114 protein-coding genes and 1 tRNA gene (2 of these 115 running past the window's edge) are annotated in these 112,810 nt (G+C 67.0%); 68 read left to right on the top strand and 47 right to left on the bottom strand.

The window, feature by feature from the left end; genetic code table 11:
* Positions 1-1,386, top strand: the 3' portion of a protein-coding gene (locus KIT25_15410; protein ID UYN93438.1) for a hypothetical protein. It extends 297 nt beyond the left edge of the window; 1,386 of the gene's 1,683 nt are visible here — the last part of the coding sequence; the start codon falls outside the window, past its left edge; it ends in the stop codon at positions 1,384-1,386.
* Here the strand turns inward: KIT25_15410 and KIT25_15405 are convergent.
* The 3 genes from KIT25_15405 to KIT25_15395 form a co-directional block, all read right to left on the bottom strand.
* Positions 1,376-2,668 (bottom strand): adenylosuccinate synthase, encoded by a 1,293-nt coding sequence (locus KIT25_15405; protein ID UYN93437.1) that lies wholly within the window; start codon positions 2,666-2,668, stop codon positions 1,376-1,378. The two genes, KIT25_15410 and KIT25_15405, sit on opposite strands and share 11 nt — an antisense overlap.
* Positions 2,669-2,848: 180 nt before the next feature.
* On the bottom strand, positions 2,849-4,012 hold the full coding sequence (locus KIT25_15400; protein ID UYN93436.1) for an ATP phosphoribosyltransferase regulatory subunit: 1,164 nt from the start codon (positions 4,010-4,012) through the stop codon (positions 2,849-2,851).
* A gap of 54 nt (positions 4,013-4,066) precedes the next feature.
* Positions 4,067-5,281 (bottom strand): LLM class flavin-dependent oxidoreductase, encoded by a 1,215-nt coding sequence (locus KIT25_15395; protein UYN93435.1) that lies wholly within the window; start codon positions 5,279-5,281, stop codon positions 4,067-4,069.
* Between the two features lie 82 nt (positions 5,282-5,363).
* Between KIT25_15395 and KIT25_15390 the strand changes: the two genes are divergently transcribed.
* The 4 genes from KIT25_15390 to KIT25_15375 are packed head-to-tail and all read left to right on the top strand — an operon-like array spanning position 5,364 to position 9,004.
* Positions 5,364-6,335 carry a glycosyltransferase family 2 protein gene (locus KIT25_15390; protein UYN93434.1) on the top strand — a complete coding sequence of 324 codons (972 nt, stop codon included), beginning with the start codon at positions 5,364-5,366 and terminating at the stop codon, positions 6,333-6,335.
* Positions 6,332-7,042 carry a class I SAM-dependent methyltransferase gene (locus KIT25_15385; GenBank protein UYN93433.1) on the top strand — a complete coding sequence of 237 codons (711 nt, stop codon included), beginning with the start codon at positions 6,332-6,334 and terminating at the stop codon, positions 7,040-7,042. Before KIT25_15390 ends, KIT25_15385 begins: the two co-directional genes overlap by 4 nt.
* A 9-nt stretch (positions 7,043-7,051) precedes the next feature.
* Positions 7,052-7,318 (top strand): cupin domain-containing protein, encoded by a 267-nt coding sequence (locus KIT25_15380; GenBank protein ID UYN93432.1) that lies wholly within the window; start codon positions 7,052-7,054, stop codon positions 7,316-7,318.
* A 57-nt stretch (positions 7,319-7,375) separates the two neighbouring features.
* The gene (locus tag KIT25_15375; protein UYN93431.1) at positions 7,376-9,004 is read left to right on the top strand and encodes a hypothetical protein; all 1,629 of its coding nucleotides are present in this window, start codon (positions 7,376-7,378) and stop codon (positions 9,002-9,004) included.
* On the opposite strand, the gene KIT25_15370 is transcribed toward KIT25_15375, so the two are convergent.
* The gene (locus KIT25_15370; GenBank protein UYN93430.1) at positions 9,001-10,230 is read right to left on the bottom strand and encodes an SGNH/GDSL hydrolase family protein; all 1,230 of its coding nucleotides are present in this window, start codon (positions 10,228-10,230) and stop codon (positions 9,001-9,003) included. The two genes, KIT25_15375 and KIT25_15370, sit on opposite strands and share 4 nt — an antisense overlap.
* A 126-nt stretch (positions 10,231-10,356) precedes the next feature.
* On the opposite strand from KIT25_15370, the gene KIT25_15365 reads away from it, so the two are divergent.
* The 6 genes from KIT25_15365 (at position 10,357) to KIT25_15340 (ending at position 15,172) form a co-directional block, all read left to right on the top strand.
* Positions 10,357-11,523: a phosphoserine transaminase gene (locus KIT25_15365; GenBank protein UYN93429.1), complete on the top strand. Its 1,167-nt coding sequence runs from the start codon at positions 10,357-10,359 to the stop codon at positions 11,521-11,523.
* A gap of 12 nt (positions 11,524-11,535) precedes the next feature.
* Positions 11,536-13,119, top strand: a complete 1,584-nt coding sequence (serA, locus tag KIT25_15360; protein ID UYN93428.1) for a phosphoglycerate dehydrogenase — start codon at positions 11,536-11,538, stop codon at positions 13,117-13,119.
* 6 nt (positions 13,120-13,125) lie between these two features.
* Complete coding sequence (locus tag KIT25_15355; GenBank protein ID UYN93427.1) at positions 13,126-13,857, top strand: formylglycine-generating enzyme family protein; 732 nt, start codon at positions 13,126-13,128, stop codon at positions 13,855-13,857.
* Positions 13,858-13,958: 101 nt separating this feature from the next.
* A complete protein-coding gene (locus KIT25_15350; protein UYN93426.1) occupies positions 13,959-14,201 on the top strand; it encodes a hypothetical protein in 243 nt (80 codons plus the stop codon).
* Entirely contained in the window at positions 14,202-14,522 is a 321-nt protein-coding gene (locus tag KIT25_15345; protein UYN93425.1) for a carboxymuconolactone decarboxylase family protein, read from the top strand.
* A gap of 17 nt (positions 14,523-14,539) precedes the next feature.
* Positions 14,540-15,172: a histidine phosphatase family protein gene (locus tag KIT25_15340; GenBank protein UYN93424.1), complete on the top strand. Its 633-nt coding sequence runs from the start codon at positions 14,540-14,542 to the stop codon at positions 15,170-15,172.
* Positions 15,173-15,179: 7 nt separating this feature from the next.
* Here KIT25_15340 and KIT25_15335 read toward each other — a convergent pair whose 3' ends face one another.
* Genes KIT25_15335 through KIT25_15315 form a run of 5 tightly spaced genes read right to left on the bottom strand, consistent with a single transcriptional unit; the run spans position 15,180 to position 20,066 of the window.
* The gene (locus KIT25_15335) at positions 15,180-16,079 is read right to left on the bottom strand and encodes an ABC transporter permease (protein UYN93423.1); all 900 of its coding nucleotides are present in this window, start codon (positions 16,077-16,079) and stop codon (positions 15,180-15,182) included.
* 4 nt (positions 16,080-16,083) lie between these two features.
* On the bottom strand, positions 16,084-17,046 hold the full coding sequence (locus KIT25_15330) for an ABC transporter permease (protein UYN93422.1): 963 nt from the start codon (positions 17,044-17,046) through the stop codon (positions 16,084-16,086).
* Positions 17,043-17,621, bottom strand: coding sequence for a GNAT family N-acetyltransferase (locus KIT25_15325; protein UYN93421.1), 579 nt, complete (start codon positions 17,619-17,621; stop codon positions 17,043-17,045). Before KIT25_15325 ends, KIT25_15330 begins: the two co-directional genes overlap by 4 nt.
* Before the next feature lie 3 nt (positions 17,622-17,624).
* The gene (locus tag KIT25_15320) at positions 17,625-19,274 is read right to left on the bottom strand and encodes a peptide ABC transporter substrate-binding protein (protein UYN93420.1); all 1,650 of its coding nucleotides are present in this window, start codon (positions 19,272-19,274) and stop codon (positions 17,625-17,627) included.
* A gap of 33 nt (positions 19,275-19,307) precedes the next feature.
* Entirely contained in the window at positions 19,308-20,066 is a 759-nt protein-coding gene (locus KIT25_15315) for an orotate phosphoribosyltransferase (protein UYN97956.1), read from the bottom strand.
* 308 nt (positions 20,067-20,374) lie between these two features.
* Between KIT25_15315 and KIT25_15310 the strand changes: the two genes are divergently transcribed.
* Positions 20,375-20,533 (top strand): hypothetical protein, encoded by a 159-nt coding sequence (locus KIT25_15310; GenBank protein UYN93419.1) that lies wholly within the window; start codon positions 20,375-20,377, stop codon positions 20,531-20,533.
* Positions 20,534-20,560: 27 nt separating this feature from the next.
* Here the strand turns inward: KIT25_15310 and KIT25_15305 are convergent, their stop codons facing one another.
* From KIT25_15305 to KIT25_15295, 3 genes are read right to left on the bottom strand one after another with little or no spacing between them, the layout of a single operon-like run.
* Complete coding sequence (locus tag KIT25_15305) at positions 20,561-21,067, bottom strand: hypothetical protein (protein ID UYN93418.1); 507 nt, start codon at positions 21,065-21,067, stop codon at positions 20,561-20,563.
* 53 nt (positions 21,068-21,120) lie between these two features.
* Positions 21,121-22,233 (bottom strand): ABC transporter substrate-binding protein, encoded by a 1,113-nt coding sequence (locus tag KIT25_15300; GenBank protein ID UYN93417.1) that lies wholly within the window; start codon positions 22,231-22,233, stop codon positions 21,121-21,123.
* Entirely contained in the window at positions 22,209-23,741 is a 1,533-nt protein-coding gene (locus tag KIT25_15295; GenBank protein UYN93416.1) for a gamma-glutamyltransferase, read from the bottom strand. The genes KIT25_15300 and KIT25_15295 overlap by 25 nt, the downstream gene beginning before the upstream one ends.
* A gap of 129 nt (positions 23,742-23,870) precedes the next feature.
* Between KIT25_15295 and KIT25_15290 the strand changes: the two genes are divergently transcribed.
* The 5 genes from KIT25_15290 to KIT25_15270 are packed head-to-tail and all read left to right on the top strand — an operon-like array spanning position 23,871 to position 28,076.
* Positions 23,871-24,416, top strand: a complete 546-nt coding sequence (locus tag KIT25_15290; protein UYN93415.1) for a sigma-70 family RNA polymerase sigma factor — start codon at positions 23,871-23,873, stop codon at positions 24,414-24,416.
* Positions 24,417-24,465: 49 nt separating this feature from the next.
* Positions 24,466-24,978 (top strand): hypothetical protein, encoded by a 513-nt coding sequence (locus KIT25_15285; protein ID UYN93414.1) that lies wholly within the window; start codon positions 24,466-24,468, stop codon positions 24,976-24,978.
* Position 24,979: 1 nt separating this feature from the next.
* Positions 24,980-25,477 carry a periplasmic heavy metal sensor gene (locus KIT25_15280; GenBank protein UYN93413.1) on the top strand — a complete coding sequence of 166 codons (498 nt, stop codon included), beginning with the start codon at positions 24,980-24,982 and terminating at the stop codon, positions 25,475-25,477.
* Positions 25,478-25,490: 13 nt separating this feature from the next.
* Complete coding sequence (locus KIT25_15275; GenBank protein UYN93412.1) at positions 25,491-26,981, top strand: DUF1800 domain-containing protein; 1,491 nt, start codon at positions 25,491-25,493, stop codon at positions 26,979-26,981.
* Between the two features lie 6 nt (positions 26,982-26,987).
* The gene (locus KIT25_15270; GenBank protein ID UYN93411.1) at positions 26,988-28,076 is read left to right on the top strand and encodes a DUF1501 domain-containing protein; all 1,089 of its coding nucleotides are present in this window, start codon (positions 26,988-26,990) and stop codon (positions 28,074-28,076) included.
* Here KIT25_15270 and KIT25_15265 read toward each other — a convergent pair.
* The 6 genes from KIT25_15265 to KIT25_15240 all read right to left on the bottom strand — a co-directional run bounded on the left by KIT25_15265 (position 28,073) and on the right by KIT25_15240 (position 34,983).
* A complete protein-coding gene (locus KIT25_15265) occupies positions 28,073-29,344 on the bottom strand; it encodes an MFS transporter (protein UYN93410.1) in 1,272 nt (423 codons plus the stop codon). The two genes, KIT25_15270 and KIT25_15265, sit on opposite strands and share 4 nt — an antisense overlap.
* Positions 29,345-29,468: 124 nt before the next feature.
* Positions 29,469-30,638 carry a class I SAM-dependent methyltransferase gene (locus KIT25_15260; GenBank protein UYN93409.1) on the bottom strand — a complete coding sequence of 390 codons (1,170 nt, stop codon included), beginning with the start codon at positions 30,636-30,638 and terminating at the stop codon, positions 29,469-29,471.
* A 4-nt stretch (positions 30,639-30,642) separates the two neighbouring features.
* Positions 30,643-31,404 (bottom strand): DUF1365 domain-containing protein, encoded by a 762-nt coding sequence (locus tag KIT25_15255; protein ID UYN93408.1) that lies wholly within the window; start codon positions 31,402-31,404, stop codon positions 30,643-30,645.
* Entirely contained in the window at positions 31,401-32,702 is a 1,302-nt protein-coding gene (locus tag KIT25_15250) for an FAD-dependent oxidoreductase (GenBank protein ID UYN93407.1), read from the bottom strand. Before KIT25_15250 ends, KIT25_15255 begins: the two co-directional genes overlap by 4 nt.
* A 23-nt stretch (positions 32,703-32,725) precedes the next feature.
* On the bottom strand, positions 32,726-34,132 hold the full coding sequence (locus tag KIT25_15245) for a deoxyribodipyrimidine photo-lyase (GenBank protein UYN93406.1): 1,407 nt from the start codon (positions 34,130-34,132) through the stop codon (positions 32,726-32,728).
* Between the two features lie 59 nt (positions 34,133-34,191).
* On the bottom strand, positions 34,192-34,983 hold the full coding sequence (locus KIT25_15240) for a DUF1849 family protein (GenBank protein ID UYN93405.1): 792 nt from the start codon (positions 34,981-34,983) through the stop codon (positions 34,192-34,194).
* Positions 34,984-35,030: 47 nt separating this feature from the next.
* Here KIT25_15240 and KIT25_15235 point away from each other — a divergent pair, with 47 nt between their 5' ends.
* The 4 genes from KIT25_15235 (at position 35,031) to KIT25_15220 (ending at position 38,655) form a co-directional block, all read left to right on the top strand.
* Positions 35,031-35,498, top strand: coding sequence for a L,D-transpeptidase family protein (locus KIT25_15235; protein UYN93404.1), 468 nt, complete (start codon positions 35,031-35,033; stop codon positions 35,496-35,498).
* Positions 35,495-36,193: a ligase-associated DNA damage response endonuclease PdeM gene (gene pdeM, locus KIT25_15230; GenBank protein UYN93403.1), complete on the top strand. Its 699-nt coding sequence runs from the start codon at positions 35,495-35,497 to the stop codon at positions 36,191-36,193. Before KIT25_15235 ends, pdeM begins: the two co-directional genes overlap by 4 nt.
* A gap of 76 nt (positions 36,194-36,269) precedes the next feature.
* Positions 36,270-38,138: a cyclic nucleotide-binding domain-containing protein gene (locus tag KIT25_15225; protein UYN93402.1), complete on the top strand. Its 1,869-nt coding sequence runs from the start codon at positions 36,270-36,272 to the stop codon at positions 38,136-38,138.
* 16 nt (positions 38,139-38,154) lie between these two features.
* Complete coding sequence (locus tag KIT25_15220; GenBank protein ID UYN93401.1) at positions 38,155-38,655, top strand: c-type cytochrome; 501 nt, start codon at positions 38,155-38,157, stop codon at positions 38,653-38,655.
* Between the two features lie 7 nt (positions 38,656-38,662).
* On the opposite strand, the gene KIT25_15215 is transcribed toward KIT25_15220, so the two are convergent.
* Positions 38,663-39,466: a hypothetical protein gene (locus KIT25_15215; protein UYN93400.1), complete on the bottom strand. Its 804-nt coding sequence runs from the start codon at positions 39,464-39,466 to the stop codon at positions 38,663-38,665.
* Positions 39,467-39,543: 77 nt separating this feature from the next.
* Here KIT25_15215 and mobA point away from each other — a divergent pair, with 77 nt between their 5' ends.
* On the top strand, positions 39,544-40,236 hold the full coding sequence (gene mobA / locus KIT25_15210) for a molybdenum cofactor guanylyltransferase (GenBank protein UYN93399.1): 693 nt from the start codon (positions 39,544-39,546) through the stop codon (positions 40,234-40,236).
* Here mobA and KIT25_15205 read toward each other — a convergent pair.
* Positions 40,166-40,354 carry a DUF3553 domain-containing protein gene (locus KIT25_15205; protein ID UYN97955.1) on the bottom strand — a complete coding sequence of 63 codons (189 nt, stop codon included), beginning with the start codon at positions 40,352-40,354 and terminating at the stop codon, positions 40,166-40,168. The two genes, mobA and KIT25_15205, sit on opposite strands and share 71 nt — an antisense overlap.
* A gap of 109 nt (positions 40,355-40,463) precedes the next feature.
* On the opposite strand from KIT25_15205, the gene KIT25_15200 reads away from it, so the two are divergent.
* The 4 genes from KIT25_15200 (at position 40,464) to dksA (ending at position 42,826) form a co-directional block, all read left to right on the top strand.
* Complete coding sequence (locus tag KIT25_15200; GenBank protein ID UYN93398.1) at positions 40,464-40,712, top strand: DUF2282 domain-containing protein; 249 nt, start codon at positions 40,464-40,466, stop codon at positions 40,710-40,712.
* Positions 40,645-41,538, top strand: a complete 894-nt coding sequence (locus KIT25_15195; protein UYN93397.1) for a DUF692 domain-containing protein — start codon at positions 40,645-40,647, stop codon at positions 41,536-41,538. The genes KIT25_15200 and KIT25_15195 overlap by 68 nt, the downstream gene beginning before the upstream one ends.
* The gene (locus KIT25_15190; GenBank protein UYN93396.1) at positions 41,519-42,286 is read left to right on the top strand and encodes a putative DNA-binding domain-containing protein; all 768 of its coding nucleotides are present in this window, start codon (positions 41,519-41,521) and stop codon (positions 42,284-42,286) included. The genes KIT25_15195 and KIT25_15190 overlap by 20 nt, the downstream gene beginning before the upstream one ends.
* A gap of 120 nt (positions 42,287-42,406) precedes the next feature.
* Positions 42,407-42,826, top strand: a complete 420-nt coding sequence (dksA, locus tag KIT25_15185; GenBank protein ID UYN93395.1) for an RNA polymerase-binding protein DksA — start codon at positions 42,407-42,409, stop codon at positions 42,824-42,826.
* On the opposite strand, the gene KIT25_15180 is transcribed toward dksA, so the two are convergent.
* From KIT25_15180 to KIT25_15170, 3 genes are all read right to left on the bottom strand, one after another.
* Entirely contained in the window at positions 42,823-44,283 is a 1,461-nt protein-coding gene (locus KIT25_15180; GenBank protein UYN93394.1) for a D-aminoacylase, read from the bottom strand. The two genes, dksA and KIT25_15180, sit on opposite strands and share 4 nt — an antisense overlap.
* A gap of 7 nt (positions 44,284-44,290) precedes the next feature.
* Positions 44,291-45,769, bottom strand: a complete 1,479-nt coding sequence (locus KIT25_15175) for a M81 family metallopeptidase (GenBank protein UYN97954.1) — start codon at positions 45,767-45,769, stop codon at positions 44,291-44,293.
* 352 nt (positions 45,770-46,121) lie between these two features.
* Complete coding sequence (locus tag KIT25_15170; protein UYN93393.1) at positions 46,122-47,021, bottom strand: N-formylglutamate amidohydrolase; 900 nt, start codon at positions 47,019-47,021, stop codon at positions 46,122-46,124.
* A gap of 94 nt (positions 47,022-47,115) precedes the next feature.
* Between KIT25_15170 and KIT25_15165 the strand changes: the two genes are divergently transcribed.
* From KIT25_15165 to KIT25_15140, 6 genes are all read left to right on the top strand, one after another.
* Positions 47,116-47,190, top strand: a tRNA-Val gene (locus KIT25_15165).
* On the top strand, positions 47,151-49,256 hold the full coding sequence (locus tag KIT25_15160) for an NAD(+) synthase (protein UYN97953.1): 2,106 nt from the start codon (positions 47,151-47,153) through the stop codon (positions 49,254-49,256). Before KIT25_15165 ends, KIT25_15160 begins: the two co-directional genes overlap by 40 nt.
* Before the next feature lie 54 nt (positions 49,257-49,310).
* Entirely contained in the window at positions 49,311-49,727 is a 417-nt protein-coding gene (locus tag KIT25_15155; GenBank protein UYN93392.1) for a DUF3775 domain-containing protein, read from the top strand.
* A 52-nt stretch (positions 49,728-49,779) separates the two neighbouring features.
* On the top strand, positions 49,780-50,187 hold the full coding sequence (locus KIT25_15150) for a rhodanese-like domain-containing protein (protein UYN93391.1): 408 nt from the start codon (positions 49,780-49,782) through the stop codon (positions 50,185-50,187).
* Positions 50,184-51,785, top strand: coding sequence for an AMP-binding protein (locus KIT25_15145; protein UYN93390.1), 1,602 nt, complete (start codon positions 50,184-50,186; stop codon positions 51,783-51,785). The genes KIT25_15150 and KIT25_15145 overlap by 4 nt, the downstream gene beginning before the upstream one ends.
* Before the next feature lie 7 nt (positions 51,786-51,792).
* Complete coding sequence (locus KIT25_15140; protein UYN93389.1) at positions 51,793-52,263, top strand: DUF3237 domain-containing protein; 471 nt, start codon at positions 51,793-51,795, stop codon at positions 52,261-52,263.
* On the opposite strand, the gene KIT25_15135 is transcribed toward KIT25_15140, so the two are convergent.
* The 10 genes from KIT25_15135 to KIT25_15090 form a co-directional block, all read right to left on the bottom strand.
* Positions 52,260-53,108 carry an alpha/beta hydrolase gene (locus KIT25_15135; GenBank protein UYN93388.1) on the bottom strand — a complete coding sequence of 283 codons (849 nt, stop codon included), beginning with the start codon at positions 53,106-53,108 and terminating at the stop codon, positions 52,260-52,262. The genes KIT25_15140 and KIT25_15135 overlap by 4 nt on opposite strands.
* Positions 53,109-53,110: 2 nt before the next feature.
* Entirely contained in the window at positions 53,111-53,485 is a 375-nt protein-coding gene (locus KIT25_15130) for a hypothetical protein (GenBank protein ID UYN93387.1), read from the bottom strand.
* Positions 53,482-54,204, bottom strand: coding sequence for a hypothetical protein (locus KIT25_15125; protein UYN93386.1), 723 nt, complete (start codon positions 54,202-54,204; stop codon positions 53,482-53,484). The genes KIT25_15130 and KIT25_15125 overlap by 4 nt, the downstream gene beginning before the upstream one ends.
* Before the next feature lie 35 nt (positions 54,205-54,239).
* A complete protein-coding gene (locus KIT25_15120; GenBank protein ID UYN93385.1) occupies positions 54,240-55,424 on the bottom strand; it encodes a CoA transferase in 1,185 nt (394 codons plus the stop codon).
* Positions 55,425-55,466: 42 nt separating this feature from the next.
* Positions 55,467-57,458 (bottom strand): TRAP transporter fused permease subunit, encoded by a 1,992-nt coding sequence (locus KIT25_15115; protein UYN93384.1) that lies wholly within the window; start codon positions 57,456-57,458, stop codon positions 55,467-55,469.
* A gap of 18 nt (positions 57,459-57,476) precedes the next feature.
* Positions 57,477-58,637: a TAXI family TRAP transporter solute-binding subunit gene (locus KIT25_15110; protein ID UYN93383.1), complete on the bottom strand. Its 1,161-nt coding sequence runs from the start codon at positions 58,635-58,637 to the stop codon at positions 57,477-57,479.
* A gap of 247 nt (positions 58,638-58,884) precedes the next feature.
* Entirely contained in the window at positions 58,885-59,256 is a 372-nt protein-coding gene (locus KIT25_15105; GenBank protein UYN93382.1) for a cupin domain-containing protein, read from the bottom strand.
* Positions 59,253-60,221, bottom strand: coding sequence for a hydroxymethylglutaryl-CoA lyase (locus KIT25_15100; GenBank protein UYN93381.1), 969 nt, complete (start codon positions 60,219-60,221; stop codon positions 59,253-59,255). Before KIT25_15100 ends, KIT25_15105 begins: the two co-directional genes overlap by 4 nt.
* Positions 60,222-60,240: 19 nt before the next feature.
* Positions 60,241-61,746 carry a tripartite tricarboxylate transporter permease gene (locus tag KIT25_15095; protein UYN93380.1) on the bottom strand — a complete coding sequence of 502 codons (1,506 nt, stop codon included), beginning with the start codon at positions 61,744-61,746 and terminating at the stop codon, positions 60,241-60,243.
* A 1-nt stretch (position 61,747) separates the two neighbouring features.
* Complete coding sequence (locus KIT25_15090; GenBank protein UYN93379.1) at positions 61,748-62,197, bottom strand: tripartite tricarboxylate transporter TctB family protein; 450 nt, start codon at positions 62,195-62,197, stop codon at positions 61,748-61,750.
* 509 nt (positions 62,198-62,706) lie between these two features.
* On the opposite strand from KIT25_15090, the gene KIT25_15085 reads away from it, so the two are divergent.
* From KIT25_15085 to KIT25_15075, 3 genes are read left to right on the top strand one after another with little or no spacing between them, the layout of a single operon-like run.
* Complete coding sequence (locus KIT25_15085) at positions 62,707-63,753, top strand: phosphotransferase (GenBank protein UYN97952.1); 1,047 nt, start codon at positions 62,707-62,709, stop codon at positions 63,751-63,753.
* Positions 63,750-64,397: a TetR family transcriptional regulator gene (locus KIT25_15080; protein ID UYN93378.1), complete on the top strand. Its 648-nt coding sequence runs from the start codon at positions 63,750-63,752 to the stop codon at positions 64,395-64,397. The genes KIT25_15085 and KIT25_15080 overlap by 4 nt, the downstream gene beginning before the upstream one ends.
* Positions 64,394-65,158 (top strand): hypothetical protein, encoded by a 765-nt coding sequence (locus tag KIT25_15075; protein ID UYN93377.1) that lies wholly within the window; start codon positions 64,394-64,396, stop codon positions 65,156-65,158. Before KIT25_15080 ends, KIT25_15075 begins: the two co-directional genes overlap by 4 nt.
* A gap of 533 nt (positions 65,159-65,691) precedes the next feature.
* Here KIT25_15075 and KIT25_15070 read toward each other — a convergent pair.
* Complete coding sequence (locus KIT25_15070) at positions 65,692-66,081, bottom strand: RidA family protein (GenBank protein UYN93376.1); 390 nt, start codon at positions 66,079-66,081, stop codon at positions 65,692-65,694.
* Between the two features lie 50 nt (positions 66,082-66,131).
* On the opposite strand from KIT25_15070, the gene KIT25_15065 reads away from it, so the two are divergent.
* Both KIT25_15065 and KIT25_15060 read left to right on the top strand, forming a co-directional pair.
* A complete protein-coding gene (locus KIT25_15065) occupies positions 66,132-66,914 on the top strand; it encodes an enoyl-CoA hydratase/isomerase family protein (GenBank protein UYN93375.1) in 783 nt (260 codons plus the stop codon).
* 2 nt (positions 66,915-66,916) lie between these two features.
* On the top strand, positions 66,917-68,125 hold the full coding sequence (locus KIT25_15060) for a cobalamin-independent methionine synthase II family protein (GenBank protein ID UYN93374.1): 1,209 nt from the start codon (positions 66,917-66,919) through the stop codon (positions 68,123-68,125).
* On the opposite strand, the gene KIT25_15055 is transcribed toward KIT25_15060, so the two are convergent.
* The 4 genes from KIT25_15055 to KIT25_15040 are packed head-to-tail and all read right to left on the bottom strand — an operon-like array spanning position 68,126 to position 72,585.
* Positions 68,126-69,739 carry an AMP-binding protein gene (locus tag KIT25_15055; protein UYN93373.1) on the bottom strand — a complete coding sequence of 538 codons (1,614 nt, stop codon included), beginning with the start codon at positions 69,737-69,739 and terminating at the stop codon, positions 68,126-68,128.
* A gap of 27 nt (positions 69,740-69,766) precedes the next feature.
* Entirely contained in the window at positions 69,767-71,053 is a 1,287-nt protein-coding gene (locus KIT25_15050) for a TRAP transporter large permease (protein ID UYN93372.1), read from the bottom strand.
* A complete protein-coding gene (locus KIT25_15045) occupies positions 71,035-71,565 on the bottom strand; it encodes a TRAP transporter small permease (protein UYN93371.1) in 531 nt (176 codons plus the stop codon). The genes KIT25_15050 and KIT25_15045 overlap by 19 nt, the downstream gene beginning before the upstream one ends.
* A gap of 12 nt (positions 71,566-71,577) precedes the next feature.
* On the bottom strand, positions 71,578-72,585 hold the full coding sequence (locus tag KIT25_15040; GenBank protein ID UYN93370.1) for a TRAP transporter substrate-binding protein: 1,008 nt from the start codon (positions 72,583-72,585) through the stop codon (positions 71,578-71,580).
* A 183-nt stretch (positions 72,586-72,768) separates the two neighbouring features.
* On the opposite strand from KIT25_15040, the gene KIT25_15035 reads away from it, so the two are divergent.
* The 7 genes from KIT25_15035 to clpS all read left to right on the top strand — a co-directional run bounded on the left by KIT25_15035 (position 72,769) and on the right by clpS (position 80,155).
* A complete protein-coding gene (locus KIT25_15035; protein ID UYN93369.1) occupies positions 72,769-73,740 on the top strand; it encodes a tripartite tricarboxylate transporter substrate binding protein in 972 nt (323 codons plus the stop codon).
* A complete protein-coding gene (locus KIT25_15030; GenBank protein ID UYN93368.1) occupies positions 73,737-75,821 on the top strand; it encodes a hydantoinase/oxoprolinase family protein in 2,085 nt (694 codons plus the stop codon). Before KIT25_15035 ends, KIT25_15030 begins: the two co-directional genes overlap by 4 nt.
* A complete protein-coding gene (locus KIT25_15025) occupies positions 75,821-77,446 on the top strand; it encodes a hydantoinase B/oxoprolinase family protein (GenBank protein ID UYN93367.1) in 1,626 nt (541 codons plus the stop codon). The genes KIT25_15030 and KIT25_15025 overlap by 1 nt, the downstream gene beginning before the upstream one ends.
* Positions 77,447-77,509: 63 nt before the next feature.
* On the top strand, positions 77,510-77,692 hold the full coding sequence (locus KIT25_15020; protein ID UYN93366.1) for a hypothetical protein: 183 nt from the start codon (positions 77,510-77,512) through the stop codon (positions 77,690-77,692).
* A gap of 81 nt (positions 77,693-77,773) precedes the next feature.
* The gene (locus tag KIT25_15015) at positions 77,774-78,370 is read left to right on the top strand and encodes a glutathione S-transferase N-terminal domain-containing protein (protein ID UYN93365.1); all 597 of its coding nucleotides are present in this window, start codon (positions 77,774-77,776) and stop codon (positions 78,368-78,370) included.
* A 10-nt stretch (positions 78,371-78,380) separates the two neighbouring features.
* Positions 78,381-79,820, top strand: coding sequence for a hypothetical protein (locus tag KIT25_15010; protein ID UYN93364.1), 1,440 nt, complete (start codon positions 78,381-78,383; stop codon positions 79,818-79,820).
* A 23-nt stretch (positions 79,821-79,843) separates the two neighbouring features.
* Entirely contained in the window at positions 79,844-80,155 is a 312-nt protein-coding gene (gene clpS, locus KIT25_15005) for an ATP-dependent Clp protease adapter ClpS (protein UYN93363.1), read from the top strand.
* Between the two features lies 1 nt (position 80,156).
* Here the strand turns inward: clpS and KIT25_15000 are convergent, their stop codons facing one another.
* Both KIT25_15000 and KIT25_14995 read right to left on the bottom strand, forming a co-directional pair.
* On the bottom strand, positions 80,157-81,299 hold the full coding sequence (locus KIT25_15000; protein ID UYN93362.1) for an HlyD family secretion protein: 1,143 nt from the start codon (positions 81,297-81,299) through the stop codon (positions 80,157-80,159).
* A 2-nt stretch (positions 81,300-81,301) separates the two neighbouring features.
* Positions 81,302-81,637 carry a DUF3302 domain-containing protein gene (locus KIT25_14995; GenBank protein ID UYN93361.1) on the bottom strand — a complete coding sequence of 112 codons (336 nt, stop codon included), beginning with the start codon at positions 81,635-81,637 and terminating at the stop codon, positions 81,302-81,304.
* 110 nt (positions 81,638-81,747) lie between these two features.
* Between KIT25_14995 and KIT25_14990 the strand changes: the two genes are divergently transcribed.
* Genes KIT25_14990 through KIT25_14980 form a run of 3 tightly spaced genes read left to right on the top strand, consistent with a single transcriptional unit; the run spans position 81,748 to position 82,525 of the window.
* Complete coding sequence (locus KIT25_14990; GenBank protein ID UYN93360.1) at positions 81,748-81,945, top strand: hypothetical protein; 198 nt, start codon at positions 81,748-81,750, stop codon at positions 81,943-81,945.
* Positions 81,946-81,983: 38 nt separating this feature from the next.
* Entirely contained in the window at positions 81,984-82,202 is a 219-nt protein-coding gene (locus tag KIT25_14985) for a hypothetical protein (GenBank protein UYN93359.1), read from the top strand.
* Complete coding sequence (locus tag KIT25_14980) at positions 82,199-82,525, top strand: hypothetical protein (protein ID UYN93358.1); 327 nt, start codon at positions 82,199-82,201, stop codon at positions 82,523-82,525. The genes KIT25_14985 and KIT25_14980 overlap by 4 nt, the downstream gene beginning before the upstream one ends.
* A gap of 21 nt (positions 82,526-82,546) precedes the next feature.
* Here the strand turns inward: KIT25_14980 and KIT25_14975 are convergent, their stop codons facing one another.
* The gene (locus KIT25_14975) at positions 82,547-83,743 is read right to left on the bottom strand and encodes an acetate/propionate family kinase (protein UYN93357.1); all 1,197 of its coding nucleotides are present in this window, start codon (positions 83,741-83,743) and stop codon (positions 82,547-82,549) included.
* A 9-nt stretch (positions 83,744-83,752) separates the two neighbouring features.
* Complete coding sequence (locus tag KIT25_14970; protein ID UYN93356.1) at positions 83,753-84,715, bottom strand: phosphate acetyltransferase; 963 nt, start codon at positions 84,713-84,715, stop codon at positions 83,753-83,755.
* Between the two features lie 120 nt (positions 84,716-84,835).
* Here KIT25_14970 and pflB point away from each other — a divergent pair, with 120 nt between their 5' ends.
* Genes pflB through KIT25_14945 form a run of 5 tightly spaced genes read left to right on the top strand, consistent with a single transcriptional unit; the run spans position 84,836 to position 91,775 of the window.
* Complete coding sequence (pflB, locus tag KIT25_14965) at positions 84,836-87,106, top strand: formate C-acetyltransferase (GenBank protein ID UYN93355.1); 2,271 nt, start codon at positions 84,836-84,838, stop codon at positions 87,104-87,106.
* Positions 87,107-87,130: 24 nt separating this feature from the next.
* A complete protein-coding gene (pflA, locus tag KIT25_14960) occupies positions 87,131-87,943 on the top strand; it encodes a pyruvate formate lyase-activating protein (protein ID UYN97951.1) in 813 nt (270 codons plus the stop codon).
* A 30-nt stretch (positions 87,944-87,973) separates the two neighbouring features.
* Positions 87,974-89,563 carry a hypothetical protein gene (locus tag KIT25_14955; GenBank protein UYN93354.1) on the top strand — a complete coding sequence of 530 codons (1,590 nt, stop codon included), beginning with the start codon at positions 87,974-87,976 and terminating at the stop codon, positions 89,561-89,563.
* A gap of 8 nt (positions 89,564-89,571) precedes the next feature.
* On the top strand, positions 89,572-90,867 hold the full coding sequence (locus tag KIT25_14950; protein UYN93353.1) for a DUF3300 domain-containing protein: 1,296 nt from the start codon (positions 89,572-89,574) through the stop codon (positions 90,865-90,867).
* The gene (locus KIT25_14945) at positions 90,864-91,775 is read left to right on the top strand and encodes a DUF2950 domain-containing protein (GenBank protein ID UYN93352.1); all 912 of its coding nucleotides are present in this window, start codon (positions 90,864-90,866) and stop codon (positions 91,773-91,775) included. The genes KIT25_14950 and KIT25_14945 overlap by 4 nt, the downstream gene beginning before the upstream one ends.
* 64 nt (positions 91,776-91,839) lie before the next feature.
* Here the strand turns inward: KIT25_14945 and KIT25_14940 are convergent, their stop codons facing one another.
* Entirely contained in the window at positions 91,840-92,778 is a 939-nt protein-coding gene (locus KIT25_14940) for a tripartite tricarboxylate transporter substrate binding protein (GenBank protein UYN93351.1), read from the bottom strand.
* A gap of 101 nt (positions 92,779-92,879) precedes the next feature.
* Between KIT25_14940 and KIT25_14935 the strand changes: the two genes are divergently transcribed.
* Together KIT25_14935 and KIT25_14930 are read left to right on the top strand one after the other, a co-directional pair.
* Positions 92,880-93,683, top strand: coding sequence for a polyphosphate kinase 2 (locus tag KIT25_14935; protein UYN93350.1), 804 nt, complete (start codon positions 92,880-92,882; stop codon positions 93,681-93,683).
* 200 nt (positions 93,684-93,883) lie between these two features.
* Positions 93,884-94,504: a helix-turn-helix domain-containing protein gene (locus KIT25_14930; protein UYN93349.1), complete on the top strand. Its 621-nt coding sequence runs from the start codon at positions 93,884-93,886 to the stop codon at positions 94,502-94,504.
* Positions 94,505-94,516: 12 nt separating this feature from the next.
* Here KIT25_14930 and KIT25_14925 read toward each other — a convergent pair whose 3' ends face one another.
* From KIT25_14925 to KIT25_14910, 4 genes are all read right to left on the bottom strand, one after another.
* A complete protein-coding gene (locus tag KIT25_14925; GenBank protein UYN93348.1) occupies positions 94,517-95,908 on the bottom strand; it encodes an OprD family outer membrane porin in 1,392 nt (463 codons plus the stop codon).
* Positions 95,909-95,923: 15 nt separating this feature from the next.
* The gene (locus KIT25_14920; GenBank protein ID UYN93347.1) at positions 95,924-97,534 is read right to left on the bottom strand and encodes an L-serine ammonia-lyase; all 1,611 of its coding nucleotides are present in this window, start codon (positions 97,532-97,534) and stop codon (positions 95,924-95,926) included.
* An 89-nt stretch (positions 97,535-97,623) separates the two neighbouring features.
* Positions 97,624-98,910 (bottom strand): DUF2254 domain-containing protein, encoded by a 1,287-nt coding sequence (locus tag KIT25_14915; GenBank protein ID UYN93346.1) that lies wholly within the window; start codon positions 98,908-98,910, stop codon positions 97,624-97,626.
* On the bottom strand, positions 98,907-99,854 hold the full coding sequence (locus KIT25_14910) for a bile acid:sodium symporter (protein UYN93345.1): 948 nt from the start codon (positions 99,852-99,854) through the stop codon (positions 98,907-98,909). Before KIT25_14910 ends, KIT25_14915 begins: the two co-directional genes overlap by 4 nt.
* Positions 99,855-99,909: 55 nt before the next feature.
* On the opposite strand from KIT25_14910, the gene ppk2 reads away from it, so the two are divergent.
* The 14 genes from ppk2 to KIT25_14840 form a co-directional block, all read left to right on the top strand.
* Positions 99,910-100,704 (top strand): polyphosphate kinase 2, encoded by a 795-nt coding sequence (gene ppk2, locus KIT25_14905; GenBank protein ID UYN93344.1) that lies wholly within the window; start codon positions 99,910-99,912, stop codon positions 100,702-100,704.
* 85 nt (positions 100,705-100,789) lie between these two features.
* Positions 100,790-101,224 carry a hypothetical protein gene (locus tag KIT25_14900; protein ID UYN93343.1) on the top strand — a complete coding sequence of 145 codons (435 nt, stop codon included), beginning with the start codon at positions 100,790-100,792 and terminating at the stop codon, positions 101,222-101,224.
* A gap of 102 nt (positions 101,225-101,326) precedes the next feature.
* Positions 101,327-101,494, top strand: a complete 168-nt coding sequence (locus KIT25_14895) for a hypothetical protein (GenBank protein ID UYN93342.1) — start codon at positions 101,327-101,329, stop codon at positions 101,492-101,494.
* Between the two features lie 59 nt (positions 101,495-101,553).
* Positions 101,554-102,231, top strand: coding sequence for a hypothetical protein (locus KIT25_14890; GenBank protein ID UYN93341.1), 678 nt, complete (start codon positions 101,554-101,556; stop codon positions 102,229-102,231).
* Between the two features lie 254 nt (positions 102,232-102,485).
* The gene (locus tag KIT25_14885; GenBank protein UYN93340.1) at positions 102,486-103,673 is read left to right on the top strand and encodes a patatin-like phospholipase family protein; all 1,188 of its coding nucleotides are present in this window, start codon (positions 102,486-102,488) and stop codon (positions 103,671-103,673) included.
* A gap of 54 nt (positions 103,674-103,727) precedes the next feature.
* A complete protein-coding gene (locus KIT25_14880; GenBank protein UYN93339.1) occupies positions 103,728-105,875 on the top strand; it encodes a DUF3141 domain-containing protein in 2,148 nt (715 codons plus the stop codon).
* A complete protein-coding gene (gene fabI / locus KIT25_14875) occupies positions 105,872-106,663 on the top strand; it encodes an enoyl-ACP reductase FabI (GenBank protein ID UYN93338.1) in 792 nt (263 codons plus the stop codon). Before KIT25_14880 ends, fabI begins: the two co-directional genes overlap by 4 nt.
* Positions 106,664-106,674: 11 nt before the next feature.
* A complete protein-coding gene (locus tag KIT25_14870; GenBank protein UYN93337.1) occupies positions 106,675-107,259 on the top strand; it encodes a hypothetical protein in 585 nt (194 codons plus the stop codon).
* A gap of 42 nt (positions 107,260-107,301) precedes the next feature.
* The gene (locus KIT25_14865; protein UYN93336.1) at positions 107,302-108,717 is read left to right on the top strand and encodes a DUF2252 domain-containing protein; all 1,416 of its coding nucleotides are present in this window, start codon (positions 107,302-107,304) and stop codon (positions 108,715-108,717) included.
* A 64-nt stretch (positions 108,718-108,781) separates the two neighbouring features.
* Positions 108,782-109,297: a GNAT family N-acetyltransferase gene (locus KIT25_14860; protein ID UYN93335.1), complete on the top strand. Its 516-nt coding sequence runs from the start codon at positions 108,782-108,784 to the stop codon at positions 109,295-109,297.
* Positions 109,298-109,347: 50 nt separating this feature from the next.
* Complete coding sequence (locus KIT25_14855; GenBank protein ID UYN93334.1) at positions 109,348-109,569, top strand: hypothetical protein; 222 nt, start codon at positions 109,348-109,350, stop codon at positions 109,567-109,569.
* Positions 109,570-109,725: 156 nt separating this feature from the next.
* The gene (gene sulP / locus KIT25_14850; protein UYN93333.1) at positions 109,726-111,438 is read left to right on the top strand and encodes a sulfate permease; all 1,713 of its coding nucleotides are present in this window, start codon (positions 109,726-109,728) and stop codon (positions 111,436-111,438) included.
* A gap of 11 nt (positions 111,439-111,449) precedes the next feature.
* Positions 111,450-112,499 carry a calcium/proton exchanger gene (gene cax, locus KIT25_14845; GenBank protein UYN93332.1) on the top strand — a complete coding sequence of 350 codons (1,050 nt, stop codon included), beginning with the start codon at positions 111,450-111,452 and terminating at the stop codon, positions 112,497-112,499.
* A 191-nt stretch (positions 112,500-112,690) separates the two neighbouring features.
* A protein-coding gene (locus tag KIT25_14840; protein ID UYN93331.1) for a DUF1622 domain-containing protein crosses the window boundary here: on the top strand, positions 112,691-112,810 show its 5' end (the start). 243 nt of this gene lie beyond the right edge of the window; 120 of the gene's 363 nt are visible here — the first part of the coding sequence; the start codon lies at positions 112,691-112,693; the stop codon falls past the right edge of the window.

Here is a 112,810-nt window from a genome sequence, read left to right as displayed (position 1 = left end):
GGCCCCTCGGTCGGCGGCTTCATCGTCGGCGAGATCATTGCCGCCACGGCGATCTGCGTCGCGGCCTTCGTCGCTGCCCTGCGTCGCCTGCCGCTGCTGCCAGCCGCGGTGTTCGTCGGCTATTCGAGCCTGCTGATCCTCATGCCGACCAATGTCGGCGACTCGGTCCACGACATCACCTTCGCGATGAGCTACAACACGCTCGGCTGGGCGGCGCTGGGCGTGCTCAGCCTGATCTTCTTCGTGCCGCCGCGCGGCGAGGCGATGGGCGGATGGCCCGACCTCGTCGTTGCCACGCTTCTGATTTTGGCGCTCTACGATCTCAAGATCACCTATTTCGGTGCCGCCATGGCCGAACTGGCGGTTGCGCTCGCGGTGAGCGAGCCGATCCGCCGGCACGCGCGGCGCTGGCTGATCGCCGGAGCGGCGATCTCGCTTCACGCGATCGCTCCCTACAACTGGCCCTATCTCGCCGACATCTTCACGGCGATCGAGGCGGGCGCTGTTAACAACGACATCCGCGCGCTCACGGTCCGCCTGTTCGACAACGTGCCGGAACTGTCGCTGGTCGCGATCGCCGCCCTGACGGCACTCGGCCTGTGGCGCTCGGGCGACATCCCGCTGCGCCTGCCGGCCGCCGTGATCCTGCTGGTCGTGACTGCCGCGGCGATGCTGTCGCAGAACACGCAGACCCAGGGCCTCACCCTGTCGGTGACCATCGCCTTCCTGCTCTATGACTATTTCCGCGGCAACCGAAGCGAGGGCCGCGCGCCGGCACGGCTCTGGATCCTGGTGGCCGCACTCGTCTTTCCCTTGATCGTCATGTCCAAGCAGGCCGCGAATCTGGCGATCTACTATCGGCAGGCGTCGCTCGGGAAGGACCTGTTCGTGTTCGACAAGGGCCCGTTGCGCGGCCTCGCGGTGCCGGCGGGGCGTCCCGGCCTGTTCGATGCGCTGAACCGGAACGTGGCCGACTACACCTTGCTCAATCGCATCCGGTCGGTCGAGACCGGCGACCAGGAGATCTCCCAGTTCGAATACGCCCGAACCCTCCTCGACGCCGCCCAGCTGTTCGAGGCGCCGGATCGGAGGGCCGGGTCGATCGTCCTGTTCGACCAGGTCAATCCCCTGCCGTTCATCCTGCAGCGCGCGCCGGCTCGGGGTGTCAGCCTGTGGCTCGCGCCTCATTTCCCCTGGCTCGATGCCGAGGACATGCTGGGCGACGCGAGCTACGTGCTGGTCCCCAAGTTCTCCACCTCGATCGCGGTCACGCGCCTGGCGGTCGACAAGTACACGCCCTACCTCGATCGGCACTTCTCCGAGCGCATCGAGTCGCGCAGCTGGTTCCTCTACGTCAGGAAGACGCCGCGCCGTTTCAGTCCCTGAACGGATCGGTCATCAGGATCGTGTCGTCGCGCTCGGGCGACGTGCTGAGCAGGGCAACCGGGCAGCCGACCAGTTCCTCGATGCGGCGCACGTACTTGATGCAGGTCGCCGGCAGCTCGGCGAAGGAACGGGCGCCCCGGGTGCTCTCGTCCCAGCCTTCGAAGGTCTCCCACAGCGGCCGGATCTTGGCCTGCGCACCCATGGTGAAGGGGAAGCGCCCGATGCGCCTGCCGTCGAGCTCGTAGCCGACGCACACCTTGATCTCCTTCAGGCCGTCGAGCACGTCGAGCTTGGTGAGCGCGATGCCGTCGATGCCGTTCAGCTTCACCGCCTGGCGCACCATCACCGCATCGAACCAGCCGCAGCGCCGGCGCCGGCCGGTGTTGGTGCCGAACTCGTTGCCGCGATCGCCCAGCAACTGGCCGATTTCGTCCCTGAGCTCGGTGGGGAAGGGGCCGTCGCCGACGCGCGTGGTGTAGGCCTTGGCGATGCCCAGCACATAACCCACGGCACCGTTGCCCATGCCCGAGCCGATCATCGCCTGTGCCGCCACCGTGTTGGAGGAGGTGACGAACGGATAGGTGCCGTGGTCGATGTCGAGCATGGTGGCCTGCGCGCCCTCGAACAGGATGCGCTTGCCCGCGGCGCGCAGCGCGTCCAGCCGCTCCCACACATCCTCGGCGAAGGGCAGGATTCTGGGTGCAAGCGCGAGCAGCTCGGCGAGCAGGGCGGCGGCATCGACCGTCGGCCTGCCGAGGCCCTGGCGCAGCGCATTGTGGTGCGCGAGCAGGGTGTCGACCTTGGCCTTGAGTTCGTCGGGCTCGGCGAGATCGCCGACGCGAATGGCGCGGCGGCCGACCTTGTCCTCGTAGGCCGGGCCGATGCCGCGACGGGTCGTGCCGATGCGGATCGTGCCAGGCACGTCCTCCCGCCAGCCGTCGAGATCGCGGTGCAGCGGCAGGATGAGCACGGCGTGGTTGGCGATCTTGAGCGAGTCGGGCGTGACCGAGACGCCCTGCGCCGACACCTTCTTCACCTCCTCGAGGAAGTGCCAGGGATCGACGACGACGCCGTTGCCGATGATGGAGAGCTTGCCCTCGCGCACCACGCCCGACGGCAGCAGCGCCAGCTTATAGGTCTGGTTGCCGATGACCAGCGTGTGGCCGGCGTTGTGGCCGCCCTGGAAGCGCACCACCACCTCGGCGCGCTCGCTGAGCCAGTCCACGATCTTGCCCTTGCCCTCGTCGCCCCACTGAGCGCCGATCACCGCCACGTTGGCCATCGCCTTGTCCTACGAAAGAGGCATCCGCACACGAAAACGCCTCCCCGGACCGGTGCCGGAGAGGCGTGAGTTTGGTTAGCACGCGAAGGGAGAATGCGCGAACGAAAACCGACGTTCACGCACAGCGACAATTGCGCCGGGTTGTCGGCCGGTCTGTGGGGTTTGTCACACAGCGCGGCGTTACAGCGGCACGGCTTCGCCGTCGATCAGGGCGTGGCTGCAGCGCAGGCGCTTGGCCTCCTGCCGGACGTCGGCGGCCGCGGCGACGGCGCGCACCACCGCGTAGCCCTTGGCCTGCCACGGCTCGGCGTCGCGCCACGGCGTCGCCTGAGGCAGATAGAGCCGCGGCCGGTCCGGCGTCGCGTTCGAGGCCACCAGCACCGCGCCCATGTAGAGCGTGAAGCCGGTGGCGGGCTCGCTGACGCCGTCCTCCGGGTAGCCCGCCGAGTAGCGGCCGCCGCGCGCCAGCTCCTCGCGGCCCTTGAGGCCGAACACGGAGAAGGAGACGCCGGTCTGGTACTCGAGGCCGCGATACTCGACCGGGTCGAGCGTCAGCGGCAGGTCGGCGTCGGCCATCTGGACCAGCTTCACCACCTCGGCCAGCCGTGCCGCCTCCGCGGCGCCGGTCGCCGGCAGCCCGAGCTTGCGCAGCACGCCGACCGCCTTGGCCGCCGGGCCCGCCGCCCGCAGCAATCCCACGAACAGATCGACCTGCTTCTTGTCGGTCAGCGCCTTGGCGACGGCCGCCTCGTCTTTGCGGTCGAGGGCGCGGCGCAGGCGGGCGAGCGTGCCCGCGTCGAGCCCGAGGCCCGAGGCGACGGCGGCGACCAGGGTCGGCAGGTTGAGATCGACGGTGAGGCCGTCGACGCCGATGGCGCGGAGCGCATCGACGGTAAGCAGCACCGCCTCGGCGTCGGCCTCGGCCGTGTCGACGCCGATCAGCTCGGCGCCCACCTGGGCGAACTGGCGCTCGGGCTTCAGCGCATTGCCGCGCACGCGGATCACGTTGCCGCCGTAGGACAGGCGCAGCGGCCGGGCCTCGTGCCTGAGCCGGGTGACGGCGATGCGCGCGACCTGCACCGTCATGTCGGGCCGCACGCCCATCATGCGCTGCGACACCGGATCCATCAGCCGGAAGGTCTGCGGCGCCAGCGCCGCGCCCGGGCCGCCGAGCAGCGATTCCTCGAACTCGACCAGCGGCGGCTTCACGCGCTCGTAGCCGAAGGCCGCGAAGCGCTCGATCGCCACGTCGATCGCGCGCGCCTCGCGCGCGGCATCGGGCGGCAGCAGGTCGGCCAGCCCGGCCGGCAGCAGCCCGCGATGGTCGTTGTCGTTGGACGTCATGGCAGGGGGTGATAGCACAAAACCGGGGTTCGCCCCCGCGACGGTTCGTGCCGCTCAGCTCGCTGCCGCCGCCCTGGCCGCCGGGGCGATGCCCTTCATGGTGCCGCCATAGCGGTCGGTGAAGGCCGAGGTGTCGATCTCCTCGAGCTCGATCTCGCGGTTCAGCACCTTCTCCTTCCACTCGAGCAGCTCGGGATGGGCCGCCTGGAACTCGGGCATCACTTCCCTGGCAAAGAGCTCGAGCGATTCGCAGATGTGCTCGTGGGTGTTGTTGCCCGCCTGGTTGAGCAGCACCACCTGGTCGATGTTGGACGACTGGAACTTGCGCAACTTCCGGCGGATCGTGTCGGGCGAGCCGATCAGGCCGCCGCGCAGTGCCGCGGCGTGCGCGTCGGGATTGGCCGCCTTCCACTTGTTGTATTCGTCCCACATGTTGACCGTGCCGGCCGGCGGCCGCCGCCGCCCGGCCGACTGGCCGTAGAAGCGCAGCGAGAACTGGAAGAAGGTGTCGCCGTCGGCGCGCGCGCGGGCCTCCTCGTCGGTCTTGGCGCACATGAAGAAGCTGACCAGCGCGATGTTCGGGTTGGTCCTGTAGTCGGCGAGCTTCTTCTGCCGCTTCACGAAGGCATTGTAGTAGGCGTGCACCCAGGCGTGCGCGGCGTCGGCCGAGACGAACTGGAAGCCAAGCGCGCCCATGCCCCATTCGCCGACCTTGGCCAGCGTCTCGAGCTGCGAGCAGGCCACCCAGAGCGGCGGATGCGGCTTCTGCAGCGGCTTGGGCACCACCATGCGCAGCGGCATGTCGAAATACTTGCCGTGGTGCTCGGACGGCCCGTCCTTGAACATCGGGATGACGGCGCGGACGGCCTCCTCGAAGATCTCGCGCTTGTTCTCCATGGAGACGCCGAACGGCTCGAGCTCGGTGATCGAGGCGCTTTCGCCCATGCCGAGCTCGACCCTGCCGTTCGACAGCAGGTCGAGCGAGGCGGTCCGCTCGGCGATGCGCGCGGGATGGTTGGTGGTGAGCTGGTAGATGCCGTGGCCCAGCCGGATGCGCTCGGTGCGCTGGCTGGCGGCGGCGAGGAAGGTCTCGGGCGAGGGCGAGTGCGAATATTCCTCGAGGAAATGATGCTCGACCTGCCAGGCGTGGTCGTAGCCCAGGCGGTCGGCCAGCTCGATCTGCGCCAGCGCGTTCTGGTAGAGCCGGTGCTCGTCGCCTTCCTTCCAGGGCCGCGGGAGCTGCAGTTCGTAGAAGATGCCGAATTTCATGGATGCCTCCGACCGGCAGGATAGGCGCATTTCGGCCTCCCCCAAAGACGCCGGAAGGGAAGAATGTTATGGCTTCCGCACAATGAACGGTCCGACCCGTCCCGCCCTGTCCGTGGTGGCGCCCTGCTTCAACGAGGAAGGCGTGCTGCCCGAATTCATCCGGCGAATGTCGGCGGTGCTCGACCGGACGGCAGCATCCGCGGAGATCGTGCTGGTCGACGACGGCTCGCGCGACGGCACCTGGACCGTCATGTCCGAGGCGGTGGCGCGCGACCCGCGCATCGTCGCCGTCCGGCTGATGCGCAACCACGGCCATCAGCTCGCCCTGACGGCGGGACTGTCGGTGTGCCGCGGCGAGCGGGTGCTCGTCATCGACGCCGACCTGCAGGACCCGCCCGAGCTGCTGCCCGACATGATGGCGCTGATGGACGGCGCCGACGGCAAGGGCGGGGCAGACGTGGTCTACGGTCAGCGCCGCCGGCGCGAGGGCGAGAGCCTGTTCAAGCGCGCCTCCGCGGCCGCCTTCTACCGCCTGATCGGCCGCCTGACCGACGTCGACATCCCCAACGATACCGGCGACTTCCGGCTGATGACGCGGCGGGTGCTCGATCTCCTGCTCGCCATGCCCGAGCGCCATCGCTTCGTGCGCGGCATGGTGGCCTGGATCGGCGGCCGGCAGGTGCCGATCCTCTACGACCGCAAGCCGCGGCTGGCGGGCGAGAGCAAGTACCCGCTCTCCAAGATGGTGCGGTTCGCCGCCGACGCGATCACCGCTTTTTCCGTCGTGCCCCTGATGGCCTCGATGACCATCGGCTGGGTGATGGCGGCGGTCGGCTTCGCCTTCTTCGTCTATTCGATCGTCGGCTGGATGCTCGGCTACAACCTGCCCGGCTGGACGTCGCTGATGGCGGCGATGGGCCTGCTGGGCGGCATGCAGTTCCTGATGCTCGGCATCATCGGCGCCTATCTCGGCCGCCTCTACGACCAGAGCAAGGGCCGACCGCTGTTCATGATCCGCGAGATCGTCGGCGGTCCGGGCGGCGACGGCCGATGAGCGCGGAGTTCGACAGGCACGCTGCGGGCTACGACGGCGGGCTCGACAATCCGATCAAGCGGATGATGGGCAACTCGGCCGACCAGTTCATCGCCGTCAAGGCGCGCTGGTTGCTGCGCCGCGAGCCGGCCCTCAGGACCGGCGGTCTCGCGCTGCTCGACTACGGCTGCGGCGCTGGCGACCTGATGCGGGTGCTCGCCGTGATGGGCGCGCGCGCCGAGTTCAGCGGCTGCGACGTCTCGACCGGCATGCTTGCCGAGGCGGCGGGCCGCTGGCCGGCCGGGTTGGCGACGCCGCCCACGCTCGAGGCGCAGGATGGCGCGCGCACGCCGTTCGCGGAGCGCCGCTTCGACGTCGCGACCGTCAGCGCGGTACTGCATCATGTTCCGGTGGCCAACCGGCCCGCCGTCTATGCCGAGCTCGGCCGCGTCCTGAAGCCGGGCGGGCGGCTCTACGTTTTCGAGCACAATCCGCGCAATCCGCTGGTGCGCTACGTCATCGCCCGCACGCCGATCGACGAAAACGCCATCCTGCTCGATGCCGCCGAGGTAAGGCATGGCCTGCTCGACAGCGGGCGCTACGAGCTCGATACCGACTACCTGATGTTCATGCCGCCCGGCCTGCCGTTCCTCGCCCCGATCGACCGGGCGCTGGCGTGGCTGCCGCTCGGGGCGCAATATGCGGTGGCGGCGCGCAAGCCCGCCTAGGAGGAGATCATGGACCGCCAGACTTTCGAGGCCGAACTCAAGCGCGACGGCTACGACGTCATGACCAACACGACGCAGGGCGCGAAGGTCAATCCCGAGCACAGCCATCCCTTCGATGTCCGGGCGATGGTGCTGCAGGGTGTGCTCACGCTGACGCGCGACGGCAAGGCCGTGACCTACAAGCCGGGCGAGATCTTCGCCATGCCGAGGGGTTGCCTGCATTTCGAGAGCTACGGGCCGCAGGGCGCCGTCGTGCTGCTCGGCCGCAAGCATTGAGCCTTCCGTTGCCATCCCGGGGTCCCTCTCTCCGTCGGGGATGATGCGGCCTTCACGATGAACATCCGCTTCGGCTGGCAGCTCGCGCTGGCCTTCGTCCTGTCGCTCGCCTTCCTGTGCGGCCTGATCGCCTGGCTGCAGAACGTCCACATCGTCACCAGCAACGGCATGTACAAGGCGATCCAGGGCGAGCCGTGGATCGCCGATCCGGCCACTGCGCGCCTCGATCCCTCGAACTATCTCTACTTTCCTCTGTATGGCCTGCTGTGCCGCGGGCTCGATATGCTCGACGTGGCACGCGGCCTGCCGTGGAAGCAGTTCGCCTATCTCAACGCCTTCTTCGCCAGCATCGCCACGGCCTTCGTCTATGCCTTTGCCCATCGCCTGACCGGAAGCGCCGGAGTGGCGGGCCTGGCGGCGCTGTTCCATCTCGGCACCGGCTTCGTGCTGCTGCTGTCGGTGATCAGCGAGGACATCATGCCGGGCTACGCGCTGGTGCTGGGCGCGATGCTGCTGGCCGGACTGTGGTTCGACCGCCCGACCGCCCGTCGTGCGTTCCTGGTCGGCGCGCTGTTCACGCTCGGCTGGCTGATGGAATGGCGGTTGCTGTTTCCGACCTTGCCCGCTCTCGTCCTCGCCCTGGCGATCGCGCCGGGAGTCGGCAAGGCGCGCGCCGCCTGGTTCGCCGCGTTGCTGGTCGGCATCCTCGGCACGGCGGGCGCGGTGCAGCTCCTGTGGGACGGCCACAACGGCGCCGTCGGCCTGCACGACCTGTTGTGGACGGGCAAGGGTGTCGCCACCGGCTGGGCGGGACTGTCGTGGGAGAAGGCGTGGAACCTGCTGTCCGGCATCGGCAACTACCTGCTGCTGGTCGGCGGCTTCGTCGATCCGGCCGCGGCCCGGCGCGCGGCGCTGCCGCTGGCGCTGTCGACGCTGCTCACGGTCGCACTGCTGGCGGCGACGTTGGTCGTGCTGTGGCCGCGCCGGCACGAACCGCGCCTGCGTGCCATCGCCGCCGTCTTTCTCGGAACGATGGCGGCGGGCGAGATATTCAACGTCTATTCGCAGCCTCAGGATCCGCAGATGCAGGTCAACGTGCTGGCCGGCATGACCGTGGCGTGGACGCTGCTGGTCGCCGCGTTGCTGCAGCGACCCCGTCTCGCGATGGCGCTCGCGGTGCTGAGCTGCGTGCCGCTGCTCTGGAACACCGCGCAGCTCGCGCGCTTTCGCGGCGGCGACACGACCATGCTGGCCGCGCTTGCCCGCCTCGAGCAGCGCCTGCCGCCGGAGCGCACGGTGTTCGTTTACTGGGGTTTCGAGCCGATCACGGTCTGGCAGTACGCCCGGTGGAGCCGCACCTGGGACTGGGACGGCTCCCCCCGGCTCGATCCGCGCTTCAAGTGGATCGCCGTCACCGCCGGCGCGATCCGCCATCCGCGATGGACGCCGCAGGAGCATGCCGCGGCGCTGCGCCGCGACATCGACTTCGCGCTGGATCGCGGCCTGCGCGTGGCGATCTCCGATGTCTGGACCTGGACGGTCGACCAGCTCGCGGCGCATCTCGGCGCCATGGCGGCGGCCGATCGTGCCGCGGCGATCCACGCCATGCTGCACGAGCGCTACGTCGCACGGCCGCTGTTCGACGACCCGGTGCTCGGCACCTACTACGAACTGGCGCGGCGCTAGCGCAGCCGCTCGCAGCGGTTGGCGAGGGGGCCGACCGACCTCGCCGTTCGCAGCGCCTCGAGGACGGGCGCGAGCAGGGCAGTCGCCATCACCCCGTGCCCGGCGAAATTGGGATGCACCGAATCGTGATAGAGCTGCATCTTCTCGCCCTTGTCGAAGATGCGGGTGAGGTCGATGAAGCGGTCGCGATAGGTGCTGCCGGCGACTTTCTCCAGGAGCAATCGATAGGTCTCGACGATGCGGCGTTGCGAGAGAATGTCGTCGGCCTCTATGCCGAGGTGCCGGGCGGTGAGCGAGCGCGCCGGCTGGACGGCCACCAGGCAGGCCTGCCCACGCGCGGCGCAGGCGCCCAGCACTTCCTCCATGTTCTCGATGTAGGTGTCGGCGATCGCCTCGGCATGGCGGCGAAAGGCTTCGTCGTCGGTCTCCAGTCGCGCCCGGTATTCGGCGACGCGCGCGTTGAACGCGTTCTGCAGTACCGTGTGGGCGATCGCGCTGTGGCGCGCCAGCCACCACATGAAGCCGTCGGTATAGAGCTGGCTGAAGCGCAGCCCGAGCTGGAACGGATCGCCCGGCCGCACGCCCGAGTTGGCCGGGATGGTGACGTCGTTGTAGCCATTGACGAACAGCACCAGGCTCGACCGCCGCGGCGCCACCGCGACGTGGTAGGCGAGGCGCTCCTGCAGCGAGACGAAGGCGCCCATCGCGGCGTTGAACAGGTAGACGTCGTCGCGCCGCAGCCGCCGGCGCAGCGACTGCTCGAGCCGCGCGTGCCAGGTGTCGGCGCGATCGTACGAGGCGAAGCCCTGCGCGACCGAACCGCCCAGCACGTAGACCAGCGCCGCGTCGGGCTGCGCGCAGGAGATGCGATCGACCTCGGCCGCGTCGTAGCGGCTCATGCCGTGGGCGAACAGGAAGTCGGCGAAGCTCGTCGTGGTGCGCGGCGCCGGCGTGCCGGGCTCGTAGTGGAATCCGAAGGCGCCCTCGCGATAGCCCATCGCGACAGGGCCGCCCGGGACGAAGGGCAGGCGCTCGTTGGGCATCAGGTAGTGGTAGTCGCCCGACACGAAGACCGGCTGGTAGGGCCGGCGGTACTGCAGGGTCTCGAGGGCGAACAGCCAGCGGGCGGAAAGTTCGGCGGCGACGAGCGAGGCGACGGCTATGACCAGCGTGGCCACGATCGCCCGCGACCAGTTGCCCGATTTCGCCTCCCGAGTGCCCCGCATGCTTGCCCACACATTATGTCATTCTGCGACAAACGCCACGCATTGACGGCCGCCGCCGCCGCCCGTATAGGGGCCGCGGGCCACGCTCCCCCACCGGAGTGCAGCTCTTCTGGAAGGGAGAGGTAGATGAAGCCGAACATGCGTCCGGCGCGTCCCGATTTTTCCTCGGGTCCCTGCGCGAAGCGTCCGGGTTGGACACCGGAAGCCCTCGAAGACGCCGCCGTCGGGCGGTCCCATCGTTCCAAGCTCGGCAAGAAGAAGATCGTCGAGGCGGTCGACCGCACGCGTGCGCTTCTCGGCATTCCGGCCGACTACAGGATCGCCATCGTGCCGGCGTCGGACACCGGCGCGGTCGAGATGGCGCTGTGGTCGCTGCTCGGCGCCCGGCCGGTCGACATGCTGGCCTGGGAGAGCTTCGGCGAGGGCTGGGTCACCGACGTGGTCAAGCAGCTCAAGCTCGAGGATACGCGGGTGCTGAAGGCGCCCTACGGCCGGCTGCCCGACCTCGGCCAGGTCGACTGGACGCACGACGTGGTCTTCACCTGGAACGGCACGACGTCGGGCGTGAAGGTGCCCAACGGCGACTGGATCGCCGACGACCGCGCGGGGTTGGCGATCTGCGACGCCACCTCGGCGGTCTTCGCCATGGACCTGCCGTGGTCCAAGCTCGATGTCGTGACCTGGTCGTGGCAGAAGGTGATGGGCGGCGAGGGCGCGCACGGCATGCTGGTTCTGAGCCCGCGCGCGGTGCAGCGGCTGGAGAGCCATATGCCGCCATGGCCGATGCCCAAGCTCTTCCGCATGACCTCGGGCGGCAAGTTCTCCGAGGCGATCTTCAAGGGCGACACCATCAACACGCCGTCGCTGCTCTGCGTCGAGGATGCGATCGACGGCCTGAAGTGGGGCGAGAGCGTCGGCGGGCTGAAGGGCCTGATGGCGCGCTCCGAGGCCAACCTCGCCGTGCTCGAGAAGTTCGTCGCCGAGCGCCAGTGGGCGGGCTTCCTCGCCGCCGACAAGGCGATCCGCTCCAACACCTCGGTCTGCCTCACCATCGCCGCGCCGTGGTTTGCGGCGCTGGCGGCCGACAGGCAGGCGGCGGCGGCCAAGAAGATGGCCGACCTGCTCGAGGGCGAGAAGGCGGGCTACGACGTCGGCAGTTATCGCGACGCGCCGCCGGGCCTGCGCATCTGGTGCGGCGCCACGGTCGAGGTGAGCGACCTCGAGGCGCTTCTGCCCTGGCTCGACTGGGCCTACGCCGAGATCGAGCGCGAATTCGGCGCGAAGGCGGCCTGAGGAGACACGCAAATGGCCAAACCCAAGGTGCTCATCTCCGATGAGCTTTCTCCGCGCGCCGTCGAGATCTTCTCGGAGCGCGGCTGCGACGTCGATTTCAAGCCGGGCCTCAAGCCCGCCGAGCTGCGCGCCATCGTCGGCGGCTACGAGGGGCTCGCCATCCGCTCGGCGACCAAGGTCACGGCCGAGGTGCTGGCCGAGGCGAAGAAGCTCAAGGTCGTGGGCCGTGCCGGCATCGGCGTCGACAACGTCGACATCAAGGCCGCGACCGCGCACGGCGTGGTGGTGATGAACACGCCGTTCGGCAACGCCATCACGACCGCCGAGCACGCCGTCGCGCTGATGTTCGCGGTCGCCCGCCAGGTGGCCGACGCCAACACCAGCACGCAGGCCGGCAAGTGGGAGAAGAACCGCTTCATGGGCACCGAGCTCAGCTTCAAGACGCTCGGGCTGATCGGCTGCGGCAACATCGGCTCGATCGTGGCCGAGCGCGCCCTCGGGCTGAAGATGCGGGTGGTCGCCTACGATCCCTTCCTGTCGGACGAGCGCGCCGCAGCGCTGGGCGTCGAGAAGGTGACCTTGGAGCAGCTCCTGCCGCGCGCGGACTTCATCACCGTGCACACGCCGCTCACCGAGCAGACCAAGAACATCCTGTCGCGCGCCAACCTGATGAAGACCAAGAAGGGCGTGCGCATCGTCAACTGCGCGCGCGGCGGGCTGGTCGACGAGCTGGCGGTGCGCGACCTGCTGATCTCCGGTCACATCGCCGGTGCCGGCTTCGACGTCTTCACCGAGGAGCCGGCCAGGCAGAACGTGCTGTTCGGCGCGCCCAACCTGGTGTGCACGCCGCATCTCGGCGCCTCGACGGTGGAGGCGCAGGAGAACGTGGCGCTGCAGGTCGCCGAGCAGATGGCGGACTACCTGCTGACCGGAGCCATCGTCAATTCGCTCAACATGCCAAATGTCTCGGCCGAGGACGCGCCGCGGCTGGCGCCCTACCTGAATCTCGCCGAGAAGCTCGGCTCGTTCGCCGGCCAGCTCACCGACACCGAGATCAAGGCGGTGTCGATCGAATACGAGGGCGACGTGGCGGCGCTCAACGTCAAGCCGCTGACGCAGGTCGCGCTGATGGGCGTGCTGCGCCCGCAGCTCGAGCAGGTCAACATGGTCAACGCGCCGGTGATCGCCCGTGAGCGCGGCATCGAGGTCGCCGAGGTCAAGCACGAGCGGCCGAGCGACTACCATTCGATGATCCGGCTCTCGGTGACGACCGACAAGTACACGCGCTCGGTCACCGGCACGCTGTTCGGCGGCCGCCATCCGCGCATGGTCGAGATCAAGGGCATCGCCATCGAGGCCGAGTTCGCCCCGCACATGCTCTACATCACCAACGACGACAAGCCGGGCTTCATCGGCCGGCTGGGCTCGATCCTCGGCGAGCACAAGGTGAACATCGCCACCTTCCATCTCGGCCGCGACAAGCCGGGCGGCTCGGCCATCGCGTTGGTCCAGGTCGACCAGCCGATCTCGCCGGAGCTCCTCGAGCGGATCGCGGCACTCGAGGGCGTCGTGCAGGCCAAGGTGCTGGGGTTCTAGCGAGCGATGGCGCGGCCCGCGATCCTGCGAAACGCTGGAATCCACGCCGCCGCCCTCGGCCTCGCACTCGCCCTATCGCCGCCGCCCGCCGATGCGACGGCCGGTGGTCCGGTGCACCTCGGCGCCTTCGCCATGGATGCGACCGAGGTGACGATCGGCGGCTTTCGCGCGTTCGCGCAGGCGACCGGTCTCGTCACTGCGGCCGAGAAGGCCGGCGGTGGCCACGAATGGGGGGCCGGCTGGGAGCGTCGGCCGGGCTGGACGGTGTACCGGCCATTCGGCAGCGAGCCCGATTCGGCGGACGAACCGGCGGTGCACGTGACCTGGCAGGAAGCCGCCGACTATTGTCGCTGGCGCGGCGGCCGGCTGCCGACCGCGGGCGAGTGGCGCCGCGCCGCCTACACGGAGATGCGCGAGGCGCCGGGTGACGGATTCGAGAAGGAGCGGACCTATGTCTATCCCGTGGGCGACGCCCCCGACGGCATGAACACCAATCTGGCCGATCCATGGCCTCGCCACGCCCCGGTGGGGGCGACGCGCCGCGGCGTGAACGGGCTGCACGACATGGGTGGCAACGTCTGGGAGTGGCTGGTCGACCGCCGTGGCGACGAGGCGCTCACGGCCGGCGGCTCGTGGTGGTACGGCCCCGCCCAGACCCGCGCCGACGCCATGCAATGGAAGCCGGCCGACTTCTACGTCGTCTACATCGGCTTCCGCTGCGCCTACGACGCGCGATAGCGCCGCTCGCCTTCGCGCGGGTATGGACAGGGTGAGAAAATCTCGTCGCGGCGGCCAAGTTATCAGAGCTATGATAACCGTCGTTGCAATGGAGAAACCCGATGCCCCGCATCAGTGAAATCGAGGACGACCGCGGCGATCCGATCCTGAAGCCGATCTTCGACCGCCAGCGCGAGATGTTCGGCGGCCTGCTCAATCCGACCAAGGCGATGGCGCACTGCCCGCCGATTCTCAAGGCCGCCGGCCAGCTCGGCCTCGCCTTCGAGCAGTCGGGCCAGCTGCCCAAGGGCATGCTGCCGCTGATCTACACACGCGTCGCCACCATCAACGGCTGTCCCTTTTGAATGGACATCAACTCCGCGCGTGCCGCGGAGACCACGGAAGGCGGCCTGGACAAGCTCGCCGAGCTGCCGAACTGGCGCGACAGCAAGCTCTTCAGCCAGGCCGAGCGGGTGGCGCTGGAGTACGCCGAGCGCATCACCTACACCGACCGGCAGGTCGACGACGCGTTGTTCGCCGAGGTGAAGAAGCACTTCAGCGAAGCACAGATCGTTGAATTGACGGCGGCGATCGCCTTCGAGAACTTCCGCAGCAAGTTCAATCCGGCCCTCGGCATCGAGGCGCAGGGTTTCTGCCTGGTGCCGACACGGCCGAAGGCGGGCTGACAGCGAGGGAGGCGAGAATGAATCCGGGACCCGGCCGACGGACGTCGATGCTGGGTCTCGTCCTGGCGGCGCTGCCGGCAGGTGCGCCGGCGCGGACCGCCGACGAGGCGGTGCGGCGCGCGATCAGCGATCTCCGCCAGGGCGGCTTCGTCATCTACATCCGCCATGGCGAGACGGGCGGAATCGGCGCCGACCGCGCGCCGGTCATGGGCGACTGCTCGACCCAGCGCAATCTCGACGCGACGGGCCGCGCCCAGGTGCGGCGGATGGGCGAGGATTTCCGCGCCCTCGGCCTTCCGGTCGGCAAGGTGCTGTCGTCCGAATACTGCCGCTGCTGGCAGCACGCCGAGGCGATGTTCGGCAAGGACGGCTATCGCATCGTCGAGGCGCTCAGCCTGCCGCGCAGCTATCCTGCCGTGACGGCCGACGACCGCAGGCTCAAGACCGATGCCCTGCGCGCGCTGCTCGCCGAGCCGCCGGCGCCCGGTACCAACACGGTGCTCGTCTCGCACGGCAACAACATGCTGATGCTCACCGGCTATCACCCGGGCACGCAGGGTGAGGCGGTGATCTTCAGGCCCGACGGAAAGGGCGGCTATGCCCGCATCGCCAGCGTCCTGCCGCCGGATTGGACGGCGGCGCGGCGCTGAGCGAGGCTCAGAGTCGGCGTTCGCTCCGGGGGTCGAGGGCATCCTGCAGGCCGTCGCCCAGGAAGTTGAAGGCGATGACGGTGAGGAAGATCAACAGGCCGGGCCACAGCGCGAGCAAGGGCGCCTCCTGCAGCAATTCCTGCGCGCCGGTCAGCATGTTGCCCCAGCTCGCCGCCGGCGGCTGGGTGCCGAGCCCAAGAAAGGAGAGCGTCGATTCGAGCAGGATGAGCGTGCCGGCCGACATGGTTGTGGCGACCACCAGCGGTCCCGCGGCGTTGGGCAGGATATGGTGCCGCATGATGCGCAGCGGCGGCGCGCCCAGCGCGCGGGCGGCGCGGGCGAAGTCGCGGCGCTTGAGGCTCAGCGTCTCGGCCCGCACCAGGCGCGCGGCCGTCGTCCATCCGGTCAGCGCCACGATGAAGACGATGCGGTAGAGCGAGAAGGTTTCCGAATGGGCGATCTCGGCGGGGATGCCGAGCTTGGCCGGATCGACCGCGGCCAGCACGATCAGGAGCGGCAGCATCGGCAGCGAGATCACGCCGTCGGTGAAGCGCATCAGCACGGCGTCGAGCCGGCCGCCGGCATAGCCCGAGACGACGCCGATAGCGGCGCCCAGCACGGCCGACAGCAGGGCGCCGCTGAGGCCGACCAGCATCGAGACGCGGCCGCCGTCGAGCAGGCGTTGGAAGAGGTCGCGGCCGAGCTCGTCGGTGCCCAGCCAGAACTCGGCCGAGGGCGGCTCGAAGCGGCGGAACAAGTCGGTCTGGCCGGGATCGACGCCGCGCAGGGCGGCGATCAGCGGCGCGGCGAGCGCCAGCAGCAACAGCGCCGCCAGGAAGACGAACGATGCCTGCGCCAGCCGGTGCCGCCGGAAACGCCGCCACACCAGGGCGGAGGGCGAGGTCACGCCGTCACCGTCCGTCGCCGGCCAGCGAGACGCGCGGGTCGGCCCAGGCGTGACCGAGATCGGCCAGCAGGTTGCCGGCGATGGTGGCGAAGGTGGCGACCAGCAGCCCGACGAGCGCGAGGTTGTAGTCGTTGTCGAGGATCGCCTGATAGATCGCCTTGCCCATGCCCGGCCAGGCGAACATGGTCTCGGTGATCAGCGCGCCCGAGACCAGTCCGCCGAACGACAGCGCGAGGATGGTCAGCACCGGCGCCAGCGCGTTGCGGAAGGCGTGACCCCACAGCACGCGGTGCTCGGGTACGCCCTTGGCGCGGGCGGTGCGGACATAGTCCTGGCGCAGCGTCTCGATCATGGCGCCGCGCATGAAGCGCGTGTAGCCGCCGAGCTGGACGAGGGCGAGGGTGGCGACGGGCAGGGCGAGATGGCGCAGCCGGTCGGCGAGCGACGCGCCCGGCTCGGCGGTGCCGCCGGCCGGCAGCCAGCCGAGCGTGACGGCGAACAGGGTGATGAGCAGCAACGCGAGCCAGAAGGGTGGCGCGGAGATGCCGGCGAAGCAGAGCAGGTTGACGAGATAGTCGGCGCGGCTGCGCGGCCGGGCGGCGACCCACATGCCGAGCGGCAGGGCGACGGCGATCGAGAGCACGAAGGCAAGGCCGGCGAGCTGCAGCGTGTTGACGAGGCGCGGACCGAGCACGGCGAGCACGGGCTGGCCGAACGAGCGCGAGTAGCCGAACTCGCCCTGCAGTGCCTGGCCCAGCCAGGCGAGGTAGCGCTCGAGCAGCGGCCGGTCGAGGCCGTAGAGCGCGCGCAGGCGGATGCGGTCCTCGCTGGTCATGTTGGGGTCGCCGGCGATCATCAGGTCGATCGGGTCGCCCGGCATGAGGCCGATCAGCAGGTAGACGACGAGGCTCATGATCGCCAGCACGACCACGATCTCGACGGTGCGCGCGGCGAGGTAGCGCGTCATCCGGCGAGCCGCTTCTCCAGTCCGGCCTTCACTTGCGGCCACTCCTCGTCGATGACGGAGAAGTACACCGAATCGCGCACGTGGCCGTCGGCCAGCACCATGTGCTTGCGGAAGACGCCTTCCTGGCGGGCGCCGAGCTTGAGGATGGCAGCGCGGCTTCGCGCGTTGCGCGCATCGGTCTTGTACTCGACGCGATGGAAGCCGAGCGTCTCGAAGGCGTGGCCCATCAGCAGCAGCTTGCACTCGGGGTTGACCGCGCCGGCCCACACCGAGGGCTCGTACCAGGTGGAACCGATCTCGAGCCGACGGTGCGCCGCCTCGATGGCGAGGAAGCGTGTCATCCCGACGGGGCGCGCCTGCTCGCGGTGCACGACGACGAAGGCGAGCTCGTGCACGCCGTCGCTGCGCGCCAGCGCCTGGTCGATATAGGGGTCGTAGTGCGGGCCGAAGGCCGACGTCGTGACCGTGAATATCTCGGGGTGCTGCGCGGCCGGCCGCAGCGGCTCGCGATGCCGCTCCTCGAGCGGTTCGAGCCGCACGAAGCGGCCCTCGAGTGGCGTCCCGGCGATCGTCATCGCCTACTTCTCCCAGCGCCAGCGCTCGACCCAGAGGGTCGTGCTGTTGAGGTGCCCGGTCGGGACGACGCCCACGAGCGGCTTCGGCAATACGAAGGCGTCGACGCGGAAGAACATCGGCAGCACCGGCAGGTCCTCGGCATGGATGCGCTGGATGTCGCCGAACAGGCCGCGGCGACGCTCGACGTCGAGTTCGCGCTCGGCGGCGTCGAGCGCCTCGTCCATCGCGGGGTTGGCGTAGCCCGGGTAGTTCTGGCCGCTCCAGCCGTTGGCCGCGGACGGAATCTCCTTGGAGTGCAGCGTGCTGCGCGGCACGCTTTCGGGCCGCGACACCCAGGCATACATGGCGAGCCCGCTGAACTTTCGGTGGTTGAGCGCGTCGGAAAAGATGCGCGGCGGCTCGGCCTTGATCCTGAGATCGATGCCGACCTGGCGGAGCTGGCTCTGGATGACCTGCGCCACCAGCTCGCGCACCCGGTTGCCCGCCGTCGTCGTGATCTCGATCGCGAAGCGCTCGCCGGCGGCGTTGTGGCGCACGCCGTTGCGGATGTCCTTGAAGCCCGCCTCGTCGAGCAGTTTCCGCGCCGCCGCCGGGTCGTAGCCGTAGTGCCGCGCCGACGCGCTGTACATCGGATCGAGCGGGCTGATCCCGCCATGGGCGACCGGTTGCTTGCCTTCGAACAGCTTGTCGGAGATCGCCTTGCGGTCGATCGACAGCAGGATCGCCTGGCGCACGCGGCGGTCCTCGAGCAACGGGTTGTCGAGCATGACGTCTATATGCTCGTAGATCAGCGCCGGCTTGTAGACGACGTTGTACTTGTCCTTGTGCCTCTTCTCGAAGGCCAGCGCCTGGTCGAGCGACAGGCCGAGCTCGCCCAGCACGTAGTCGACGCTGCCCGACAGCAGGTTGGCCTCGAGCGCCGCCGTGTTCTCGATGATCTTGACGACGATGCGCCGGAAGTGCGGCTTGTCCCCTGTCCAGTGCGGGTTCTGCTCGAGCACGATGCGGTTGCCGGGCACCAGCTCGACGATGCGGAACGGGCCGTAGGCGAGGCCGGGATTGGTCGGCTGCGTGTCGTAGGCGGTGCGGTTGCGGTATTCGGCTGGGTTGGCGTCGAAAATCGGCTTCTCGATGTGCGCCGGCAGCAGCATCAGGCCCATGGCGTTGTAGTCGAACGTCACGCGGTCGGTGGTCACGGTGAAGCGGCGGTCGTCCTTGATGTCGAGCTTCACCATGCGGCGGAAGCCTTCGGACGACGACACGCCCGACATCGGGTGCTTGCCAACCTCGACCGTGAACGCGACGTCCCTGGTCGTTACGGGCGTGCCGTCGCCCCACACCATGGGCCGCAGCTCGAAGTCGGTCTCGATGCCTTTCTTGCCGTCGGGCAGGTCGACCAACCGCGCCGTGCCGGCCTCGAGCGAGGGCAGGGCGGTACAAACGAGGCAGACCAGGTTCCACTCGGAGTCGTAGGCGGTGACCGGCCGCATGGTCATGTTGTTGATCAGCGACTTGGCGAGCATCGACGAGATCAGGGGATTCATCGTGCCCGGCGTCTGCGTCATGGCAACGACAAGCTCGTCCTTGGCCCGCGCGGGCAGGGCGAGGGTCGTGAGGGCGAGAAGAACGGCGAGGAAGCGGCGGATACTCATCGCCGCGAACGTCGCACGGCTAGTCGTCGGCTGTCACCGGCCCAGCATGGCCCGCGGCGCGGGTGGGCGGCCGCCGTGGTTGGCCGACCATTGTTCCGGCGCCTCTAGAAACGCGCGGGTCTCGACCAGGCCTTTCTCGTCGAAGTACTTGTGCTTTTGCGCCGCCTCGAGCGCGTCCCACCAGGTGGCGAGGGCGTGCAGGCGGACGCCCGCGACCTGCAGCGTCTCGACGCTCTGCGGGAAGATGCCGTAGTGGAAGATCACGAAGCAGTCTGTCACCTTGGCCTCGGCCTTCTTCAGCGCGTCGATAAAGACCAGCTTGCTGCCGCCGTCGGTGGCGAGGTCCTCGACCAGAAGCACGCGCTTGCCCGACTTCAGGTCGCCCTCGATCTGCGCCATGCGGCCGAAGCCCTTGGGCTGCTTGCGCACGTACACCATGGGCTTCTTGGCGAGTGCTGCGAGGAAGGCGGCGAACGGGATGCCCGCGGTCTCGCCGCCGGCCACCACGTCGATCTTGTTCCAGCCGATCTGCTTGTCGATCAGCTTGAGCGCATGACCCATGATCTTCGCCCGCGCCTCGGGGAAGGAGATCAGTTTGCGGCAATCGATATAGACAGGGCTCGCCCGCCCGGAGGTGAAGATGTACGGGTTGTCGGGCCGGCAGTGGATCGCCTCGATCTCGAGCAGCAGCCGCGCCGTCTCGCGGGCTTCGGGCGTTCCCGTCGCGCGCGACGAATTCCCCTTGCCGTTCAGCGTCTTGGCCGACCTGTCTGCGGTCGCAGCAGCCGGCATCTTGGCCTTCTTCTTCGTCGCCATGCTGCTGTTTCCCCCGCGCCGCTTGCGACAAAATGACGGGCGTGTGTTTAGCCTCCCTCCCCCTGACCGGCAAGGGCGGCTGCCGGTGGTATCCTCGGGTTCCTCAAAAGGACTATCCCTTGATGCGGTGAAATGGGCGGCCCCGGCGGTCGCGTCTGGTGCGAATCCTGGTGGCCCGGCGCCGGCTGCTCCTGGCGCTGCTTGCCGGCTTCTGCTGCTGCCCGCCGACTTGAGACTGGCGACCCGCATCCTGCAAGCGGACCGACAGCGACTGGGTCATCGTGATGCTCGTGATCCTCGCCACGGCGGCGAGCTTCGGCGCCATCTTCCCAGACGGCCGACGTCACGACGACGTCGCGTGCCATGCGCCGTCCCATGGCCTGAAGTCGCCGCAGCCGGCGGGCTCCAGCGGCGCCCGAGGATCGAGCGGAATCCTGCTTTGACACCGGGATGATGGAGATTAGGAGCGATCACTGTTCGGCCACGCGGCAGGTCACGAGATCGACGAAGATGTCGCTGCGCGGCCCGTACAGGGTGAGAGCCCAGCGCGTGCCGCCGGGCGTCGGCGGGACGATCGCCCGGGTCGTCTCGACCTTGCGACCGCCATTGGTGAACAGACACTCGATCACCGGCGAGAAAGTGGTGGCCGCGTTGTTGCTCAGGTCGACGGCGACGCGCCAGCGCGATCCCGGGATCGCGCGCAGCGTCGGGTCGTCGATCTCGACGAGCGGCACCGTCGGGCCGGCGGTCACGGGGATGGAGGAGACGAACGTGGTCGCGGCATTCTGCTGGACGACGCCTTCCACGGCGACGGCCTGGCCGCTCGGGTCGAACGCGCGGTCCTCGGGCTTCACCGGCCCCTTGTCCTGGCCGACATTGTCGGGCGTCCAGATCTGGCCGGTCTTGGGATCGCGGAACTCCTGGGGCTGGCCAGGCGTCTGCGCGGCGGCACCGGCGGCGACCAGGAGCGCGGCCATCCCAAAGAATGTCCTGTTCCACATGCACGCCTCCATACCTAGAGACAGTGCGATTATCGGCGAAGGGAGTAACGCTCTGCAACCTCAGGCACACGGCTCGTGCCGTCGTAGCAGACGATTTCGGCTTCGTGCGCCATGTTGCCCTTGCCGTCCGACTTGTAGGTCGTGACGACGCCGCGCCACTCCTCGCTCGCCAGACGCTCCCGCACCGCCGCCGGCGTCCGCGCGCCCGCGCGCAAGACATGGCCAAGCATGCTGACGGCGTCGTACTGGGCCGCCGCGAAGGCATCGGGGTTGCTGTTGAACGCTGCCCGGTACGCCGCCAGAAACTCGTGCATGCGCGGCGTCGCGGCCGAGATCGGCGACGCCGCCGTTTCGGCGCACACGCCCTTCAGCTCGGCGGGTTCGAGCAGCGCCGCGGTTGCCGGCTGGTGCATGGCCGAGCCGGCGACGATCGGAAGGCCGGGGAGAAGCTGGCGCGCCTGACGTACGGCCAGCACGGTCGACGGCGCATGAAGATGCAGCACCAACGCATCGGCGTTGGCCGCCTTGGCGCGCAGCAGGGCGGCCGACAGGTCGTTGGCGGTCGGGGCCACGCTTTCCTCGAGAACGGGCGGCGCGCCGAGTTCGGTCAGGGTCTTCGCCAGTTGCTCGCGGCCCGACTGTCCGTACGCCGTGCTCTGGTAGATGATGGCCGGCCGCCTGGCCGAAATCTTCTCCACGACATAGCGCGCATGCGCCACCTTGACCGTGCCGTCGCTCGGGAAGAATCGGAAGAAGAACGGATTGCCCATCTCGCTGAGCCGTGCGGTCCCCGAGATGGTGAGCAGCGGCACGCCGCGCTCCTTCGCGAGCGGCAGCAGCGCCAGCATCTGCGTGCCGAGGATCGGTCCCACGACGGCGGGCGGAGGCGGCGCGCCGACGGCGCGCTCCCAGGCCGTCACGGCCGACTCGGGTGTCGCGGCGGTGTCGAGCACGTCGGGCTGGATCGCGGGCCCGCTCGCCTCGCGGGCCGCCAGCAGGGCGCCGTTGCGCTGGCTCGTGCCCTCGAGGGCGACGAAGCCGGTGAGCGGCACGAGCACCGGCAGACGCACCTCCTGCTGCGCGCCGGCGGGCGCCGCGACCAGCAGCGCGAGGGCCGCTACTGCGCCGCGCCGCCGGCCCATGGCGACATCACCTCGTTCATTCCGGTCAACTCGCCCGTCTTCGGATCGCGCACGATGCACGACGGATTGGCGAACCCCAGGGGCGAGATCGGATTGTCGACCTCGACCACGGGCAGCCTGGCGGCGATCGCCTTCTTCACCACGTCCGGCAGGTCGCGATTGACCCGGATCGGCCCGACACCCGAGACGTCGATGCGTGGCTGGTGGAAGGCCGCCTCGACGGTCATGCCGCGGTCGATCAGCATCAGCGCGAGCTGCGACACCGCGGGAACGATGCGGCGCCCGCCGGAGGCGCCGATGCAGAACCAGGGGTCGGCGCCGCGCGACACGACGACCGGGCAGATGTTGCACAGCGGCCGCTTCGCCGGTCCGTAGGAGTTCGGCTTGCCGGGCTCGGGGTCGAACCACAGCATGCCGTTGTTCATGGTGATGCCGGTCCGGGGCAGCATCACGCACGAGCCGAAGAGCGACATCAGCGTCTGGGTCAGCGCCACCATGTTGCCCTGGCTGTCGGCCGCGCAGAAGTGCGTGGTGCAGGAATCGGTGGGCTTGTCGCCCAGCGTCTTGAGCCGCTCGTCGTAGGCCGTGTGCATGCCTTGCGCGAAGGTCGCGAAGAACGCGGCGTCGGGAGCGCCGCTTCCCCTGGTTCCCGCACCCATAAGCTCGATCGCGCGCTTGAGGGTGGGACCGGCCGTGAGGCCGCCCGCTACGCTGATCGTGGCCCCGCCGTGATCGAACGACAGTGGCTCCACGATCCGCGCCTCGTACGAGGCGAGATCGTCATAGTCGATCGCCGATCCACCGGCCTGCAAGTCCGCGGCGATGTCGCGCGCCAGCTTGCCCTCGTAGTATTCGCGCGGTCCGCCGTCGGAGAGGCGCTGCATGGTCTCGCCGAGATCGCCGAGCTTGATGTAGCGCACGTTCGCCTGCCAATCGATCCGCGGCACATGGCCGTCGTCACACAAATAGGCGGCGCGCGAGGCCGGGAAGCGCGCGAGATGGGCAGCACCCTGGGCCAGCATCACCTGCATGTACCAGTCGAGCTGCATGCCACGCCGGGCGAGCGCGACCCCGGGCGCAAGCACGTCCTGCCACTTCAGGGTGCCGAAGCGCTCGAGTGCCTTGGCCATGCCGGCGACCTGGCCGGGCACGGCAATGGAGTGATAGCCGACCTCGTTCCTCTGCTCGCGGATGTCGGGCCAGGCAAAGGCGTTGGCCGGGCCGGGGCCGACGATCTCGTAGACCGACGGGTCGAGTTTCCTGGCCGAGATCGGGCCGTAGTCGACGGTCCAGGCCCGCCTTTCCCTGGCGCTCCAGACCGTCATGAAACCAACGCCGCCGATCCCGCTCATCCAGGGTTCCACGGCGCCGATCGCCATGCCGGTAGCGACCGCCGCGTCGATGGCGTTGCCGCCCTTGCGCAGGATCTCGGCGCCGACCTCGGCCGCCTTGACGTTCTGGGCGACGACGACCCCCTTGCCGCGCACCGCGCGCTTGGCGACGGTCATTTGCCGTGTCAGAGATTCGCTCAACGCTTGGTTCCCCCGTCTGATTGGCGAAGGCGACTGTAGCGGGGCCTGATTTGGCCACAAACCCCGCTAGACTGCAGGGCGGACGGACGCGAAACGGACCGGGGAGTGACGGACCTCAACCAGATCGACCTCGAGGCGCTGGCGGCCGGAGAAAAAAAGGCTTGGGACGCCTTCGTGAAGGCATCGACCCCCCTGGTCAATGCCGTCGCAAGGCGCGCGCTCGGTGCGGCCCGGCTGAGCGAGGACGATGTCCTGGACGCGGCACAGGACGTCTATTTGCGGCTGTGCGCCAACGACTTCCGCCTGCTCAAGACCTACGATCCGGCACGGGCGGGGGTGTCGACCTGGCTGGCGATCGTCGCGCGGTCGGCAGCCGTGGACTTCATGCGCCGCCGCAAGCAATTGGCCGCACCGATCGACGACGTGCCCGAATCGGTGCTCGCCGTCGAGGACCGCCATGTCGAGAAGCTCAGGATCCCGGACGGTCTGCTGACGGCGCGGCAGATGCTCATTCTGACGTGCCTCTACGACGAGGAGCGGGACGTCGCCGAAATCGCCCGGCTTCTCAACATCGACGCGCAAACCGTTCGCAGTACACACCATAAGGCCTTGCTGCGCCTGCGAGAGCATTTCAAGGAGGAGGTCGAATGACCGGGGATGCCTTGGCCCCCCATGACGTAAGGTCGGGCAGGAGAACATGATGCCGACCGATCGGACCCCGCTTGGCGACAAGGAACTGTGGCACAGCCTCGCCGCCGGCCGATTGCATGGGACCGTGCAGGTTTCGGAACTCGAGCTGGCCGCCTGGCTGGACGGTCGGCTTGCGGCCGACGCGATGGACAGGATCGACGCCGCCCTGATGGCCGACGGCGAGCTGCGCCGCGCCGCTCTCGAAGTCGCCGACGTGCTCGGCAAGCCGCTACCGCCCGCGCCGGATCGTCTGGCGGTGCGGGCCACGGCTCTGGTCGGCTTTGCCGCCGAGAGGCGCACGCGTCGAGCGTCGTGGTTCGACAGGCTGTTCGGCTCCCTGCCCTTGGTCGAGAAGGGCGCCATGGCCGGTGCCGCGATCATGTTGGCGACGGTCGGTTTCGCCATGGGCGGCGGGTTGAGCGAATCCTATGCCTATCAGCTGTACGACGCGGCGACGCTCGTACAGCCGCTCGGCGGTGACCGCGTGAGCGAGCCGGGCGACCTCTTCGCCGATAGTCTCTGAGATGTCGTCGCGCTGGCTCCAGATCCTGCTCGGCCTGTCGCTGCTGCTCAATGCATTCGTGCTGGCGGGCTTCGTGTGGCGCACGTGGATCGAACCGCCGGCGTTCGCGCATGCGCCGCCGCCCGGCCCGCGGCCGAGTCCGCTCGACGTCCTGTCGCAAGAACTGGCCCTCGACGAGCGCCAGCGCGTCGAACTGAGAGACCTGTTCGAGCGCTACGGCAAGGCGCGCCGCGAACGCTACGAGGCGATTCAGGGCCTGCGCGAGCAGATGGGTGCCGAATTGCGCAAGCCGGAGTTCGACCTCGAAGGGCTCGACGGCCTCGTCGATCAGATGATGCGACTGCGTGTCGAGCAGCAGAAGGAATATCTGCGCGCTTTCGCGGAACTGAAGCCGCGACTGCGGCCGGACCAGCAGGAACGGCTCCATCGCTATCTGTCGGACCGTTACAGCGGCCGGATTCGCCCACCGCCGCCGGCTTCGCCGCCGCCGTCGCGGTGACGGGCATCGGGCAATGACCGCCAGGCTCCGCCGCAGAACCCTCGTCGCCTACGCGGGTGCGCTTGCGGGGACGCTGGCGGGCGGCGGCGGGGCGCGGGCCGCCGCGAGCGAGGATTTCGACAACGCACGGCACTTGTTGTCGCGCGTCGCGTTGGGCGCGACTCCCGCGGACATCTCCGCCCTCGCGACGCTCGATCATGCCGCCGCCGTCGAGCGGCTGTTGGCCTCGTTCCGGCCCGTCGCCACCACGCCGCCGCCGGCGTGGGTCGACGAGGGTCTCGCCGAGCTGCGGCGGCAGCAGAAGGAATCGGCGGAGCGGATCAAGGACGGCCGCGCGATCGCCGTGCAGCCGCCCTACGGCCTGCAGGGCAGCCAGCTGCGCGCCTGGTGGATCGAGGAGATGCTGGTCACCGACCAGCCCCTCGTCGAGCGCATGGTGCTATTCTGGCACAGCCACTTCACGTCGTCGCTGCGCAAGAGCTACTTTCCGGCGGCGATGTACTGGCAGAACGCCATGTTCCGCGCCAACGCGCTGGGGAACTTCGCGACCTTGCTCAAGGCCGTCGCTCGCGATCCGGCAATGCTTCTCTATCTCGACGGCGTGCGCAACGTGGCGCGCCAGCCCAACGAGAATTTCGCCCGCGAACTTCTCGAGCTCTTCACCTTGGGCGAAGGACACTACGGCGAGGTGGACGTCAGGGAAGCGGCCCGCGCCTTCACCGGCCGGGCGATCGACCGCAAGTCCGGGAAGTTCGTGTTCAACGACGCCAATCACGACTCGGGCGAGAAGACCTTCCTCGGCCGCTCCGGGCGTTTCGGCGGCGACGAGATCGTCGATATTCTGCTCGCCCACCCGCGCACGGCCGTGACGATCGTCGAGAAACTGTGGCGGGAGTTCGTGTCGTTACGTCCCGATGCCGACGAGGTCGGGCGGCTGGCCGCCTCGTTCCGTGCGAGCGGATACGAGATCCGGCCGCTGATGCGCGATCTGCTGCTTTCGTCCGCCTTCCGCGACCCCGCCAATCGCGCGGCCCTGATCAAGTCGCCGGTCGACCTCGTGATCGGCACGGTGCGCGTGCTCGGCCTGCCGGTGCCCGACAAGTCCCGGCTCGGGCGGATGATGCAGGTGCTCGGCCAGAACCTGTTCAATCCGCCGAATGTGAAAGGCTGGGCCGGTGGCGAGGCCTGGATTTCGACGCACACGCTGCTGCAGCGCCAGCAGTCGCTGCGGCGGATCGTCGAGGCGACCACGGTGTCGCCGATGGAAGACGGCATGGGCCGCATGGCCAACCCGCGCATGATGGAGGAGCGGCCGATCGAGGGACGCAGCCTGCGTCTCGCCGGGGGCGAGGCGAGGCTCGGTCCGACACTGCTCGGCGTCGATGCGGCGACGCTCAAGGCGGCGCTGCTGCCGTGCGAGCCGATCGACGGCATCGACGACAGCGGCACCCCCGGCGCCGTCGTGGCGACGGCGCTGCTCGATCCGGCCTATCAGCTCAAGTAGACCGCGATGCGCCCGAGAACGCTGATCCTGGTCGAGCTGAACGGCGGCAACGACGGCCTCAATACGATCGTCCCCTTTGGCGACGCCCTCTATCGCGACCTGCGCGGCGGTCTCGCGGTGCCCCGCGAGCGCGTCATCCCCCTCGATGAGAACGTCGGCCTTCACGAGAAGCTCGCCCCGCTGACGGAGGCGTGGAAGGCGAGGGACCTCGCCATCGTCCAGGGCGTGGGCTACCCGAACACCAACCGCTCCCACTTCCGCTCGATCGAGATCTGGGACACCGCCTCGGCGGCCACCCAGACGCTCGGCGAGGGTTGGGTGGCGCAGGCGTTCCGCGGCGCCGATCTGCCCCAGGGCGCCGGCGTCGATGCGATCGTCGCCGACAACAATTCGCTGCCGGTGACCGGCAGGTCGTTGCGTACCATCGTCATGCAGGACGCCGAGGTCTTTCTGCGCCAATCGCAGGCCATGAAAGACAGGCCGCACGGGCACGACGGCGGCAACCCCGCGCTGCGTCACGTGCTCGCCGTGCGCCGCGAGGTGAACGGCGCGGCCAGCGGGCTGCGCGACCGCCTGCGCGACGTTCCTCCGCCGGCTTTCGCCTTCAATCAGGATGGAAACCTGCTGGGACGCGAACTCGACCTCGCGACCCGGCTGGTCCTGTCGCGCCTGCCGGTGATCGTCGTCAAGGTGGCGCTCGGCGGGTTCGACACGCACGCCAACCAGGCGCCGATCCACGAGCGGCTGCTGGGCATTCTGGCCGGCAATCTCGCGACCTTGCGCCGCAACCTGATCGCCTCGGGCCAATGGAACGATGTGCTGGTGCTGACCTATTCGGAGTTCGGCCGGCGTGTCCGACCGAACGCCAGCGGCGGCACCGACCATGGCGCCGCGGCGCCGCTCTTCGTCATGGGAGGGCGGGTCGCCGGAGGATTGCACGCCGCGCATCCGTCCCTGTCCGACCTCCAGGACGGCGATCTTCGGCATGCCGTCGATTTCCGCTCCGTCTTCTCGGCGGTCGCGCGCGACTGGTGGGGGCGGCAGAGCGACTTCGGGCTCCGCCAGCCCGACCGTCTCTCCTTCATCAGGACCTAGACGCGGCGCAGGATCTCGTTGCGCACCGAATCGCGCTCGGCCTCGATGCGGACGTACCAGATGAGCAATCCGGCGATGATTTTGATCGATACCGGCAGCACGATGTAGACGAACACCAGGGCCGAGGTGCCGTACTCGCCCTTGGCCGGATTGAAGCCGAGCATTGCCGCGACCGGCAGCGAGCCGGCGGCGCCGATCGCCGTGGCGAGCTTGGTTGCCAGCGCCCACAGGCCGAAGTAGGTGCCGGTCTTGCCCTTGGTGTCGCCGCCCTCGGGCGCGTTGATCACGTCGGCGAGAATCGACGGCGGCAAGCCGTAGTCGGCGCCGATGCCCATGCCGGTGAACAGCGAAATGAGCAGGAACCAGTGGAAGTCGCCGGGTCCCATGAAGATCGCCAGCGACATCGCCACGGTGGTGAGCGCGATGCCGATGAACCAGGCGACCGCCTTGCTGAAGCGGCGCGAGATGAGCAGCCAGAGCGGGACCGACGCGGCGCCGGAGACGAAGTAGACAAGCAGGATCACGCCGGCCTCGAGCTTGCCGCCCTTCAGCACGTGCTCGACGTAGAACAGCATCACCGTCACGGCAACGCCGAGGGCGGCGCCATTGACGATGAACACCAGCAGCAGGCGCCGGAACAGGCGGTTCTTCAGCGGCGCGAAGAAGGCGATGAAGGGATTGCGCCCGCCGTGTGTGACCGGCGGATGAACCGACGGGCCGGCCCACAACAACGTCGGAGCCGAGAAGAAGATCACGATCGGGATGAAGATAAGGCCGAGCATGGCGTAGCCCGGCTCCTCGCCCATGCTGCCGGTCAGGATGGTGGGCAGGACGACCGCAACGGTGAAACCCGAAAGGCCGAACACCTCGCGCCCGACCGTGACCCGCGTGCGCTCGTTGTAGTCGTCGGTCAGCTCCGCGCCGTGGGCATGGTAGGAGATCGACACGCCCGAATAGCCGAGATGGACGAGCAGAAGGGCGGCGGTGAGCCAGGCCGCCATGAGGGCCTGGTCGCCGAGCCAGCCGATCGGCGGGTCGAACAGCATGTAGAAGCCGCCGGCCAGCAGCGGCGTCATCAGCCCCACGAACATCAGGCGGCCGCGGCGGCCGCGCCGGGTGAAGCGGTCGCTGATCAGGCCGATCACCGGATCCTGGAACGCATCGACGACGCGGCAAAAAATGAAGATCGGCCCCATGATGGCGAGCGAGAGCTTCAGTACTTCGCCGTAGAAGTGGCTGACGTTCAGCACGACCGGCAGCGCGGCCATGGCCAGCGGTAATTGAAGAGTGGAGTAGGCGACGAGGCGGTCGAACTTGATTTTGACTTTCGTGCCGTTGCCGTCAGCGCTCGTTCCCGAATCCACCCGCCCTGCCTTCCACGTTTGGCAATCCTTATATAGGGCGGAAGTGGGCCTGCAAGACGTCCGTGCGGCCGGTTGAGAAACCGGCGGCGCAATAAGCCAGATAGTATCGCCACATCCGGCGGAAGCGCTCGTCGAAGCCCTGGCGCGCGATCTCGATTGCGACCCGGTCGAAGTGGGACAGCCAGGTTTCCAAGGTATGCGCATAGTCCCGGCCGAAACTGTAGAGTTCGGCGACCCGCAGGCCCGCGCGGCGGCACTGCTCGGCGAGATGGCGGGGGGTGGGCAGCATGCCGCCGGGGAAGATGTAGGTCTGGATGAAGTCGGGCTGCCGGCGATAGGCCTCGAAGAACTGCTCGGCGATGACGATCGCCTGGACGAGCGCGGAGCCGCCCGGCGCGATGTGCCGGCGCAGGGTGGCGAAGTAGTCGGGCCAGTAGCGCTCGCCCACCGCCTCGATCATCTCGATCGAGACGATATGATCGTAGCGGCCCTCGACGTCGCGATAGTCGCGGAACTGCAGGTCGACGCGGTCGGCCACGCCGGCGCGCTCGAGGCGCCGACGCGCATAGTCGAGCTGCTCGCGGGAGATGGTGATCGCGGTGACGCGAAGTCCGCGCCGCGCCGCGGCCTCGGCGAAGCCGCCCCAGCCGCAGCCGATCTCGAGCACGCTATCGCCCTGCCGCGCGCCGAGCTGTTCGAGAATCCGGTCGTACTTGGCGGCCTGGGCGATCTCGAGCGGCTTGCCCGTCTCGCCGCCGTACAGGGCCGCCGAATAGGTCATCGAGGGATCGAGCCACAGGCGATAGAAGGCGTTCCCGAGGTCGTAGTGGGCATGGATGTTGCGCCGGGCGCCGCCCCGCGAGTTGTCCCGGCGACGATGCAGGACCCTGAGCAGCAGGTTGTGCAGGCCGTTGCGGACCGCGACGGCGCCGAGCGCGCGCTCGTTCTCGGCCAGCAGCGCGATCAGCCGCGGCAGGTCGGGTGAATCGCAATCGCCGTCCATGTAGGCCTCGGCAAAACCCATGTCGCCGTCGACCAGTACCCTCCGGAAGAACCGCCACCGCCGCACGTCGAGCTCGGCCGCCGGTTCCGCCGCGGGACCGAAGGCTCGCACCGCCCCGTCGGGGAGACGGAGAATCAGTCGGCCGACGGCGAGGCGGTCGAGTGCCTTGAGGACAAAGCGGGAAGAAAGCGTCATGCCGTCAGCGGGTCACCAGGTCGCGCGGGGGTGCAGGCTTGGGGTGAAATTTCACCCGCTTGCGCCACAGTTTCAAGGCCTGCCAATGGATTCGCGCGACGACCCCGAATGTCATCGCGGGGTTGCCGAGGAAGTGGCGCAGCACCGCGCGATCCGACAGCGGCGCGAGGCGGCCGCCGACCGAGGTGGCCAGCATCAATCCCTGCGCGTCGTGGTAGTTGACGTCGACATGCACCCGTCCGGCATCGAGACGGAAGCGGAAACGATAGCGACCCTCGACCGCCAGGAACGGAGAAACATGGAAGACCTTGCGGCCGTCGAGCCAGTCGTCGGCGCGCAGTGGCCGCAGATCGTCGTGGTGAACGAGGTAGCAATGGCGCTCCCCAAAGGTGTTGCTCACCTCGCAGAGCACCACGCGCAGATGGCCGCCGCTGTCATGGCAGAACCAGAAGCTGACAGGGTTGAAGACATAGCCCAGCAACCGCGGCAGGGTCATCAGCACGACCCGACCGTCGCATCGTTCAGCGAGGCCACGGTGCATCAGGACGGCCCCGAGCCAGGCACGGAGGTCGCCGCCGTCGCGGCCGCCATGATCGCGCCGGTGAAAGGCGACAAGACCGGGGCGATCGAGCTTCAGCCAGCGGCCGGCCGCGCTCTCCAATCGATCCAGGTCGATGCAGAGGTAGGCCACGCGGTAGCGGAAGGCATTGGCGCAAGGTCGCTTGCGGCTGTGCACGACGCTGGCCGGGACGATGCAATGGCTCATGCCGCATCGCGCCATGGATGAGCCGCTGCGCGCAGCGGCGGTGGCGCCCACGGACGCGGCACGCCGAGCAGTCCGGCGACGTCCAGGCCCGACGACAGGGCATCCTCGTGGAAGCCCCAGCCGCGATAGGCGCCGCAGTAGAGGATGCCGCGCCTGCCCTGTATGCGGTCGAGGGTGCGCTGGGCGCGCAGCGCACGCGCATCGTAGGTCGGATGCCTGAAGGTGAAGCGTCGATGGACCGACTCCGGTGCCGGCGGGTGCGCAGGATTTACCGAGACGAAAAGAGGGCGTGCCAGGGGCAGGTTCTGCAGGCGATTCATCCAATAGGTAACGCTCACGTTTGACGATCGCGGCGCGCTCTCCGCCACGTAGTTCCAGCTCGACCAGGCGGCCCGGCGCCGGGGCATGAGAGACGCATCTTCGTGCAGCCAGATCTCGTTCGGGGTGTAGGGGAAGCGGCCGAGCACGTCGCGTTCGTGTGCGTCGGCGTCCGCAAGGAGGCCGAGCGCCTGGTCGGCGTGACAGGCGAGGACGACCCTGTCGAAGCGATCCCACTGGCCGCGTGCGTCGCGGACATGCGCGCCGAAGGCGTCGCGGCGTATCTCGCGCGCCGGCGTGGCGAGGCGTGTCCGTCCCGCGAGCGATGTGGCAATCCGCTCGACGTAGGCCCGGCTGCCGCCGGTGACGGTGCGCCAGCGCAGCTGGCGGCTGATCGACAGGAGCCCGTGATTGTCGAAGAACCGTGCGAAGGTCTGTGCCGGGTAGTCGAGCATGCGCGACGTCGGCGTCGACCAGATGCAGGACGCCATCGGCACGAGGTATCGGTCGCGGAACGGCGCGCTCAGTCGCGCCTGGTCGATGAAGTCGCCGATCGTGAAGTCGAGATCCTCGCCGAGATCGAGCAGGCGCGTCGCCAGCCTGTTGAAGCGCAGGATGTCGCGGGTCATGCGCAGGAACGACGGGCGCAGCAGGTTGCGCCTCTGGGCGAGGAAGCCGGCGAAGGAGCTCGCATACTCGAAGGCGCCACCGTCTAGACTGACGGCGAACGACATGTCCGACTCTTCCGTCGACACGCCGAGCTCGCCGAACAATCGCACGAGGTCGGGATAGTTGCGTTCGTTGTAGACGATGAAGCCGACATCGACGGGGGTCGGGCCGTCCGGCCCCGGTACGTCGACGGTGCAGGCATGGCCTCCCAGGCGCCGCTCGCGCTCATAGAGGATGACCTCATGGCGGCGACCGAGCAGCCAGGCGGCGCCCAACCCGGCCACGCCGGCGCCAATCACGGCAATCTTCATGGAATCGTGCCCCCGTTGTCAGATCATGCCGATCGCTTGAGGGAGCGAAAGGCCTCGAGCGCCCTCTGGCGCGCCGCCGCATGATCGACGATGGGCGGCGGATAGCGATCGACGTACAGCGGTCGCGGCGCGGTCCATGGCCGGTGAACGGCGTCGTCCGGCAGGCTTGCCAACTCGGGCAGCCAACGGCGGACGTACCCGCCGCGCGGGTCGAATTTCTCGCCCTGCAGCACCGGATTGAAAACGCGGAAGTAGGGCTGGGCATCGGCGGCGCTGCCGGCCACCCATTGCCAGCCGACGGCGTTGTTCGCCGGATCGGCGTCGACCAGCGATTCCCAGAACCAGCGCTCGCCCTGCCGCCAGTCGACGAGCAAATGCTTGGTCAGGAACGAGGCGACGATCATGCGCACGCGATTGTGCATCCATCCCGTGGCGGCAAGCTCGCGCATCCCGGCATCGACGATGGGATAGCCGGTCCGCCCCTCGCGCCAGGCGTCGAGACTGGCCGAACCCGGCGCCCAGGGGAAGGAGTCGAACTCCGATCGCATGTTTTGACCGGACGGATCTTCGAGATGAAAAAGGAGGCTGTAGGCGAATTCCCGCCAGCCGAGTTCGGCGAGGAACTTCTCGGTTGAAGCCGAGAGGCCGGCTGCTGTCGCCGCGCGCCACGCCTGTCGCGGCCCGATCTCTCCGAACGCAAGATGCGGCGAAAGCCGCGACGTGCCCGCCGTCCCCGGTAAGTCGCGCGTCAGGCGATAGCGGTCGAGCCCGTCGTCGACGAATGTCGCGAGACGCGCGATTGCCGATGCTTCGCCGGGCGCCCATACGCTGCCGAGGTCGGATTTGTCCGCCGCTGCGCTGGACCGCAGGCACAGCGCGTCGAGTGCGTCGCTCCTCGGCCAATGCGCGGGGCCGGGCAGGCGCGCTGGGGCAGGAAGCAGGGGGCCGGGCGGCGGAAGGGCGCGGCAGGCCCGCCAGAAGGCGGTGAAGACCTTGTAAGGAGTGTCATCCGGCTTCCTGGCTTGCCACGGTTCGAACAAGAGATTGCCCTTCAGGCCCTCGGCGACCAGTCCGCGGCGTTCGAGCGTCTGCTTGATCTCGCCGTCTCGCGCCATCCCGCTGCGATCGTAGGCGCGATTCCAGTAGAGTGCGGCGGCATCGGCCTCACCGACGATCTCCTCGATGACGCGGCGCGCGGGTCCCCGGCGGAGGATCAGTCGCGAACCCAGCTTGGCGAGCGAGGCGGCGAGCATGTGCAGGCTGCCGTGCAGCCACCAGCGCGATGCGGCCCCCGCGGCCCGCAAGCCGGGCGTCTCCTCGTCGAGGATATAGAGCGGGACCACCGGCCGGCCCGACCTCAGGGCAGCCGTCAGGGCCGGATTGTCGGCGAGCCTCAGGTCGTTGCGGAACCAGACGATGGACGCGGGCATGCCCCCTCTTACGTGCCGGCGATGCCGGCGGATGACCGGCCTTCAGGGGGGTGTCCGGGCTACGATCTCGGGCAGTTGGGCTGCGGTAGCATCTTCAGCGACTGCAGGTCGGCGGTGACGATGACCATGCCGGTATCCACCGTCAGTCGATCGAGCACGCCGGAATCGAACACCAATGCCTTCACCGTGAACAGCGGCCGCTGATCCTGCCGGCGTCCCGGCGTGAAGGACATGGCCACGGGCCACGACTTGCGCGCGGGTACCACGACGGGCCTGTCGCCTGGCCGTTCCGCGCGCAGCGTTCCGGCGTCGAGCTCGGTGACGTCGACCAGGAAGGTGTCGCGGATCACTTCGGCATCGAAAGTGAGGGCGGGGAAGGCCGCCGCTCCCGCCCGCAAGCGCTCGATCAGATGGCCGATCGCCTCGATCGGCATCATGGTCGGGCCGGGCAGTGTGTATTGCAGCGGAGGGTCGGAGGCGATCTCGGCTCGGGTCTCGCTTCCCTGTCGCGACACCCTGCCCCTGGTCTCGCGCTCGCTGCCGTTCGTCGATTGGACGGTTCGGAAGCGAAATCCGCCGCCGCCGCGACTCTCCTGGCCGTCGAGACTCGACGCCACGGTGAGCTTCCAGGCGGCCGTCAGGGCGATCTCCGTGGAAATGTCGCGCTTGATGTGCCAACCGCCGCAATCCTGCACCAGTTCCTGCACGGCCTTGCCGATGCGCGGCGCGTTCAGCGCCGCGCCCAGCCGCAGCGTGTACTCCGCACGGTGCGGCTCGACCTGCGGGTGGGCGGGCGTGGTCATGGAAGCGAAGACGGCGGCCGCGAGGGCGAGACCCACAGTTCGTCGCATGGCACAAGCTTGCGCGCCGTTGCCGGGTCGGTCAATCGTACCGGGGCATGTTCTTTCGACGTCCCGTTCCGATAGAGGCGCCCGAGCCGGCGCAGGCCGACAGCGTGGAGGTGTTCAAGGCCGACCGCCGTTTGGAGCTGCGGCGCGGCGGCCGCGTGCTGAAGAGCTATCGCGTCGCGTTGGGTTTCGATCCGGCCGGGCACAAGCAGCAGGAAGGCGACGGGCGGACGCCCGAGGGTTCCTACACGATCGATGCGCGCAACCCGAGAAGCGCTTTTCATCTGTCGCTGCGCATTTCCTATCCTGATGCCGCCGATCGGGCGCGTGCCGAGGTGGCCGGCGTGCCGCCGGGCGGGGACATTTACATCCACGGCCTGCCCAACGGCTGGCGCAAGTACCTTACGCCGCATCCGCGCCGGGACTGGACGACGGGGTGCATCGCCGTCCGTGATGCCGAAATCCGCGAGATCTGGTCGCTGGTCCCGACCGGCGCGAAGGTCACGATCCATCCATGAACGGCTTCGCCTTCACCTGCGCCGGCGAGCGACTCGAAGCGCTGCCGTCCGGCGCGCTGCACTGGCCGGCGCAACGCCTGTTGGCGGTCGCCGACCTCCATCTGGAGAAGGGATCGTCGTACGCCGTCAACGGGCTGAAACTGCTGCCGCGCCACGACACCCGCCAGACGCTGAACGCGCTCGCCGCGCTGATCGACACGCTGTCTCCGGCGACGGTGGTGTGCCTCGGCGATTCGTTCCATGACGGCGACGCCGTCGGGCGGCTCCCCGCGGCGGAGCGGGCGCAGATCGTGCACCTGACCCGGCGCGCGCGCTTCATGTGGATCGCCGGCAACCACGATCCGGCGCCGCCGCCGAGTGGCTGGGGCGACGTCGCCGAGGAGATCGGCAACGGCAGCCTGGTCTTTCGGCACGAAGCCCGCTTCGGGCCGGCCGACGGCGAGATCTCCGGTCACTACCATCCCGTGGCGGCCTTGACCGTGCTCGGGCGGGGCATGCGTCGTCGTTGCTTCCTCACCGATGGCCGTCGTGTGATCCTGCCGGCATTCGGCACCTACGCCGGTGGTCTCAACGCGCTCGATCCGGCAATCGCGCAGCTCTTTGTCGACGACTACGACGCGCTCGTGGTCGGTCGCGATGCCGTTCGCCGCATATCATGCCGACGATTGCGGCACGATCCGGCGACACTCGGTTGAATTAAGATGCGCGAATTGACGTGTTGCACGAGCAACGCGAAGCGGGGATCATTGCACAAGGAGTGAAGAAGGCGAAATGACGTCGGGCGAGGTCGCAGGCTACGTCGCGTCGCTGCTCGTGTTCGCGACGTTCTACATGAAGACGATGTTGCCGTTGCGCGTGGTCGCCATGGCCAGCAACGTCGCGTTCATCACGTACGCCCTGATCGACGGGCTGACACCGATCCTCATCCTTCACACGGCGCTTCTGCCGCTGAATGCCTTGCGCCTGCTGCAGCTTCGCGAGCTTACCGGGCAGGTCGAGAAGGCGGCCAGGAAGGGCGACTTCTCGATCGATGCTCTTCTGCCGCTGATGCGTCGGCAGCGCTTCGCCGCCGGCGAGACGCTGTTCTCGAAGGGTGACCCCGCCGATCAGCTCTACTACGTGCTGGAGGGCACGATCTTCCTGCCGTCGGTGCAGCAGGCGGTCAACCCGGGGAGCTTCCTTGGCGAGTTCGGGCTGTTCTCCGAGGCCGGCGTGCGCACGGGTTCTGCCATCGCGCGCACCGATGGCTCGGTCATGGTGCTGACGCGCTCGGCAGTGTTCGCCTGCCTGCTGCAACATCCCCAGCTCGGCGTGCACCTGCTGCGTCTGATCACCGGGAGGATGATGCAGAATGCCGGGATCGCCGTGGCCGAAGAGGCGGATGGGCCCACGGCCAAGACGGAGGGGGCGAGGCCCGGGAAGGGCCTCCGGGCGCTTCTACTTGGCCGGACAGCGCCGCGGGTGACGATCGCCGTCGTTTCGGTTGTGCTGCTTGTCGCAGTGGTGCACCAGCCGCTGTACGTCGTCCTCGAGCGGAATGCGGCGGTAACGACCTGGCTCAGCACGGTGACGGCGCCGATCACCGGGACCATCGAGGGATTCCAAAGCAAGGTCGGAGATCGCATCGACGGCGGGGCCGACATCGCCCGGATCGAGAATTTCAGCGCCGATCGCAGCGGCGTCATCCGAGCCGAGGGGCTCGCGCGGCGGGCGGAGGCCAAGGTCGCCCAGCTTGCCGTCTATGAAGCCCGCCTCGCGAAGCTGGCGGACGAGTGGACGGCGCGGCGCACGCGCTACGGCCTCGGTTTCGCGCGCGATCTCGATCTCAAGATCGAGGATCTCGAGCTGCGAAAGGCCCTGCTCAAGGATCGGGTCGAGTTGGCCGAGGTATCGGCGGCACGCCGGCGCACGCTGCGTGCGTCCGGAACGGGTTCCCAGGCGGACGAGGAGGTGGCCCGGTCGTCCAAGCTGGAACTGCAGACCAGCCTTCAGGAAATGGACAAGATGCTGGAGCGCACCCGTCACCGCCGTCGGCTGGCGGCCGATGGCGTCTATCTGCAGGAAGACGGCAAGGAACCGGAATGGTCGTGGCGCAGCCTCGACGAGATCCATATCGAGGCCGCACGCGCTGCGCGGGCGCTGTCGGAGGCGCGAGAGGAGCTGGCGACGGCGACGGCCGTGCTGGAAGGTGAGCGACGCAATCTCGAGACCGCGGCACGCGCCGTCATCCGGATTCCCGGCGGCATGACGATCTGGTCGAGTCGGGTCTCCAACAATGCGTCGGTGAAACAGGGCGACGAACTGTTCTCGTGGATCGATTGCAGTGCGCTGCTGGTCGACGCGCCGGTCACGGAGACTGTCGCGGCGCTGTTGAGTCCCGGCATGCCCGCCGAGGTCATCCTCGAGGGCGAGCAGGGCAAGCTGCCAGCGGTGGTGCTGCTTTCGCGAGGCGCCTCCTCGCGGCTGGGCGCGTCCGAGCTGGTGAGCCTGTCGCACGGCCATCGTGCCGGCACGGCCCAGGTGATCGTGGCGCTGGCCGATCCGCAGTCGATTCGAAGCTGCCCCATCGGTCGCCGGGCTTTCGTGAGCTTCCCTCAACTGCGCCTGGTCGACTATGTAAGGGCCTACATCGCCATGTAGCGCGGGGGAGATTCGGATGACGGTCAGGATTTTGGTGGCGCTCGTCGCGCTCGCGGCGGCGATCCCCGCCAATGCGCAATCCGGCGCGGCCGCGCGCGGGAAGTATCTGGTGACGCTCGGCGGCTGCACCGACTGCCATACGCCCGGGCACTTCTTCGGCAAGCCCGACATGGCGAAGTTTCTCGGCGGATCGGAGGTCGGCTTCGAGATCCCGGGGCTCGGCGTGTTCCATGGCCCCAACCTGACCCCCGACAAGGAAACCGGGCTGGGCGGCTGGACCGACGCCCAGGTCGTGACCGCCCTGCAGACGGGTGCCCGCCCGGACGGGCGAATGCTGGCGCCGATCATGCCCTATCATGCGCTGGCGTCGCTCACGAAGGACGACGTCAATGCGATGGTGGCCTATCTGCGCAGCCTGCCGCCGGTCAAGAACAAGGTGCCCGGCCCGTTCGGTCCGACCGAGACGCCGACATCGTTCGTGATGAAGATCGTCCCGCCGCCGGAAAAGAAGAACTGAGCGCGGGCTACTTCGGCAGCTCGTACCTCAGCGTCACCTCGCCCAGCCCGTCGATGCGGCCCGTGGCGGTGCTGCCCGGCGGGACGAACTGGCAGGCGACCATGCTGCCGGTCGAGACGAACATGCCCTTCCTCAGCCGCTTGCCGTGCTCGCCGAGCTTGTTGGCGAGCCAGGCCAGCGCGTTGTAGCAGTGGCCCAGCACGTCGCCCGAGTGGCCCTCGCGCACGACTTTCCCGTTGAAGGCGATCGACCCCTCGAGATTGCCGAGATCGAGGTCGCGCCACCCCTTGCACGGCTTGCCGATCACCGAGCCGCCGTTCCAGCCGGCATCCATCACCAGCCAGTTCAGGCTGAGCCGGCTGTAGTCGGCGCCGCGGTCGTCGATCAGCTCGAAGCCGGCGCGCGCGTCGGCGACGTAGGGCGCGATCGATTCCCGGTCATAGGGCTGGCCGGTCTTCGGCGGCGGAACGTCGCTGCCGACGAACAGGATGACCTCGAGTTCCACGCCCATCCTGCCCCAGCGGTCGGCGCGTACGCTCGCCTTGTGCTCGAACACGCGCTTGCGGCGCACCGGACCGTAGGCGGGTCCGCGAATGCCGGTCTGCTCCCAGATCTGCGGCGACGTCAGGGCGATCTTGTAGCCGACCAGCGGCCCCTGCCGGACGACGAGTTTCTTGAGAAGCGCGTCCTGCACCTTGTAGGCGGTCCGTTCGTCGGCCGGCATGTGCTCGGCCGGCCACGAGCCGACGACGGCGCGCGCCCTGTCCACCGAATTGATCCAGTTGGCCGCCTTGGCGACGCTGAAGGCCATGCGTTCCTCCCCTTGCTTGCGCGAACGTGCCCCGCATAGTGCCGATGATGGCGCGCGGGGCGAAGCGGGATTTGACGATGGCGCACGGCCGGGGCGGCCATGGGCCGGTGCGGGCCGCCGCGCTGGTCGGCGTGGTGCTGGCGGGTGGCGAGGGCCGCCGCATGGGCCAAGGGATTCCCAAGCCGCTGCGCAAGCTGGGTGGCAAGCCGATGGTGGCCCATGTCGTCGACCGCCTGCGGCCGCAGGTCATGGACCTCGTCGTGGTCGCCAACGATCCGGCACCGGCGTTTCGCGCGCTCGCGGCGCCGGTGATCGCCGATCCCCCCGAGGCCCGCCGGATGGCCCGGCGCGAAGGCCGCCGGCTGGGGCCGCTCGCCGGCATCCTGGCCGGCATGGAATGGGCGCTGCGGCACCATCCGCATTCCGGATGGATCCTGACCGCGCCGGCCGACGCGCCTTTCCTGCCGGTCGATCTGACGGTTCGACTCTGCGGCCTGATGCACGTGCCGGAGCCCGACGTCCTGATGGTGCGGCACGGGCGGCGCTACGAGCCGACGCTCGCCGTCTGGTCGGTCGGGCTGGTCGACGATCTGCGCCGCGCCGTGCTCGAGGAGGGATTGCGCAGGGTCGAGGATTTCGCGCGGCGCCACGTCTTCGCCGAGCTCGTCTGGCCGGGCGGGGCCGCGCCGTTCTTCAACGTCAACACGCCGGCCGATCTGGCAAAGGCGACGGCTCGGTTCGCTGCAGCTCGACGGCGCGCGAATCGATGAGCAGTTTGCCCGCGTTCTCGAAGTTCACGGTCACGCGATGGCCGATGATCGACTGGATCTGTCCCAGGCCCCAGTCGGGCCGGCCGGGATGGCGGACGAAGTCGCCGGGTGCCAGCATGGCGTCAAGTTTCCGTGAGAGGCGGCTATCGAAACCATAGCCGTCGTGTGAAGGAAGGTGAGTGCTTGCCTCGTATATACAGGCGTCGTCGACAACCAGGGAGCCGATCATGACCTCCAATCGCATTGCCATCGCCGCCGCCGTCGCCGCGGCCCTCGCCATCCCCGTCGTCGCCGTCCAGGCCCAGGGCAACGCCGAGAAATGCTACGGCATCGTCAAAGCGGGCAAGAACGACTGCCAGACCAACACCTCTTCCTGCGCCGGCACTTCGAAGAAGGACAGTCAGGCGGATGCCTGGATTTCCCTGCCCAAGGGCGCCTGCGAGAAGATCGTCGGCGGCAAGCTCAAGTCGAGCTGATCGCGTGCGGCCGGTCGCCGGCATCGGCTTGCGCGCGCCGCATCTGGCGGAGATCGCGCGCGACAGGCCGGTGACCGGCTTCCTCGAGATCCACGCCGAGAACTACCTGTCGCCGACCCCGGCGCGCGCGACGCTCGAGCGCCTGCGGCGGGACTACGAGATGTCGATTCATGCAGTCGGCCTTTCGCTGGGGTCTGCCGAGGGATTGGACGACGCGCATCTCGCGCGCGTCGCCGGGCTGATCGAGCGGCTCGAGCCGGCCTACGTATCGGACCATCTGTCCTGGAGCGTGGCGGGCGGCCGCTACCTGAACGATCTCCTGCCGCTGCCCTACACCGAGGAGGCGCTCGAGGTCGTCGCCCGCAACGTCGGCCGATTACAGGAAAGGCTGCGACGCCCGGTGTCGATCGAGAATCCCTCCTGCTATCTCGCCTTCGCCCACTCGACGTTGACCGAGCCGGAGTTCCTGTCGGAACTGGTGCGCCGAACCGGCTGCGGCCTGCTGCTCGACGTCAACAACATCCACGTCACGGCGCACAACCTGCGTCTCGATCCCCGGGACTGGCTGCGCGGCCTGCCGGGCGAGGCCATCACCGAGTATCACCTCGCCGGGCACGCGACCAACGACGCCGACGGCCAGCCCATCCTGATCGACGACCACGGCAGCCGCGTGTCGGACGGCGTGTGGTCGCTATTCGCCGATACGGTGCGCCGCTTCGGTACGCGCCCGACCCTGATCGAATGGGACACCGACATTCCCGCCCTGTCGGTTCTCCTGGAGGAGGCGCGGCGGGCCGAGCGGATCGATGAAGCCCGCGCTGCGTGACCTGCAGGCCGCCTTCGCGGACCATGTCCTGGGTGCCGGTCGCGACGACGTTGCCGCCGCGGTGACGGGCGATTCCATTCCCGCATCGGCCAGGCTGAACGTCTACCGCCATCACGTCATCCACAGCCTCGGCTCCGCGCTCGCCACCACGTTCCCGACGGTGCGGACGCTGGTCGGCGGGGCCTTCTTCCGCCGCCTCGCGCGCGACTACGTGGTCGCCGAGCCGCCCGCCCAGCCCGTCCTGTCGGAGTACGGCGCGGGCTTCGCCGGCTTCGTCGCCGCCTACGCGCCCGCCGCCGAACTGGCGTACCTCGCCGATGTCGCCCGCCTGGACTGGGCTCTCAACGCCGCGTTCAACGCCGCCTTCGAGCCTAGGCTCACCGCCGCCGATCTCGCGTCGATCTCCTCTGAAAGGCTCGTGGCGATGACGCTGCGGTTGGCGGCCGGCACGACGCTCCTTCGGTCGACTCACGCCATCGACCGCATCTGGCAAGCCTGCCAGCCCGATGCCGAGGTTGGGACCGTGGATGCCGCCGGTCCGGCCCGGCTGCTGATCCAGCGGCGGCACGACGACGCGGGCTTTGCGGCGATCGGCGAAGGAGAAGCGCTCTTCGTGGAAGCCCTCGCCCGGGGAGATACGTTGGAGAAGGCCACCGAGACTGCCATTGCCGGTGATTCTGCCTTCGAGTTGACTCAGGCCTTTGCGCGATTGCTGGCGTTTGAGGTCTTTGCTGCACTGCAACATTAAGATTTTGTAATTCAGTCCAATCCATATTGCGAGTCGGCCGACCGTCCCTATACTCCGCGCGCCCTGAAAACCGCCTTCCCTCTGGCGGGGGTGTATTCGCTGCGAGTGGAGTTGCCGACGATGTCGATTACGTTGCCGCAGAATTATCGGCCGACGGAACGCGAACCCTTCATGAATGGCATGCAGCAGGAGTATTTCCGGCAGAAGCTGCTCAAGTGGAAGGGCGAGCTCATCGAGGAATCGAATCAGACTTTGCAGAACATGCAGGAGGAGAGCCTGGCTCAGCCGGATCTCGCCGACCGCGCCACCGCCGAGACCGATCGGTCGCTGGAACTGCGCACGCGCGACCGTTTCCGCAAGCTGATCTCCAAGATCGATTCGGCGCTGAAGTCGATCGACGAAGGCACCTACGGCTACTGCGAGGAAACCGGCGAGCCGATCTCCTTGAAGCGGCTGGAAGCCCGTCCGATCGCCACGCTGTCGGTCGAGGCGCAGGAGCGCCACGAGCGCATGGAGCGCACGCGGAGAGACGAGGCTTAGGCCTTCGCTTCCTTTTGGAGATCCTGGCGGCGCAGCACGCGGCCCGAACGGCCGCCACCCGGCTTGCCGTCGCGCCATACGATCGCGCCGTTGCAGACGACGGTATCGATGCCCTTGGCCGGCGAGATCGGCTTCTCGAAGGTCGCGGTGTCGATCACCGTCGCCGGATCGAACACGCAAATGTCGGCATAGAAGCCCGGCTTGACCTCGCCGCGCCGCGTGAGATGGAAGCGCTGCGCCGAATAGGACGTCATGCGGCGCACCGCGTCCTCGAGCGGGAAGAGCTTCAGCTCACGTGAATAGTGGCCGAGCACGCGCGGGAAGGTGCCCCACAGGCGCGGGTGCGGATGGGTGTCGAAGGGAATGCCGTCCGAGCCGATCATGGCGCCGGGATGGGCCATCGCCGCCTGCACGTCCTTCTCGTCCATCATGAAGTAGATGGCGCCGGCCGGCTGCAGGCGATCGGCGGCGTCGTGGATCGAGCAGCCCATCTCCCCGGCGATGTCGGCGAGGTCGCGGCCGCTGACGCCCGGCACCGTGTCCGACCAGGTGATCAGCACCTTGTCGGCGCGGTCGAGCATCTCCTTGCGCAGGATCGTCGACCCGGCGACATAGGGATAGACGTCGAAGGCGATCTGCTGCTGCTTCATCGCCTCGCTGAACTTGGGCAGCGTCTCGGCCATGCGGCCGAAATTGCCGCGGCCCGAGCATTTATGATGCGAGACGATGATCTCCGCGCCGGCACGGCGGCCGATCTCGAAGGTCTCGTCCATCGACTTCAGGATGTGGTCGCCCTCGTCGCGCATGTGGGCGGTGTAGACGCCGCCCCACTTGCCGAGCGGCTTGGCGACCTCGGCCACCTCGTCGGTCGAGGCCGCTATGGCCGGCGGATAGAACAGGCCGCTCGACATGCCGATGGCGCCCTGCTCGAGGCTCTGGTCGAGCAGCTCGCGCATGACACCGATCTCCCGCGCCGTCGCCTGGCGGGCAAGGTCGTCGCCCAGCGCGTTGAAGCGCAGGGTCGAATGGCCGATCAGGAAGGCGCCGTTGATCGCCGGTTGGGCTGCCTCGACCTTGCCGGCGAACTCGGCGAACGACTTCGACACGTTCTCCTTCTTCTTCACGATCAGCGACAGGAAATGGCCGATGTCGCTGCGGGTGAAGGGTGCGGCCGAAGCGCCGCAATTGCCGCACACCACCGTGGTCACGCCCTGGCTCGCCTTCATCGCCATGGTCGGATTGTCGATCAGCGCGGTGTCGTCGTGGGTGTGCACGTCGATGAAGCCCGGCGCCACCACCTTGCCCCTGGCGTCGATCTCGTTGTCGCCCTTGAGCTGGCCCGACGGCTCGACCGCGGCGATGCGGTCGCCCTTCAGCGCCACGTCGGCGGCGAACAGCTTCCTGCCGGTGCCATCGGCCACCTGGCCGTTGCGGATGACGATGTCGTATGCGGCCATGATTCGCTCACTCCTGGTCGTTGCGGCCGAGCCGCATGTCGGGATCGAACGGATAGAGCGGCCGCTTGATCTTCTCGTACTTGAAGAGCTTGAGATCGGAGGCGGTGCAGCCGTCGCCGTCGCACATCACGATGTGCCTGGCGATCGGCTCGAAGCCGGCGCGGAAATGCTGGCGCGACTTGATCAGCACGTACTTCTTGCGGCGCGGGTCGATGCCGCAATGGGTGAAGACGCCGAGATCGTAGGGTTCGGCGCGCTTCTCCGAGACCACGATCTGCATCTTGCCGGTGTCGAGAACCGCCGTGCGGCCCATGCGGACCGTGGTGCCGGTGGCCATCGGCCCGGTCACGACGAACTGCCCGTCGGTGATGGCCTTGACCTTGCCGGTGACGCGTAGCGGCTTGCCCTTCAGCCCCATGGCCGGCATGTCGACCTTGCCGCCGAGATCGAGCGTCACCTCGGCGCCGACGCCCGCCGCGATCATCTTCTCGACGCAGGCCGGATCGCAGATCGGTCCGGCCACGGCGTCCTCGAGGCCCTGCTTCATCGCTTCCTCGATCACGCTCATCACGTCCTGCGTGCCGCCCGACGCGGTGTTGTCGCCATGGTCGGCCATGACCACGGGACCTTCGGCATAGGATTTGGCACGCGCGACCTGGACCGACAGCGGCTCGGGGTGGAACAGGAAGCCCTCGCGCTTCTCCCAGGCCGTATCGAGGATCTTGTTCAGGAGGATCTCGCCCTCGGCCGTGCGCTTGTCGCAGACGATGACGGAGGAGAGCGCGAGGTGAGGAATGTCGGCCTGCGGGAAGCCGCCGAACACCGAGGCGTTCAGTACCTGGCCCGTGTCCTCGGCCTGGTTGGCCATGCCCATCAGCGTCTTCATCGGTTCGCGCGACGGCGTGTGGACCAGCGAGCTGCTCATGATCGGCCGGTTGCCCCACACCATCCTGGGCTCGACCTCGCCCGCCAGCATGCGCAGCAGCGTGCGGCCCGAGCGTAGGGCGGTGTCGGCCATGTCGATGTGCGGATAGGTGCGATAGCCGGTGATGATGCTGGCGCCGTCGACCATGGCGTCGGTCATCTGCGTGTGGAAATCGAGCGCGACGGCGATCGGCACGTCGGGCGCGATCCTGCGAATGCGATTGAGCAGCTCGCCCTCGCCGTCGTCGTGGTGCTCGGCGACCATCGCGCCGTGCAGGGCGAGCAGGACCGCATCGCAACCCTTCTTCACTTCCTCGACGATCGCCGTCGTCATCTGCTCGTAGGCGGCCTTGGTGACGAGGCCCGACGGATGGGCGGATGCGGCCATCGGCACCGTGAATTCGGCGCCGGCCTTGCGCGCGATCTCGATGAAGCCGCCGAGCGAGGTGTTGGTGCCTTCTGCCTCCTTGATGGCCGCGGGGCCGCTCAGGGCACCGGCGCGGGCGAAGGAGTCGATCGGTGTGGGGAGCGGCGAGAACGTGTTCGTCTCGTGCATCATCATCGCGACTACGAACTTCTTCGCCAATCGACCCTCCCGAGGCACTGCTAAACCCTTGAGCAGATTACAGAAATGACCCTGCTGTCAGCTTTGCACATCCTGCAAACCTGCTTCCCGTCTCTTGTGCGTTGCAAAAAAGACACACTGATCCGGCATTGGAAAAGTTCTCTAACGCTGTGAATTCATGAGGTCTTTTCTCTCTTGTTTTCCCTTCGCACTTGCACCATTCTTGGGGTGCAACAAACGTCGCTCCGGCGACCTCTTTGTTTGTTGCAATGCCCGTCTTGGGCGTTTCCTCCCTAAACTCGGGCCGTGCTTGTCACGGCCCCTTTTTTTGCGCGGCCCCCCGGGATGGCTACTCCGCCGCGAGCGGACGGGGCAAAAGGGTCTGCAGGGCTTGCTGGCCGATTTCGTCGAGGAGGCCGGCCATGGTCCGCTCGACCACCCCCAAGGTGGGCAGACGTTCGTGGCGGGCTTCGTCCATGTAGAGCGCCCGGTTGATCTCGATCTGGAGGGCGTGGCGGGCGAGGCCGGGGCGGCCGTAGCGCTGCGTCGTGAAGCCGCCGGCATAGGGCTGGTTGCGCTGGACCCGGAGGCCGCGGCCTCTCAGCCAGGCCTCGGCGTGGTCGACGAGATCGGGTGCGCAGGACTCCCCGTGATTGTCGCCCAGGACGATATCGACCCTCGGCTCGCGGTCGCGACTGCCGATGCCTGACGCCGAAGACGGCATGGAGTGGGCATCGATCAGCAGCACGCCGCCGAACAGGCTGTAGGTCTGCTCGACCATCGTCGACAGCGCCACGTGATAAGGCCGCCAGCAGCTTTCCAGCCGCTGCTCGATCTCGTCGGCGGGCACGCGGCCGCGATAGATGGCCTCGCCGCTGGCGGCGACGCGCGGGATCATGCCGAGGCCCGCGGCCACGCGTGTCGTGCGGTGGTTCAGGGGCCGCGGCAGGGGCCCCTCGAACATGCCCGGATCGAGCTCGTAGGGTTCGCGGTTGGCGTCGACGTAGGAGCGCGGGAACCGCGCCGCCAGCAGCGGGATGCCCAGCGCGGGCGCCGCCGCGAACAGCTCGTCGACGAACGCATCCTCGGCGCGCCGCAGCGCCGCCAGCGGCACGGCGGCCTGACTCAGGAACTCGGCGGGGTAGAGGGCTCCGCTGTGCGGCGAGGCGACCACCAGCGGTACGGTCTGGCGGCCGGGCAGGCGGCAATCGAGGGACGCGTGATCGATCGGCAACGCGGGCGAATCCATGCATTGGTCATAGCGCGCGCCGCCCGGCGCGTCACGCCTCGGACTATTGCCAAGCAACGGGGGGCGATGTAGACGAACCGCCTTCCGCGGCGATGGGCGCGTAGCTCAGCGGTAGAGCACTGTCTTGACATGGCAGGGGTCACAGGTTCAATCCCTGTCGCGCCCACCATCGCCGAACACAATCCCTTGATCCCCGATTTCCATTCGCTCTACTCCCACGACTTCGTGCGTCTGGCGTGCTGCGTTCCGCGCACGCGTGTCGCCGACACGGGTTTCAATCTCGCCGAGACGCTACGGCTGGCTCGCGAGGGCGACGCGGCCAGGGTCGCCCTCATGGTGTTTCCCGAACTCGGCCTGTCGTCCTACGCCATCGAAGACCTTCTGCTGCAGGACGCGCTGCTCGACCAGGTCGAGGACTCGATCGGCAAGGTGGTCGCGGCGTCGGCCACGCTGTTTCCGGTCCTGATCGTCGGCGCGCCGCTGCGCGTCGGCGGCCGGCTCTACAACACGGCCGTGGTCATCCATCGCGGCGCCATCCTCGGCGTCGTGCCCAAGACCTACCTGCCGAACTATCGCGAGTTCTACGAGAAGCGTCATTTCGTGTCGGGCGCCAACGTGATCGAAAAGCAGGCCAGGCTGGCCGGACAGGACGTGCCGTTCGGCACCGATCTGCTGTTCCGCTCGACCGGCTCGGTCGACGTGATGTTCCATGTCGAGATCTGCGAGGACATCTGGATGCCCGTGCCGCCGTCGAGCTACGCGGCGATGGCAGGCGCCGAGGTGCTGGTGAACCTGTCGGCCAGCAACATCACCATCGGCAAGGCGGAGATGCGCCGCCTGCTGTGCGGCAGCCAGTCGGCGCGCTGCAGCGCCGCCTACGCCTATTCGGCCTCGGGTCCCGGCGAGTCGACGACCGATCTCGCGTGGGACGGCCATGCCGCGATCTTCGAGTGCGGCGACCAGCTCGCCGAGACGGATCGTTTCGAGAAGGACTCGACCCTCGTTCGCGCCGACATCGACCTCGGCCGAATCCGCCAGGAGCGGCTGCGCAACGGCGGCATCGCCGACTGCGCGCGCGAGGACGCCGCGCGGGTGAACGGCTTCCGCCGCATCGCCGTCGCGCTCGACGCGCCCGGCGAGAGCGTGCCGCTCGACCGGCCGATCGAGCGCTTCCCATACGTGCCGTCCGACCCGGCCAGGCTGCGCGACAATTGCTACGAGGCCTACAACATCCAGATCCAGGGCCTGGCGCAGCGCCTGCAGGCGAGCCGCGCCGGCAAGGCGGTCATCGGCGTTTCGGGCGGGCTCGATTCGACGCAGGCGCTGATCGTCGCCTGCCGCGCCATGGACCAGCTCGGCAAGCCGCGCGGCGACGTGCTGGCCTACACGCTTCCCGGCTTCGGAACGTCCGACAAGACCCACAGGAACGCCTGGCGGCTGATGAAGGCGTTGGGCGTGACGGCCGGCGAGATCGACATCAAGCCGGCGTCGAAGCAGATGCTGGGCGATCTCGGCCATCCCTTTGCCAAGGGCGAGCCGGTCTACGACGTGACGTTCGAGAACGTGCAGGCCGGCCTGCGCACCGACTACCTGTTCCGGCTCGCCAACCATCACGGCGGCATGGTGGTCGGCACCGGCGACCTGTCGGAGCTCGGGCTCGGCTGGTGCACCTACGGGGTGGGCGACCACATGTCCCACTACAATCCCAACGGCTCGGTCTCCAAGACGTTGATCCAGCATCTGATCCGCTTCGTCGCGGCCTCGGGCGACGTCGACGAGGAGACCGCGGCGATCCTGCACGACATACTGGACACGGAAATATCACCGGAGCTCATCCCCGCCGGCGCGACGGGCGCGATCCAGTCGACCGAGCAGAATGTCGGTCCCTACGCGCTGCAGGATTTCAATCTCTACTATCTGACCCGCCTCGGCTTCCGGCCGTCCAAGATCGCCTTCCTGGCGTGGAACGCATGGCACGATGCCGACAAGGGCGCCTGGCCGGCCAATGTTCCCGCGGCGTCCAGGCGGGCCTTCACGCTGCAGGAGATCCGTCACTGGCTGGCGCTGTTCCTGCGCCGCTTCTTCACCAACCAGTTCAAGCGGTCGGCGCTGCCCAACGGCCCCAAGATATCGTCGGGCGGTTCGCTGTCGCCGAGGGGCGATTGGCGCGCGCCGTCCGACGGCAGCCCCGACGTCTGGCTGGCCGAGCTCGAGGGCGGCGTCCCCAAGTCTTGAAACCGGGCGGCCGGTCTTCCTACATCCTCCCACGACAACCGGGAGGATTGAGCGATGACCGAGCCCGCCCTGTCGATTTCCAGCGAGAGTGTCTGCTTCCTGATCGTGAAGGCACGCGGCTTCGACGTGCAGGACGTCGAGGCCGATGAGGACTCCAGCTCCAATCCGGCGGACGACCGGGCGATCGATGTGCTCGAGGACCACGGCGTCGATCCGACGGCACAGGAGATCGCCGCCTTCGTGGAAGCGCTGAGCGAGGATGAGCAGGTCGATCTCGTGGCACTGATGAGGTTGGGCCGCGGCGACGGCACACTCGCGGACTGGGACGACCTGCGAAACGAGGCGTACCTTCAGCGCGACGGCAAGACGGCGTCCTACCTGATGGGCGAGCCGATGGTGGCCGACTATCTTGAGGAGGGGCTTTCGCAGTTCGGCCTTACCTGCGAGGACGTCGAGATGGATCGCCTTTGATCGGTTTTTCCGCCTCCCCGGAAGTGCTAATCAGGCCCGAGGAGGAAGGATCATGCCGCTCAAGATCACCAAGACCGTGAAGCAGATGGTCGACGAGGCCAACAGCCAGGTCGAGACCCTGCCGCTGGCCGAGGCGATGAAGCTGCACGGCCAACCGGGAGTCACTTTCATCGACATCCGCGACCCGCGCGAGCTGTGGCGCGACGGCACGATTCCCGGCGCGATCAGCGTCACGCGCGGCATGCTCGAGATGTGGATCGACCCGGAAAGTCCCTATGCGAAGGACTTCTTCCAGACCGGCAACAAGTTCGTGTTCTTCTGCGCCGGCGCCTGGCGCTCGGCGCTGGCGGCAAAGACGGCGCAGGACATGGGGCTGACCCCCGTTGCGCACTTCGAGGGCGGCTTCGGCGCCTGGAAGAAGTCCGGCGGACCGGTGGTGGCGGTCGAGCCCAAGAAGTGAGCCCCGATACGGCGCTGGTGCCGCAGCCCACCGTCGAGGAGTTCCCCGAGTTCGTTTCCATTCCCGTGCGCATCGCGCGCCACGCCGCGGCGCATCCGGACAAGCCCGCCGTCAAGTGCGAGGGCGAGGTGCGAAGCTGGGCAGCGTTCGACGGGCGCCTCAACAAGATCGCCCGCAGCCTCGCCGCCATGGGTATCGGCAAGGGCGACAAGATCGCCATCCTGGGCGGTAACTCGATCGCCTATCTCGAGACGTTCATGGGCGCGCTGCGGGCTGGCGCCTGCGTCGTGCCGCTGTCCACCATGGCGGCGGCAGATGCGCTCGAGAAGATGCTCGACGATTGCGACGCCAAGGTCCTGTTCCTCTCCGAGCAGTATCGCGGCCTGGTCGAACCCTATGAATCGCGACTCGGCAAGTTGATCGACGGTGGCCGCATCGCCTACGACTTCGAACGGCCGGGATGGCACGGCTTCGAGAGGTGGCTGGCGCCGGCGAGCGACGCTCCGGTCGAGGTGCCGCTCGGACCGCTCGACGACTTCAACATCATCTACAGCTCCGGGACGACCGGCCTGCCCAAGGGCATACTGCACGCCCACGTCATGCGCGACCTGCTGCCAGTGAGCTTCGTCGCCTTCGACTACGGGCCCGACACGATCTCGCTCGCCTCGACGCCGCTCTATTCCAACACCACGCTGGTCGCCGTGCTGGCGACCATCGGGGTCGGCGGCACCACCATCCTGATGCCGAGGTCCGACGTGGTGAAGTTCCTCGACATAGCCCAGCGCGAGCGCGTGACGCACGCCATGCTGGTGCCGGTGCAGTACCAGCGCATCCTCGCCCATCCGAACTTCGACAAGTACGATCTTGGCTCGTTCAAGGCGAAGCTTTCGACCAGCGCGCCGCTGCGCGCCCACATCAAGGCCGATTGCCTGAAGCGGTGGCCGGGACGGCTGATCGAGATCTACGGGCTGACCGAGGGCGGTGGCAGCTGCACGCTCGAGGCCAATCTCCATCCCGACAAGCTCCACACGGTGGGCAAGCCGGGGCTCGGCAGCGAGATCGTCGTGCTCGACGAGCAGGGCGGGGTGCTGCCGCAGGGCGAGGTCGGAGAACTTGCCGGCCGCGCCCAGATCATGATGAAGGGCTACTACAAACAGGACGGCAAGACGCGCGAGCTGTTCTGGCACGATGCGCAGGGCAACCTGTTCTTCAGGTCCGGCGACATGGGCCGGATCGACGAGGACGGTTTCGTGGTCCTGCTCGATCGCAAGAAGGACATGATCATCTCCGGCGGCTTCAACGTCTATGCCGCCGACCTCGAGGTGCTGCTGCTGCGGCATCCCGAGATCGTCGACGTGGCGGTGATCGGCATTCCGAGCGAGCAGTGGGGCGAATCGCCTTTGGCGCTGTGCGTGCGACGAGACGGCTCGGCTGCGACCGAGGCCGCCGTCCTGGAATGGGCCAACGAACGGCTCGGCAAGACGCAGCGGCTGGCGGACGTGGAGTTCCGCGCGTCGCTGCCGCGCAGTACTATCGGAAAGATCATGAAACGCGAGCTGCGCGAGCCCTACTGGGCCGGCCGCGGCGCCAGAATCTGAGGCCGCCATGTCGCAACCGACGCTTCGATCCACCCATCTCTTCACCATCGGCCTGACGGTCGACCCGAACTTCACCGATCTCGGCGAGACGCCCTACGGCCGGCGGCGCATCGCCACCGTCACGGGCGGGACGTTCGAGGGCGAGGAATTGAAGGGCACCGTGCTGCCCTCGCCGGGCGGTGACTGGTTGCTGCTGCGGCGTGACGGCGTGCTGCAGCTCGACGTGCGCCTCACCCTGAAGACCGACGACGGCCATCTCGTCTACATGAGCTACCGGGGCATGCGGCACGGACCGGCCTGGGTGATCGAGCAGCTCAACAAGGGCGAGAAGGTCGATCCCAGCCAGTACTATTTCCGCTCGACGCCGTGGTTCGAGACGTCGTCGGAGAAGTACCGCTTCCTCAACCGCATCGTCTGCGTCGCGTCGGGCCGCCGCGAGCCGGCCGGCCCGGTGTACGACGTCTTCCAGATCCTTTAGCTCGCGGCGATCTTTGCCAGCACCGGCAGGATGTAGTCGCGGAACTTCGCGGGGTTCTCGCTCATGGGAAAGTGGCCGAGTTCCTTCATGATCGTGACCTCGGCGCCGGGGATGTGCCGCGCCGTGCGCTGCGTGTCTTCCGGCGTGCAGGAGAAATCGTATTCGCCGGTCAGCAGGTAGAGCGGACACGCCGTCGTGTCGATGCCCTTGACCTTCTCGCGCAGATCGCCGTCGACCCGATAGAAGTAGAGGTCGCCCTTGAACACGCCCGGGCCGCCCTGCATGTACATCCACAGCGTCTCGTGGCGGCTCACCGGCGGCACCTGCGGCGCGATCAGGCCGGAGATCAGCGCGGCGCAGACCTCGCCGCCATGCACGTCGGGCCGATGCAGCCACGCCGTGTCGTACCAGGGTTGCTGGAAGTCGGCGGCCTCGAGCGCGATCAGGGCGCGGAACTCGGCGGCATGCGCGATGGCGAGGTTGAGCACGATGCGCCCACCGATCGAGCAGCCCATCACCACCGGCTTGTCGAGTTCCATCGCCCGGCAGAAGGCGCGGATGGCGGCGGTGTAGGAGGCCGTCGTCAGCCGGTACTCCGTCTTCTCCCAGCCGTCGGGCGGCGTCGACTTGCCGTGCCATGGCAGGTCGAAGGCCAGCACGCGGAAGCGGCTCGTGATCTCGGGATCGGCCAGCAGGTGCCGGAACTGCCGGCCGTCGGCGCCGGCGGTGTGCAGACAGACCAGCGGGATTCCCCGGCCCGCCTCCTCGAAATAGAGGCGATGCGGCACGCCTTCGATGTCGACACGGAGGTAGCGGCCGACCATCGGCTCGAGATGAGGGGCCACGGTCAGCTCTCCCGGCGCGGCAGAGCCAGCACGTCCTTGAAGAACTGCAGGTTCTGCAGCAGCGGCCGCAGGTCGCCCTCCAGGGCGGCGGCGCCGCGCTTGGTCAGCGCGAACAGGTCGTGCCAGCCCGGCCGCGGGACCGGCCGCCAATGCTCCAGCCATGCCTCTTCGGTCGCGCGAACGGTGAAAGTCGAGGAGCGCATCAGGCGCGCGCCGCGCTCGAAGGCCGACAGCGCGCCGTCGCGGAAGGCGAGATGAAAGGGCTCGCCGCCGACCTCGACGCGGCAATCCGTGGTGAGCCAGCGCCCGCGGCGTGCAAGGTCGTCGTCGACAGAGAGAAGGCCGGGGAGGCGCGCGAAGCGATCGGCGGCGGTCATTCCTGCAGAATGTACTCGATCGTCGATCCGTCGAAAGCCTGGAATGTCGAGCGCACCCAGCGGCCGCGGTCGTCGAACCACTGGGTCATGCGCAGGTCGCCGCTGTAGGTGTAGCGCGTCGCCTCGACCGGACCGCCGGCGGTGCGCACGGTTTCGCGCGGGCCGGCCACGATGCGAGGCCGCACGAGTCTGCCGTGCTGGGTGTGCAGCAGCGCGGCCTGGCCGACCTGCCGGACGTTCCACAGCGACGTCGGCAGCGTCGAGGCCGGCAGGGTTGCGCGGTCCGTGCCGGCCGCCGCGAATCCGTCGAACTGGGCGGCCGCCGTGCCGCTGTCCGCGGGTTGCTGGCGCGCCACAACCAGCCCCTCCGCCGTGCGCCGGGCATGGACGGCGAAGCGCTTGCCGTTGTTGTCGGTCGCGGTCGTGAGCTGCTGGAGCCGGTCGCCCTCCCAGACCTCGTGCGAGTCGTGCACCAGGCGATAGGCGGTGACGCCCAGCACCCTGACCTCGACGCGCACCCTGGCCGTCACCACGCGCCGCGGCCCGTCGCGCTCGAAACGCAGGACGTGACTGCCGATCGGCACGCCATCGCGCAGAATCGAATAGGCGGTGAGCGGCGCGTAGGGAAGATCCTCGGCGGCGGCGGCCTGCTGTTGCGCCCGCGCATCCGCGGTCGCCAGCATCGTGGTCATGGCGAGGACGGCCAGAATTGCGTGCATCGCTCCCGCATCCCGGCCGACGCGGGAGCAGGCGGTCAGACGACCCGCTCGGCCCGAAGTTTCTCGATAACGGCAGGCTCGTAGCCGAGTTCCCGCAGGATCTGGTCGGTGTGCTCGCCGAGTTTCGGCGCGCGGCGGCGGATGGTGAGCGGCGTGCGCGAGAGGCGCACCGGCTCCTGCAGCACCGGCACCGGCTTGGCCGCGCCGGGATAGTCCATCTTGTGGAAGAAACCGGCCTCGCGCACGTGCGGGTCGTCGAGCGCCTGTTGCGGCGTGTAGACCGGCCCCGCCGGGATGCGGTTGGCCTCGAGTTCGGCCAGCGCCTCGGCGACGGTCCGGCCGCCGCACCATTTCTGCATGATCGCCGACAGCGCCTCGCCGTTGTCGCCGCGCGCGAGGTCGTCCTTGAAGCGCGGATCGTTGGCGAGCCCTTCGTCGCCCATCAGCCTGCACCAGCGCACGAACAGCGGCTGGCCGATGGTCATGGCGTAGATCCAGCCGTCCCTGCACTTGAAGGTGTCCGAGGGGCCGGCGGTGAAGCCGCGATTGAGGGTGGCGGCACGGTCGAGGCCGAGCATGGCCTGCTCGATCAGGTGTCCGTTGCTGATGTTGATGGCGGTGCGCAGCAGCGCCGTCTCGACCTTCTGGCCCTTGCCGCTCCTCGCGCGGTCCATCAGGGCGGCCAGCACGCCCACCGTGCCGAGCAACGCCGAGCTGAAATCGACGTAGGGGGCGTTGGCGCGCGTCGGCACCTTGCCGTCGCCCGAGAGATGCATCGCGCCCGACATCGCCTGGCCGATCGTGTCGAAGCCGACCCGGGTGGCGTAGGGGCCCTCCGAGCCGAAGGTCGAGTTGGTGGCGAGGATGATGCGCGGGTTGATCGCCGAGATGGTCTCGTAGTCGATGCCCATCTTCCTGAGATCTTCGTAGGGCAGGTTGGCGATCACCACGTCGGACACCGCGACCAGCTTGCCGACGATCTCGCGGCCGGCGGGCTTCACCGGGTTGAGCGTCATGCCGAGCTTGTTGCGGCCCATCTGGAGGAACATGGCGCCTTCACCGCCCTCGGCGACGGGCGTCACCCAGCGGTCCTCGCTGCCCTCCAGTTTCTCGATGCGGATGACCTCGGCGCCGAGGTCGCCCAGCATGGTGCCGCAGAACGGCCCGGCGATGTACCGGCCGAAATCGAGAACGCGAATTCCCTCGAGCACACCCGCCATGATCGTTCCGCTCCTCCCTGCGCAGGCTCGCCGCGCGGGGCCTCACGCCGTCGCGGGGCGACGCGTGCAGAACCAGGCCACGGCGAGCGCGGGCAAAGATACCGCAACCGCCGCCGCCGTCATCTCCAAAGGCGACAGCGGCATCAGGCCGCCACCCGGCGCGGCGAACATCAGGCCGCCGACCATCCACGCGGCGCGAACCGGCCATTCCATCGGGCCGCACCGTCGGGTATCGCCGATGCCACCGAGATATCCCTGCAATCCCCCGCACAGCAGCGTCACGCCGGCGATCGCCGTCACGAAGTGTCCGAGGAAGTCGAGGAACTCGCCTTGCAGCACGAGCGACGGGTTGAGGATGAAGAAGCACGGCACGAAATAGATGATGGTGCCGAAGCGCATCGCCTGCAGGCCGGTTTCGATCGGATTGGCCTTGGCGACCGACGCGGCGGCGAAGGCCGCCAGCGCGACCGGCGGGGTGATGAACGAGACCATGCCCCAGTACATGATGAACATGTGCACGGCGAGCGGATTGAGCCCGGCCTGGATCAGGCTGGGCGCCAGCAGCACCGCGAGAAAGATGTAGCAGGCGGTGATGGTCATCCCCATGCCGAGGATGAAGGCGGTCAGGGCGCCCATGACGATCAGCAACAGCGGCTGGTCGCCCGCGATGTAGAGCAGTTCGGTCGTCAAGGTGCCGGTCAGGCCGGTCAGCGAGAAGGCGCCGACCAGCAGGCCGATACCGGCCAGGATGGCGACCAGTTCGACGAACACCCGCCCGTTGCCCTCGATGAAGCCGCGCAGCTCGGCCCAGCCCCAGCGCTTTTCCGAGAACAGCTGGTTGAGGATCAGCAGCAGGCCGGTGGCCAGCCACGGCGCCCAGTTCTCCCGCTTCATCACCAGGAGCAGGACGACGAGCAGGATGATGACGAAGATGAAGTACCAGCCCTTGCGGAACACCTCGCCGAGCTTCGGCATCTCCTCGCGTGGCATGCCCACCATGCGGTGGCGGCCGGCGTAGTAGTCGATCTGCATGAACAGCGCGAAGAAATAGAGAGCGGCCGGCACGGCGGCGGCGAGCGCGACCTCCGCATAGGAGATGTTGAGGAACTCCGCCATGACGAAGGCGGTGGCGCCCATCACCGGTGGCGCCAGGACGGCTCCCGTCGAGGCGCAGGCTTCGATCGCGCCGGCCTGGGCCGGCCTGAAGCCGGTCTTCTTCATCGCCGGAATGGTCATCGTGCCGGTGGTCAGCACGTTGGAGATCACGCTGCCACTCATCGAGCCGAGCAGGCCCGACGAGAAGATCGCGACCTTGGCGGCGCCGCCGCGGAAGGTGCCGCACAAGGCGAAGGCGAGATTGATGAAAAATGCGCCGGCGCCGCTGTACTGCAGCGCGATGCCGAAGATCAGGAAGCCGATGACCAGTTCGGCGAAGGCGCGCATCGGGATGCCGAGCACACTCTCACGGGAGAAGATGTGGTAGGCTGCGGTGTCGAGCAGGTCGACGGACGACGCGGTCAGGGGCGCCGGCATGCTGCCGGCGAACAGGGGGAACAGCGAGAAGAACCCCATGATCGCGAACAGCACGAAACCGCCGGCCCGGCGCAGCGCCTCGAGCACGAGCGCCCACATCGCGACCGCTCCCCACATGATCCAGGGCGGCGCCATCGACGAGGCGCTGTACTCCCAGCCTTCCGCCGCCGAGGCCCGCGCCGTCGCGATCAGCACGATGGCGATGGCCGAGGTGAGGAGGAAGAGCAGCACGTCGTAAAATGGTACGCGATCGACGTGCAGTCCGGGCTTGATCGGATAGAGAATGAACGCCAGCGGCAGAAGGACCAGCACCAGCCCCCAATAGTACTCCGTGTCCAGCAGCGTGAACCCGATGAAGAAGCGGAGCGTGAACTGCTGGTTGAAGCACAGCACTATGGCGACGGTCGTCCAGGCGAGCAGGACGACCAGCCAGAAGGTCGGAAGACGTCTGGTCCGGGGGCCCTCCGAACCAGACGTCTCCCCCGCGGATTGATCCGACATGCCGCTGAGTCCGTTTGGTTACTCGAACACCGGGTCCAGGCCGGCCTTCACGAGTGCCGCCTTGCGCGCGGCCATCCAGGCCTTGGCGAAGGCGTCCTTGTCGGCCGGCGGGTTGGCCTTGTTGAAATCGGCCCATGCGGTGGCGAGCGTGGCCTGCCGCTTGAGAAGCATGTCGTTGTGCTTCTGCGCTGCATCGGTCCAGGCGCCCGCCTCCTTGAGGGCCTTCACCGTGCCGGGATGGTACGGCAGCACCCAGTCCAGGATCTGGCGCTTGACCTCCAGGCCGTCGGCACCCGGCGCACCGGACTTGTAGTCCGGATAGTCGACGATCATCGCCTTGGCGATGTTGTAGATCAGATCCTCCGGCTGCGAGGCGTAGGCCATGAAGATCGGATAGGGGTAGGACGGCAGTTCGAGCGCGTTGGTCGCGCTCAGGCCGCCCGCGCCGCAGGTCGTCTTGTGCGGATAGAAGTAGGGCCCGAGCTTGCGCATGCGCTCCCAACCGGCCTTGTCGGACGCCGGCGTCTGCGGCATCACCACGCCGCGCGGCGAGGCCTCGAGCTCACGCACCTGGCCGGTGATGGTCGAAGCGATCGCGGCGTCGACTTCGTTGTTCATCATGCCCTTCCACATGGCGCCGAAGCTCGAGAACTCGACCAGCTTGACGTCGTCCTTGGTCAGGCCGCCGAACGCGATGATGGCGAAGGCGTTCTGGTTGAGCGCCGGCGAGCCGACGACGATGCCGATGCGCTTGCCCTTGAGATCCTTGAATTCCTTGACGCCGGTGTCCTTGGCGACGTTCAGCGTGATGCCGTTGCACGAAACCGCCGAGAGCAGCAGCTGGAGCGGCTGCGGCCCCCAGTCCTTGGTGGCGAACTCGAAGATGCCTTCGGAGGCGAAGTAGCCGCCGATGCCCATCGCCGAGGCCTGGGCGCGGCCGGCCTTGAGCGGCGAGAGGCGCGCAATGTCGTTGCCGGCGGGCAGCACACGCAGGTCGCTCTGGTGCTTCTCCTTCATCACCTTGCCGATGGCCACGGCGATGTTGAAGCCGGACGTACCGGTGTCGTAGGCGGTCATCGTCAGCGACGGCGGTAGCTTGACATTCTGGGCGGCGACGCCGCCGGCCGCCAGGGTGGCCGCCAGGGCGAGGGTGCTGGCAACCATCGTTCTGCGAATCATGTCGGATCCTCCCGGATGAGTGACCCAGTCGCCGACACCGATGCGCGGACGCAACCAAGAAACAGCCGTTGGCCCTTCCCGAACCTCGGCTGACCCGTGAGCAATATCGACGCGATGCGCTCGACGCACCCGTGGACGTAAACTCCCTTGCCTCCCGCGACAGTTGGCCCGCCGACTGGTTGGCGCAATCTTGAACGGCCTGGACGACGGAGTCTAGTCGCCGCGGGCCGCCAATTCCGCGCGCGAATCAGTCGAAGAATGTGTTCGGCTTGAGGAAGACGGCGAGCATCAGGCAGCCTTCGTCGCTCCACGCCTCGTGGCGGCTGCCGGCCCGGCGCCACACGTAGTTGCCGGCCGTGCAGACCCCGGCGTGATCGGCGAAGGATCCTTCGAGCACGTAGGTCTGTTCGATCGCGACGTGCTCGTGCCGCGGCAAGTGCGTGCCCGGCGCCCAGCGCATCAGGACGGTCGACATTCCGCTCGCCGGATTCTCCATCAGCGTCTTGGCCTCGATGCCGGGAAAGCGCGTCTTCTGCCAGGGGATCGACGGGACATCGACGTAGGTCGAGTCGGGGGTCGAGTCGGGGGTCGAGTCGGAAACGGGCGTCTCGGCGTTCATGCTGCCTCCCTTCGTGCGGCGCGTTGCCTGGCCGCCTTCAACGTGCCGCCGCGCATCACGTGTCCGGGCAGCGGCCGGCCGACGACCTCCTCGGCGATTCGGGCGACCTCGATCAGCTTGTCGAGGTCGAGCCCCGTCGCGATGCCCATCTCCTCGCACATGAAGGCGAAGTCCTCGGTGCAGATGTTGCCGACCGCACCGTCGGTGGCGGCGAACGGGCAGCCGCCGAGGCCGGCGATCGACGAATCAAACCGGGTCACGCCGAGGCGCAATCCGGCGTAGGCGGCGGCCATGCCGATGCCGCGCGTGTCGTGCAGGTGGAGCGCGATCTCGAGCTCGGGCCACTTGTCGCGAATGGCGCCGATCAGGCGCTCGACCGACTGCGGCGTCGCCCAGCCCATGGCGTCGGTCAGCTTGATGCCCTTGAGGCGGAAGCCGGCGAGCTCGGCCTCGTCGAGCGCGAGCTGGACGCGTTGCAGGACGAGCTCGGTCGAAAGCTCGCCCTCGTAGTTGCAGCCGAAGGCGCCGAGGATGATGCCCCATTCGACCGGCATGCCGCGGTCCTTGAAGGTCTTCAACGACATGCGCTGCTCGACCATGGCGTCGGGCACCGACTTGCCGATGTTCTTGCGCGAGAAGGTGTCGGACGCCGTGACGCGCACGCCGCCGTCGACATGCAGCGGCCCGCGCAGCGCGCGCTCGAGGCCCTGCTGGTTGAGCCACAGCGCGGCATACTCGACGCCGGGCTTCTGACGGATGCGCGCGGCCACTTCCTCGGCGTCGGCCATGGTCGGCACGCGTCTGGGATTGACGTAGGAGACGCAGGCGATGTGCCTGAGCCCGGTCTCGGCCAGCGCCTCGATGAGGCGCACCTTGTCGGCGACCGGGATCGCCTTCTTCTCCGACTGAAAGCCCTCGCGCGGGCCTTCCTCGGCAATCTCCACACGCTTTGGCAGGTCGGCCACGGGGCTTGCTCCTTCTCGGTCAGCCTTCCTCCTGGAAAGCCTCCTTGCGCGCCTTCTTGATGCTCGGCAGGGCCATCAACACCAGCAACAGCGAGGTCGTGATCAAGAGCCCCAGACTGATGGGGCGCTCCACGAACACCGCCGGATCGCCGCGCGACAACAGCATGGCGCGCCGGAAATACTCCTCCATCTGCGGCCCCAGCACCAGCCCCAGCAGGAAGGGTGCGCCCTCGCAGCTCAGCCGGGCAAAGATGTAGCCGAGCACGCCGAAGATCGCGACCTGGAAGACGTGGAAGGTGCTGTTCTGCAGGCTGTAGGCACCGATGCAGCAGAACAGCAGGATGGCGGGCGCCAGGAAACGGTAGGGCACCGTCAGAAGCTTCACCCACAGGCCGATCATCGGCAGGTTGATGATGACCAGCATCAGGTTGCCGATCCACATCGAGGCGATCATGCCCCAGAACAGGTCCGGCTTCTTGGTCATGACCTCGGGGCCGGGCTGGATGCCCTGGATGATCATCGCGCCCACCATCAGCGCCATCACCGCGTTCGACGGGATGCCGAGCGTGAGCATGGGGATGAACGAGGTCTGCGCCGCCGCGTTGTTGGCCGCTTCTGGCGAGGCGACGCCCTCGACGGCGCCCTTGCCGAATTCCTCGGGGTGCTTGGAGATGCGCTTCTCGAGCGTGTAGGAGGAGAAGGCGCCCAGGGTCGGGCCGCCGCCCGGCAGCACGCCGAGCGCCGCCCCCAGCATCGTGCCGCGCAACACCGCGGGAACGGAGCGTCTCGCCTCTTCGCGGGTCGGCCACAACGACGTCACCTTGATCGTGCCGGCGGTACGCGACAGGCGGCGTTCGATGTTGACCACGATTTCAGCGATGCCGAACAGGCCCATGGCGATGGGCGCGAAGTCGATGCCGTCGCTGAGCTCCGGAATGTCGAAGGTGAAGCGCTGGGCGCCCGTATTGACGTCGGTGCCGACCAGGCCGAACAGCAGCCCGAGGAAGACCATGGCGATCGCCTTGAGCACCGAACCGCTCGCCAGCACCACCGCGGCCACGAGCCCGAGCGCCATCAGCGAGCAATAGTCGGCCGGGCCGAATTTCTGCGCCATTTGCGTCAGCGGTTCGGCGAACAGCACGATCAGCATCGTGCCGAACGTGCCGGCAAAGAAGGAGCCGACGGCCGAGATCGACAAGGCCGCGCCGGCGCGGCCCTTGCGCGCCATCTGGTAGCCGTCGAGGCAGGTCACGACCGAGGACGCCTCGCCGGGCAGATTCACCAGGATGGACGTGGTCGAGCCGCCATACTGGGCGCCGTAGTAGATGCCGGCGAGCATGATCAGCGAAGCGGTCGGCGGCAGGTGGAAGGTGATTGGCAGCAGCATGGCGATGGTCGCCACCGGTCCGATGCCGGGAAGCACGCCGATCAGGGTGCCGAGCAGGCAGCCGACCAGGGCGTAGAACAGGTGTTGCCAGGTGACGGCGACGCTCAGTCCGAGTGCGAGGTTGTCGAGGAGTTCCACGTCACCAAACTCCCCGGATGATCGAGATGTTCATGCCGAGACCGACCTTGAAGACGACCACACAGAGGACGGCGAGCACGACCATGTTGGCGATCACCTCTTTCAGCTTGAATTCCTGACCGGCCAGTGAGGCGATGCCGATCAGCACGACCAGCGCCGGCAGCAGCCCGGCGCGCTCGAACAGCAGGCCGAAGCAGATCACGCCGAGCGTCACGATGCCGATCGGGCGCAGCCGCGGCTTCTCGGTCGGCTCGCCGCCGGAGACGAGGGCGACGACGCAGATCAACCCGCCCAGCCCGATGAGGATGAAGGAAAGCATCCGCGGCACGTAGCCCGGGCCCATGCGGACCGCCGTACCCAGTGCCAGCTTCTGGCCGAAATAGAGTGCCAACAGCCCGAAAAGGATGAACAGCAGACCGGACAGGAAATCCTTGCTCAGAAATCGACTCAAAGATGCCTCCCCCGACACCAACAGTCCGTCTAGTTCTTGGGCCCCGAACCTCCGGGAGCCGGTACCCGCATATCTACGCGAACACCTTATAGTCCCATTTCGCGGCCCAACTCACAGCCGCAACAGCAGTCGCACCGCAATGGCGCCCAGGCACAAGGCGAACGCCCTTCGCAATAGCACGATTGGAGCGCGGGCCGACCAGCGTGCGGCCATGGGCGCGACAAAGAGCGCAGGCAAACATAGCGCCGCCACGCAAGACAAGGCGACATGGCCGAGCGTGGCGGGCGGACGACCCGGCGCATCGAGGCCGATCACGACGAAGGCAATGGTCGCCGCCGAGGCGACGCGCCCATGCGCCCGCTGGAGACAAAAAGGGGGAGAAATTCACTGGAGAAGGGCCTCGTCCGCGTTGTTGCATGGGCGGAAACGGGCGAGCAAACTCCCGGCCAATGTGAACGACCGTTCAGGGGTGAAGAGTGGCACGAAAGGGCGCGGACTACATCGGCACGATGGAGGTGCAGGAGAAGCATCGCTTCGACGAGAAGCGGCTCGAGCGCTTCATGGCCGAGCGCGTCGAGGGCTTCACGCCGCCGGTCCGCGCCGAACAGTTCAAAGGCGGCCAATCCAACCCGACCTATCGCCTGACGGACGGCGCGGAGCGGCGCTACGTGCTCAGGCGCAAGCCGCCCGGCAAGCTCCTGCCGTCGGCCCATGCCGTCGACCGCGAGTTCCGCGTCATCTCGGCGCTCAACCGGACCAATGTGCCGACCCCCAGGGCCTATGCGCTGTGCGAGGACGACGGTGTCGTGGGCACGGCGTTCTACATCATGGAATATTGTGACGGCCGCGTGCTGTGGGACCCCCTGCTGCCGGATCTGCCGAAGGAGGGCCGCCGCGCCGTCTACGAGGCCAAGTTCGAGACGCTCGCCCGCCTGCATGCCGTCGACTACGCCGCCCTGGGGCTCGCCGACTTCGGCCGTCCCGGCAGCTACGTGGCGCGCCAGATCTCGCGCTGGGGCAAGCAGTACAAGGCCTCCGAGACCGAGGCGATCGAGGCGATGGACCGGCTGCTCGACTGGCTGCCCGCCCACTTGCCGGCCAACGACGAGACCGTCCTGGTCCATGGCGACTATCGGCTCGACAACATGGTGTTCCATGCCAGCGAGCCGCGCGTGCTCGGCATCATCGACTGGGAGATCTCGACCCTCGGCGATCCTCTCGCCGAACTCTCCTATCTCTGCATGCTATGGCGCACGCCGATGGATTGGGGCGGGCTGCACGGCCACGACCTCGCCGCCCTCGGCCTGCCGACCGAGCAGGAGATGGTCGCCTACTATTGCGGCCTGTCGAAGCGTGCGGTGCCCGAGCCCGCCGTCTGGGAATTCTACATGGCCTACAATCTCTTCCGCGTGTCCTGCATCCGCCAGGGCGTCTATGCCCGCGCGCTCGACGGCACGGCGTCGAACGTGCGCGCCGCCGAATCGGGCAAGCTCGTCCGGCCGGCGGCGGAACTGGGGTGGAGCCTGGTCGAGCGCATGGTCGGGGCGGCGCGATGAGCAAGCGCAAGCCGCTCAAGGTCGCCGCGGAAACGCCCGCCGATCGCGACCACCGGCCGCCGGTCGAGGCGATCCGCGCCGCCGCATTCGCGCAATTCGCCGAGCGCGGCTATCCCGTCGTGACGGTACGCGACATCATGAAGGCCTGCGGCCTCACCCAGGGCGCGCTCTACAATCACTTCAAGTCGAAGGACGAGCTGCTGCACGACATCATCACGTCGACGCAGGCCGAGCTCGAGCGCTTGTGCCAGAAGGCGGTGGCCGACGCCGGCGACGACCCGCGCGCGAAGCTCGCCGCCTTCGTCGGCGTCTATGTCGTCCGGCATTGCCGCCTGCGGATCGAGGCACTGGTGGCGAACCGCGAGATCGGCTGGCTCGACGGCGCGAGGGTGGCCGACATACGCCGCAGCCGGCGCGCCATCCGCGACATCGTCGTCGCGATCCTGCGGCAGGGCATGGAGAGTGGCGTGTTCTCGCCGCCGCAGGTCGAGGGCCGCGCCGATCTGAAGGCGATCGCCATGGCGATGCTCGACCAATGGACCCATGTGTCGATGTGGTATCTTCCCGGCGGTCCGATGAAGGAAGAGCAGATGGCCAGGCTCTACGCCGAGATGGCGCTGCGTTCGGTCGGGGCGCGGGCGTGAAGGCGCTCGCCTCCGCCTCGCTCCTCGCCGGTCTGTTGCTCTCGGGATGCGCGCAGGAACCGCCGTCGCCGCCGACTTCAGCGGCGCCGGCGACGCCGGCGATGCACGGCGCGTCCATCCCGGCCGATCGCTGGCGCGTGGTGCTGGTGGCGGGCGACAACAACAGCCCCGCCTTCGACAACGGCGTCGTCTCGCTGCGCGACAAGCTCGCGGCGAGCGGCGTGCGCGACATCCGTCTCTATTCTTCCAACGCGACGCGGGTGGGCGCGACCCAGCTCGCCAACGCCACCAACCTGCGTGCAGGCCTGCGCGGCCACGATGGCGAGGCGTGCCTTGCCTTCGTCACCAGCCACGGCGAGCGCACCGGCGTCTACCTGCGGCCGGACAACCGGCTGTTCCCTCCTTCCGCGCTCGACCAGGCACTGACCGAAGGCTGCGGCGACCGGCCGACCGTCTTGATCGTCTCGGCCTGCCACAGCGGCACCTTCATCAACACGCAGACGCGCAGGCCCAACCGGGTCATCCTGACGGCGGCGGCAACGGAGCGCGTGAGCTTCGGCTGCGGCGCCGGCGACCAGTACACCTATTACGATCGCTGTCTGCTGCGGAACTACGACACCGCGACCACCTGGCGTGAACTGGCCGCGTCGACGCGCTCCTGTGTCGAAGCCACCGAGCGCGAGCTGGGCGTGCGCCGTTCGTCGCTGCCGCAAACCTTCGTCGGCAGCGCGGTCGCCGAGCTGCGCCTGCCGGGCCGATAGAGAGTCAGATTCGCGCGTGAGGCCGGAATCGGGGGGTCGAATCGCCCTCCGATGCAGATGCCATCGGCATCGGACGGAATCCATCGACCCGATTAGGTCCTCGAGGGCGCGTCGAGGTAAAATGCGCGCATGAGCACCCTGACCACACCCGGCCGCGAGGGCCGTGCGGGATTTCCCGTATCGACGTTCTGTTTCGCCAATCGCCCGCCGACCCGTCCTCCCGACACGTGACCGGAGGTTTGCGCAGTTCCCGCAGTTTGCGCAACGCATTCCGGCAGAGAGCAGGCACACCACCCTGAGGGCGTCTCGAGCGGGTGCTCGCGACGTCGATTGTCCGGCGACACCCCGCCGGAGGTTTCCGAGGTTTCCGAGATCGATTTCCGCGATTTGCGCGATTTCCGCGACGGGGTGCGCCCCAAAAGTGAGACAGGGAAACTCCGGCAACTCCGGCCGGCGTTTTTGCTCGTGTGCATGCGGTCTTTCCGATCGGCCGGCAACGACAGGCGGTGCGAGGTGATCCGGCCGAACCCGCGCTATCCGCCGATCACCGCGACGAAATCGCAGGTCAGGTGACTTGGGTGATTGGCGGGCAGGGCGAGGGTGTGGCGCGCCGGACGCGCATTCTCGTCGGGAAACATCTTCGTCCATTCGCCGTTCAGCGCCGTGCGGCCCGTGGCAGGATCCTTGACCCAGAAATTGACCTTGAGGATGTCCTCGACCGTGCCGCCGGCGGCCTCGACGCAGAGCCTGAGCTGCTTGAAGACGTTGACGATCTGTCCCTCGAGGTCGGGCGGCGCCTTGCCGGTCTCGGGGTCGCGGCCGCTGATCACGCTCGACATGACGATGTTGCCGATGCGGCTGGCGCAGGGAATGGGGTTCTCGTGCTTGAAGCCCGGATAGTTGATGCTCTTGCGTTTGGCCATGGTTTCCTCCGCTGCTTGTCGGATAGCATGCCGCCAACAAGGAGGAAACGATGGCGCTGGTGACCTACGAGCGCGATGGCCCGATCGTCACTCTGACGCTCAACCGGCCGGAGAAGCTCAACGCCTTCAGCGACGAGTTGGTCGGCGTGCTGGGCGAGGCGCTGCACCGCTTCGACACCGACGACGAGGCGCATATCGCCATCCTGTGCGGCGCGGGCCGCGCCTTCTCGAGCGGCGCCGACGTGCACCAGCGCCAGCTCCGCAGCCGCGAGGAGTTCCTCAAGCTCGGCGGGCCGCAGGGCAGGGGCACGCACTCGGCCGACCTGCTGACCAAGGCGGTGAACTGGAAGCCGGTCATCGCCGCGCCGCACGGCTATGTGCTCGGCCTGTCGGTCGGCATCGTGCTGGAGTGCGACCTGATCGTCGCCGAGGAAGGCACGCGCTTCCAGGTCACCGAGACGTCGCGCGGCCTGGGCGCCGGCAAGTACTGGGCGCTGATGCACTATCGCGGCGGCGGTGCCTTCACCATGGAGGCGGCATTGACCGGCCGCTTCTTCACCGCCGAGGAGGCGTTCCAGGCCAACCTGATCAACCGCGTGGCGCCCAAGGGCAGGTATCTCGACGTGGCGCGCGAGCTTGCCGGGCAGGTGATCGCCAACCCGCCGCTCTCCGTGCGCTCGACCGTGCGCATGCGGCGCCACTACATGGACAAGCTCAGCCGCGAGGTCATGTTCATGGGCGCGCCGGAGAAGCTCTACCTTTCCGAGGATTTTCAGGAAGCCGCGCGCGCCTTCGCCGAGAAGCGCAAGCCGCGCGCCTTCAAGGGGCGCTAGCCATGAAGAACAGCAGCGAGCGCATCGTCACCAGCCACGCCGGCAGCCTGCCGCGCCCGGACGACCTGATCGAGGCCAACGCCCAGCGTGAGGCCGGCAAGGTCGACGAAGCGGGGTTCCAGAAGAAACTCACCGCGTCGGTGACCGAGGTCGTGCGGCGCCAGGTCGAGGCCGGCATCACCGTGCCGGGCGACGGCGAGTACGGCAAGTCGATGGGCCACAAGATCAACTACCGCGCTTGGTGGAGCTATTCCTTCTCGCGGCTCGCCAACCTGCAGGTCAAGGGACTCGGCCTTTACGACATGCCGGCGCGCCGTTCGAGTGCCGACAACACCGTGCTGTCGAGCTTCGCCGACCGGCGCGACCGTCAGCGCTTCGCCGCCGCCTATTCCGACCCCGATTCGGGCGTTTCGACCGGGCCGCGCGCGCACGACTGGCCGTTCTGCGTCGGGCCGATCGCCTACACCGGGCACAAGGCGATCGCCGCCGACATCGCCAACTTCAAGGCCGCACTCGCGGCCGCGAAGGTGAGCGAGGGCTTCATGACCTCGATCGGGCCGGCGAGCTGCGCGCGCATCGGCAACGAGCACTACAAGAGTGACGAGGAGTTCGTCTTCGCCTGCGCTGACGCCATGCGCGAGGAATACAAGGCGATCGTCGATGCCGGGCTCGTGCTGCAGATCGACGACCCGGCGATCGCCGAGAATTTCGACCAGATCAACCCCGAGCCGACGCCGGAGGCGTACCGCAAGTTCACCATGCCCCGGATCGAGGCGCTCAACCATGCGCTGAAGGGCCTGCCGAAGGATCGCATCCGCTTCCATCTCTGCTGGGGGAGCTGGCACGGCCCGCACACCACCGACATCCCGATGAAGGAGATCGTCGGCCTGATGCTGAAGATCGACGCCGGCGCCTATTCCTTCGAGGCCGGCAACGTACGCCACGAGCACGAATGGGCGGTGTGGCAGGACACCAGGCTGCCCGACGACCGGCTGATCCTGCCCGGCGTGGTGAGCCACGCCACCAACGTGGTCGAGCATCCCGAACTGGTGGCCGAGCGCATCGGCCGCTTCGCCAGGCTGGTCGGCCGCGAGCGCGTCATCGCCTCGACCGACTGCGGCCTCGGCGGCCGCGTCCATCGCGACATCGCCTGGGCCAAGCTCGAGTCCCTGGCGCAGGGCGCCGCGCTCGCCAGCAGGCAGCTCTGGTGATCAATCTCCGCAGGACACGCCGACCAGCCGCTCGGCCATCTCGCGCAGCCGGGCGCGCTGGATCTTGAAGCCGTTGGCCGACGGCGTCTTGGGGAAGTCGTCGACCGCGAAGACGCGCAACGGCACCTTGTAGTTGGCGAGGCCCTGCCGGCAGTGGGTGATGACGGCCGCCTCGTCGAGCGCCGCGCCGGGCTTCAGGACGACGAACGAGACGGCGCGCACGCCCTCGGGACGGGGCAGAGCGATGGTCTGGCAGTCGGCGATGCCCGGCGCCTTCTGGACGTGGGTTTCGATCTCGAGCGGGTTGACCAGGAAGCCCGAGAGCCGCAGCACGTCGCCCATGCGGGCGAGGAAGGCGAAGCCGCCATGCTCGTCGAGCGCGGCGAGATCTCCGGTACGCACGTAGCCATCGGCCATCACCGCGTCGGCCGTCGCCTTGTCGTTGCCGAAGTAGCCGACCATCAGCGACGGGCCGGCGCACTCCAGCGCGCCCGGCCGGCCGACGCCCAGCAGTTCGCCGCTGTCGGGATCGCGCACGCGCACATGGGCGAACGGCGACACCGGCAGGCCACCGCCCGTCTTGCGACGCGCCACCGCGGAGTCGGGCGGCTGGCGGGCATAGAGCGCCTGCACCTCGCTCATGCCGTAGAGGCCGCACAGCCGCAGCCCGCGCGCCTCGGCGCGCTCGGCGATGTCCTCGAGCGAGGCGTTGAAGTTGGCGTAGCCGGCCCATCGGATCGACGGGAACGGCCGCTCGCCCGGCACCGTCTCGAGCAGGCGGGCGTACAGGTCGTCGCTGCCGAACATCGTGGTCGGGCGATGGCGCTCGATCAGGCGGGCGATCTCTTCGATCTCGTAGGACTCGACCAGCACGCACGGCCGGCCGGCGGCGAGCGTGGCCAGCGTCTGGTTGAAGCCGAACACGCCGCACAGCGGCATGATGCTGAGCGACAGCGTGTCAGGCGCCGCGAAGCCGAACACCCGCGCGACCTGCTGGGCATGGCCGGCGATGGCGCCCTGACGGTGCAGGACGAACTTGGGCGCGCTGGTCGTGCCCGACGTCGTGAAGATGTTGCACGGCGCCTTCGCGCTCGCATGGTTGACGCCGAGGCGCGGTCGCGAGCACAGGCGGTCGAAGGGCACGCGTCGCAGCCGCTCGATGGCGGGCGGCGCGGCGGCCGCCTCGTCGCCGACGATGACGACGGCGGCGAGCGCATCGAGCGCCGCCGGCTCGACCTGCGACAGGATCGAGAGGAAGTCGATGCGGCGGAAGCCCGGCGCGCAGGCCAGCACCCTGGCGCCGGAGCGGCCGACGATGTCGGCGACCTCGACGGCGCGGAAGCGGGTGTTGACCGCGACCGCGATGGCGCCGAGCCGCGCGCAGGCGAAGTAGAGGATGGGATAAGCCGGCACGTTGGGCAGCCACAACGCCACGCGATCGCCGGGACCGACGCCGAGATCGGCGAGGCCCTGCGCCGCCCGTGCCGCCGTCTCGACCAGCCGGCCGAAGGAGATGTTCCCGTCCGCGTGGAGGAATGCGGGAGCGTCGGGAGTCTGCTCGGCGATATCGGCGAGCAAGCTCCAAACGTCGGCGGCGGGATGGGCGAGCGGCATGCGACACCGACCCTAGCGCAGCGGCGGCTACTGGGTGAAGCCGAGCAGGCGTGGCAGGAACAGGATGAGGTCGGGGATGAAGGCGATGAGAAGCAGCGTCAGGACGATCGCGACGATGAAGGGCAACAGCGGCTTCATCAGCTTTTCCATCGGCAGGCCGCTGATTGCCATGCCGACGAACAGACACAGCCCGACCGGCGGCGTGATGTGGCCGATCGCCGAGGCGATGACGCAGATCATCCCGAAATGGATCGGATGCACGCCGACCGCCTGGGCCACCGGCAACAGAACCGGCACCGTGACCAGGATGATCTCGGACGGCGTCAGGAAAGTGCCCAGCATGATGTAGAGCAGGATGATGAGGATGACGAACACCCACCAGGCCGGCGTCATCGCAGCGATCGCGCTCGCCACCACGAACGGGAACTTCGAGTAGGTGAGGACCCAGCCGAAGGCGCCGACGAAGCCGATGATCATGCCGATCACGCCCGACAGGCGGGCGCTGTCGGCGAAGATCTTGGGCAGCTCCCTGAGCGCCGGCTCGCGGTAGAAGATCGGCGGCACGACGAGGGCATAGACCACGGCCACCGCCGCCGCTTCGGTCGGCGTGAACCAGCCGACCAGGATGCCGCCCATGATGATGGCGGGGATGGCGAGCGCCGGCATGGCGTTGCGCAAGGCCGCCCAGAACTGCGGCAGTGTGGGCGGCGGCTCCTTCGGATAGTTGCGCTTGCGGGCGATGATGAACACCGGCACGGCCATGCCGATGCCGATCAGCAGTCCGGGGATGACGCCGGCGGCGAACATCGCCGCCACCGATTCGTCGGCCATCCAGGCATAAATGACGGCGATGATGGAGGGCGGTATGATCGGCGCCACCACTGCGGTCGCCACGGTGAGGGCGGTGGCGAAGTCCCTGTCGTAGCCCTTGCGCACCATCTGCGGCACCAGGAAGGTGCCGAGCGCCGACACGTCGGCCACCGCCGAGCCCGAGATGCCGCCGAAGAACATGCTGTCGAGCACGTTGACGTAGGCCAGCCCGCCCCTGAACCGGCCCACCAGCACGGTCGCGAAATCGATCAGCACGCGCGCCACGCCGCCGCGCGCGGCGATGTTGCCGGCCAGGATGAACAGCGGCGCCGACAGCAGCAGGTAGGAATCGGAGACCAGGCCGACGAAGCGCGTCGGGATGATGATGGGATTGAGCGCCGGATAGAAGAACGCCGCCGTCAGCGCGCCCATGCCCATGGCGATGCTGATCGGCATGCCGATCAGAAGACAGACGACGAAGGCGATCAGGAGGACTTCGGCCACACGCGCCTCGCGGCGAGGTAGATGTTGCGCACCATCGGCACGATCATCATCGCGCCGCCGACCGGCACCGCGGCGAACACCCAGTCGAGGGTGAGGCCGAGGCCGGCGCTGGTCTGGAGCGCGGCGTTCGGCACCAGCTTAACGCTGAGCCACATCAGGTAGCCGAACAGGAAGATGCCGAGCAGGTTGACCAGGATGGCGAATGCCGCGCGAAGGCGCGGCCCGAAGCGGTTGACGAAGTAGTCGAGCGCGGTGTGCTCGTTGCGCCACATCGCCGCCGCGGCGCCGAACATGATCAGCCAGACGAACAGGTAGCGCGGGATCTCCTCGAGCCCGTCGATGCCGGTGAGGCCGAAATAGCGCAACACGACCTGCACGAAGACGGCCGCCGTCATGACGGCCAGGATCAGGCCGCCGAAATAGCCGAGGCCGTCATAGATGCGGGCACCGGCGGAGGGAGGGCGACCGCCGTCCTCCTTCCTGTCCCCGCCGCCGCTGGAGTCTTCCGCCACCGGCGCGACGGCCTACTTTACGCTCATGATGTAGTCGACCATCTTCTTGGCGTCCTTGCCGGCGGGCGTGACGTAGAAGTCGGCATAGACGCTCTCGGTCGCCTTGAGGAACGGCGCCGGGTCGGGCTTGGTGATGGTGACGCCCTTGGCCTTCACCAGATCCTGGATCTGCTTGTCCTCGTCGAGGATGAACTGGCGGTTGAAGGTGCGGGCGGCCGCCCAGGCGTCCATGACGGCCTTCTGGCCGGCCGGATCGAGCTTGCCCCACGACGCCTTGGACATGATGAGCGCCACCGCCTGGTGGGTGTGGCGCACGTCGGCCACGTACTTGACGACGTCGTAGAACTTGTTGTGGTAGAAGGTGTTCACGCCGCCCTCGGCGAAATCGATCACCTTGGTCTGCAGCGCCGTCGCGACCTCGGGGAAGGCGATCGGCGTGGAGATCATGCCGAGCGCCTTGAAGGTGGCGACCAGGATCTTGTCCTCCTGCACGCGCACCTTCTTGCCCTTGATGTCGGCCATGCCGTTGATCGGGTAGTGGCCGTAGATGCCGCGATAGCCGGCGGCGATGAAGCCGATCAGCTTCAGGCCCTTCTTGTCGAGCACCGCGTCGTAGTACTTGGTGAGCGTGTCGGTGCCGTCGAGAGCCTTGAAGACGTGATCGTAGTCGCGAAAGATGTAGGGCAGCTGGAACACCGACATCTCCGGTACCGCGCCGGAAAGCGGCGCGGTCGTGATCGGCCCGAAGTCGACGGCGCCGAGCTGGATCTGCTGCACGACCTCGCGCTCGCCGCCGAGGGCGCCCGAATGGTGGTGCACGATCTTGATCTTGCCGCCCGACAGCTCGGCCACCTTGTCGATGAAGACCTGGGAGGTCTGCGACGTGCCGTGCTTGGGCGGATTGACGTTGCCCATGGTCAGGTCCTTGCCCTGGGCGAACGCCGCACCGGCGGCCAGTGTGGCGCCGGCGAAGAACAACAGGCCGGCTGGCAGCAGCCGCCGCAAATTCGTGGCGATCATTTGTCGGTTTCCTCCGGAGCTCCTCGGTCACTCTCGCGGTGACGCGTTCGATTCACTTCCGCAGCATGACACGACGGGCGGGAAGGTCGCTACCGCATTCACGCAGGGGTGCTAGGGTCGGGCGGCGCGCCGGCAGGGCACGGGACTTGCTGGCCGTCCCGTCGGGAGTAAGGGGAATCGCCGATGCTTCGTCGTCGTCTACTTGCCGCTCCGCTCGTTCTTGCCGCCGCGCCGGCTCCTGCCCAGCAGCCATGGACGCCCAGGCAGGCCATCAAGATCCTGGTCGGCTACGCGCCGGGCGGCACCGCCGACATCACCGCCCGGCTCGCCGCCGACACCCTGCAGCGCCAGCACGGCTACACGGTGATCGTCGACAACAAGACCGGCGCGGGCGGCTTCATCGCGCTGAAGCAGGTCGGCCAGTCGGCGCCCGACGGCTACACCGTCGGCATCGGCATCATGGGCCAGCTCGCCGTCGGGCCGGTCGTTCCCGGCTCCAACATCCCGCTCGACCTCGACAAGGAACTGGTGCCGGTCGCCAACCTGGTCGGTGTGCCGATGGCGCTGATCGTGCGCATGGAGGCGCCGTTCAGGACCATTCCCGAACTCGTCGCCTACGCCAGGTCCAATCCCGGCAAGGTGACTTATGCCTCGACCGGCCTCGGCTCGACGAACCAGCTCGCCGCGGAGTTCCTGGCGGCCGAGTCGGGCGGCCTGAAGCTCACGCACGTGCCCTATCGCGGCGGCGCGCCGGCCATCGCCGATGTCGCGGCCGGCAACGTCGACCTGTTCTTCGCCAACGTCTCGGAGATCATGGGCCAGGTGCGCGGCGGCAGGGTGAGGGCCCTCGCGCTGGCGGCGACCCAGCCCTCGCCGCTGGCGCCCGAGCTGCCGCTGCTGACCAGGGACATTCCGGCGCTCAACATCAACAACTGGTTCGGCCTGGTCGGGCCGGCGGCGCTTCCCGCCGACATCAAGGCGGCGCTGGCCAAGCTGTTCATCGGCGCCATCGCCGATCCCGCCAACAAGCCGAAGCTCGACGCGCAGGGCCTGATCTCGCTCGCGCAGGGGCCCGAGGCGTTCGCCGCCTACATCAGGCAGGACCGCGAGCGCTGGGCCAAGGTCGTCAAGGCGGGGAACATCAAGGCGGAATGAGCACGGCACCTCTTTCTCTCGGCATCGACATCGGCGGCACCTTCACCGACCTCGTCATCCACGATCCGCGCGACGGCCGCGCCGTCATCTGGAAGGAGAGCACCACGCCCGACGATCCGGCGCGCGGCGCGATGGAAGGGACGCGGCGCGTCCTGGCGAAGGCCGGCGCCGCGCCCGAGCAGATCGGCCGCGTCGTGCATGCGACCACGCTCTTCACCAACGCGCTCATCGAGCGCAAGGGAGCGAAGACCGGGCTGCTGACGACGGCTGGCTTCCGCGACGTGCTGGAGATCGGCCGCGAGCGCAAGTACGAGCTCTACGACCTGTTCATCGAGATGCCCAGGCCGCTGGTGCCGCGGCCGTGGCGGCGCGAGGCGAGGGAGCGGCTGGCGCCGGACGGCAGCGTCGAGATCGCGATCGAGATCGAGGCGGCGCTGGCCGAGGTCGCCGAGCTGGTGAAGGACGGCGTCGAAAGCCTCGCCATCTGCTTCCTGCACGCCTACGCCAATCCGGCGCACGAGCGCGCGATCGGCGCCGCGGTGGCCGAGCGCTTCCAGAATCTCTCGATTTCGCTCTCGTCCGACATCGCCCCGGAAATCCGCGAGTATCTGCGCGCCAGCACGACGGTCGCCAATGCCTACGTGCGGCCGCTGGCCGAAATCTATCTCGAGCGGCTCGAGCAGGCGCTGCGCGCCGAAGGCATTCCGGGCGGCCTGTTCCTGATGCTGTCCAACGGCGGCCTCACGCATGTCAGCGAAGCCAAGCGCGCGCCGGTGCAGCTCCTGGAAAGCGGCCCGGCGGCCGGCGCGCTGGCCGGTGCCTGGTTCGGCAGGAACGCGGGACTCGATCGCGTGCTCGCCTTCGACATGGGCGGCACGACCGCCAAGCTCGCGCTGGTCGACGACGGCGAGCCGCTGGTCGCCTACGGCTTCGAGGCGGCGCGCGAGAAGCGCTTCCTGCGCGGCTCTGGATTGCCGATCCAGATCGCCACCGTCGAGCTGATCGAGATCGGCGCCGGCGGCGGCTCGATCGCGCACAAGTCGGAACTCGGCACGCTCAATGTCGGCCCCGAGAGCAGCGGCGCTCAGCCCGGCCCCGCCTGCTACGGCCGCGGTGGCACGGAGGCGACGGTGACTGACGCCGACCTGACGCTGGGTTATCTCAACGCCGACTTCTTCCTGGGCGGCGCCATGAAGATCGACCGCGTCGCGACCGACACGGCGTTCGGCAAGCTCGCGAAGGATCTCGGCGTGGCGCCGGATCGCGCCGCCTTCGGCGTGCACGACGTGGTCAACGAGAACATGGCGGGTGCCGCCCGCGTCGCCATCGCCGAGCGCGGCCGCATTCCCGCCGAATACGCGCTGCTCGCGACCGGCGGCGCCGGACCGGTCCATGCCTGGCATGTCGCGCGCAAGCTCGGCGTCAAGCGCGTCGTCTGCCCGCCGGGCGCGGGGGCGGGCAGCACCATCGGCATGCTGATGGCGCCGGCGCGCGTCGATCGCGTGCAGAGCTTCAACCAGCCGCTGGCCGGCGCCGACCTGACGGCGGCCGACAGGGTGTTCGCCGATCTCGAGAAGGAGTCGCTGGAGGTGCTGCGCCTGACCGGTGCGGACGTCGGCGCGCGTGCGGCGCGGCGGCTGGCCGACATGCGCTACATCGGCCAGGGCAGCGAGGTCACGGTCGTCATGCCAGAAACGTCAGGAGGGTCCCTGACCGAATCAGGCGTGCGCGCCGAGTTCGAGAAGGCCTACAAGGCGCTGTTTGCGCGCACGCCGCCCGGTGCCGCGATCCAGTTCGTCGCGCTGCGGCTGTCGCTCGCCGCGCCCATGCCCGGGACCGGCGGCAAGCTCGAGCTGCCGCGGCCCGGCGCGGCGCGGGCCGAGAAGGGCACGCGGCCGGTGTTCTTTCCGGACGAGAACAAGACGGTGCAGACGAAGGTGTGGGACCGCTATGCGCTGAAGCCCGGCACCGAGATCGCCGGACCGGCGGTGTTCGAGGAGGACGAGAGCACCTTCATCGTCGGTCCCGGCGCCAAGGCGCGCCTGCTGGCCGATGGGTCGATTTTGGCGGAGGTGACGTGATGGCGCGCACGTTCGATCCGATTGAACTGGAACTCCTGTGGCGGCGCCTGATCTCCATGGTCGACGAGGCGGCGGCGGCGATGGTGCGCACCTCGTTCTCGACCCTGGTGCGCGAGAGCTACGACTTCTCCTGCGTCATCACCGACGCCGCCGGGCAATCGCTGGTGCAGGCGTCGGAGAGCATCCCGAGCTTCATCGGCACCCTGCCCGAGACGGTGAAGCACTTCCTGCGCGCCTTTCCGCCCGACAAGCTCGAGCCCGGCGACGTGCTGATCACCAACGACATCTGGCTCGGGACCGGCCATCTGCCCGACGTCACCATGGCCAAGCCGATCTTCCGGGACGGCAGGCTGGTCGCCTTTAGCGCAACGACGGCCCATGCGCCCGATATAGGCGGCAAGATCAGGAGCCCCGAGCCGCGCGAGGTGTTCGAGGAGGGGCTGCAGATCCCGCCCATGAAGTTCATCGCCGCCGGCCGGACCGACGAGACCTTGGTCACCATCATCCGCAAGAACGTGCGCACGCCCGACCAGACGATGGGCGATCTGTGGGCGCAGGTGGTGGCGCTCGACCTGATGGAAGACCGGCTGCGCGTGCTGATGGAGAGCTACGGGCTCGCCGACCTCACCGATCTGGCGCGCGAGATCCAGGGCCGCTGCGAGACGGCGATGCGCGCCGCCATCCGCGCGCTGCCCGACGGCGTTTACAAGAGCGAGCTCAAGACCGACGGCCTGATGGAGACCCCCATCACCTTGAAGATGAAGCTCACCGTGAAGGGCGACGAGATCGAGATGGATTTCGCCGGCACCGACTCCCAGGTCGATCGCGCCATCAACTGTGCCCTCTGCTACACCAACGCCATGGCGATGTACGGGGTCAAGGTCTGCACCAGCCCCAATCTGCCCAACAACGAGGGCGCCTGGCAGCCGATCAAACTCGAGGCGCCGCCGGGCTGCATCGTCAATCCGCAGTTCCCCGCGCCGGGCGGCTCGCGCATGCTGATCGGCCACTACGTGCCGATGCTGGTGTTCGGCTGCCTGGGCCAGATCGTGCCCGAGCGGGTGATGGCGGCCTGCGGCAGCCCGATGTGGGGCATGAACCAGTCGGGAGTCAGGGAAGGCGGCCGACCCTACGCCAACATGTTCTTCTACAACGGCGGCATGGGCGCCAATACGCAGCGCGACGGTGTCACCTGCCTCTCCTGGCCGTCGAACGTCAGCTCGACCTCGATCGAGATCAGCGAGCACATCGCGCCCTTGCGCTTCCATCACAAGAAGCTGCGGCCCGATAGCGGTGGCGCAGGGCGCCACAGGGGCGGGCTGGGACAGGAGATCCTGATCGAAAGCCGCAGCGACACGCCGATCGCCGTCTCGTTCCTCGCCGAGCGCACGATCTTCCCGGCCTTCGGCATCGAAGGCGGCAAGGACGGCGCGCCGGGCGAGCTGCGCATCAACGGCCAGAAGACCGACCCCAAGAAGCAGTATGTGCTCAACAAGGGCGACACCGTCTCCCTCGGCACGCCGGGCGGCGGCGGGCACGGCGATCCGTGCCAGCGCTCGGAGTCGGCGCTCGCGGCGGATGTCGCGGCGGGATATGTGACCAAGCCTGTGGGCTACGGCCGCTAGGTCCAGACTATTTCGCGAACTTGGCCAATCGCGCATCTGCCGTGATCTTATCTTACGATAACGGTGGCCGCCCGCCGGTGGCAGGTTGATCAGGGTCACTTCCGCGAGGACGATGCATCGACCTCGATCTTGCTCCGTCTGCCGGTGACGTTGCACGATCGGATCAAGGTTGCCGTCGACAAGCGGGACATTCCCGACCAATCCTTGATCATGACGTGGCTGGCGGAAAAGACGGGCAGCGGTTGAACCGCGAGTCGACGCGGGTTCCACGACTGTCGTTCGGCTCGTCCGTGCTAGGGTCGTCACCTTGAACCGTGGAGGATCCCAATGAAACTCGCCTATTCCGCCGCCAGCCCCTATGTGCGCAAGGTCAATGCCTGCGCGATCAAGCGCGGCATCGACGGGCAGATCGAGCGGCTGAAGATCGGCACCACCGATCCGGCCCTGCTGCAGTACAACCCGCTCTCCAAGGTGCCGACGCTGATGCTCGACGACGGCACCTGCCTCTACGATTCGCCGGTGATCTGCGAATATCTCGACACGATCGGCCCGGCGCCGAAGCTCTTTCCCATGGCGGCGCCGGCGCGCTGGAAGGCGCTCACCCAGCAGGCGCTGGGCGACGGCATCCTCGACGCCACGCAGCCGCGCCGGCGCGAGCTCACCTTGCCGCAGGACGACGGTCGCAAGGCCTACATCGCGCTGCAGCAGGGCAAGGTCACGCGTTCGCTCGACGCGCTGGAGAAGGAGGCCGGTGCGCTGGGCGATCTCGCCACCATCGGCGAGATCACCATCGGCTGCGCCCTGGGTTATCTCGATTTCCGTTACGCCAACGAGCCGTGGCGGCCGGGCCATCCGAAGCTTGAGGCGTGGTACGCGCGGGTGGTGAAGCTGCCGCCGCTCGCCGAGACCATGCCGGTCGGCTGAGGAGCACGCCATGCCGGCACGGACGGGCGAACAGTTCCTGAAAGGCCTGCGCAGCCCGCGCGAGGTATGGGTCGACGGCGAGCGCGTGAAGGACGTCGTCGATCACCCCAGGCTCACGGGCGCGGCCCATGCGCTGGCCGAGGTCTTCGACCTGCAGCACAGGCACGCCGACATCCTTCTGACGGCCGACCCCGATTCGGGCGAGCCGATCGGCACCAGCCACGTCGCGCCGCGCAGCCGCGCCGACCTCGCGCGCCGCGGCGCGGCGCTGCGCCGGGTCGCGGAGTACTCCGTCGGCCTGATGGGTCGCACGCCCGACTACATGAACGTCACCTACGCCGGCTTCGCCGCGCGGCCCGACGAATGGGGCGCCAACGGCAACGAGGCCGGCGCCGAGCGGTTGGTCGCCTACCAGAAGTTCCTGCGTCGCAACGACATCTCGCTCACCCACACGATCGTGCATCCGACCGTCGACAAGGCGATGGGCGATGTGCCCAAGCCCGGCAGCGAGCTGGCGCTGCACAAGGTCGGCGAGACCGAGCACGGCATCGTCGTGCGCGGCGCGCGCATCCTCGCCACCCTGGCGCCCTTCGCCGACGAGATCGCCGTCTATCCCGCCCATCCGCTGCCGCAGGGCGCAGAGGCCTATGCGCTCTGCTTCTGCATCCCGATGAGTTCGCCGGGGCTGAAGTTCCTGTGCCGCGATTCGGTGTCGGCCGGCCGCAACTGCTTCGACCACCCGCTCAGCAGCCGCTTCGACGAGCAGGACGCCTTCGTCATCTTCGACGACGTCGAGGTGCCGCGCGATCGGCTGTTCATCGACTGCAATCTCGCCGCCTACAACACGGTGATGACGACGAGCTGGCCGGCCAACATCCAGCAGCAGACCATGATTCGCGCCTCAGTGAAGCTCGATTTCGCCTGGGGACTGGCGCTGCGCATGGCGGCCTCGATCAACGCCGCCGATCCGGAGACCATGCGGCTGATCGGCGAGATCTGGGGCTATGCCGAGTTCACCCGCGCCGCCATCGTCGCCGCCGAGGTCGAGGCGCGCGAATGGCCGTCGGGCCTGTGGACCTGCTCGGGCGCGCCGCTGCACGCGCTGCGCGGCTTCCTGCCGCTGTGGTTCCCGCGAGTGAACGAGATCCTGCGCCTGATCGGCTCGCACAACCTCTTCGCGACGCCGAGCCTCGCGCAGATGGAGGACAAGGAGCTGCGCCCCCTGATCGACAAGTACCTGCCCGGCGCCAAGGGCATGCCGGCGGAGGAGCGCATCCGGACCTTCCGGCTCGCCTGGGATTTCGCCGGTTCCGCGCTCGCCAGCCGCAACGAACAGTACGAGCGCTTCTATCTCGCCTCGTCGCCGCGCAACCTGGCGCGGCATCTGACTTTCACCGATCGCAGCCGGGCCGACCGGCTGGTCGATCGTTTCCTCAAGGAGAAACTCTAACGGTCGCTTTCGAGGAGGATGCGATGAGCGACGACATCGATGTCCTGAAGCCCGACACGATCACCAAGCCCAGGACCGAGCAGCCCAAGCTTTACAAGGTGGTGCTCATCAACGACGACTACACGCCGCGCGAGTTCGTGGTGAAGGTGCTGCAGGCGGTGTTCCGTACCAGCGAGGACGAGGGCTACCGCATCATGATGACGGCACATCAGCGCGGCACCTGCGTCGTCGCCACCTACACGCGCGACGTCGCCGAGAGCAAGGCCACCGAGGCCAATGACATGGGCCGCCAGGCCGGCCATCCGCTCACCTTCTCGACCGAGCCCGAGGAATAGCTCAATGCCCTTCGAGGAACACGTAGTTCTGCCAGCTGCGCATCCGCAGAAGCACCTTGCGCAGTACGGACACATGATGGAAGTGCTCGGTGTAGATGGCGACCTGCGCCGCGGCACCGAGCGGGATATTGTAGGCTGACAAATCTTCCTCGATGTCGATCATGGCAAGGGCGCGGCCGCCGCTGTTGCTTGGCCAGCCGAGGTCGATCAAGCTGCCGGTCGCCTGCACCTGGCCGGCGCCGATCGCGTCGAGCACGCGATTGACCTTCGCCTTGAACACGCGGCCCGGCACGGCGTCATAGGCGACCTCGGCCTCGTCGCCCGCCTTGACGCGCTGAAGCGAGTTCTGCTGGAAGGCCGCCACCAGGGAACTGTCCTGCTTGTCGGTGTTGATGAAGACCATGACCGGCCGCAATGGCGCCGGCACGACATACATGCCTGGCCGGAGGCTGAGTTGCGTGACATATCCCGGTCCTGCCGCCCGCACGACGGTCTGGTCGAGGTCGTATTTTGCATCGGCCAGTTCGGCGGTGAGCCGGGCGACCGCGGTGTTCACGCCCCCGATGTTCGACGTATAGGCGAGCCGCGCGCGCTCCTCTTCTGCGCGTGCGCCCAGAACGGACTGTCGGGCGGCATCGAGATTGCGGGCGGCGATGTCCAGCGTTGCCTGCGCGACGACCTTCCGTTCGAACAATTCGGATTGCCGCTGGAATTCCTGCTGCGCGAGCTGCTGTTGGGCCTCGGCCCTTTGAGCGGCGGCAGTGACCTGGTCCAGCGCCGCCTTGAGCTGTTTGACGTTCTGCTCGGCTTCCGCCAGGGCCGCCTGCCTTTGTTCGACGATGTACTCGTAGGGTTTGGGATCGATGCGGAACAGCACATCGCCGTCCTTGAGCGGCACGTTCGCCTGCACCGGCACCTCGACCACCCGTCCCCTGACGCCGGGCAAAATGGGCGTCGTCGCGAAGTAGATGCGCGCGTTGGTGGTGAAGGGGTGGTTGTAGTTCATGACCAGCAGCAAGAGGCTGATGCCGATGATGCCACCCAGGGCCGCCGTCGAAAGCGACCACTGGTTGACTGGAATTTTGAAGATCTTGAACACCGCATAGCAGATAGCGACGTAAGTGAGGATCAGCAGGAGGTCCACGGTCAGCCCTCCGTGCCGAGCTTGGTCTCGAGCGCCTCGATCCGGCGTATCAACTCGCCGACTTCGCCCGGATCTCCGGCAAAAGCGCCCCGTTCGGAAATGCCCCAGCCGCGATCCGGTCGGTAGGCCATGGCCCAGATCCAGAGGAATGGCCAGAGCGCGTGCAACGTGAACAGGCTGACCCATCCCGCCGCATGAATCGCGTCCTGGTGCGGATGTCGGCGCGACTTCGCGATCAGGTGCGGAATGTCATGGATCGCGATGATGCCGTAGAACAGTACCACCACGACGAACAGGAGGACGAAAAGCGCGAAGTAGTTTAGAAACGGGTCGCCCATGGTTCCGGCTCCTTGATTTCCCCAAGTAGCAGCATTGAATCCGGGCTGGCGTTGACGAATATCAACGATGGACCCGACCGGGCGGCCGTATGATATCCAATGAGGCACTGATGCTTGATTGGATCGCGGCAAAAATCTGGGCGATTGTCACCTATCTCCCTCCCGTTTTCGTGGAGTTCGACTCGCCCGTCTTCACGATCGTCCGCGGCGCGTTCGCGCTGCTGCTGATCGTGCTTGTTGTTTTTCTGATCGCGATGTGGCCCTCCCGGTCGCGCTTGAGACGGCTGTTCGCGCGCCGGGGAGATTGATCGGCACGGTTTTCCCACTTGGCAGGATGGAGCGGAGAATGAGCAAGAACAAATCGGTTTGGGCGTCGGCAATCGTTCTCTTGTCGCTGTCCCTGGCGGGCTGCAGCGAGACCATGAGCGGCGGCCAGAAGGGGGCGCTGACGGGGGCTGCCCTCGGCTCCGGCATCGGCATGGTTGCCGGCGGTTCGTTCGGTGAGGTCGTCGGAGCCGGTTTGATCGGCGGATCGCTCGGTTACATCGTGGGGGACAAGAAATGATCCGGAATATCCTGGCAGCGGCGGTGCTGCTCGTCTCGGCAGGAACAACGTCGGCCGTGGCTCAGTCGCAAAAATTCGACAATGCGGCTTACCTAACCTGTCGGGAGGCTCAAGCCATGGCTCCGGAGGCGCGTCGCGCGGTGGCAATCTTCCTCGCCGAGCATGTTGCACGTTACCGGGGCGTCAGGATTCCGGAGGGTGCGGACGGCGGCAATCTGGCCATGTTGGTCCGTGGCGGATGCACGTTGTCGCCCGACAGCCATCTGTTCGCCGTCATCGACCGGGCGATTCTAGCCGAGCGCGACAGGCTCCCCAAGCGTTGACGGCTTGGGCGAGAAAGCGACCTACGGCGTGCCCGCCAGGAGCTGGCAGGTATAGCGTGCGATCATTCGTTCTTCGTCGGTAGGCACGACCCAGGCGGAGACATTCGATGTGTCGGTGCTGATGCGGCTCTCGCCCGCGGTGTTGCGCCGCTCGTCGAGCGTCAGTCCGAGCCATCGGCAGCCGGTGGAGACCTCGGAGCGCGTCGCCGGATCGTTCTCGCCGACTCCGGCCGTGAAGACGATGCCGTCGAGTCCGCCCAGGGCCGCCGCCAGAGAACCGATTTCACGCACGATGCGATAGACGAAGAGCGCGATTGCGTGCGCGGCCTCCGGTGCCGTCGATTGGCGCAGCACCCGCATGTCCGACGAGATGCCCGAGACTCCGAGCAAACCGGACTGGCGGTAGAGCAGGTCCTCGATCTGTTCCGTGCTCATCCCGCGTTCCTGCAGGAGATAGAGCAGGATGCCGGGATCCAGCGCACCCGTGCGGGTTCCCATCATCAGCCCGTCGATCGCAGAGAAGCCCATCGTGCTGGCGATGCTCTTCCCGTCTCGGACGGCGCACAGACTGGCGCCACTGCCGAGATGTGCGATGACAAGGCGCGCGCCCGACAGCACCGGCATCGTCTCCTTGAGCCGGTTGACGACATAGTCGTAGGACAGGCCGTGGAAGCCGTAGCGGCGTACACCGTCGCGCGTGTACTTGCCGGGAAGGGCAAATTCCTGGGCGAGCGCCGGCTGCGTACGGTGGAAGGCCGTATCGAAGCAGGCAACCTGCGGCAATCGGGGCGCAGCCTCGGTGACTGTCGCAATGGCCGCGAGATTGTGCGGCTGATGCAGCGGCGCGAGAGGAACCAGTTTGGTCAGGGCTTTCATCACCCTGGTGTTGACGCGTGTGGGCGTAGCGAACGCCGTGCCGCCATGCACCACGCGATGACCGATCCCAAGCACCGGCCGGTCTCCCACGAGCTTGCGGCCGAGCAGGAGCAACTCTCTCACGGCGCCACCGTGGTCGAGCATTCCCTTGGTCCACTCTCGTTCGGCAACGATCCGGCCACCTCCATCGAGCATCCGCAGGCGCGGCGCCAGACCGAGCTGCTCGATCTGGCCGCGAAACAGCAGGACACCGTCGAAAGAAGCCTCGTAGATGGCGAATTTGACGCTCGATGAGCCGGCATTGACGACCACGATGCAGCCGTCAGGTGGGGAGTCCGACATCGTGACCGGCTAGGCGGGAATGGACGCTTTCGCCCGTCGCGCCGCCGCCACCAGCACGGCGACGGCGCAAGAGGCGAGGCGAGTGAGACGCGAATCGGCCCGGCTCGTCAGGATGATCGGCACGCGCGCGCCCAGCACGATGCCGGCGGCGTCGGCCCCGGCGAGGAAGGAAAGGCTCTTGGCCAGCATGTTACCGGCTTCGAGATCGGGCACGATCAATACGTTGGCCTGGCCGGCGACCGGGGAGACGATATGCTTGATTTCGGCGGCCTGCAGGCTGATGGCGTTGTCCAGCGCCAGCGGCCCATCGAGGATGCCGCCGGTGATCTGGCCGCGGTCGGCCATCTTGCACAGCGCAGCTGCTTCGAGCGTCGACGGCACCTTGGGGTTGACTGTCTCCATCGCGCTCAGGATCGCCACGCGAGGCCTCTCGACACCGAGTGCGTGCGCGAGATCGATGGCGTTCTGAACGATGTCGACCTTGGCCTCGAGACTGGGGGCTATGTTTACGGCGGCGTCGCTGATGATCAGGGCCTGCGAATGGCCGGGTACGTCCATGACGAAGCAATGACTGATGCGTCGCGCGGTGCGGATGCCGGTGTCGCGTGCGACGGCGGCGGCCATCAACTCGTCGGTGTGCAAGCTGCCCTTCATGAGCGCCTCGGCGCGACCGGCCTTTACCAGTCCGACCGCCTTGGTCGCGGACTCGTGGCTATGCAATGCGTCGATGCACTCGAAACCGGAAATGTCGAGCTTCGCCCGGCTTGCCGTGTCGCCGATGCGGGCCCGAGGGCCGACGAGCACAGGCTCGATGATGCCGAGCTTCGCCGCCTCGACGGCGCTTTCCAGTGAGACCTCGTCGCACGGGTGGGCGACTGCTGTCGTCATGCGGGGCAATTCGCGAGCCCGCGCAATCAAGTGCTCGTACTTTTCGTGCCGTTTGCCTGCGCCGCCGAGGGTGTCCCCAGTCATTGAAATTTCTCCCCATCTGTCTTCTAGCCAGACCGACCCATGGCGACATTGACCTTGGTCAATGCGCGGCGGCGTGTTCCGGGTGGATATGTTTCCGAACAACGTCCAGGGGAGGACGCGATGCAGGACGCCACCTCCGGCCAGCCCGATCGGGCGCAGACGAACGCAAGGGCTTGGCAATCTTTCAATCCCGGCCGCTGGCAGCAGCAAATCGACGTGCGCGACTTTATCGTCCGCAATGTCACGCCCTACGAGGGTGACGAGACGTTTCTTGTCGGCCCGTCGATCCGCACCAGGGCGGTATGGGCGAAGCTGCAACCCTACTTCGAGGAAGAGCGCAAGAAGGGCGTCCTCGACGTCGACGCCGCGAATCCGTCGTCGCTCCTGGCGCACGGTCCCGGTTGGATCGACAAGGACAACGAGGTGATCGTCGGGCTGCAGACCGACAAACCGTTCAAGCGCGCGATCTTTCCGGCGGGCGGACTGCGCATGGTCGAGGCGGGCCTCAAGGCCGCAGGCTTCGCTGCCGATCCGGCCGTTCACGAGGCCTTCACCAAGTACCGCAAGACGCACAACGACGGCGTGTTCGACGCCTATACGCCGGAAATCCTGGCATGCCGGCGTTCGCACGTCGTCACCGGGCTGCCCGACGCCTATGGCCGAGGCCGCATCATCGGCGACTATCGACGCGTGGCGCTCTACGGAGTCGATCGTCTGCTCGCGGCGAAGAAAGTCGAGCGCGCCCAGCTCGACGACATGTGGGCGACCGACGAGATCATTCGCGAGCGCGAGGAGCTGGCGGAGCAGATGCGCGCCCTCGCCGATCTGGTCGAGATGGGCAAACGCTACGGCTGTGACCTGAAGCGGCCCGCCGAGACGGCGCGCGAAGCCGTGCAGTGGACCTATCTTGCCTATCTTGGCGCCATCAAGGAGGCCAATGGCGCGGCCATGTCGATCGGCCGGGTCTCGACCTTCCTCGATGTCTTCATCGAGCGCGACCTGCTCGCGGGCAAGCTCGACGAATCGGGCGCGCAGGAACTGATCGACCAGGTCGTGCAGAAGCTGCGCATCGTGCGTTTCCTGCGTACGCCGGAGTACGACGCCCTGTTCAGCGGCGATCCCTACTGGGCGACGGAATGTATCGGCGGCATGGACCTTGACGGCCGACCGCTGGTGACGAAGACCAGTTTCCGGATGCTGCACACGCTCAGGAATCTGGGCCCGGCGCCGGAGCCGAACATGACGGTGCTGTGGTCGCAGCACCTGCCGGGGCCGTTCAAGCGCTACTGCATCAAGGTCAGTCGCGATACTTCGGCCGTGCAGTACGAGAACGACGATCTGATGCGTCCCTACTGGGGCGACGACTTCGGGATCGCCTGCTGTGTTTCGGCCATGCGGGTCGGAAAACAGATGCAATTCTTCGGCGCTCGCGTGAACCTCGCCAAGGCGCTGCTCTACGCCATCAACGGTGGCCGAGACGAGATGAGCGGCGCGCAAGTGGCGCCGGCAACGGCACCGATCACCTCGGATGTGCTCGACTACGACGAAGTCGCCGCCAAGTTCGACGCGACGATGGAGTGGCTGGCGCGCACATACGTGCATGCACTGAACTGTATCCACTACATGCACGACAAGTACTTCTACGAGCGCCTCGAGATGGCGCTGCATGATCGCTCCATCCTGCGCACCATGGCTTGCGGTATCGCCGGCCTGTCGGTTACGGCCGACAGCCTGTCCGCCATCAAGCACGCCAAGGTGCACGTCATTCGCGACGACAAGGGCCTTGCCATCGACTATCGCATCGAGGGCGAGTTTCCGACTTACGGCAATGCCGATCGCCGGGTCGACGATATCGCGGCCGATATCGTCACGCGCTTCATGCAGAAGGTGCGCAAGCATCCGACCTATCGCAACGCCGTGCACACCCAGTCGGTGCTGACGATCACCTCCAACGTGGTCTACGGAAAGCACACCGGCAACACGCCGGACGGGCGGCGCAAGGGCGAGCCGTTCGCGCCCGGCGCCAACCCGATGCATGGACGGGACACGCATGGCTGGCTCGCCTCCTGCATCTCGGTGGCACGGTTGCCCTATGCCGACGCCCAGGACGGCATCAGCTACACGGTCAGCATTGCCCCCAACCTCGCGCAGCGCGACAGCGAGGCGGCGATCGACAACGCCGTCAAGGCGTTCGACATGTATTTCGGGCAGGGCGGCTTTCACATGAACCTGAACGTGCTCTCGATCGACACGCTGAAGGACGCGATGGAGCATCCGGAGAAGTATCCGCAGCTCACCATCCGGGTCTCGGGCTATGCCGTGAACTTCGTCCGCCTGACGCGCGAGCAGCAGCTCGATGTGATCCGTCGGACGTTTCATCGCAGCTACTGAGGCCGCGTCATGACCGAAAACGGCATGGTCGAGGTCGGCAGCCGGTTCGACCTGCGCGTCCGCAAATCTCCGGATGCTCCGGAAACGAGCGAGTTCAAGGGCACCGAGCGCACCTGCGGCTGGGTGCATTCCTACGAGACCGGCTCGACGGTCGACGGGCCGGGCGTGCGCCTGATGCTGTTCATGTCGGGCTGTCTGCTTCGCTGTCTCTACTGTCACAACCCCGACACCTGGCATCTCAAGGACGGCACGCGCATCGAGTTGGCGCACGCCATCCGCCGGCTTGGAGACTTTGCCCCTGCGCTGAGGGCGATGGGCGGTGGGCTTACCATCTCCGGCGGCGAGCCACTCGTGCAGACGGCGTTCACCCGAGGCCTCTTCGAGGCGGCCAAGGGCATGGGCCTGCATACCGCGCTCGATACTTCGGGCTTCCTGGGGGATCGCGCCGACGACGACTACATGAAAAGCGTCGATCTGGTGCTGCTCGACATCAAGAGCGGCGATCCCGAGATCTATCGGCAGGTTACGGGCGTCGAACTCGAGCCGACGTTGCGCTTTGCCCGCCGACTCGAGGTGCTGGGCAAGGCCGTCTGGATCAGGTTCGTGCTGGTGCCGGGCCTGACGGACGATCCGGCCAACATCGACAAGGTCGCCCGATTGGTTGCCCCGATGAAGAACGTCGAATGGGTCGAAGTCCTGCCATTCCATCAAATGGGGGAATTCAAGTGGAAGACGCTCGGGCTCGACTACAGGCTCGGCGACACGCCTACACCGACCGCAGCGCAGATGCAGGCTGCCTTGAATGTCTTTCGCGATGCCGGCTGCCGCGCTCGGTAAGCGAACTGGCTCGTCCTCAGGGGAGATTTGATGCTGGCTTCACTGGCCGACCTCCTGGCTTCTCAGCCGATTCTGGCGCTCTTTTTGGCAATTGGGCTTGGTTATGCCGTAGGCCAGATCAACGTGTTCGGGTTCTCGCTCGGCATCGGCGCCGTCCTGTTCGTCGGCCTGGCGATCGGTGGCATCGCCCCCAAGGCGCAGATCGCGGGGCTGATCGGCCTGATCGGCCTGGTCATGTTCCTCTACGGCATCGGCATCCTCTACGGCCGCCAGTTCTTCGAGGGGCTATCCGGACCGGGGCGCCGCTACAATGCGCTGGCGATTGTCGCCATCATCGTCGGATTGGCCGTCGCGCTCGGTCTCGGCCGGATCTTCGGCATCGAGCCCGGCCATACTCTGGGCATCTTTGCCGGCTCGATGACGAGCACGCCCACTCTGCAGGCCGCGCTCGACGCCACGGGCAACAATTCGCCGTCGATCGGCTACTCCGTTACCTATCCGTTCGGCGTCATCGGCCCCATTCTTTGCTTCTATTTCCTGACACGGGCGGTGAAGCCTGCCTTCGAGCCGCCGGCGGCGCGCTTCCACATGGCCGAGATCACCGTCGACAGGCTTCCCGCCGAGAGGACGAAGCTCGGTGAACTGGTCAAGGCGATGCCGGCCGGTGTCCAGGTTTCGGGAGTGCGTCAGGACCATCGCAACCTGCTGCCAAACGACGACATTGTCATTCGGCCCGGGGATGGTCTGCTGATTGCGGCGGATCGCCCGGCATCGATCGCCGAGACGGTTGCCGCCCTTGGACGTCTCGACCCCGGCCGGATCGCCAAGGATCGCGGCGACCTTTCCTATCAGCGCTTTTTCGTCTCCAAGGTCGGCCTGACTGGCGTCGCGCTGGCCCAACTGCCAATGCCGAGCAGCTTTCCGATGCACATCCTGCACCTCAGGCGGCATGACGCCGACGTCGTGCCGACGTCCGACGCGATGCTGGAGATCGGCGATCGCATCGGCGTGCTGGTGCCTGCCGACCGCATTGCCGAGGCGCGGGCCTTCTTCGGGGACACGGTCAAGTCGACCGCGGAGTTCAGCTACATCTCGGTTGGATTCGGCATGGTGCTGGGTGTGTTGCTCGGCCTGGTTCCCATCCCCATTCCCGGCGTGGGCACGGTGTCGCTCGGCATCGGCGGTGGGCCGCTGATCGTGGCCCTGATCCTCGGCAGATTGCGCCGTACGGGCCCGATCAGCTGGGTCATGCCGCTGCCGGCCAACATCGTACTGCGCAACTTCGGGTTGACACTGTTCCTCGGTGTGGTCGGCATCAATTCCGGCCAGGCCTTTGTGACGACGGTGGCGCAGAGCGGCCCGCTGATGCTGCTGATCGGCGCAGCCGTGGTGCTGAGCATGGTGCTCATCATCCTGATCGTCGGCCGCTATGTGATGCGCATTCCATTCGACGACCTGCTGGGGGTCGCATCTGGTGCCACGGGCAACCCGGCCATCCTGGTCTATGCGTCACGCATGGCGCCCACGGACCGCACCGACATCAGCTACGCGATGATCTTCCCATCCGGCACCATCGTTAAGGTCGTCGCGGTGCAGATCGTCGGCTTGGCACTCCTTTGAGGCAAGCCATGTCCAATGCGATTCCCGATCCTATCGACTGCCAAACACCAGCCGACGAGAGGGACGCGATGGTCCAGCGCAGTGCCTTGGCCCTGTTGGTGCTCGCGGGGGGCGCGCTCGCCGTCGCGCCCGCCTCGGCCCAGGCCGACCGGCCGCCGTTTTCGCCGGAAGAACTCGACCAGATGCTGGCGCCGATCGCGCTCTATCCCGATGCAGTGCTGTCGCAGATCATGATGGCGGCGACTTACCCCCTCGAAGTCGTGGAGGCGGCGCGCTGGTCGCAGACCAACCCTAACGTGAAGGGCGACGCAGCGATCGCGGCAGTCCAGCAGATGAGATGGGACGCCAGCGTGAAGTCGCTCGTCGCCTTTCCACCTGTCCTTGCCCAGATGAACGACCAGCTGCAGTGGACGCAGAATCTGGGCGACGCGATGATCAGTCAGGAAGCGGATGTCGCCGATTCCATACAGCGATTGCGGGCTCGCGCGTCGGATGCCGGCAACCTGAAGACCGGCAAGGAACAGGTCGTCAGCACGCAAGCCCAGGGTAGCGACCGCATCATCGTCATCGAGCCGGCCGACCCGCAGGTCGTCTACGTGCCGTCGTACAATCCGACATGGGTCTATGGAAGCTGGCCCTACCCGGCCTATCCACCCTACTACTGGCCGCTGGGCGGTGCGCTGGCGACAGGTTTCCTCTGGGGGCTGGGATTTGCCGCCGCCGGTGCCTTGTTCGGTGGCTGGGCTTGGGGGTATGGCCGTGGCAGCAGCTACGTCAACGTCAACGTCAATCGAGCGACCAACATCGACCGCAACTTCGACCGGACGAAAGTCGGAAGCGGCAATCGTTGGCAGCACAATGTCGATCATCGTCGAGGCGTCGCGTATCGCGATACCGCCGCCCGCGATCGCTACGGTCAATCGCGACCCGGCGTGGATCACCGCCAGCAGTTCCGCGGGCAGGACGGCGGTGGGCCTCGCCCGGGAGAAGGCGCCGGGCAGCAGCGTCCCGGCGGCGAAGGCGCCGGAGGTCCGGCCCAGCGGCCCTCCGGTGGTGGTGCGCCAAGCCAACGACCCGGAGCCGCGCAACGTCCGTCGGGCGGTGGTGCCGGGCCTGCGCAGAGGCCTTCAGGCGGGCTGGATGGAGTCGATCGCGGTCAGCAGGTGAATCGCGAGGCTCAGCGGGGGCGAGCCCAGCAGAGCAGGGCGGGATCGCATGGCGGTGGTGGCGCTCGACCCTCAGGCGGCGGTGCGCGTGCCGGCGGCGGCGGTGCGCGCGGAGGAGGGGGAGGAGGCCGTCGATGAGAGTGTTGCGACGCGAACTATTGGCTGTGGCGCTCTGCGCCGCGGTCGCGACGCGGGCTCGGGCGCAGGCGCCTGCTGCTCTTCGCTCCTTCCCATCTGCGCAGGCCGCCGCCGACGCTCTGGCGACCGCGATCCGCAATGACGACGATTTGGCCGTGCAGGCGATGCTTGGCTCGGATTGGCAGGAATTCGTTCCTGGCCGCGTTCATGACGAGGAGGAGGTTCGAGCCAAATTCGTCAAGGCATGGGATGAGAGCCATCGACTCATGTCCGTAGGCGACGACAAGGTGCTCGTCGGCGTAGGCACCACCGGATGGACGTTGCCTATCCCCATCGTGCGACGGGACGGGAGTTGGTGGTTCGACGTTGAGGCTGGGCATCTCGAAGTACAGGCGCGAACGATCGGACACAATGAACTGGCGGTCGTTCAGACGTTGCTAGCCATCGTGGATGCTCAACGTGAGTACGCAGCACGCGATCCGATGAAGACCGGCAGCCCCGTCTATGCGAGGCGCCTGTTGAGTTCGCCCGGCGCGAAGAACGGGCTCTATTGGGACACCCAACCCGACGAGCCGCCCAGCCCGATCGGACCGCTGCTCGCCAAGGCGCAGCTGGGCGATGCCCGGGTCAACGGATACTACGGCTACCGGTTTCGCCTGCTCTACCGCCAGGGACCGGACGCTCCCGGCGGCGCCTACGAGTATCTCGTCAAGGGGCGTATGCTCGGAGGCTTTGCAGTCATCGCCTGGCCGGTTCGCTACGGCGAATCCGGCGTCATGACGTTCATGGTCGGCCACTCCGGCGACGTCTACGAGCGCGACCTGGGGCCGGATACGGAACGCGAAGCGAGTCTCATTCAGTCCTTCAATCCCGACAAGAATTGGGACAGGGCGGACATGAATCCCTGAGATTCGCGGCGACCGGGAGAATGGCCTCCACGATCTGGCTGACGAAAGCCGGATCGCATCCTTCTTAGCTGGAGGTGAGGCCGAGCCGGGTGATCAGCCCGTGCAACCGGTCGCGCTCGGCGAGCAGCCAGGCGGCCAGACGATCCGACTTCATGGTGATCGGCTCGATGTCGCCGGCGGCGAGACGGGCGCGGGCGTCCGGCGTTTCGACGGCGGTTGTCACAGATGTGTTCAGCCGCTCGACGATCGACGATTGCACGCGGCGTGGTGCGAAGATGGTCAGGACCGATGCGATCTCCATCTCGCCGAAACCCTGCTCGGTCATGGTTGGAAGCGACGGCAGTTTCACGATGCGCGTGGAGCCAAGGGCGGCGATCGGCTTGACCGCGCCGGTCATGATGTAGGGCAAGACGATCGACGTGCTGATGATCCCAAGCTCGATCCGTTCGGCCAGCAGGTCCACCAGGCCGGGTGGCAGGCCCCTGTAGGGGATCGACGTCATGTCGACGCCGAACCGGCTCTTGATCTGCTCGACGACGAGATGCTGGCGCGTGCCGTTGGCCGGGTTGAGATAGTTGATCTTCCCCGGATGCCGTTGGGCATGGTCGACGAGTTCCTGCAGGGTCGACACGGGGAGGGACTTGGCGACGCAGATGACCGCAGAGCCTTCGCCGATGCTGGCAACCGGCGTCAGGTCCCGGATCACGTCGAAGGATACCTTGACCATGTATTGAAAGGACACGACCTCCGACACGGTCAACAGGAGCGAGTGACCGTCGGCGGGCCCGTCGATGACGATCTGCGCCGCGATCAGGCCGTTGCCGCCGGGCCGGAGGTCGATCAGGACCGGCTGGCCCAGCGCTTTCGACAGGGGATCGACGATGGCGCGCCCGCCGATGTCGATGATGCCGCCGGCCGGGCCCGAGACGACGAGACGAATCGGCTTGGAGGGCCATGTCTGGGCGTGTGCACCGGCGAGCGGCACGGCGGCAGTTGCGAGCAAGCTTCGTCGCGATAAAGAAGCCACGGCCGAATGTCCTGCCGGTTGATGATTGTCAAAGCGATGCGACTACCCACTCGATACGCTGCCTCGTGCAGGCTGCCATGACGGCTATCGATTCTACCCCGCATTCGCTCGGCCGCAAGGCGTACGCGATCGAGCTCAGGCACCTGCAGCTCGAATATTGTCGGCTGCAGGAATGGGTTCGTTTGTCGGGCGAACGGATCGTCGTGGTCCTCGAGGGTCGCACGGCGGCGGGGCGCGGGACGATTGTTCGGAAGATCGCCGATTGCGTGAACCCCCGGATATTTCGGATGATGACCCTGCCGAGTCGGTCACCCCGCGAGGCCAGCCAGACCTTCATGCAACGCTTCTTCCGGCATTTGCCGGCAGCCGGAGAACTCATTCTGTTCAATCCGAGCTGGTACCGGCTGCCGAACACCGAGTATGTCATCCGTCGAAGCAGCTCCGATGAGCATCGTCAATTCCTGCAGACCTGTCCGGTCGCCGAGCGCTTCCTCATCGAGACGGGAATCCGGCTGATCAAGGTATGGCTGGAGGTCGGTCCGGAACAGCAGCAGGAGCGTCTCGCCGCCTGCTTGCAGGATCCACTGCTTAATTTGCAGGTTGAAGACGTGGATCTCGAGCTCAGTCGCAGATGGTACGAATTCTCGAAGGCGCGCGACCTGATGTTCGACTACACGGATACCGACCTCGCGCCATGGCATATCGTCCACATGGACGACAGAAGGCGTGGCGTGCTCAACGCCTTGGCCCATATTCTTTCACAGGTGCCGTACAAGACAGTCGACGCCGCGCCGCGCCGCTTGCCGGAGCGCGACGATGAGGGCGCGTACGACGACTATGCCTCTCTTGCAGAGCGACGTCTGGTTGAGATCAGGTATTAGTTGTATATTTCGGTGCGAAATTAGACGCGGCTCCTGACCGATGCTAACGTATTTGGGTGTACCAGCACCGGCAGCCGGGACTCAAACCCTCAGCGCAATCGCTTGTCACACACGCGAGGCAGAAATTGCCGTGCGATCTGTGCCCGGGACGTCGCATCGGCATCTGCAAATCCCTGGACGATCCGAGATTGGCCCAGCTCTTGGCGTTGGGCGCCGCCCGCAGATGGTCGAAGGGCGACGTCCTGTTCGAAGCCGGCACACCGACGGGCCACTTCTACAAGGTGACTAAGGGGCTTGTTGCCATCTTCCGCCTTTTTGAGGACGGGCGACGCCAGATCGTGGGCATCCACACGATCGGCGATCTCTGCGGATACATAGAGCACAATGGAACCTACCATTTCAGCGGCGTCGCGCTGACCGACGTCGAGGCCTGTGGCTTCGACCGCCGCCGTTTCACCGCCTTCGCCGCCCGGCATGCCGACCTGGCGAGCGCATTGGCAGAGGACATGACGGAAAAGCTTCGCCGCACGGGCGAAAGCATGGCGGTGATCGGCCAGCTCAAGGCGTCGGAGCGCGTCGGCTATTTTCTGCTGCAGCTCAGTGGCATCTACGCCGATCGGATGGGCGCAAAGCCGCCGCTGCGGCTCAACCTGTCGCGGCAAGAGATTGCCGACTATCTCGGCCTGTCGCTCGAAACGGTGAGCCGTGCATTCACCAAGCTGAAGAATCGTGGCTTTGTCGTCCTGATCGGCCACGACGAGGTCGCGATCGTCGACCGCCAGAGGCTGGCCGATTTCGTGATGCTGGAGGTCACGATTTGACCGCCGTGGACATTAGTAGAGTTTGATGCCGTAGTTCAGGATCAGCCGGATTTCGTCGACCGTGGTACGAACGTTGTTCTGGTCGGTGGCCGAGAAACCGTAACGGGCACGGAGCCAGAGGCCCGGCAATGGCTTCCAGTTCGGACGCCATTCGAGATTGAAATTCCACTCGTACTCGGTGAGCGGACCGCCGGCGGCCGCGGCCGACGTCCAGCCGTTGAAGTAGAACACGGAGGCCGCGACTCCCGGCAAACCCAGTTCGTTGAGCACGTATGAGAGGCCGACCATCACCGTGTTCTCGCCGGCACGGTTGAAGGCCAGGATCTGCGCATCGGTGTAGAAGGGATTGGCGCTCCAGGGCGTCTGCATGTTGAAGCCGGGGTTCACCACCGAATAGCCGGCGGTCAGGATGGCCGACTTCCAGCCGAGCTGGAGCTGGCTGCCGAACTGGTTGGTCCAGAACGGCGTGCCGCCGTTCAGCAGGTTGGCACCGGTGCTGCGCTGGTCGGCGAACTGCAGCGACAGGGCGGCACTGAAGCCATTGCCGAGAACCGCGGCGTACTTGCCCTCGGCATAGGCGATGTTGATGACGTCCTGCGTGTAGTACTCGATGGCGCCGATGCGCACGGGCCCCCACCCGAACATACCGCCGAACACGCCCGTGCCGCGATCTTCGAGGGCGCCGGCAGACCGGCCCATCGAAATGAATTCGGTCGAATTGCGCTCCTTCATGGCTGCGATGTAGCCGCCGCCGTAGCGGAAGTGAGGACCTCCCGATGCCTCGTCGCCGAACGTGCCATGCAGCACGTAGCCATAGAACGTCTTGGGCGACATGCGGTTGTCGTGCGGCCCCATGAACGGCGTGTCGTAGAGATAGCGTCCGGCGACAATCTCGTGGTCCTTGTGCACATGGACCTTTCCGTAGAGCTGCCCCAGTGAGCCGTACTGCTGTTGGCCCGGCTTTAGGAGACCGGTGCCGTCATGCTCGAGCGGTGCGTAGACCGGAAAGGACGTGTAGAGCACGAATCCGCCGGAGATCAGGTCGAACAGGCGTCCGGTCTCGAAGGCGACAGAGCCGCCGGCCGCCCACGCCTCCCGCCACCCCGACCCGGTCGGTGCGTTCGTCACCTCGTCGCGATAGTAGGAGCGGAAATTGATCGTGGCCTTGGAATCGCGCAGGAATGCCGATGTACCCTTGAGCTGTTCCCGGATCTGGGGGAACAGCGTCAGCGTCTCCGGCACCGGCAGCGTGGTGAAGGTACGCTCAATCGCCGTCAGGCTTTTTGCCGGCGTCTCCGGGATGGGCTCCTCCTGCTTGGCGCTTTGCGCCTGGGCGGGCATCGCCACGCCGGCCGCCGCGATCGCCACGACGATCGTGGCGAGGTGTCGAAGTCGGTTGATCATCGCCGCGGCGTGCCGTCAGCAGAGAACCAGGTTGGCCGCGAGGCCGCCCTCGCTGGTTTCCTTGTATTTCGATGACATGTCCCGGCCGGTATCGGCGAGGGTCTTGATCGTCGTGTCGAGATCGACCCGATGGCGCGAGGCGATCTCGTTGGTCGCGATCATGAAGGCGACCCAGGCCTTTACCGCGCCGAAGGCGCAGCGCTCGATACAAGGCACCTGGACGTAGCCCGCGACCGGATCGCAGGTCATCCCGAGATGGTGCTCGAGCGCCGATTCGGCGGCGTTTTCGATCACCTGCGGCGAACTGCCATGAACCTGCGCGATGAAGGCGGCTGACATCGCCGACGCCACGCCGATCTCCGACTGACAGCCACCCTCGGCTCCCGACAAAGTCGCGTTGTGCTTGCAGAGGTAGCCGATGGCGGCCCCCGCCAGCAGGCCTTCGCGGATCTTCTCCCTCGAAAGTTTCCGCTTGCTCTCGCTCAGCGCGTAGACGATGGCAGGCATGACGCCGGCAGAGCCGCCGGTCGGCGCGGTGATGACCAGATGGCCGCGGGCATTTTCCTCGGAGGCTGCCAGCGCGAAGGCCGAGACCAGGGCGATGGCGCGGTCGCTTTCGTATTTCTCGTCCTGCGCCCGCTCATAGACGGTCGCCGCCTTGGTGTGCAGCTTGATCGGTCCCGGCAGAACGTCGTCCTTGAGCGAGAGGCCGGTCCTGACGGTGGCGAGCATGGCGCCGGCGATCTTGTCGAGAAAGGCGTTGATCTCGGTCTCGGTCTTGCCGGACACCGCGACCTCGTTCGCCATCATCAGTTGCGCGATCGACAGATTGTTCTTTTCGGCGTGCTGACGCAGTTCCTTCATCGTGGCGTAGGGATATTTCGGTTGGCCCTTTTTGGGCGGCTCATAGCCTTTCCACTCGATGAAGCCGCCGCCCACCGAATAGTACTCGAGCTCGTGGAGCACCTTGTCTCCCGCCAGGAGCTTGCAGGTCATGGTGTTGGGATGGGGGAACTCGCCCTTGGGCGAATCGTAGATGATGTCGGCGAGCGACAGGTTGAAGGTCTTGTCTCCGAGCTTCACGGGATAGCTTTGCTGCGGCTTGGCCACCATCTCGTCGAGGAACGCCGGGGCGACAGTAGCCGGCTCCTTGCCAACCAAACCCGCGAGCGCCGCCCGTTCGGTGCCATGCCCCTTGCCGGTGGCGCTGAGGCTGCCGAACAGGTGCACCTTCAGGCCGGTGGCCTGGCCGAGCTGGGCCGCCGGTAGTTTGGCGCAACGCTGGTAGAAGTCGTAGGTGATGCGCATCGGCCCGATCGTATGCGAACTCGAGGGCCCGGGGCCTACCTTGTAGAACTCCTCGACCACGGTCATCACCGGCCCTTTGCCCGCCTTGGCGACGTTCAGGTCGGGCGAGAATGTCCCACCGAACGGCCTGGGAGGCGCTGCCTCCTTGGCCGCCTGCTGCGCACGCGCCTCTTGGGTCCATGCCGCCCCGGTCAGGACCGCCGCGGCGCCGATGACGGCATTTCGCATCAGGAAAGCGCGGCGGTCGATGCCCTCGGGCACATTGGAGAGCTCCGGAAGTTCCTGAAACAGCCCTTCCCGGTCGCGCGACGTTGCCATGCGTTTCTCCCTCGCGGCATTGATAGGTTCAAGTGTCGCGAGGCCGTTGGGAAACCGCATTGAGATTCGTCAAATAGCGCGAGGCGAGCTCACGTTCGTCGTGGCGATCCACCCAGTCCCTGCAGGTCGGCCGTGCCACCACGCCGGCGATCCTCGCTCTCGGGAAACATGCGGGCGACGCTGTTCTCGATTGCAACCAACTCGCGTCGCAGCGCTGGAGCGCGTGATGAGGGCAGGGCGGCGATCAGATGCTCGATCATCGCCTTGGTACGCCGTGCCACTTGCAGGCTGGACGCTCCATAGTGGCGGACCTCCGTTACGGCCAAGTCGACCATGTCCTCCCAACTCGGTGTCGGAAAGACCAGCCTCAGCTTGCCGTCAGTTCCGTGAACCCTTCCAATATCGATGTTGCGCAAGCCGGCAACGCGCAACAGTCGGTGGATTTGGTCGATCGCCAGTACGGCCGTGGTCGGATCGTTGATGGCTGGCGAGAGGGCGCGCGAACAGATGTCGACCATGATGCGCAGGGCAAAGGTCGGATCGAGCTCCATGGTCCGTTCTGCGCCAAATGCCATCATTTTGTTGATCGTCTCTTCGTCGATCCTGGCGTCGGCGGGGTAAATGCGCGCCAGCGGATCCTCGATCGAGACAAAGTCCCCGACCTGCGGCAGGAGCTCGATGATGCAATCCGCCTTCGTGGCCAGTGCAACGAGATCCTGCCGGCCGAATGCGAGGAAAGTGCCCGAGTAGTCACGCCGTGTCACGGTGCGTCCGAGCTCCGGCTGCGGAAGCTCGGCGCTTTCGTCGAATGGTGACTGGTCGCTTATCGGGGCACTACCATAGACACTGTCCATTGCCTCCCGGCCCTGCAAAAAGAGAAACTGCAGTATGCTGACGGGACGCAGACTGGTGCCTAGTTCCTCGACGAACCAGAAGAAGACGGCGATGCTCACCATGTTGGCGATGATTGCCACTACCACGAGGAGCTCGTGCTCGCTCCCCGCCGCCAGGTTCGCGAGCGCGACCAGGGCGAGCACGAAGGAGAAGACGAAGGCGCTGGTGGCTGCCTTGGTGCTGGTCCGTCCGAAGGTGAGACTGATCAGGCGCGGGCTGATCTGGCCGGACGCGAGCTGCACGGCCAGCAGCAGGGCCGATACCGTGTAGACGATGAAGGTCAACATCGAGGCGGCGAACACGCCGATCATGGCGCGGGCACCGTCGATATTGTGTTCGCCGATGATCCGGAGATCGAGGTCTGCGGCAAGCGCGACCAAACAGCGACCGACTGCCCATGCCGCCACGACGGCGAGCGACGGGAACAACCAGAAGGAATACTTCACGAAGCGCCGCAGCCGGTGCCGCGAAAGCCAGCTCATCTCTTGCTCTCCCCTTCCGGGACGGCCGCGTCCGCCCGATGGCCCATCCGACCGGCAACCGCGAGTGTCAGCAGCAGCGTGATGGGCACGCCCAGCGCGATCATGACGGTCGTCCGCGGATCCGTCACGCCTGCAAGCAACGGTGCAAAGGCGGCGCCGAAATTGCGTGTACCGACACCAAGGCTGAGCACGCTTCTTTGCGACGGCGGGAGCGACCGGGCGCTCGCCCAGGAGCCCGCGAGGACCCCGACCGTAAAGATCAGATGGGCCGCGATCGCGAAGCTGCCGATGGCGTCGAGAAAGCTCTTGAAATAGACAGTGACGATCGCGATCAGCAGACCGATCGTCGAGGCATCGGCGAGGAACTTCACACCCTTGCGCAGGGTTGCCGCTACGGCCGGCCAAAGGACGCGCAGCGCCATGCCGAGGCAAAGCGGCGCCAGGAGCAGGGCGAGCAGGGGGCGCGCGATGGTCCATCGGTCCACCTCGAGGCTGGGCGCTATCGCCGGCAGGGCCAGGGGCATGAGCGCGATCGTTCCGAGAGCCGAGATGAGCAGGAAAGCCGCGGTATGGCCGGGGTCACCGCCCGCACGGCGTACGACCATCGGCAGGAAGGGCGCGGCGGGCGCCAGTCCGATCAGCAGCAGTCCGACGGCATAGGCGTCGGCGATCGGCAGCAACCGAACGATGGCCAGTGCAAGGGCCGGGCAAACCAGCCAGTTCCACACCATGACGAGGAGGAGAAATCGGCGGTCGCCGAGCGGACGGACCACCGAACGGACGTCGAGTTCCAGGCCGATCGCGCCGAGGTTTCCCGCCATGAAGACGATCAGCAACGGTGGAAGGGCTGCTGCCGCGAATTGTTGAAACTGGTCCAAGGGCTCGTCGTCGATTGGGCGGAAATACTCCAGTCGCGCGGTCGCATTCACAATGACAATGGTCAAGGACGACCGGAAGGCTCGTCACTATCGTCCTGGGATCAAGACTGTGAGGGGAACCATGGCCAAGAAGGAGGGGAAGATCCGCCGCGAGGACTACGAGCGGGAGCTGCGCAAGCTGCAGGAGCAGCTTTGCGCGGTACAGGACTGGATCAAGCAGTCGCGTGAGCGCATCATTATCGTTCTCGAAGGCCGCGATGCGGCCGGCAAGGGTGGCACCATCAAGGCCATTACGGAGCGCGTCAGTCCTCGGGTGTTCCGCGTGGTCGCGCTGCCGCCGCCGTCCGATCGGGAAAAGTCCCAACTCTACATGCAGCGCTATCTCGAACGCTTTCCGGCCGGCGGCGAGATCGTGATCTTCGACCGCAGCTGGTACAATCGAGCGGGCGTCGAATATGTCATGGGCTTCTGCACGCCCGAACAGCATCGACGCTTCCTCGAGCTCTGTCCGGTCGTCGAGAGGTTCATCGTCGACGGCGGCATCAATCTCATCAAGATCTGGCTGGAGGTCGGTCCCGACGAGCAGGAGCGGCGTTTTCGCGCGCGCATCGATGACCCGGTCCGGCAGTGGAAGCTGAGTCCGATGGACACCGAGTCTTTCAGTCGCTGGGGCGACTATTCACGCGCACGCGACTTGATGCTCGAGCATACCGACACCGAATTTGCGCCCTGGTACATCGTGGATTCGAACAACAAGCGCCGGGCGCGATTGAACGCCATATCCCATATCCTGTCGCGCATTCCCTACAAGAAGGTGGAGCGGTCGGCAGTGGCGTTGCCTCCACGCAAGAAGATCGATGGCGACGCCGATGCCGCGGCGCTGACCAAGCGCAGATTCGTCGAACGACGCTTCTGAGAGTGCCTGAGGGGCAGTTTTTGATTTTGGTCAATGCCCCGTCACGGCGCCTTTGGAATATCGCAAACCACTATCGGAGTCGGTCATGAAGTTGCCATCTGCCAGGGACCTCCAGTCCAAGATCGCACAGATCGAGGGCGACCGGGCTTCGGCTGCACTCAAGGCGCAGCAGGCCGCCGATGCCGAGAAGCAGGCCTTCATCGCGCGCATCAGCAAGCCGTCGGGCCTCAGTGACGATCAGGTCATCGAGAAGGTCGTGCATATCGTGAATCGGGCGGTGGAGAACGGCCTGACTCACGTCCAGGTTTTCCGCTTTCCCAATCATCTCTGCACGGACAACGGACGCGCGATCGATCAGGGCGAGCCGGGCTGGGAACAGACCCTTACCGGCATCCCGAAGGAGATCTATCAGTTCTGGGAACGGCGACTGAAGGATCAGGGCTATCACCTCAAGTACGAGATTGTCGATCGGGCGGGCGGCCTGCGCGGCGACGTCGGCGTGATCCTCGGTTGGGACTGACTTCCACCATTCGACGAGGTCGGTGACCTGCAACGAAGCGATCGTGCAGGCCGGTTGACTCAGATCAAGGACCGGGGGGCTCGCGCGAGATAACAAAGAAAAATGTCGAACTGGACTTACACGTCGCCGGACAATGATCGTGTGCTGACAAGTGTTGTGTTCATCGCGTTACTCGTCGCAGGCGTTCTGGTCCTTGAGTGGCAATCGATCGACAGTTTGCAACGCAATGCCATCGAAATCGCCCGCGTCTCGTCCGTGCAGACGCAATGACGCTTGTAACCGGCCGGGGAGCAGACCTTCCGGCCAGATGTCGAAAGAGGAGACAGATCATGATCGCGATTAGCCGCCGCTCGGCAGCCAGGTATCTCGCGGGGGCGGCCTTGGCCGCACCGTTGCTGCCGGCGCTCGCCACGCCTGCTCTGGCAGCCGGCGACCTTGGAAACCTGTACGTCGCCAAGCGCTTCGAGAACTTCAAGCGCGGCAGCATCCATAGCCTCGATCCCAAGACGCGCGGGCTCGTGGTCATCTGGCCGGACCAGGGGCGCGTCAAGATGAAGGCTGCCGACATGGTCGTGAAGTCCTCGACCCTGTTCCTTGGCGGCAACGGCTACAACGAACTGCAGGTCGGCCAGACCGTCGACATTCACTGGTACGACTATGTCGATTTCCTGGTCGCCAAGACGTCACCGCAGGTGACGGCACGCGCCGATGCCATGGTCAAGGAAAACGCCTATATCGAGGGCCTTCCGGGCAGCAAGAGCCAGATCCGGCTGTTCAAGATGACCGGCATGGTGACGAAGACCGAACCCGCGGCCGGATTCGTCTACATCGTCAATGCCTCGTCGGGCGAGCCCGACGCTCCGGCGCCGGACAGTGGCGAGGTCATCCGCCTGCCGCAGATCGTGAGCGACGAAGGCAAGGCAGCTCTGGCCACCCTCAAGCCCGGTGACAACCTCACGGCCGTCTACAGTGTGCAGACGGCCTTCAAGATCGCGATTATCCGCTGATTGCGAGGCACCTGCGGTCGGGGCCGGGCTTGCCGTCGGGCAAGAGGGCTCCCGATCGCGTCGTCGGCCGTGTGGCGTGACACGAGCACGACGGGACCGGGACAGGCCCGAACCGGTGCCGCAAGCGCAGGACGGGCGCGCCTTCTACCGCGACGTATCGCTCCATACAGTGCGACCCACGACGGCGTTGAGAATTATCAAGGCTGCGATGCCCCGCGACATGTGAACATTCGATGCGGCGGGGAGGCCGGCTCATGATCCGTGTAGCGGCGCTGATACTGTGGTTTGCGATGGGCCTTGGCATGGCCGGGTGCTCGGCCCTCGAGCGCGGTCCGGCGGTGCCGCGTGGGGATACCGAGCGCGCCCAGCCGCTCGGTATCCCCAATGCGCGTTTCTATGCAGACGGCGATCCGCGGGCCATGATTGCCGAGGCGTCGGTGGCCCTGCAGCGCGAGCTCGATGCACTGCCGGCCGGTGCCCGTCGACGGCTGCCGCCGGTGCACTATCTCGCAGTCTCCGGCGGCGGCGACAACGGCGCTTTCGCCGCCGGTCTGCTCAACGGATGGAGCGAGGCGGGGACGCGACCGGAGTTCAAGGGCGTGACCGGTGTCAGCACCGGCGCGCTCATTGCGCCCTTCGCTTTCCTCGGGCCCGCCTACGATGGGGCGTTGCGCGAAGTCTACACGACCATGACGGCGGATCGCATTTATCGCTTCCGCGGGCTGTCGGCGGCGCTGTTCGACGATGCCATGGCCGACACCACGCCGCTGTCGGAAGTGATCGCCAAGCATGCCGACCAGCAACTTCTCGATGCCATCGCGCGCGAGCATCTGCGTGGGCGGCTGCTGCTGATCGGAACCACCGACCTCGATTCGCAACGCCCCGTGATCTGGAACATCGGGAACATCGCCGCCAGTGGCCACCCCGGCGCGCTCGACCTTGTGCGCAAGATCCTGCGCGCCTCGGCCGCCATCCCTGGCGCCTTCCAGCCGGTGCTGATCGACGTCGAACTCGACGGCAAGAAGTATCAGGAGCTGCACGTCGACGGCGGAGCCATCGCACAGATGTTCCTCTACCCGCCCTCGATCGAGCTGGCCCGACATGGCATCAAGCGTGAGCGCCACGCCTGGGTGGTCCGCAACGCCCGCCTCGATCCCGACTACGCGATGGCGGAGCGGAGAACCATCACGATCGCCACCCGTGCCATCAGCACCATGCTGGCAGCGAGCGGCCACAACGACGTGCTGCGATTGTACTTCATCAGCAGGCGCGACGGCGTCGACTACAACCTGGCCTACATAGGGGCCGATTTCACCGCCACGAAGGACGCCGAATTCGATCAGAAGTACATGCAGTCTCTCTATGACTACGGCTATCGCCAGGGAAAGTCGGGCGGCGGCTGGCACAAGCTTCCGCCGGTATTGGAGCGGTCGACCCCTTGACTTCAATCAACGACGGACCGGGCGACGGGCGCTAGGACAGCACCGAGGGTTCCCATGACCAGCAACCTGAATTTCGACTTTCTCCAGGAATACTGGACTGACGTCTGGCAACGCTCGATCCTCACGCTCGACGTGTTGCGCGAACGGGGCAACATCTACGAGGGGCAGCGCGCACGGACGGCGCCGCATGTGCTTGAATTCGAGTTCGAGGTCGTGCGCGACGGACGCGCGCTCGCCCGACCGGTCAACTACGTTCTGGTGCAGGTCAAGCCGCCGGCCGGCACTCCTATCGATCCTGCCAAGCCGCCCTTCGTCGTCGTCGATCCGCGTGCGGGTCACGGCCCCGGCATCGGCGGCATGAAGCAGGAGAGCGAGATCGGCGTTGCCCTGGCGGCGGGGCATGCCTGCTATTTCATCGGCTTCCTGCCCAGGCCCGAACCGGGCCAGACGATCGAGGATGTCTGTCAGGCCGAGGCCGCGTTCATCGCGGAGGTCGCCGCGCGCCACCCGCAAGCCGACGGCAAGCCCGTGGTCGTCGCCAACTGCCAGGCGGGATGGCAGATCATGATGATGGCGGCGCTGCATCCCGACCTCACCGGGCCGATCCTGCTGGCGGGGTCTCCGCTGTCCTACTGGGCGGGCGTGCGCGGACGCAATCCCATGCGCTATCTCGGTGGGACGCTGGGCGGCACCTGGCTCACGGCGCTCGCGGGGGATGTCGGAAGCGGCATCTTCGATGGCGCCAACCTGGTCGGCAATTTCGAGTCCCTCAACCCGGCCAACACCTACTGGGAAAAGCCCTACAATCTCTACTCCAAGGTCGACACCGAGGCCGCTCGCTTCCTCGACTTCGAGACGTGGTGGGGCATGCCTGTCCTGCTCAACGCGGGCGAAATGCAGTGGATCGCCGACAACCTGTTTGTCGGCAACAAGCTCAGCGCCGGCGAGATTCGCACCTCGACCGGAATGCGGCTCGACCTGCGCAACATCAAGTCGCCGATCATCGTGCTGTGCTCGTGGGGCGACAACATCACCCCGCCGCAGCAGGCGCTGGGTTGGGTCACCGACCTGTACGACAGCGACGATGACCTCGTGTCGACGGGCCAGACGATCGTCTACTGCCTGCACCAGACGATCGGTCATCTCGGCATTTTCGTTTCGGGCAAGGTTGCGGCCAAGGAGCATGCTGAGTTCGCGTCCTGTATCGAGATGATCGACCTGATGCCGCCCGGCCTGTACGAAGCGGTGATCGAGGAGGTTGGCGAGGACACCGTCCATCTCGACCTCATCCACGGCAAGTATCTCTTCAGACTGGAAGCGCGTACCCTCGACGACATCCGCAAACTCGGCGCCAACAGCGAAGCGGACGACAAGCGCTTCGCCGCCGTCGCCCGGCTTTCGGAGATCAACCTCGGCATGTATCGCACGCTGGCGCAGCCGACGGTGCGTGCCCTGGCGAACGACACCACGGCCGACCTGCTGAGACAGCTTCACCCCAACCGGGTACGCTTCGCTGCCTTCTCCGATCAGAATCCTTTCATGCCTCCGGTGAAGGCGCTGGCCGAGCAGGTCCGCCAACAGCGACGACCGGTGTCGCCCGACAATCCCCTGCTGTCGGCCGAGCGCGCCATGGCGGGCTGGATATCGACCTGCTGGGAGAGCTATCGTCTGATACGCGACGCCACCACCGAGGCGATGTTTCTCGGTGTCTACGGCTCTCCGTTGCTGCAAGCCGCCGTGGGGCTGGAAGGCGAGCCGGCCTCGAGCGGCCGACGCGCGGCCCGCGACTTGGCGCGCGAGGCCGATGAGGCGAGGCTACGGGCCGAGCTGGAAAGTCGCTACGAAGTGGGAGGCCTGCCGCAGGCCGTGCTGCGCGCGTTGATCCACGTACGGCTGCCGCAGGGCGGCGTCGACGAACGCGGCTTCTCGATGTTGCAGGCCGTCCGTGCCATGCAGCCGATCAACAAGCGCATGACTCTGCCCGAGCTCAAGGCCTGTCTGAGAGAGCAGTACATGTTGCTTCGTCTCGACGAGGAGCGCGCCGTGTGCGCCATTCCCCGGCTGTTGCCCGAAAGCGAAGCCATGCGACGGGCCGGGCTGGAGGCGTTGCATCGCGTGCTGGGTGCGCGGGACCCACTCGACGAGGCGGGTGCCCGCAGACTTGCCCGCATCGAAGAGCTTTTTGCGACAGAGGCCCGATGACGAGCGAGATCGATCCGAAGATTCGTCCCGTTCTGACGGGGGCAAAGGCGCTGGTCGTCGGCGTCGCCAACGACCAGTCGATCGCCTATGGCTGCGCGCGGGCCTTTCATGCCGCCGGCGCCGACCTTGCCGTTACCTGGCTGAATGACAAGGCACGTCCGCATGTCGAGCCGCTGGCGAGAGACCTCGGCGCGTCGATCATGATGAGGCTCGATGTCAGCCAATCCGGCCAACTGGAGGCGGTGTTCGGCGAGATCGAGCGGCACTGGGGCCGCCTGGACATTCTCGTCCATTCGATCGCCTTCGCTCCGCTCGACGATCTGCGGGGCGGCCTGCTCGATTGCTCGGCCGAGGGCTTCGCCAAGGCGATGGACGTCTCGTGCCATTCCTTCATCCGCATGGCGCGACTTGCGGCTCCCTTGATGAAGGATGGCGGGACCATGTTCACCATGAGCTACTACGGTGCCGACCGCGTCGTGCCCAACTACAACGTCATGGGCCCGGTGAAGGCGGCTCTGGAAGCGTCGTGCCGCTATCTGGCCTACGAACTCGGCTCGCGGGCGATCCGGGTGCATGCCATTTCGCCGGGCCCGCTCAAGACGAGGGCGGCATCGGGTCTGAAGGATTTCGAGTTGCTGCTGAACGAGGCCGCGCAGAAGGCGCCGCTCGGCGAACTGGTCGACATCATGGATGTCGGCTGGACCTGCGCCTACCTCGCCACTCCGTTCGCGCACCGGGTCACGGGCGGTACCGTCTACGTCGACGGCGGTGCCAACATCGTTGCTTGAGGGGAACGACCATGCTGACGCGCCGCTTTCTGATTTTTGCCGCAGTTGCCGCCGGTTGCCTGTCTGGGGCCTTTGCCCAGTCGCAAGGTCAGCCGATTGTCGGTATTCAGACCGTCAGTCGCTTTTATGACGAGGCGCGCATCGCGTCTGTCGACAGCGGCGCGCGGACAGCCACCTTGGCCTTTGTCGACGGAAGGCAGCGCACCTTCGAGATCTCTCCGGCCAATACCGCCTTCGCCGCCGCGCGGGTCGGTGAATGGGTCACTCTCGGGATCGAGGATAGGGTGAGCTTCGTTCTGTCCGGGCCCGACGCCCGACCGCCGAGGGATCGTGAGACGATGGTTGCGCAAGGCTCTGTCGCCGGCAGAAGCGTGATAGGGGTAGGCGCCGCGCAGGTGGTGGCGACACGATGGGTGACCGGCGTGGATCCGGCGGCGGGAACGATAAGTCTGGTCGAGCCGCAGGGCGGGCCCGTCCGTACCTACAACGTCACGACCACCGAAGGGCGCGAGCAGCTTCCGCGCGTCAAACCCGGCGACAATCTGACTCTGGTCGCCTCCCAGTTGGCGGTGGTCTCCATCGCACCGCGGCGGTGACGGTAGGCCGACGATGCCCAGGAACAAGAGGTTCACCTGATCATGGATACTCCGGCAGAGACCAAGCAGGACACGGCATCCCCAGGGCCGCGCTACCGCTCGCCCGACGAAAGGCGTGCCGAGGGCAAGGCGCTGCGAGAAAAGAACCCGCGCGAAGATCAGGTGCATTGGAAGCGGCCTAGGGATCGGCGCGACCCGATCGACATCCTCCACGACTCCAATCGTGGCAGGTTGCCCGATCTCATCCCTATCCGCTTCGGCCGCATGGCGCAGTCGCCTTTCGCATTTTATCGGGGCTCCGCGGGCCTGATGGCCGCCGACTTGGCATCCACGCCGCATTCAGGCATCAAGGTTCAAGCCTGCGGCGATGCGCATCTGTCGAACTTCGGCGGATTCGCCACGCCGGAGCGGCGCGTGGTCTTCGACATCAACGATTTCGACGAGACCCTGCCGGCACCCTGGGAGTGGGATCTCAAGAGGCTGGCGGTCAGCGTCGTCCTTGCAGGACGGCATATTCGGCTGGCCGAAAGCGACTCGGCTCGCGCCGTCGCCGCGACCCTGCGTTCCTACCGCGAGCACATCGCCGACTACGCCGAGATGCGTGCCTTGGACGTCTGGTACGATGCGATCGATATCGAGCGCTTCGTTCGCGAGGTCGAGTCGGAGAACGAGGAAATCCGCGGGCGCATCGAGCAGCGACTGAAGAAGGTGCGCGAGAAGAACACGCCGGAGTTCCTGTTTCCGAAGTTGGTGGAACATGTCGGGTCTGCCCCGAAGATCAAGGACGATCCGCCGCTGATCTTCCATCCTACTCCGGAGCAGATGCCGGGTGTGGAGTCGAACTACCAGGATGCGATAGCGGCCTACCGCGAGTCGCTGGGCGACCATGTACGCGTGCTGTTTGATCGCTTCCATTTCTGCGACCTGGCGCTGAAGGTGGTGGGTGTTGGGAGCGTCGGAACGATGTGCACGGTCGCGCTCTTTATGGCATCGGACAGCGACCCCATTTTTCTGCAAGTCAAGGAGGCTCTTCCGTCCGTCCTGGAGCCTTATGCCGGGGCGAGTGCCTACTCAAACCATGGTCAGCGCGTCGTCGCCGGCCAGCGGCTGATGCAATCGGCCAGTGACCTCTTTCTGGGATGGGGTCGCGGCGCCGCGGGTCGGGATTTCTACGTCCGCCAGCTGCGCGACATGAAGATGAGCGCGATCATCGAGGATTTCAGCGCCGGCGACCTCAGGGCGTACGGCCGGGTCTGCGGCTGGGCTCTAGCGCGCGCGCATGCCCGCTCTGGGGATGCCGCCATGATCGCGGGCTACATGGGTTCGAGCGACGTCACCGACGAGGCCGTAGGTGAGTTTGCCGTCGAGTACGCCGATCAGGTTCAGCGCGACTACCGAGGTTTCGTCAAGGCGGTGCGTGAGGGCCGTGTCAAGGCGATCCTCGAAGCCCAGGGATGACGAGTGCTGCAACTTTGCCCCGGTGCGGCGCCGTCGGAATGACTCCGGAGCGGGTGGAGACGCCTTGAACGTCGCCGCCTATAGCGCCTCAGAGCGGCTGCGCAACGGGACAGAGCTGTACATCCGGGCCTTGAGGCCCGACGATCGTGGGGAGATGCTCGATGCTGTCGGCCGCTTCAGCAGGGAAACGCTGTACCGTCGTTTCTTTGTGCCGAAGAGCAGCTTCAACGATCGTGAGATCGACTTTTTTCTGAACATCGATTTCACCAACCATGTGGCACTGGTGGCCGTGGTCGATGAGGGCGGACGAAAGATTATAGCGGGTGGCGCGAGATACATCGTCTCCGGACGTGGTACCGCCGAATTGGCGTTTGCCATTGACGATGCACATCAGGGGCAGGGCATCGCCACGCACCTGATCGGTCATCTGATCGGGATTGCCCGAGCCGCAGGTCTCGAAAAGTTCGTTGCCGAGGTCCTGCCCGGGAATGCGCCCATGCTCAAGGTACTCGAACGCTGCGGCCTTGCCATCACGACCCGCCGGGAGCGCGGGGTGGTTCACCTGACGCTCGCCCTGTGAGCGTAGTCGCCGTGGCTGACTGCTAGAAGCCTGCAATGAAGTAGCGAATTATGTCTGAATCCTCCGATCTTGCCGCGACGCTCTCCGAGCGCCTGAAGTTGATTGAGCGGCTTGCGTCCGTGCCGACCGAGAACCCTCTCCGTGTACCCGTTGACGACTGGGAGGGCGCCCTGAAGCAGGCCGCCGCGGCCCTGGATTCGAAACAGGAAAGCGACCTCGGGGCCGCATTGACGAGGATCGATCTTCTGATTCTGGAGATGTGCGACGAATAGGTCGGGCGTTCTCGACCCGACCTGACATTTCTCAAGGCCCGATGGCGATGCGGCCAATAGGATTGCTGGCATGAACATGAAAAGGAGGATGAGCGCGTGCCGCCCCTCCGGCGAGCCGACGATTCGGCCTGGCTAGCCTGGTTACCGGGCGTCGGCATGTTGCGAGGCTACCGGATCGCCTGGCTGCCTCATGATATTGCTGCCGGCCTGGTGCTGACGACGATGCTCGTGCCGGTCGGCATCGCCTACGCCGTGGCATCGGGCGTGCCGGGCATCTACGGGCTCTATGCGACCATCGTGCCGCTGCTGGCCTATGCCTTGTTCGGACCGAGCCGCATACTCGTGCTCGGTCCGGATTCTTCGCTGGCCGCGATCATCCTTGCCGTCGTGCTGCCGCTGTCCGGTGGCGATCCGGCGCGAGCTGTGTCGCTCGCCGGCATGATGGCCATTGTCTCGGGGATCGTGTGCATCCTGACCGGCGTGGCGCGGCTGGGTTTCATCACTGAGCTCCTGTCCAAGCCCATCAGATATGGCTACATGAACGGGATCGCGCTGACCGTGTTGATCAGCCAGATTCCCAAGCTGATGGGGTTTTCCATCGACGCCGAGGGACCGCTGCGCAGCCTGTTGGAGATCGGCGAGGCGGTGCTGGATGGCAAGGTCAACGCGGTGACGTTGCTCATAGGTGTCGGCACCCTGGCCACACTCTTTCTGCTAAAGGGGAGCAAGCGCTTGCCGGGCGTGCTGATCGCAGTAGTTGCTGCGACGCTCGTGGTCGGCGCGCTCGATTTGTCGGGACAAGCCGGTGTCGCCGTTCTCGGACCGCTGCCGCAGGGGCTTCCTGCATTCACCATTCCGTGGATCGGTCGCAGCGACGTTGCACCTGTCTTGTTGGGCGGAGTGGCGGTGGCGCTGGTGTCTTTTGCCGATACCAGCGTGCTCTCGCGCAGCTACGCCGCACGAATGGGTGCCTATGTCGATCCCAACAAGGAGATGGTCGGGTTGGGCGCGGCCAACCTCGCCGCCGGCTTCTTCCAGGGCTTTCCCATCAGCAGCAGCGCGTCGCGTACGCCAGTTGCCGAATCCGCGGGATCGAAGACCCAACTGACCGGAGTCGTCGGCGCGTTGGCTGTGGCGCTGCTCCTCGTGGCTGCGCCCGATCTTCTGCAGCATCTCCCCTCTACCGCGCTGGCAGCTGTGGTGATCGTGGCCGCGATAGGGCTGATCGAGGTGGCCGACCTCCGCCGGATCCATCGCGTCCAGCCATGGGAGTTCTGGTTGTCCATCGTCTGCTTCGCTGGCGTGGCGACCTTGGGCGCCATACCGGGTATTGGCCTTGCGATCGTGCTCGCGATCGTCGAATTCCTGTGGGATGGCTGGCGCCCTCATTCGGCGATTCTCGGCCGCGCGGACGGTGTCAGAGGGTACCACGATGTCGCGCGCTACCCGGGTGCGCGCCGCATACCGGGCCTGGTGCTGTTCCGCTGGGATGCACCGTTGTTCTTCGCCAACGCCGAGTTTTTCCAGGAGCGAGTTCTCGACGCGGTCGCCACCTCGCCTACCCCCGTGCGGCGGCTCGTCGTCGCCGCCGAACCGGTGACGAGCATCGACGTCACGTCAGCCGATGCCCTCGTCGAGCTCGAAGGGACCTTGCGCGCGGATGGGATTGAATTGTGTTTCGCCGAGCTCAAGGATCCGGTGAAGGACAAGCTCAGGCGCTTCGGCATCTTCGATCTGTTCGGCGAGCAGCGCTTCTTCCCGACGCTCGGCGCGGCGGTTGATCACTATCTCGAGACCCATGACGTCGATTGGATCGATCGGGAGGATTTTCGGGTCGCGAGCGAGGGTCGAGGAGGCCTGTCGGGATGAACTGGCTTCTCGTGTTCATTCCGGTCGCCGTTGGCCTCGAGCATGTCGTGCCGACGCAACACTTGGCTATCTTTGCCGCCGCCGGTCTCGCGATCCTGCCGCTGGCCGGCTGGATGGGCCGGGCGACCGAGCACCTCGCGGCGCGCATGGGGGAGGGAGTCGGAGGGCTGCTCAACGCCACGTTCGGCAACGCCGCCGAGTTGATCATAGCGCTGGCGGCCCTTCGCGCAGGTCTCCACGATGTCGTCAAGGCGTCCATCGTCGGGTCCATCGTCGGCAACATTCTGCTGGTGCTCGGCGCGGCCATGCTGGCCGGTGGGCTGCGACACCGCGAACAGCGCTTCAATGCCGACGGCGCACGGACCCAGGCCACGATGCTGACCCTGGCCGCCATCGCCCTGATCCTGCCGGCCGCGTATCAGGAGGCCGTGGGCGCGGAAGGCACGCCGAGCCTGCTTTGGCTCAGCGTCGGCATGTCGGTCGTGCTGCTGGTAGTCTACGGCCTCTTTCTCACCTTCTCGCTGCGTACGCATGCTTCTCTCTTCTCCGGTTCCCACGCAGCCGAGCAGGAAGGCGAGCTGCAGTCCGTGTGGACGGTGCGAAAGGCCGGCCTCATCCTGGCCCTAAGCACGGTGGCAATCGCGTGGATGAGCGAAATCCTGGTGGCGGCGATCCAGCCGGCGTCTGCATCCATCGGTCTCGGTACCGCGTTCGTAGCGGTCTTCGTGGTCGCCATTCTCGGCAATGCGGCCGAGCATGCGACCGCGATCACCATGGCCATGAAAAATCGCATGGATCTGTCGCTTTCGATCGCCATCGGATCGAGCGTGCAGGTCGCGCTGTTCGTGGCGCCAATCCTGGTGCTGGTCAGCCTGGTCCTCGGACCGGGCCCGATGGATCTGGCCGTTCAGGGCGGCTTCGTGTTGATCGTGCTCCTGTCTGTCCTGATCACGGCGCAAGTCGCGAGCGATGGTCGTTCCGACTGGCTGAAGGGCGTTCAGCTCCTCGCGGTCTATCTGATCTTCGGTCTCGCCTATTTCTTTCTGCCGAATCCCGGTTAGCGGGCGGTTCGGCCGGAGGGAGGCGAGCTGAACATGCGTCTCGCCACTCGATGTCTCGATCTCTCGGGGCAAGGCGATCGGTCGAAGGCCTGCCGTGCGTTGACTTTGGTCAAGGCTGCGCTGGGGAGATTGTTGTTACCTGCTTAAAATGCAGTTGGGTCGTCCTGACCCACATCAATGCGACAGTGGTCATGGAGATCGTTGCAATTGCATCCGGCGCCGGCCACGTGATCGAGCTGATCGGTGTGATCGTGCTGATACTGGGGGCGCTGCTGGCGTGCGGCGCCTGTGTGGTCCGGCTGTCGCGTGGC

It is taken from the genome of Enhydrobacter sp., assembly GCA_025808875.1.
Classification (GTDB): Bacteria; Pseudomonadota; Alphaproteobacteria; order Reyranellales; family Reyranellaceae; genus Reyranella.
This window is presented reverse-complemented; position numbering and strand designations above follow the sequence as displayed.

Bases quoted from the DNA above. Each gene is read 5' to 3' on its own strand.
- KIT25_14855 (UYN93334.1), top strand. From the start codon at position 109,348: ATGTCTGAATCCTCCGATCTTGCCGCGACGCTCTCCGAGCGCCTGAAG.
- mobA (UYN93399.1), top strand. From the start codon at position 39,544: ATGGCGCACGGCCGGGGCGGCCATGGGCCGGTGCGGGCCGCCGCGCTG.
- KIT25_14995 (UYN93361.1), bottom strand. From the start codon at position 81,637: ATGGGCGACCCGTTTCTAAACTACTTCGCGCTTTTCGTCCTCCTGTTC.
- KIT25_15115 (UYN93384.1), bottom strand. From the start codon at position 57,458: ATGTCGGATCAATCCGCGGGGGAGACGTCTGGTTCGGAGGGCCCCCGG.
- KIT25_15240 (UYN93405.1), bottom strand. From the start codon at position 34,983: ATGCGACGAACTGTGGGTCTCGCCCTCGCGGCCGCCGTCTTCGCTTCC.
- KIT25_15275 (UYN93412.1), top strand. From the start codon at position 25,491: ATGACCGCCAGGCTCCGCCGCAGAACCCTCGTCGCCTACGCGGGTGCG.
- KIT25_15370 (UYN93430.1), bottom strand. From the start codon at position 10,230: ATGCGGGGCACTCGGGAGGCGAAATCGGGCAACTGGTCGCGGGCGATC.
- KIT25_15320 (UYN93420.1), bottom strand. From the start codon at position 19,274: ATGAGTATCCGCCGCTTCCTCGCCGTTCTTCTCGCCCTCACGACCCTC.
- KIT25_14990 (UYN93360.1), top strand. From the start codon at position 81,748: ATGCTTGATTGGATCGCGGCAAAAATCTGGGCGATTGTCACCTATCTC.
- KIT25_15065 (UYN93375.1), top strand. From the start codon at position 66,132: ATGGCGCTGGTGACCTACGAGCGCGATGGCCCGATCGTCACTCTGACG.
- KIT25_15400 (UYN93436.1), bottom strand. From the start codon at position 4,012: ATGACGTCCAACGACAACGACCATCGCGGGCTGCTGCCGGCCGGGCTG.
- KIT25_15330 (UYN93422.1), bottom strand. From the start codon at position 17,046: ATGACGCGCTACCTCGCCGCGCGCACCGTCGAGATCGTGGTCGTGCTG.
- KIT25_15150 (UYN93391.1), top strand. From the start codon at position 49,780: ATGCCGCTCAAGATCACCAAGACCGTGAAGCAGATGGTCGACGAGGCC.
- serA (UYN93428.1), top strand. From the start codon at position 11,536: ATGGCCAAACCCAAGGTGCTCATCTCCGATGAGCTTTCTCCGCGCGCC.
- KIT25_15205 (UYN97955.1), bottom strand. From the start codon at position 40,354: ATGCTGGCACCCGGCGACTTCGTCCGCCATCCCGGCCGGCCCGACTGG.
- KIT25_15025 (UYN93367.1), top strand. From the start codon at position 75,821: ATGGCGCGCACGTTCGATCCGATTGAACTGGAACTCCTGTGGCGGCGC.
- dksA (UYN93395.1), top strand. From the start codon at position 42,407: ATGTCGATTACGTTGCCGCAGAATTATCGGCCGACGGAACGCGAACCC.
- KIT25_15010 (UYN93364.1), top strand. From the start codon at position 78,381: ATGCCGGCACGGACGGGCGAACAGTTCCTGAAAGGCCTGCGCAGCCCG.
- KIT25_15085 (UYN97952.1), top strand. From the start codon at position 62,707: ATGGAGGTGCAGGAGAAGCATCGCTTCGACGAGAAGCGGCTCGAGCGC.
- KIT25_14870 (UYN93337.1), top strand. From the start codon at position 106,675: ATGCTGACGCGCCGCTTTCTGATTTTTGCCGCAGTTGCCGCCGGTTGC.
- KIT25_15140 (UYN93389.1), top strand. From the start codon at position 51,793: ATGTCGCAACCGACGCTTCGATCCACCCATCTCTTCACCATCGGCCTG.
- KIT25_15265 (UYN93410.1), bottom strand. From the start codon at position 29,344: ATGGCCGCGCTGCCGGTCGTGCTGAACGTCAGCCACTTCTACGGCGAA.
- pdeM (UYN93403.1), top strand. From the start codon at position 35,495: ATGAACGGCTTCGCCTTCACCTGCGCCGGCGAGCGACTCGAAGCGCTG.
- KIT25_15080 (UYN93378.1), top strand. From the start codon at position 63,750: ATGAGCAAGCGCAAGCCGCTCAAGGTCGCCGCGGAAACGCCCGCCGAT.
- KIT25_15365 (UYN93429.1), top strand. From the start codon at position 10,357: ATGAAGCCGAACATGCGTCCGGCGCGTCCCGATTTTTCCTCGGGTCCC.
- KIT25_14950 (UYN93353.1), top strand. From the start codon at position 89,572: ATGTCCAATGCGATTCCCGATCCTATCGACTGCCAAACACCAGCCGAC.
- KIT25_15260 (UYN93409.1), bottom strand. From the start codon at position 30,638: ATGACGCTTTCTTCCCGCTTTGTCCTCAAGGCACTCGACCGCCTCGCC.
- KIT25_14890 (UYN93341.1), top strand. From the start codon at position 101,554: ATGATCGCGATTAGCCGCCGCTCGGCAGCCAGGTATCTCGCGGGGGCG.
- KIT25_15030 (UYN93368.1), top strand. From the start codon at position 73,737: ATGAGCACGGCACCTCTTTCTCTCGGCATCGACATCGGCGGCACCTTC.
- pflB (UYN93355.1), top strand. From the start codon at position 84,836: ATGCAGGACGCCACCTCCGGCCAGCCCGATCGGGCGCAGACGAACGCA.
- KIT25_15305 (UYN93418.1), bottom strand. From the start codon at position 21,067: ATGGCCGCGCTCCTGGTCGCCGCCGGTGCCGCCGCGCAGACGCCTGGC.
- KIT25_15195 (UYN93397.1), top strand. From the start codon at position 40,645: ATGCCTGGATTTCCCTGCCCAAGGGCGCCTGCGAGAAGATCGTCGGCG.
- KIT25_15390 (UYN93434.1), top strand. From the start codon at position 5,364: ATGAACGGTCCGACCCGTCCCGCCCTGTCCGTGGTGGCGCCCTGCTTC.
- KIT25_15315 (UYN97956.1), bottom strand. From the start codon at position 20,066: ATGCCGGCTGCTGCGACCGCAGACAGGTCGGCCAAGACGCTGAACGGC.
- KIT25_14895 (UYN93342.1), top strand. From the start codon at position 101,327: ATGTCGAACTGGACTTACACGTCGCCGGACAATGATCGTGTGCTGACA.
- KIT25_15130 (UYN93387.1), bottom strand. From the start codon at position 53,485: ATGACCGCCGCCGATCGCTTCGCGCGCCTCCCCGGCCTTCTCTCTGTC.
- KIT25_15405 (UYN93437.1), bottom strand. From the start codon at position 2,668: ATGGCCAACGTGGCGGTGATCGGCGCTCAGTGGGGCGACGAGGGCAAG.
- KIT25_15345 (UYN93425.1), top strand. From the start codon at position 14,202: ATGGACATCAACTCCGCGCGTGCCGCGGAGACCACGGAAGGCGGCCTG.
- KIT25_15285 (UYN93414.1), top strand. From the start codon at position 24,466: ATGCCGACCGATCGGACCCCGCTTGGCGACAAGGAACTGTGGCACAGC.
- KIT25_14915 (UYN93346.1), bottom strand. From the start codon at position 98,910: ATGAGCTGGCTTTCGCGGCACCGGCTGCGGCGCTTCGTGAAGTATTCC.
- KIT25_15325 (UYN93421.1), bottom strand. From the start codon at position 17,621: ATGACGATCGCCGGGACGCCACTCGAGGGCCGCTTCGTGCGGCTCGAA.
- KIT25_15225 (UYN93402.1), top strand. From the start codon at position 36,270: ATGACGTCGGGCGAGGTCGCAGGCTACGTCGCGTCGCTGCTCGTGTTC.
- KIT25_15280 (UYN93413.1), top strand. From the start codon at position 24,980: ATGTCGTCGCGCTGGCTCCAGATCCTGCTCGGCCTGTCGCTGCTGCTC.
- sulP (UYN93333.1), top strand. From the start codon at position 109,726: ATGTTGCGAGGCTACCGGATCGCCTGGCTGCCTCATGATATTGCTGCC.
- KIT25_14885 (UYN93340.1), top strand. From the start codon at position 102,486: ATGATCCGTGTAGCGGCGCTGATACTGTGGTTTGCGATGGGCCTTGGC.
- KIT25_14920 (UYN93347.1), bottom strand. From the start codon at position 97,534: ATGGCAACGTCGCGCGACCGGGAAGGGCTGTTTCAGGAACTTCCGGAG.
- KIT25_15015 (UYN93365.1), top strand. From the start codon at position 77,774: ATGAAACTCGCCTATTCCGCCGCCAGCCCCTATGTGCGCAAGGTCAAT.
- KIT25_15160 (UYN97953.1), top strand. From the start codon at position 47,151: ATGGCAGGGGTCACAGGTTCAATCCCTGTCGCGCCCACCATCGCCGAA.
- KIT25_15270 (UYN93411.1), top strand. From the start codon at position 26,988: ATGCGCCCGAGAACGCTGATCCTGGTCGAGCTGAACGGCGGCAACGAC.
- KIT25_15355 (UYN93427.1), top strand. From the start codon at position 13,126: ATGGCGCGGCCCGCGATCCTGCGAAACGCTGGAATCCACGCCGCCGCC.
- KIT25_15055 (UYN93373.1), bottom strand. From the start codon at position 69,739: ATGCCGCTCGCCCATCCCGCCGCCGACGTTTGGAGCTTGCTCGCCGAT.
- KIT25_15250 (UYN93407.1), bottom strand. From the start codon at position 32,702: ATGAAGATTGCCGTGATTGGCGCCGGCGTGGCCGGGTTGGGCGCCGCC.
- pflA (UYN97951.1), top strand. From the start codon at position 87,131: ATGGTCGAGGTCGGCAGCCGGTTCGACCTGCGCGTCCGCAAATCTCCG.
- KIT25_15120 (UYN93385.1), bottom strand. From the start codon at position 55,424: ATGGCGGGTGTGCTCGAGGGAATTCGCGTTCTCGATTTCGGCCGGTAC.
- KIT25_15310 (UYN93419.1), top strand. From the start codon at position 20,375: ATGCTCGTGATCCTCGCCACGGCGGCGAGCTTCGGCGCCATCTTCCCA.
- KIT25_14865 (UYN93336.1), top strand. From the start codon at position 107,302: ATGGATACTCCGGCAGAGACCAAGCAGGACACGGCATCCCCAGGGCCG.
- KIT25_15395 (UYN93435.1), bottom strand. From the start codon at position 5,281: ATGAAATTCGGCATCTTCTACGAACTGCAGCTCCCGCGGCCCTGGAAG.
- KIT25_15125 (UYN93386.1), bottom strand. From the start codon at position 54,204: ATGCACGCAATTCTGGCCGTCCTCGCCATGACCACGATGCTGGCGACC.
- KIT25_14880 (UYN93339.1), top strand. From the start codon at position 103,728: ATGACCAGCAACCTGAATTTCGACTTTCTCCAGGAATACTGGACTGAC.
- ppk2 (UYN93344.1), top strand. From the start codon at position 99,910: ATGGCCAAGAAGGAGGGGAAGATCCGCCGCGAGGACTACGAGCGGGAG.
- KIT25_14925 (UYN93348.1), bottom strand. From the start codon at position 95,908: ATGATCAACCGACTTCGACACCTCGCCACGATCGTCGTGGCGATCGCG.
- KIT25_15040 (UYN93370.1), bottom strand. From the start codon at position 72,585: ATGATCGCCACGAATTTGCGGCGGCTGCTGCCAGCCGGCCTGTTGTTC.
- KIT25_14945 (UYN93352.1), top strand. From the start codon at position 90,864: ATGAGAGTGTTGCGACGCGAACTATTGGCTGTGGCGCTCTGCGCCGCG.
- KIT25_14975 (UYN93357.1), bottom strand. From the start codon at position 83,743: ATGTCGGACTCCCCACCTGACGGCTGCATCGTGGTCGTCAATGCCGGC.
- KIT25_15375 (UYN93431.1), top strand. From the start codon at position 7,376: ATGAACATCCGCTTCGGCTGGCAGCTCGCGCTGGCCTTCGTCCTGTCG.
- KIT25_15035 (UYN93369.1), top strand. From the start codon at position 72,769: ATGCTTCGTCGTCGTCTACTTGCCGCTCCGCTCGTTCTTGCCGCCGCG.
- KIT25_15170 (UYN93393.1), bottom strand. From the start codon at position 47,021: ATGGATTCGCCCGCGTTGCCGATCGATCACGCGTCCCTCGATTGCCGC.
- KIT25_14955 (UYN93354.1), top strand. From the start codon at position 87,974: ATGCTGGCTTCACTGGCCGACCTCCTGGCTTCTCAGCCGATTCTGGCG.
- KIT25_15340 (UYN93424.1), top strand. From the start codon at position 14,540: ATGAATCCGGGACCCGGCCGACGGACGTCGATGCTGGGTCTCGTCCTG.
- fabI (UYN93338.1), top strand. From the start codon at position 105,872: ATGACGAGCGAGATCGATCCGAAGATTCGTCCCGTTCTGACGGGGGCA.
- KIT25_15215 (UYN93400.1), bottom strand. From the start codon at position 39,466: ATGGCCTTCAGCGTCGCCAAGGCGGCCAACTGGATCAATTCGGTGGAC.
- KIT25_15105 (UYN93382.1), bottom strand. From the start codon at position 59,256: ATGAACGCCGAGACGCCCGTTTCCGACTCGACCCCCGACTCGACCCCC.
- KIT25_15175 (UYN97954.1), bottom strand. From the start codon at position 45,769: ATGATGATGCACGAGACGAACACGTTCTCGCCGCTCCCCACACCGATC.
- KIT25_15380 (UYN93432.1), top strand. From the start codon at position 7,052: ATGGACCGCCAGACTTTCGAGGCCGAACTCAAGCGCGACGGCTACGAC.
- KIT25_14900 (UYN93343.1), top strand. From the start codon at position 100,790: ATGAAGTTGCCATCTGCCAGGGACCTCCAGTCCAAGATCGCACAGATC.
- KIT25_14970 (UYN93356.1), bottom strand. From the start codon at position 84,715: ATGACTGGGGACACCCTCGGCGGCGCAGGCAAACGGCACGAAAAGTAC.
- KIT25_15385 (UYN93433.1), top strand. From the start codon at position 6,332: ATGAGCGCGGAGTTCGACAGGCACGCTGCGGGCTACGACGGCGGGCTC.
- KIT25_15110 (UYN93383.1), bottom strand. From the start codon at position 58,637: ATGATTCGCAGAACGATGGTTGCCAGCACCCTCGCCCTGGCGGCCACC.
- KIT25_15200 (UYN93398.1), top strand. From the start codon at position 40,464: ATGACCTCCAATCGCATTGCCATCGCCGCCGCCGTCGCCGCGGCCCTC.
- KIT25_14935 (UYN93350.1), top strand. From the start codon at position 92,880: ATGACGGCTATCGATTCTACCCCGCATTCGCTCGGCCGCAAGGCGTAC.
- KIT25_14980 (UYN93358.1), top strand. From the start codon at position 82,199: ATGATCCGGAATATCCTGGCAGCGGCGGTGCTGCTCGTCTCGGCAGGA.
- KIT25_15300 (UYN93417.1), bottom strand. From the start codon at position 22,233: ATGGGCCGGCGGCGCGGCGCAGTAGCGGCCCTCGCGCTGCTGGTCGCG.
- KIT25_15155 (UYN93392.1), top strand. From the start codon at position 49,311: ATGACCGAGCCCGCCCTGTCGATTTCCAGCGAGAGTGTCTGCTTCCTG.
- clpS (UYN93363.1), top strand. From the start codon at position 79,844: ATGAGCGACGACATCGATGTCCTGAAGCCCGACACGATCACCAAGCCC.
- KIT25_15350 (UYN93426.1), top strand. From the start codon at position 13,959: ATGCCCCGCATCAGTGAAATCGAGGACGACCGCGGCGATCCGATCCTG.
- KIT25_15255 (UYN93408.1), bottom strand. From the start codon at position 31,404: ATGAGCCATTGCATCGTCCCGGCCAGCGTCGTGCACAGCCGCAAGCGA.
- KIT25_15245 (UYN93406.1), bottom strand. From the start codon at position 34,132: ATGCCCGCGTCCATCGTCTGGTTCCGCAACGACCTGAGGCTCGCCGAC.
- KIT25_14985 (UYN93359.1), top strand. From the start codon at position 81,984: ATGAGCAAGAACAAATCGGTTTGGGCGTCGGCAATCGTTCTCTTGTCG.
- KIT25_15190 (UYN93396.1), top strand. From the start codon at position 41,519: ATGAAGCCCGCGCTGCGTGACCTGCAGGCCGCCTTCGCGGACCATGTC.
- KIT25_15070 (UYN93376.1), bottom strand. From the start codon at position 66,081: ATGGCCAAACGCAAGAGCATCAACTATCCGGGCTTCAAGCACGAGAAC.
- KIT25_15295 (UYN93416.1), bottom strand. From the start codon at position 23,741: ATGACCGTCGCCAAGCGCGCGGTGCGCGGCAAGGGGGTCGTCGTCGCC.
- KIT25_15060 (UYN93374.1), top strand. From the start codon at position 66,917: ATGAAGAACAGCAGCGAGCGCATCGTCACCAGCCACGCCGGCAGCCTG.
- KIT25_15220 (UYN93401.1), top strand. From the start codon at position 38,155: ATGACGGTCAGGATTTTGGTGGCGCTCGTCGCGCTCGCGGCGGCGATC.
- KIT25_15235 (UYN93404.1), top strand. From the start codon at position 35,031: ATGTTCTTTCGACGTCCCGTTCCGATAGAGGCGCCCGAGCCGGCGCAG.
- KIT25_15180 (UYN93394.1), bottom strand. From the start codon at position 44,283: ATGGCCGCATACGACATCGTCATCCGCAACGGCCAGGTGGCCGATGGC.